This window comes from Halomonas denitrificans (assembly GCF_003056305.1).
In the GTDB taxonomy this organism is placed as follows: domain Bacteria; phylum Pseudomonadota; class Gammaproteobacteria; order Pseudomonadales; family Halomonadaceae; genus Halomonas; species Halomonas denitrificans.
Genome location: NZ_PYVX01000001.1, coordinates 450,754 through 562,904, shown reverse-complemented (window position 1 = coordinate 562,904; position 112,151 = coordinate 450,754). Strand labels below are relative to the sequence as shown.

Below are 112,151 nucleotides of genomic sequence, written 5' to 3'. Positions count from 1 at the left end.
GGGCCGCATCAAGGCAGCGTTTGCATCGGGGGTCTTCGTCCTCAAGCTCTGCGGGGACGTGCGCCTGACCCTCTGCGCGACCCTGGACCGCCAGGCCCAGCAGCTTGCCGAGACGCCGGGGCTCGAGACGCTGATCATCGACCTGAGAGACACCACCAACGTGGATTCCACCGCCCTGGGCTTTCTCGCCAAGGTGGCCATGGCGGTGCAGGGCCGGGTCAGCGAGCCGCCGACCATCATCGCCGACAACCCCGACGTCCAGCGCATGCTCGACGTCATGGGCTTCTCGCGCATCTTCACCCTGGTGGACTCGCCGATCACCGAGGCCCGTGAGCTTCATGACCTGCCCGAGATCCCCACCGACGTGGAGGAGACCCGCCAGCGGGTGCTCGAGGCGCATCGCATCCTGATGCGCCTCAACGAGCACAATCGCGAGGAGTTCCAGCCGCTGGTGGAGATGCTCGAGGCCCAGCAGGCTACTTCCCACGGCTCCTAGGCCCGCCTGATCGCGCCCGGCGCCGATGCTCGGCGTCGGGCGCGTCGTGCTGTTTTGCCAAGCCCGCCTTCCGGGCCCCGCTCCCTGCCCTGGGACGCCTGCGGGGCCCGGCGCGTCTCCCGCGAGATGCGCCTACCCCTGACGCAGCTCTGCCAGCAGCGCCTCCAGCTTGCGCTGGTCGGCCATGAACTTGCGGATGCCCTCGGCGAGCTTCTCGGTGGCCATGGCATCCTCGTTCATCGCCCAGCGGAACTCGGCCTCGTCCAGCGGCTCCGGCGCGTGAGTCTCGGCGTCCAGCGGCGTCAGCCGGCGCGTCAGCGTGCCGCTCGTGCCGGCCAGCTCCTCCAGCAGCGCCGGGGAGATGGTCAGCCGGTCGCAGCCCGACAGGGCGAGGATCTCGCCGCTGTTGCGGAAGCTGGCGCCCATCACGACGGTCTCGTAGCCGTGGCCCTTGAAGTGCTCGTAGATGCGCTTCACCGACTGCACGCCCGGATCGCGGTCGCCCTCGAAGTCGGCCTCGGGATCCTGGGCCTTGTGCCAGTCGAGGATACGCCCGACGAAGGGCGAGACCAGGGTCACGCCGGCATCGGCGCAGACCTGTGCCTGGGCGAAGCTGAACAGCAGGGTGAGGTTGGTGTGGATGCCCTCGCGCTCGAGGATCCGGGCGGCGCGGATCCCCTCCCAGGTGGCCGCGACCTTGATCAGGATCCGCTCGGGGCCGACCCCGTGGCGGCCGTAGCGCTCGATCAGCGCCCGGGCCCGGGCCAGGGTGGCGTCGGTGTCGAAGGAGAGCCGCGCGCTGACCTCGGTGGAGACGTAGCCGGGCACCAGGGCGCTGATCTCGCTGCCGATCTCGACGGCCACGCTGTCCAGGGCGTCGTCGACGTCGGTGGCGTGGCGGGCGATCTCGGCCAGCCGCGCGCGGCGTCCCTCGTGCTGGGCCGCCTGGAGGATCAGCGAGGGGTTGGTGGTGGCGTCGGTGGGCTGGAAGCGGCGAATCGCCTCGAGATCGCCGGTGTCGGCCACCACGGTGGTCATGGTCTTGAGTTGTGAAAGCAGGTCGTCTGCCATGGTGGGGATCCCTCCGGTTGTCATGGCGTTCACTCTAGCAAGGCAGCCGGGCCGATTATAGGCGGTCGGGCCAGCGAGCGGCTTTTGGGTTATCATTAGCCCTCTATCTTTTATCCGCTATCCACTACCTTCTCTGTCAAGAGCCCTGTGGGAGGCGCCTTGTTGACCCTGAATCCCCGGCGCGTGGCCCTGCTGGTCGCCGCCAACACCGCCTTGGCCCCCTTCGCCATCGATGCCTACCTGCCCGCCATGCCGGCCCTGGCCGAGGCCGTGGGCGCGAGCATTCACCACACCGAACTCTCGATCAGCACCTTCCTGGCCGGCTTCGCCCTCGGCCAGCTCACCGGCGGCCCGCTCTCCGACCGGCTGGGCCGCAAGCCGGTGCTGCTCAGCGGCCTGGTGATCTTCCTGCTGGCGAGCCTGATGCTGACCACGGTGGGCAGCCTCGGCGAGCTGCTCGCCTGGCGGCTGGTGCAGGCGCTGGGCGGCGGCGCCTGCGTGGTCAACTCCGCGGCCATCGTGCGCGACTGCTTCCAGGGCCGCGAGGCGGCCAAGGTGATGTCGACCATGGCGATGATCATGATGCTGGCGCCGCTGGCGGCGCCGGCGGTGGGCAGCGGGCTGCTCTACCTCGCCGACTGGTGGCTGATCTTCGTCTTCCTGGCGGTCTATGCGGCCTTTCTGCTCTGGCTGATGGGCACCAAGCTGCCCGAGACCCGCGCGCCGGACGCCCCCGCGGCCTCGCCGCGCCAGGTGCTGCGCAACTACGCCAGCGTGCTGCGCCATCGCGAGGGCATGGGCTACGTGCTCGCCGTGGCCGCGACCTTCGCCGGCATGTTCGCCTTCATCACCGCCTCGCCGTTTCTCTACATCAGCCACTACGGCGTGTCGCCGGCGATCTATCCAGTGGTCTTCGGCGCCAACGTGGTGGTCATGGCGGCGTCGAACCGCCTGAACATCCGCCTGCTGCGCCGCCGCAGCCCGCAGCAGAACATGCGTCTCGGCCTCGGCGTCCAGCTCGGTGTGGCCTGCTGCCTGACCCTGCTGGTGGCCTCCGGGCAGGATTCGCTCGTCACCGTGGTGCCGCTGATCATGCTGTTCATGGGCATGGTCGGCCTGATCACCCCCAACGCCATCGCCTCGCTGCTCGAGCACTTCAGCCACATGAGTGCCACCGCCACGGCGCTGCTGGGCAGCATCCAGTTCACCTGCGGGGCGCTCGCCGGGGTGGTGGTGAGCGGCTTCGAGATCGACAGCGCCTGGCCCATGGTGCTGACCATGCTGGCGGTGTCGCTGGCCGGCAACCTGGCCTTGCGCGGGCTCGTGGGGCGCGCCGGCCGGGAGGTCGCGCCCGCCGCCTGAGCGGCCGGCAGGGCGGGGATTGCGCTGTCGCCGCCGGTTGTCATGAAGCTGTCACTTTCCTGGGGCATCGTGTGTGTCGCGAAGGATGAATCCCTTTCTCGACAGGAGATCGCTCCATGAACCGCATCCTCAAGACCACCGCCATCGCCGCCGCCGTGATCGGTGTGGCCGGTGTCGCCCAGGCCCGCGAGCAGGCTCGCATCGTCGGCTCCAGCACCGTCTACCCGTTCGCCAGCTACGTGGCCGAGGAGTTCGGTGCCACCACCGAGTACCCGACGCCGGTCATCGAATCCACCGGCTCCGGTGGTGGGCTGCGTCTGTTCTGCAATGGGGTCGGTGACGACACGCCGGACATCACCAACGCCTCGCGCCGCATGAAGCCCTCCGAGTTCGAGCGCTGCGAGGAGAACGGTGTCACCGACATCACCGAGGCCTTCATCGGTTACGACGGCATCGCCTTCGCCCAGTCCAACGCCAACGAGGCGATGGACGTCACCCGCGAGCAGATCTTCCTGGCTCTCGCCGCCAAGGTGCCGGTCGACGGCGAGCTGGTCGACAACCCCTACACCCAGTGGAGCGAGATCGACGACGCCCTGCCGGCGCGCGAGATCGCCGTCTACGGCCCGCCCACCACCTCCGGCACCCGTGACGCCTTCGAGGAGCTGGTGATGGAAGCCGCCTCCGAGGAGATGGACGCCTACGGCGGCGAGGGCTACACCGACATCCGTACCGACGGCGCCTTCATCGACGCCGGCGAGAACGACAACCTGATCGTTCAGCGCCTGGCCGAGAACACCGAGGCCTTCGGCATCTTCGGCTACTCCTTCCTCGAGGAGAACGCCGATACCCTGACCGGTTCCAACATCGACGGCGTCGCCCCGACCCCGGATGCCATCGGCAGCGGCGAGTACCCGGTGTCGCGCTCGATGTTCTTCTACATCAAGAATCAGCACGCCGACGAGGTGCCGGCCATGTACGCCTACGCCGACCTGTTCATGAGCGAGCAGATGATCGGTGATCTAGGCTACCTCAAGGGCATCGGCCTGATCCCGGCGCCCGCCGAGATGCGCGAGGAAGCGCGCCAGGACGTCGAGAACCGCGAGACCCTCGAACTGGCCGATCTGAAGTAACGCCGGCGCGAGTCGTTTCACCCGGCCGGCAGCTCAGGGCTGCCGGCCGGCTCACGTTTCGACGGACCGGGCCGATCTGCCCCGTCCGCGAATGAACTCCTTCGAGAGACACCTATGCAGACCAATCAGATACTCGCCATGTTCGGCGGCGCCCTGCTGCTGCTGGGTCTGATAGCCTTCTTCCTCGGGCGTGCCAAGGCGTCTCGGGTGCGGGCCGGTGGTACCGCGATGCAGGCCCAGCCCGACCAGTACGCCTGGTTCGCCGTGCTGTCGACGGCGGGACCGGCGCTGGTGCTCAGCGCCGTGGGCGGCTTCACGCTGCTGCTGCTCGGGGCCGAGATCCCCACCCTCTACCTGCTCGTCGGCAGCCTGCTCGTGGCCTGCCTCGGGCTCGCCGTCGGCGTGCTGATGGTGCGCCCCGATTTCCACGCGCGCCAGGCCATCGAGCGGGTGATCCGCTTCGTGCTGGCCGGCGCCGCGCTGATCTCCATCTTCACCACCCTGGGCATCCTGGTCTCGATCATCGGCGAGGCGCTGCGCTTCTTCCAGATGCAGAACTTCTGGGACTTCATCACCGGGACCACCTGGAACCCGGGCGCCAGCTTCCTCGAGGCCGCCGGTCGCGCCGAGGAGGGCGCCAGCGCCGCCCAGTTCGGCTCGGTGCCGCTGTTCGCCGGCACCTTCATGATCACCGCCGTGGCGATGCTGGTGGCGATTCCCATCGGCCTGCTGGCGGCCATCTACATGGCCGAGTTCGCCCCCACCCGCGTGCGCACCGTGGCCAAGCCGGTGCTCGAGGTCCTGGCCGGCATCCCCACCGTGGTCTACGGCTTCTTCGCCGCCATCACCGTGGCGCCGATCATCGTCAGCGTGGCCGGCTTCTTCGGGCTCGAGGCCTCCTTCAACAACGCGCTGGCGCCCGGCATCGTGATGGGCATCATGATCATCCCGTTCATCTCGTCACTCTCCGACGACGTGATCACCTCGGTCCCCGACAGCATGCGCCAGGGCTCGCTGGCGCTGGGCATGACCAAGGGCGAGACCATCCGCGACGTGGTGATCCCGGCGGCCCTGCCGGGGATCATCTCCGCCTCGCTGCTGGCGGTCTCCCGGGCGCTGGGCGAGACCATGATCGTGGTGATGGCCGCCGGCATGCGGCCCAACCTGACCGCCAACCCGCTGGAGGACATGACCACCGTGACGGTACGCATCGTGGCCGCCCTGACCGGCGACCAGGAGTTCGCCAGCGCCGAGACCCTCTCCGCCTTCGCGCTGGGGCTGGTGCTCTTCGTGGTGACCCTGAGCCTGAACCTGGTCTCGGTGATCATGATTCGCCGTTTCCGCGAGAAGTACCGGGTCAACAACCTGTAACGCCGAGGACACGTTCCGATGAGTCAATCCTTCGACGACATCAGCGCCCAGCTCAAGCGCCGCCACCGCAAGTCGGCGCGCCTGAAGTGGATCTCCATGGGCGCCCTGGGGCTCGCCGGGCTCTTCCTGGTGCTGTTCTTCGCCGACATGCTGGTCAAGGGCCTGCCGGCCTTCAAGCAGGCCCAGATCCAGGTCCAGGTCGACTACAGCGAGCAGGCCAGCCAGCTGCCCCTGGCCGCCGTGAACGAGGACGTCCGCTCGCTGGTCAGCCGCGGCTACCTGCGCCTGATCCCCGGGCGCATGGAGGACAACCCCGACCTGCTGGGCACCACCCGCCTGGAGTGGGTGCTCGCCGACGGCCAGGTGGACCAGTACCTCAAGGGCCACCACTCCAAGCTCAAGGCGAGCGAGCAGGCCGTGGTCGACCGGCTGGTGGAGCAGGGGCGCGCCGAGCTGCGCTTCAACACCACCTTCTTCACCCGCGGCGACTCCAAGATGCCCGAGCTGACCGGTATCGCCTCGGCGGCCATGGGCACGCTGCTGACCCTGCTGGTGACCCTGGCGGTGGCCTTCCCTATCGGCGTGATGACGGCGGTCTACCTGGAGGAGTTCGCCCCGGACAACCGCTTCACCCAGGCCATCGAGATCAACATCAACAACCTGGCGGCGATCCCCTCGATCCTCTTCGGCCTGCTGGGCCTGGCGATCTTCATCAACTTCTTCGGCGTTCCGCGCTCCTCGCCGCTGGTCGGCGGCCTGACGCTGGCGCTGATGACCCTGCCGGTGATCATCATCGCCACCCGCACGGCGCTGCGCAGCGTACCGGAGTCGATCCGCCACGCCGCCTTCGGGGTGGGCTGCTCGCGCTGGCAGGTGGTGCGCGACCACGTGCTGCCGCTGGCGCTGCCGGGGATCATGACCGGCTCGATCATCGGCCTGGCCCAGGCCATGGGCGAGACCGCGCCGCTGATCATCGTCGGCATGGTGGCCTTCATCCCCGACGTCACCACCTCCTTCACCGAGGCGGCCACGGTGCTGCCGGCGCAGATCTTCACCTGGGCGGGGGAGCCCGATCGGGCCTTCATCGAGAAGACCTCCGGCGGCATCCTGGTGCTGCTGACCGTGCTCATCACCCTGAACGCCACGGCGGTGGTGCTGCGCAAGAAATTCGAGCGTCGCTGGTAGCCATCGACACGACACAGGATATCCTCAGATGAACATGCAAGTTGCCGAGCGGAGTAGTGCGCCGATGTCAGCTCAACACAGGTCCGGCCAGGACGGCCCGGGACAGCAGAACAGGGAGCAGCAACGCGGTCAGCCGGTGACGCGCAACGACGATGCCCATCACGAGCTCTCCATCCGCGTGCGCGACCTCAACCTCTGGTACGGCCAGAGCCAGGCGCTGAAGGGCATCGACATCGATGTCTTCCAGAAGAACGTCACGGCGCTGATCGGCCCCTCGGGCTGCGGCAAGTCGACCTTCCTGCGCTGCCTCAACCGCATGAACGACCTGATCCCCAACGTGCGCATCGAGGGGCTGGTGGAGATGGACGGTCGCGACGTCAACGCGGTCAAGATGGACGAGGTGGCCCTGCGACGCCGGGTGGGGATGGTCTTCCAGAAGCCCAACCCCTTCCCCAAGTCGATCTACGAGAACGTCGCCTACGCGCCGCGCATGCACGACCTGGTCGGCCGCAAGTCGGACCAGGACGAGCTGGTGGAGCGGGCCCTGCGCGATGCCGGCCTCTGGGAGGAGGTCAAGGACAAGCTGCACCAGCCGGGCACCTCGCTCTCCGGCGGCCAGCAGCAGCGCCTTTGCATCGCCCGGGCGATCGCCGTGCAGCCCGACGTGATCCTGATGGACGAGCCGACCTCGGCCCTCGACCCGATCTCCACGGCGACCATCGAAGACCTGATGGACAAGCTCAAGCAGCAGTTCACCATCATCACCGTGACCCACAACATGCAGCAGGCGGCGCGGGTCGCCGACTACACGGCCTTCTTCCACCTGGGTGAGATCATCGAGTACAACGACACCAAGACGATGTTCTCCAACCCCCACACCAAGAAGACCGAGGACTACATCACCGGCCGCTACGGCTAGGCGTGGTCGACCGGCTCGATACGCCGGCGGCGCCCCGCGAGAGTGGGGCGCGCCGGCCGGGGCGCCCGGGGGAGGTCTTCCGGGCGTTCCTGCTGCTGGGCCTGACCTCCTTCGGCGGCCCGGTGGCGCACCTCGGCTATTTCCGCCACGAGTTCGTGACGCGCCGTCGCTGGCTCGAGGAGGCGGACTACGCCGAGCTGGTGGCGCTGTGCCAGTTCCTGCCCGGGCCGGCCAGCAGCCAGGTGGGCTTCGCCCTGGGGCTGCTGCGCGCCGGTCCCTGGGGCGCGGCCCTGGCCTGGGTCGCCTTCACCCTGCCATCCGCGCTGCTGCTGGTGGCCGTCGCCCTGGGCGCGAGCCTCGTCGCGGGGCCCGTGGCGTCGGGGCTGGTGCACGGCCTCAAGGTGGCGGCGGTGGCCATCGTCGCCCAGGCCGTCTGGGGCATGGCGCAGAGCCTCTGCCCGGACCGGCGTCGCGCCGGCATCGCGCTGGCGGCGGTCGCCATCCTGGTGGGGGTGGACGGGCCGCTCGGCCAGCTGGCGGCGATCCTGATGGGGGCGCTGGCCGGCCTGTGCCTCTGCCGGGGCACCGGCGAGGCGTTCCCGCACGCGGGGCGGGCGTGGCCCGTCTCGCCCCGGGCCGGCGGCCTCGCCCTGGCGCTCTTCCTCGCGCTGCTCGGCGGCCTGCCGCTGCTGGCACTCGCCGGTGCCTCGCCGATCCTCGCGCTGCTGGACGCCTTCTATCGGGCCGGGGCCCTGGTGTTCGGCGGCGGGCACGTGGTGCTGCCGCTTCTCGAGGCCGAGCTGGTCCCGCCGGGCTGGGTCTCGCCGGAGGCCTTCCTGGCGGGCTACGGTGCCGCCCAGGCGGTGCCGGGCCCGCTCTTCACCTTCGCGGCCTATCTTGGCAGCCTGCTCGCCATCGGGCCGGGCGGGCTCATGGGCGCCGGCCTGGCGCTGGTGGCCATCTTCGTGCCGGGGCTCCTGCTGCTGGTGGCGGCGATGCCGTGCTGGAACCGGCTGCGCCACTGGGCCGCCGCCCGCTCGGCGATGTGCGGCGCCAACGCGGCCGTGGTGGGCATCCTCGGCATGGCGCTCTACGATCCGCTCTGGACCGGCGTCATCCTCGGGCCCGAGGCGTTCGTCCTGGCGCTGGCCGGCTTCCTGCTGCTGGTGCGCTGGCGGCTGCCCGCCTGGGCGGTGGTGGCGCTGCTGGCCGCGGCTGGGCCCCTGATCGCCCCCTGATCATCGGGCGAGTGCCGGCGCCCCGATCGCCGTCACGGCATTGACATTCGTCGACGATATATATGGAATTCCGTATATTTGCCACGGCCCGAGCCCCTCAGGAGAGACCATGACCCTTCGCATCGGCATCAACGGCTTCGGCCGCATCGGCCGCCTCGCCCTGCGCAGCCTCTGGCCCCGCGTCGCGGCCGGGGAGGCCGAACTCGTCTGCATCAACGACCCGGGCGGCGACGCCGCCACCTTCGCCCATCTGCTCGAGTTCGACTCAGTGCATGGACGCTGGTCGCCGGGCGAGGGCATCCGTGCCGAGGCGGAGGCCCTAGTGATCGACGGCCGACGCATCGCCTTCAGCGGCCACGACACCCTCGCTGCCGCCGACTGGTCCGGCTGCCGGGTGGCCCTCGAGTGCTCCGGCAAGATGAAGACGCGTGAGGCACTTCAGGCCTATCTCGACCAGGGCGTCGAGCGGGTGGTGGTCAGCGCGCCGGTGAAGGAGGAGGGCGTGCTCAACGTGGTGATGGGCGTCAACGACGACGCCTTCGATCCCGAGGTGCATCGCATCGTCACCGCGGCGAGCTGCACCACCAACTGCCTGGCACCGGTGGTCAAGGTGATCCACGAGACCTTCGGCATCCGCCACGGCTCGATGACCACGGTGCACGACATCACCAACACCCAGACCATCCTCGACGCGCCCAGCTCTCCACAGAAGCCGGACCTCCGCCGTTCCCGCGCCTGCGGCATGAGCCTGATCCCCACCACCACCGGCTCGGCCAAGGCGATCACCGCCATCTTCCCGGAGCTCGAGGGCAAGCTGAACGGCCACGCCATTCGCGTGCCGCTGGCCAACGCCTCACTCACCGACATGGTCTTCGAGCTCGAGCGCGAGACCACGGTGGAGGAGGTCAATGCCGCGCTCGAAGCTGCCGCCGAGGGCGAGCTCGCGGGCATCCTGGGCTATGAGGCGCGCCCGCTGGTCTCCATCGACTACCGCACCGACCCGCGCAGCGCCATCATCGATGCGCTCTCGACCCTGGTGGTGAGCGGCACCCAGGTGAAGCTCTACGCCTGGTACGACAACGAGTGGGGCTACGCCAACCGCACCGTGGAGCTGGCCCTGAAGGTGGGAAAGGAGCCGGTGGGCCATGCCTGAGGCGGGCGGGCTCGCCGGGCGCATCAGGGCGCTGCCCTTCGAGGTACGCCAGTACCTGCTGATCACCGGCAACTACTGGGCCTTCACCCTCACCGACGGCGCCCTGCGCATGCTGGTGGTGCTGCACTTCCACCAGCTCGGCTACTCGCCGCTGGAGGTGGCGCTGCTGTTCCTCTTCTACGAGGCCTTCGGCGTGATCACCAACCTGGTGGGCGGCTGGCTGGGCGCGCGCCTGGGGCTCAACCGCACCATGAACGCCGGCCTCGCCCTGCAGATCGTGGCGCTTGCCATGCTGATGGTGCCCGCGGCCGCGCTGACCGTGCCCTGGGTGATGGCCGCCCAGGCGCTCTCGGGGATCGCCAAGGACCTCAACAAGATGAGCGCCAAGAGCGCGGTGAAGGTGCTGGTGCCGAGCGACAGCCCCACCGCCGGCTCCGCGCTCTACCGCTGGGTGGCGATCCTCACCGGCTCCAAGAACGCCCTCAAGGGGGCCGGCTTCTTCCTGGGCGGGGCGCTGCTGACCCTGGTCGGCTTCCGTGGCGCCGTGATCGCCATGGCGGTGATGCTGGCGGGCGTGCTCGCCCTGTCGCTGGTCCGGCTCAAGGCCGACCTGGGACGCCAGAAGCGCAAGCCGAAGTTCACCGAGGTGTTCTCGGCGTCGCGGGCCGTCAACGTGCTCTCGGCGGCGAGGCTCTGCCTGTTCGCCGCCCGGGACGTCTGGTTCGTGGTGGCGCTGCCGGTGTTCCTCTATGACCAGCACGGCTGGAGCCACTGGACGGTGGGCGGCCTGCTGGCCCTCTGGGTCATCGGCTACGGCGGGGTGCAGACCCAGGCCCCGCGGCTGACCGCCCGGCTCGGCGCGAGCCCGCGGGGCGTCACCGTGATGCTGGCGCTGCTGCTGGCCGGCCTGCCGGCGGCGCTGGCGCTGCTGCCCCTGGCCGAGGTGGGCGCCCTGGTGGCGGGGCTGCTCGCCTTCGGCGTGCTCTTCGCCGTCAACTCCAGCTGGCACAGCTACCTGATCGTCCACTATGCCCGGGCCGACGGCGTCTCCATGGACGTGGGCTTCTACTACATGGCCAACGCCATGGGCCGCCTCGCCGGGACCCTGCTCTCCGGGTGGATCTACCAGAGCCAGGGGCTTGCGGCCTGCCTGTGGGTCTCGGCGGCGCTGGTGGCGGGGAGCGCACTGATGGCCCTGGCGCTGCCGCGGGAGGCGACGCCGCGCTGACGCCGGTACAGGGGCCGTTCAGGAGCCGGCGCGCGGCGCCTCTCGGGGCGAGGTCTCGATCAGCCTGCGCAGCGCCCAGAGCCCGAGGATCGGCCCCGGCAGCAGCCACCACAGCACCCAGGGCCCCTGGGCGGCCCACAGGCTCGAGGTCAGCGAGATCGCCGGCAGGGTCAGGGCGAAGCCCACCGCGTTCATCACGGCCAGCGTCGAGCCGACCCGGGCGTGGGGCGCGGTGGCCGCGGCCAGGGCCGAGAACTGGGGCGAGTCGGCGATCACCGTGAGCCCCCAGACGGCGAGCAGCGCGAGCAGCAGGCCGGGCGGCGCCCAGGCCAGCAGCGGGTAGGCCAGGCAGGTCAGCCCGGAGACGGCCAGCGCCCGCCTGGCCACCCACAGGCTGCCCAGCCGGCGGCTCAGCTCCCCGCCGCCCACGCAGCCCACGAGCCCCAGGGCGATGACGCCGAACGAGAGCCACGGCACCAGGTCCACCGGCGCCGCCAGGCGCTCCAGTTCGCGCGCCACCAGGAAGGGCGTGAGCATCCACAGTGCGTAGAGCTCCCAGCAGTGGCCGAAGTAGCCGCCGGCCACGGCGCGAAAGCGCGGTGCGCGAAGGCCGGCGAGGCCCTCCCGCAGCCGGGTGGGGCCGGCCGGGGGCGGCAGGTGTGGGCCGTCGCCGAGGCGGTGGATGGCCGCCCCGCCCGCCAGCGCCAGCAGCGAGGCGCCGAGCAGCGGCCACGCCCAGGGCAGGCCCAGGGTCGAGCCGCGCAGCAGGTGGGGCAGGGCGGTGCCCAGGGTCAGCATGCCGACCAGCCAGGCCAGTGCCGCCCCCTTGTGGGTCGGCGTCCAGCCGATGACGAGCTTCATGCCCAGGGGGTAGATGCCGGCCAGGCACAGCCCGGTGGCGAAGCGCAGCAGCAGGCCGGCGGCGGTGTGCTCGGCGGCCAGCACGAAGCCCGCGTTGATCAGCGCGCCGAGCAGGCAGGAGACGGCGAAGATGCGGCTGGCCCGGAAGCGGTCGGCCAGGCCGCTGGCGGCGATGGCGAGGGTGCCGAGGATGAAGCCGGCCTGGACGGCCAGCGTCAGCCGGCCGAGGTCGACCTCGGTGATGCCGAGGTCCCGGGCCAGCGAGAGGCCCACGCCGTTGACGGAGAACCACAGCGAGGTGCCGCAGAGCTGGGCCAGTACGATGACGGCGAGCGGATGGCGCTGCAGGACGCGGCTCATGCGCTCCCCTCCGACGGCTCGCACTGCCCGGCGCCGTGCTGCGCGCCCCGGCCCTCGTCGCGTAGAATCATGTCGATACTCCCTGGAGGAACCCTCGATGTCGCTGGACCCGGTCCGTGTCTTCAAGTGCCTGGGCGACGAGACTCGCCTGATGCTGACGCTGCTCGTGCTGCGCGAGCAGGAGCTCTGCGTCTGCGAGATGACCCATGCGCTGGAGGTCTCGCAACCCAAGGTGTCGCGGCACCTGGCGCAGCTGCGCCAGTGCGGCCTGCTCGACGATCGCCGCGAGGGCCAGTGGGTCTACTACGGGGTCGAGGCTAGCCTGCCGGGCTGGGTGATGGCCACCCTGGAGGCGGCGGCCCAGGGCGAGGCTTCCCGGCTCGAGGCGCTGCGCGCGCGCCTCCACGCCATGGGCCAGCGGCCGGAGCGCCGCGCCGCGCTCTGCTGAACTCGGCGTGTCGTGGCAGGCGCGCCCTCAGGCCGGCCCCGCCGGGAAGCGGTCGCGGGTGGCGTTGGCGATGCGCACCAGGGCGAGCATCACCGGCACTTCCACCAGCACGCCGACCACCGTCGCCAGCGCCGCGCCCGACTGCAGCCCGAACAGCGCGATGGCGGCGGCCACGGCCAGCTCGAAGAAGTTGCTGGCGCCGATCATCGCCCCGGGGGCGGCTACGCAGTGGGGTACCCGCCAGGCCTTCGCCCAGCCGTAGGCGAGGAAGAAGATCAGGAAGGTCTGCAGGATCAGCGGCACGGCGATCAGCACGATGTGCAGCGGCGCCTCGAGGATGACCTCGCCCTGGAAGGCGAACAGCAGCACCAGGGTGATGATCAGGCCGATCGGCGTGGCGGGGCTCAGGCGCGGCAGGAAGGTCTGCTCGTACCAGTCGCGGCCGCGACGGGCGACCAGGGCGCGCCGGGTCAGCACGCCGGCGGTCAGGGGGATGACGATGTAGAGCACCACCGAGAGCGCCACGGTGTCCCAGGGGACCTGAATGTTGGAGACGCCGAGCAGCAGCACCACGATGGGCGCGAAGGCGAACAGCATGATCAGGTCGTTGAGCGACACCTGCACCAGGGTGTAGGCGGCGTCGCCGCGGGTCAGGGTGCTCCACACGAAGACCATGGCGGTGCAGGGCGCGGCACCCAGCAGGATGGCGCCGGCTAGGTACTGGCTGGCCACGGCCTCGGGCAGCCAGGGGCGGAAGAGCACCATCAAAAAGAGCCAGGCGATGGCGAACATCGTGAAGGGCTTGATCAGCCAGTTCACGGTGGTGGTGATGAGCAGGCCCTTCGGCTGTCGGCGCACCCCAAGCACCGCGGCGAAGTCGATCTGGGCCATCATGGGAAAGATCATCGCCCAGATCAGGATCGCCACTGGAATCGACACCTGGGCCACCTCGAAGCGCGACAGGGTCTCGGGAATCCCCGGGGCGAACTGGCCGAGCAGCACCCCGGCGACGATGGCCAGCGCCACCCATAGGGAGAGCAGGCGCTCGAAGAGCCCCATGCCCTCCGTCGTCGTCGCGGCGTCGGTGGTGGCGTGATGGCTCATGGGCGGCGCTCCCGGTGGGGTAGGGTGGATATCGCGACGATATATGATGTTCCATATATCTTCAATCGACCCGCCGGCGGGGCGGCCGGGAGCTGCTATGCTCGGCGCCACCGGCACCCGGCGGGACCCGTGACCCCGCCGCCTCGACGCCCTGGTCATGGACCCCTGCCATGGAGGCCTGCATGCCCGCTACCGAAGCCCTGCGCCTGGACCGGCTGAGCGTCGGCGACCTCGCCCCCGTCAGCCTGACGCTTGCCCCCGGCGAGATTCTCTGCCTCTCCGGCACCAGCGGCTCGGGCAAGAGCCGGCTGCTGCGCGCCGTGGCCGACCTGGAGCCCCACGGCGGCGAGGCGTGGCTCGGCGAGACGGCCCAGTCCTCGCTGGCCGGCCACGCCTGGCGCGCCCGGGTGATGCTGGTGCCGGCGGAGAGCCAGTGGTGGGCCGACACCGTCGGCGAGCACCTGCCCGAGGCGCGGCGCGACGACCTCGAGGCCCTGGGCTTTTCCCCCGAGGTATGCGACTGGCAGGTCGCGCGGCTCTCGTCTGGCGAGAAGCAGCGCCTGGCGCTGCTCCGGGCGCTGAGTCGCGAGCCCGCGGCGCTGCTGCTCGACGAGCCCACCGCCAACCTGGACGATGCCACGGCCCGGCGGGTCGAGGCGTGGCTCTGCGCGCGGATCCGCGCGCGGGGCTGGCCGGTGATCTGGGTCGCCCACGACCCGGCGCAGATCGCTCGGGTGGCGGACCGTCATCGGCGCATCGTCGAGGGGCGGCTGGAGGAGGCGGGCGCATGGGCGTGATCGCGCTGGCCTGGTGGCAGCTGGCCCTGGCGGCCCTGATGGTGGTGGCGCTTGCCGGCTGCACGGTGCTCGCCCGCCTGGGGATGGGGCGCCGCCTGCTCGTCGCCGCGGCGCGCACGGTGATCCAGCTCGGCCTGGTCGGCCTGGTGCTCGAGGCGCTCTTCTCGGTGGCGCGCTTTCACTGGGTGGCGCTGATGGCGCTCGGCATGCTGCTGATCGCCGGGCGCGAGGTGACGGCCCGCCAGACGCGGCGGCTGCGCGGCGGCTGGGCCTTCGGCATCGGCACCGTGGCGATGTTTCTCTCCTCGTTCACCGTCACCGTGCTGACGCTCACCGTGATCATCGGCCCCGAGCCCTGGTATCGGCCCCAGTACGCCATCCCGCTGCTTGGCATGATGCTCGGCAACACCATGACCGGCGTGGCCCTGGCGCTGGACCGCCTCACCGACACGGCCTGGCGTCAGCGCGCGGTGATCGAGAACCGGCTGATGCTCGGCCAGCGCTGGCAGGAGGCGATCGGCGATATCCGCCGGGAGGCGATGAGAAGCGGCATGATGCCGATGATCAACGCCATGGCCGCGGCCGGGGTGGTCAGCCTACCGGGCATGATGACCGGCCAGATACTCGCCGGCAGCCCGCCGGCGCTGGCGGTGAAGTATCAGATACTGGTGATGTTCACCATCACCCTGGGCACCGGCTTCGGCACCCTGGCGGCGGTGGCGGCGGGCAGCCGGCGGCTGTTCGACGGCCGCGAGCGGCTGCGCCTGGAGCGGCTCTCGGCGCCCCGCGACTGAGCGGACCCGCCAAGCGAACGCGCCCGCCGAGGGGCGGGCGCGTATCAGGGCAGGCGGGTTAGGCGTTGGGGCGTCGGGCCTCGGCGCTCCTTCAGTCGATCAGCTCCACGGCCACCGCGGTCGCCTCGCCGCCGCCGATGCACAGGCTCGCGATGCCGCGCTTGCCACCCTTGGCCCGCAGGGCGTGGATCAGGGTGGCGATGATCCGCGAGCCGGTGGAGCCGATGGGGTGGCCCTGGGCACAGGCGCCGCCGAAGACGTTGACCTTCTCGTGGGGCAGGCCCAGGTCGTCCATGGCCATCAGGGTGACCACCGCGAAGGCCTCGTTGATCTCGAACAGGTCGACGTCGTCGACGCCCCAGTCGAGCTTCTTCATCAGCTTGTCGATGGCGCCCACCGGGGCGATGGTGAACTCGCTCGGGTGGCGCGAGTGGGTGCTGTGGCCGAGCATCCGGGCGATGGGCTTGGCGCCGAGCCGATCGGCCGCCGCCTGGCTCGCCAGGATCAGCGCCGAGGCGCCGTCGGAGATGGAGCTGGAGTTGGCCGCGGTGATGGTGCCGTCCTTGGCGAAGGCCGGCCGCAGGGCGCGAATCTTGTCGAGCTTGGCCTGGAAGGGCTGCTCGTCGTGGTCGACCACGCTCTCGCCCTGGCGGCTGGTGACGGTGACCGGCGCCATCTCGGCGTCGAGGTGGCCGGCCTTGGTCGCCTCCATGGCGCGCTCCAGCGAGGCGATGGCGAAGTCGTCCAGGCGCTCGCGGCCGTAGTCGCGCTGGCTGGCGACGTCCTGGGCGAAGACGCCCATCAGCTTGCCGGTCTCGGCGTCCTCGAGGCCGTCCAGGAACATGTGGTCCTTCAGCTCGCCGTGGCCCAGGCGGTAGCCGGCGCGGGCCTTGGTGAGCACGTGGGGCGCGTTGGACATGGACTCCATGCCCCCGGCCAGCATCACCTCGCCGCTGCCGGCGCGGATCAGGTCGTGGGCCAGCATGGCGGCCTTCATGCCCGAGCCGCACAGCTTGTTGATGGTGGTGGCGCCGCTGGCGTCGGGGATGCCGGCCTGGCGCATGGCCTGGCGGGCCGGGCCCTGCTTGACGCCGGCGGGCAGCACGCAGCCCATGATGCCCTCGTCGATGGCGGCGGCCTCGATGCCGGCGCGCTCGATGGCGGCGCGGATGGCCGTGGCCCCGAGCTCGGGGGCGGTGAGGCTGGAGAGGCTGCCGAGCATGCCTCCCATGGGCGTGCGGGTGGCGGAGAGGAAGACGATATCGTTGGACTGGCTCATGGCATGGCTCCCGGGGTGTTCCGGCGTGGGCCGGACAGGATGAAGGTTGTCGTTGTTGGGGCGTGTCGCTGGGTGTTGTCCGAAAAGTCAGGGCGTGCCGTTCGGGCGATGGCCGCGCGTTGACCCGGCGTCGGGCCTGTGGTCTTCTCAGGGTCAACCAAGCAAGCGCTAGTGTAAATCCCAATGAATGTAATGAATGACTCCCCGCGCCGCAAGGAATTGACCCGCCAGGCCGCCCAGTTGTTCGTCCAGGAGGGCTTCGATCGTACGACCGTGCGCATGCTCGCCCAGGAGATGGGGATCAAGTCCGGCAGCCTCTTCCACCATTTCCGCGACAAGCAGGAGATCCTCGCGGCGGTGATCGAGGCGGGGACCCAGAACGCCCTGGCCATCGCCCGGGCGGCCCTCGAGTCGTGTGACCACACGCCCGAGGCGCGGTTGCAGGCGATGGCCCGGGCGCACCTGGAGACCCTGCTCACCGACCGCAACGCCCACGTGGTCGCCCTCTACGAGTGGCGCCGCCTCGACCCCGAGGCCCGCGATCACCTGAGCCACCTGCGCGATGCCTACGAGGCGCTCTGGGAGGCGGTGATCGACGAGGCCCTGGACGCCGGCCTGATCCACGGCGACCGCTTCCTGGTCTCGCGCTTCGTGATGGGCGCGCTGAACTGGACGGTGCGCTGGTACGACCCCGCCGGGTCGCGCTCGCCGGACGACCTGGCCCATGAGCTGGTCGCCATGATCACCCGGCGCCCCGCCTGATCCTCCCTCCCTGCAATTCTCCCCGCGCGGGCCGCCGGCCCGCGGTGCTCGACCATCGTCTAGTCCCTTCTCGTCGCTCAGGGGTTGCCCCCTTCCCCGGTTGCCACTAGCGTGTACCGAGCGCTTGCTAGGTTTACGCTTACGTTAACTGCTTGGCAATCGGAAGAGGGCGTCTTCGCGCCAGCGACCGGCCAGTCTCATGGTCGTCACCGTTTGCCGCTACAACAATCACAAGCCGCCAGAGGGCAGACCATGAGCACCCAACCCGCGCCATCCTTGACCGACTACGCGACCTATCTCGAGTCCTTCTCCATCGACGACGTCATCGCGCGCCTCGACGACCATCGCGACGGCCGTGCCAACGCCTTCGAGTCCTGCTGCGGGCGCCACGTGCGCGCCGGCCGGGGCGAGGTGGCGGCGCTGATCCACGAGGACGCCCAGGGCGAGGTCACCACCCTGAGCTACGCCGAGCTGGAAGCCCAGAGCGTGCGCCTCGCCGGCTGGTTCGTCGCCCAGGGGCTGGGCGAGGGAGATCGCATCGCCTGCATGCTGCCGCGCACGCCGCAGCTGCTGGTGGCGGTGGTGGCCACCTGGCGCATCGGCGCGGTCTACCAGCCGCTCTTCACCGCCTTCGGTCCGGATGCCGTGGACTACCGCCTGGGCCGGGCCGATACCAAGCTCGTGATCACCGATCACGCCAACCGTTTCAAGTTCGACGACCTGACCCAGTGCCCGCCGGTGCTCGCCGTGGGCGGCCCCGACGCCACGCACGCCGACGACCGCGACTGGGCCGAGGCGCTGGCCCATGCGCCCCTCGAGGCCGCGCCGCCGCGCCTGCCCCGCGAGGCGCCCTTCCTGCAGATGTTCACCTCCGGCACCGTCGGCAAGCCCAAGGGCGTGGCGGTGCCGCTCTCCGCCATGCCGGCCTTCGCGCTCTACATGGAGCTCGCCGTCGACCTGCGCGACAGCGACCGCTTCTGGAACATGGCCGACCCGGGCTGGGCCTACGGCCTCTACTACGCCATCGCCGGCCCGCTGCTGCTGGGCGTGACCACCCACTTCTGCGAGGCGGGCTTCAGCGCCGAGGGGGCGCTCGCCTTCATGAAGCGCCACCGCATCACCAACTTCGCCGCGGCGCCGACCGCCTATCGGCTGATGAAGGCCTCGGGGCTCTTCGACGATGCCCACGCGACCCTCGAGCTGCGCGCGGCGAGCTCCGCCGGCGAGCCGCTCAACACCGAGGTGGTGACCTGGGTGGAGCGCTCCCTGGGCTGCCCGGTGATGGACCACTACGGCCAGACCGAGACCGGCATGACCTGCAACAACCACCATGCCCTGGAGCACCCCAAGCACGTCGGCGGCATGGGCGTGCCGCTGCCCGGCTATCGCCTGGCGATCCTCGATGCCGAGTACAACGAGCTGCCGGCGGGGGAGCCCGGCGTGCTGGCCGTGGACATCGAGAACTCGCCGGCACACTTCTTCGCCGGCTATACCTGGCAGGAGAAGCACCCCTTCGCCGAGGGCTACTACCTCACCGGCGACGTGGTGATCCGGAACGAGGACGGCACCTTCCAGTTCGCCGGCCGCGATGACGACATCATCACCACCGCCGGCTACCGGGTCGGCCCGACCGACGTGGAGAACAGCGTGATGACCCACCCGGCGGTCGCCGAGTCCGCCGCCGTGGGCCAGCCCGACGAGATCCGCGGCGAGATCATCAAGTCCTACGTGGTGCTGCGCGAGGGGTTTGAAGCGAGCGATACGCTGGCCGACGAGATCCGCCAGCAGGTGCGCGAGCGGCTCTCGACCCACGCCTTCCCGCGGGTCATCGAGTTCGTCGACGTGCTGCCCAAGACCCCCAGCGGCAAGATTCAGCGCTTCAAACTGCGCGCCGACGCCTCCGAGAAGGCGGGCGGTGCATCCGTTACCTGACATCGAGGAACCCTGCATGAACGTGAAGGACAACACCTTCCTGATCACCGGCGCCGCCTCCGGGCTTGGCGCGGCCACCGCCGAACGCCTGGTCGCCGGGGGCGGCCGGGTGGTGCTCTGCGACCTGAGCGACGCGGTCGAGGCCCATGCCGAGACGCTGGGCGAGGCCGCCCGCGCGGTGCGCGGCGACGTCACCTCCGGCGACGACATCCAGGCGGCGGTCGACGCCGCCGTGGCCCTCTCCGAGGGGCGTGGCCTCGCCGGGGTGGTGCACTGCGCCGGTGTGGTGAGCGTGGGCAAGCTGGTCGACCGCGAGGGCAACCCCGCCGATCTCGAGGCCTACAACCGCACGATCCAGATCAACCTGGTGGGCACCTTCAACGTCATGCGCCTGGCCGCGGCCGCCATGGCGAAGAACGCCCCCGGCGAGGACGGCGAGCGCGGGGTGATCATCAACACCGCCTCCGTCGCCGCCTTCGACGGCCAGGTGGGGCAGTGCGCCTACAGCGCCTCCAAGGCCGGGGTGGTGGGCATGAGCCTGCCGGCGGCCCGTGAGCTCTCGCGCCACGGCGTGCGGGTGATGGCCATCGCCCCCGGGGTCTTCGAGACGCCGATGATGAGCGAGATCCCCGACGAGGCCGCCCAGGCCCTGGCCGCCGCCGTGCCCTTCCCCAAGCGGCTCGGCAAGCCCGCGGAGTTCGCCCGCCTGGCCGAGCAGATTGTCACCAACCCCATGCTCAACGGCGAGGTGATCCGCCTGGACGGCGGCATCCGCATGCAGTGATCCGGCTTCGCCGGAAGCCGTGAACCGCAGGCTCGAAGCGTGAAGAGGCACACCCCCGCAGCCCGGCTGCGGGGGTGTTCTCTTTGGGGCCGGCGATGGCATACGGCCATCCTCCAGTGTGCGGGCTTTAAAACGAACGCTTGACTCATGGGTGGCGGATGGATATTTTCAAACACATGTTTGAAAGCGGTCGCCGCCGCTGCTTGCGCCCGATATCCAGGAGAGACGAGATGCCCGACTACCAGGCCCCCCTGCGCGACCTGCGCTTCGTGATGGACGAGATGCTCGACTACCCGGCCCACTATGCGCGCCTGCCGGGCGGCGAGGACGCCACCCCCGACGTGGTGGACGCCATCCTGGAGGAGGGCGCGCGCTTCGCCCGCGAGGTGCTGCTGCCGCTGAACCAGAGCGGCGACCGCGAGGGCTGCCGGCTGGAGGGCGGCGAGGTGAAGGCGCCGAAGGGCTTCAAGCAGGCATACGCCCAGTACGTGGAGGGCGGCTGGCCGGGGCTCGCCGCCGAGGCGGAGCACGGCGGCCAGGGCCTGCCGGCCTCCCTCGGCATGGCGCTCAACGAGATGATCTGCGCCACCAACCTGGCCTGGGGCATGTACCCGGGGCTCTCCCACGGCGCCGCCGACGCCCTGCGCCACCACGGCAGCGAGGCGCAGAAGGCCACCTACCTGACCAAGCTGGTCGAGGGCACCTGGACCGGCACCATGTGCCTGACTGAGCCCCACTGCGGCACCGACCTGGGGCTGATCAAGACCCGCGCCGTGCCCCATGACGACGGCAGCCATGCGATCACCGGCACCAAGATCTTCATCTCCGCCGGCGAGCACGACCTGGCCGAGAACATCGTCCACCTGGTGCTGGCCAAGCTGCCGGACGCCCCGGCGGGCTCCAAGGGCATCTCGCTGTTCGTGGTGCCCAAGTTCCTGCCCGACGGTGACGGCAACCCCGGGGAGCGCAACGGCGTCACCTGCGGCTCGCTGGAGCACAAGATGGGCATCCATGGCAACGCCACCTGCGTGATGAACTTCGATGCCGCCCGCGGCTTCCTGGTGGGCGCGCCCCACAAGGGCCTGGCCTGCATGTTCACCATGATGAACGCCGCGCGCATCGGCGTGGGCATCCAGGGGCTCGGCCTCACCGAGGCGAGCTTCCAGAACGCCCTGGCCTACGCCCGCGACCGCCTGCAGATGCGTGCGCTGGCCGGTCCCAAGGCCCCGGAGAAGCCCGCCGACCCGATCATCGTCCACCCGGACGTTCGCCGCATGCTGCTGACCCAGAAGGCCTTCGCCGAGGGCGGCCGGATGCTGGTGCTCTATACCGCGCAGATGATCGACCTGGTCGAGCACGGAACCGACGCCGCGGAGAAGGAACGCGCCGAGACCCTGCTCGGCCTGCTGACGCCCATCGTCAAGGCCTTCCTCACCGAGGTCGGCTTCGAGGCCACCAACGAGGGGGTGCAGGTCTTCGGCGGCCACGGCTTCATCCAGGAGTGGGGCATGGAGCAGCTGGTGCGCGACGCGCGCATCACCCGCCTCTACGAGGGCACCACCGGCATCCAGGCCCTCGACCTGCTCGGCCGCAAGGTGCTGATGAGCCAGGGCGAGACCCTCAAGGTCTTCACCAAGGAGATCCACCAGTTCTGCCAGGCCGAGGAGGGCAACGCCGAGCTCGCCGAGTTCGTGCGCCCGCTGGCCAAGCTGAACCGGGAGTGGGGCGAGCTGACGATGGGCGTGGGCATGAAGGCCATGAGCGACCGCGAGGAGGTCGGCGCGGCCAGCGTCGACTACCTGATGTACGCGGGCTACGTGACCCTGGCCTACCTCTTCGCCCGGGCCGCCCGGCAGGCCCGCGCCGCCCTGGCCGAGGGCGGGGACGAGGCCGCCTTCTACCGCGCCAAGCTCGATACCGCGCGCTTCTACTACCAGCGCCTGCTGCCGCGTACCCGCGCCCACAAGGCCGCCATCGAGGCGGGGGGCGAGACGCTGATGGCGATCGGCGCCGAGGACTTCGGCCTGGGCTTCGAGATCTGATGCCCTCGGCATGACCGACCGGCGGGCACGCTCTCGCTACGAAGCCGACTATGGAGGTGACGAGGGAGGGCCCCCGCCGTCCCTCGTCACCTCCCAGGCGGCGTTTTCGGGTCCTGCCGGGCGTCACCCTCCGGACGGTTGATCGGGGACCCCGTAAGGAGCAGGATGGAATGGCATTGCGTCGTGCCACCTGGCCCGTCGTGCCCACGGAGCCCCTGCCTCATGCGTGTCTTTGCCAACCCGGTCGGTGCCGGATCCATCTGGTTCGACAACCTGGCCACCGCCGACGGGACGCCCGTGGCCTATGACCCGCAGGCCAGGACCTTCCTGCCCATGCCGCCCTTCTGTGCCAACCGCGAGGTGATCGGCTGCAACTGGATCGCCCCCGAGCAGGGCGCCTTCTGCCGGTCCTGTGCGATGACCGCGCTGGCACCGGATCCCTCCCTTCCCAATGCCATGCCCAACTGGGCGCAGACCGAGGCGGCCAAGCGCTGGGTGCTCGACAACCTTGGCCGCTGGCACTGGTTCCGCCCCGAGGATCCCGGCGCTCGCCCCGTGTTTCACATGCTGGCCGAGGGCCCGACGCCGGTGCCCATGGGCCACGTCGGGGGTGTGGTGACGATCAGCGTGGCCGAGGCAGACCCGGTCCTGAGCATCACCCGTCGAGAGGCCCTGGAAGAGCCCTACCGCACCATGATCGGCCACATGCGTCATGAGATCGCGCATATGCTCTGGTGGCGTCTCAGCCTGCGGGAGGATTTCCTGGCGGCCTTCCGGGAGATGTTCGGCGATGAGCGGGCGGATTATCCCGCCGCGCTCCAGCGCCATTACCATAACGGCCCGCTGCCGGGCTGGCGGATGAGCTTCCTGACCTCCTATGCCTCCGCGCATCCCCATGAGGACTGGGCCGAGACCGCCGCCCACCTGTTGCACCTGACCGATATCACCGACAGCTTCGTCGCGGCGGGCCTCTCCTCGCCGGAACTGCCGAACGCCTCCTGGGATCCCTACGTGGAGCCAGACGCCGAGCGTCTGATCCATGTCGCGGCCACGCTGGTGGCGGGGGTCAACCACGTCAACCGCTCCATGGGACTCTCCGATCTCTACCCCTTCGTGTTGTCGGACATCGCCCGCCGCAAGCTGGTCTTCGTGCATGACTGGCTGCGTCGAGGTGCCCAGGGGCGGTGAGTCGGGCCCAGGACCCGGCACATGACACGGTGTCCTGGCCCGCCGTTTCTTCAGAGCCGACAGTCGATGCGGTCTGCGCGCGCCTCGATCCTGGGCATCACGGTCTGGTCGATGAACGCCTGGCGATGGCCACCATAGCCCTCTGGTGGCGGTGACGGGTTCTCGCCCAGATCGATGATCGTGGCATGGGCCCGACGCAGAGACGCGCAGCTCTCCCCGGGCCTCTCCTGACGCTCGAGCACCGTGGACAGGTTGTAGTGGATGTCGAACGCCAAAGGGCGGATCTCGGGAATCGTGTCACTGATCCTGCCGGCTTCCCGCAGGGCCAGCTCCGCCTCGTCCAGGTTGCTGGTCATCTCATAGACCCGCCCGTACTCGTTCAAGATCGCCGCCTCGAGGTGTCGGTATTCACGTTCCTCTGGATCGAGACCTTCCAGCTCTCGTTGTGCCTGATGAAGACTGGGGAGGGCGCCCCGGGGTCGACCCTTCTCCAGCCAGGCCCTTGCGGAATGGACCAGTTCCCACGGATCCGAGGTATCCGGCGGGGTGCCGTAGGGGCTGGCGGCACAGCCGACGAGGATGAGCGTGGTCGAGAAGACCCACAGTGCACGTCGCATGTTCATGGCGCCCCCTCGGGAAACCGGCCCGGCGCGGGGCCCCGTGCCCTTCGCCTCCCGGCATTCTAGTGCAACCCCGAGGGCCTGCGCTTTCTGGACCGGGGCATCTGGCGCTGGCCCTCCTGGTGAAGGCATGATGGCGCCACACTCACTACTGTGTGGCCGTTGCCGCGAGGCGCATGGCAGACCAGAATCCACCCGAACGACCGGCGACGGCAAGATGCCCCGCCGTCAAACGAGAGCGACGCGTGCCAGGCACGCAAGGAGCCAGCCATGTCCCGCACGATCCGCCTGCAAGCCCTGATCCGGGTGTTGCGCCACCGCACGGACCCGATCGGCGGACCCGAGCTTGCCGAGCTGTTGGGCATCACCCTGAGGACCCTTTATCAGGACATCGCCACGCTGCGGGCGGTGGGGGTCGAGGTCGTCAACGAGGCTGGCCAGGGCTATGTGCTGCCGCCCGACATCGCGCTGCCTCCTGCGTCACTGGCCGACCCTGCCCCGCGGGCGTCGGGTGAGCTGATCTTCTACACCAATCCGCTCTCCCGGGGCGGCATCGTCCACTGGATGCTCGAGGAGCTCGGGGTCTCCTACCGCACCGTGGTGCTCGACTACGGCACCACGATGAAGTCGCCCGACTACCTGGCGCTCAACCCCATGGGCAAGGTGCCGGCGATCCGCCACGGCGACGCGGTGGTCACCGAGGCCGCCGCGATCTGCGCCTACCTTGCCGATGCCTTTCCCGAGGCCGGGCTGGCGCCGCCGCCCGCCGAGCGGGCCGACTACTACCGCTGGCTGTTCTTTGCCGCCGGGCCGCTGGAGGCCGCCCTGGGGCTCGGCCTGCTGGGCGTGCAGCCCACGCCCGAGCAGCAGGTGCAGCTCGGCTGCGGCGACGTCTGGTCGGTGCTCGACACCCTCTCCGCCGCGGTCGCCGGGCGTCGCTACATCGCCGGCGATCGCTTCAGCGCGGCGGACGTCTACGTTGGTTCTCACCTCGGCTGGGGCATGCACTTCGGCACCGTGCCGCGGCGGCCCGAGTTCGAGGCCTACTGGGCGGGCCTGAGGGACCGGCCGGCGCGCGCCCGCTGCGAGGCGTTCGTCGAGCAGGCCCTCTCGCCGCTGGCCTGATGGCGGGGCGCGGGACGATCAGCGGGCCGCTGCGCCGCCACGGCCACCTGGCCCTGGCGGCGCTGGTGCTGCTGGTCTGGTCGTTCTCGAGCGACGACTGGGCCGGCGCGCTCTTCCTGCCGGTCTGGGTGGTGGCCACCCAGCTGATCGTGGCCGGCAGCCTCGAGGCCGCCCGGCTGCGGCGGCGGGCCTGGCTCGGCCAGTACCTGCGCGACGACTCCCCCTGGCGGCGCTGGCTCGAGGGCGGGGCGCTGATGGTGCTGCGCCACCAGCTCGTCGGCGCGCTGCTCGCCCTGGTGCTGCTGGTCGACCTGCGCCTGCTCTCCCTGGCGGAGTGGCCGCTGCTGCTGGCCGCGCTGCCCGCGCTGGTGCTGGCCAGGCACCGGCTGCGGCGCCGGCTATCGCGCCATGTCGTGGCCGAGCACCTGCCGGCGGTGACCCGTCGCCTGCTGGTGGCGCCCATCGCCGCGCTGCTGGCCCTGGCGATGGTGCTGGCGGCGCTCTGGCTGCCCCAGCCGTGGCTGGTCGGGCTCGGCTGGGAGGAGGCAATCACCCGCCACCTGGCGGCCGGCGAGGGCGGCAGGCTGCTCGGCCTCTTCGAGCGGCTGGCCGCCAGCGCCGAGCTCACCCGCCAGTGGGCCATGCAGAACGCCGTGGAGCGCTTGCACCTCGCCACGCCGGTGGCGGTGCTGGGCTGGCTGGTGCTGCTGCTTACACAGGGCGCCGTCGCCTGGGCCTACGTTCGCCTGCTGGTGGGCGCCGAGGCGCTGCGCCGCGAGGGCCGCTCGCCCCGCAGGGGGGCGTCGGACGAGCCGGCGCCGGCCACCGATCGGGAGACGCGACCGTGAGCGTGAGCGGCGAGGCCGTGACCCCGTCGGCCGAACGCACCCCGACGCGCGCCTCCCGCTGGCGCGGCTGGGCGCTCTCGGCCCTGGTGGTGCTCCTGCTGCTGGCGGCGCTCGAGGCCGGCCATCGCGTTCTCGAGACGCGCAGCCAGGCGCCGCTCTACCGGGTAATCGTCGCGGGCGAGTCGCTGACCCTGGAGGCCGAGGCCCATGCCGCCTTCTCCCGCGATCTCGAGAGGCTCGCCGCCGAGGCCGAGGCGACGCTGGCCGCCCGCATGGCGCCCTGGACCGAGGCCCGCCTGGCGCAGGCCTTCGCGCCGCTCGAGGCGGCGGTGCCGGGCTATCTCGACTGGTACTTCTCCCTGGGCGGCAGCTACCTGCGACTGGCGATGGGGCTGGCGGGCGACCAGGCCGCCTGGCTCGAGACCCAGCGCCAGCGGCGGCTGATCGAGGCGAGTCGCATCGAGGCGGCCCTGGTCGACCTCCAGGCGGCGCATGCGGCGCGGCTCGCCCGCGAGCAACAGGCGCTGATGGAGGCGATGAGTGCCACGCTGCTCGAACGCTACGCCCCGCGAAGTGTTTCTGGCGCGAAGACGCCGGTGGTGGCGCCACCAACCATTGATCTGGATGGCCGGATGGACGAGGCGCTGCTGACCACGCTGGACGCCCGCCGCTGGCAGGCGGCCGCGCTGGGCGGCAGCGGCATCGGGCTGATGGTCGGGCGGCCCCTGGCGCGCAGGCTGGCGGCAGGGGCCGTGGGGCAGGGCGGTCGGGTGGCGCTGCGCGCGCTGGCGACGCGACTGGGCGCCGGGGCCGCGCGCTCGCTGGCCAGTGGCGGGGCGGCGGCGGCGGTGACGGCGCCCGCAGGCCCCGGCGCCCTGATGGTCGGCGCGGCGACCACCGCCGCGGGGCTCGCCGGGCTCGTCGGCGGCGAGTTCGCCCTGCTGAAACTGCAGGAGGCGCGTGAGCGCCCGGCCCTCGAGGCCCGGCTGTTTGAGGGCATCGCGGAGGCCCGCCGCGACACCGCGGGTGCGCTCGGTCTCACCGTGTCGGCCGCCGCCGAGCGACTGGCGGCGGGGCTGGAGGCGCCTGCCGGGGAAAGCGAACCGGCAGCCGGCGAAGCGCGTCCCGAGGCCTATCGCATCCTCGATCGGCTCGGCCTCACGGCGGGGTCTGACGTCTGATCCCCGGCGCCTGAGCCACGACACTTTGCTCAACGCGGCGCGGCGCCGGGGTGGGGCAGTGGCTCAGACCCCGTGCAGGCGGCGATGCAGGGCGTGGACCCGCTCGGCGAGCTCCGGCACCGGCCCCTCGACCGTCGCGCTCGGCACGATCTCCTGGATCGGCAGGGTGTTCACGGGCGGCGGGGCGACGCCCATCTCCTTGAGCCAGCCGCCGAGCTGCTCGGAGGAGCTGGCGTAGACGATGCGCCCCAGCCCCACCCAGCCGTGGGCGGCCGCGCACATCGGGCAGTGCTCGCCCGAGGTGTAGACGGTGGCCCGGGCGCGCTCCTCGGGCGGCAGGTTCTCCGCGGCCCAGCGGGCCAGGAAGAACTCCGGATGCTGGGTGGCATCGCCGCCGGCCACGTGGTTGTGGTCCTCGACCAGCACCGCGCCGTCGCCGCTCACCAGCACCGAGCCGAAGGGCTCGTCGCCGGCCTCCAGGGCCTCCTCGGCCAGCTCCACGCAGCGCTCGAGGTGCTGCTTGTCGGTCTCGCTGATCATCGTCGTTCCCTCCTTTGAATGTGGCGTGCCTTCTCATGATACGACTCGCCGGGGGCGTTTTCATGAGGGGTGGGCCGCGACGTTTCACTGATGGCGCTCCCCAGCCGACTGACGTAGGCTGATTAGCTGTTAGCGATTCAATGAGTGCCGGTTTATAGCATTGTTAAACGTGCGTGATCGTTCAAGTTGATATGCGGCACGCTATCTAATACCTATTATTTTGTGCGTGATTGAAGCCTATGAGTGAAAACAATCCAGCAAGTCGGCTACTCAATATCATTCAAGAGGGCCAGAAACAGAAGAAAGATCAGCAAGCTGCTAGTGCTTGGGCTGCAATCCTTGATGTACCAATAGGCGACAAGAGCCTTTTAATGTCCCGTGTCGGACACGTCATGGCTTTGCCTGCAGCTATCAAGTCTGAAGTCGGGCAGCTTGAGAACATTAACCACCAACTTCACTTGAAATGGCTGTCCAGCGTAGAGACATCTTTTTCAGTACTGAGTCTGCAAATTCAGTGGAAACAGTTCATCGAAAGATTCAATGCCGAAACGATTTTTGGTCTTGAAGTGTGTGATGATTTGTTGAGCCGGAATCGTCCGGAAAAGGTCGCTGAGCCAGAATCTTTGAAGAGTCTTTTGGAGGAAGTAAATGCGCTTCTCGACAGGCTGAAAGAAGCTGAGCTTCCTCTAGACCTAAGAGAGTTTATCTTTGAACATCTCTATCTAGTGAAAAATGCTATAGAGGAATACAAAATTCTTGGGATTCGTCCCCTAGAAGCAGAAGTCGAGCGGCTAATAGGCGCGACGGCCAGAAATCCTGATATTTGTACTCGTACTCGTGAAACTGATGTGGGTAAGAGGTTTTGGGGTGTGATGGGTAATTTGGCCATTGTGACAACCATTGTGGTCGGTCAGCTTCAGATAGGGAATGAAGTGTTTGATGCTTTATCGCCAGAGAGTGAGAATCCTCCCGAAGCGCAAACAATAGTAAATCTCAGCATGCCCCCTAGCGATTGCGGGGCTGAAGACGGTGACTCACCTTTGGTATCAAAGCCCGCGCTTTTGCCCGGCTATGGGAAAAAGTAATAAGTCGCTACAAGTGGAACTCCAAAGCATGGTTGTTGATGTTGCGTAGGGAAGATGGGGTTGTAAGTCTCAATGCTGCTAGTATGGCTTCACTCGCCAGCTTGTGGCGTACTTTTTGTCTTGAAGAGGTGGTGATTTATAGGAGTCGGTCATGAAAGGAAGCTGCTTGTGCGGGGCGATAGCCTACGAGGTAACGGCACTGGATGGACCGATCACGTTCTGTCACTGCCGCACCTGTCGTAAGGCGCATGCGGCGCCCTTCGTGCCGACCGCCGGGGTCGAGAGGTCACAATTCCGTTGGCTCGCCGGAGAAGACCGGCTCTCGAGCTTCGAATCGAGCCCCGGAAAGCTGCGGCACTTCTGCTCGGTGTGTGGCACGCACCTCGTCGCGGAGCGGGCCCATCAGGCGCACGTCATCGTGCGGGTCGCGACGCTGGACGACGACCCCGGCGTCGGGCCCCAGGCGCATATCTGGACGTCGCACGATGTCGACTGGCTCTCTGCCGAGGGCGTGCCCGCCCACCCGGAGTGGCCGCCGGGCAGGGCCTGAGGGCCCGAGTCACATGCCGAACCGGGCTGGGCCGATGCGAGCGGTGCTGCCACACTCGAGGCGCCTGTCGCCAGGCGCTATCCATCGATCGAGGAGGGCACGATGAGCAACGGTCTCTATCAGCGATTGGCCTGCGATTGCGGCGCGGTCTGCCTGCTGGCCTGCGGGTCGCCCCTCGGCGGCGCCGTGGACCCGGCGGGCGAGCCCGTCACCCTCTGGCCGCTGGAGGCGGTGCAGGTCGGGGAGGGCGTCGATGAGCTCGCCTCTCGCGAGGCGGCGTCGGGCGGGGTGAGCCTGTCGTGTCGCCGCTGCGGCGAGGTGGTGGGCGTCGAGCACGGCGAGGCCGGCGTGATGGCGCTGCCCGGGGCGGCGGATGACGAGCAGGATGCCGCGCCGCCGGCGGCCCCCTCACGGGCGCCCCTGGAAGCCCTCGGCTATCGCTTCCCCTCAACGGGCAACGGCTGATGACGGGGCGTGGCCTCAATGCCGTGGCGGATAGCCCAGGGCCTGGCGCAGTCGCTCGGCGTGGTTGGCCACCCAGGTCGGGTCGATGGGCCCCCAGTCGCGAATCACGTAGGCGCCGATGTTGTGGCGCTCGCCCGGCAGGTGCTCGAACTCGCAGACCATGTCCAGCTCGGCCAGGGCGGCGAGGGTGTCCTGGGCGGTCCGACGGGGCATGCCGGTGGCCTCCATGATGGCCGGCACGCTGGCGGCACCGCTGGCCACCAGGTGGGCGACGTAGAGGCGACGATAGAAGCTGGTGCGGGTCTTGCTCAGGGTCATGCGGGGCATCCTTGACGGCTTGACGGGAGTCGGGCTCGGGCGAGCGGCACGCCGCGGCGCGCCGCGCCTCGCTGCCTGCAGTCTAGCGGCTTCGTCCTCCCCGGCACCATGTCTGCCCCCTCGCCAGCCCCTTCTGTCTCCTCTGGGCCTGGCGCGCGCGGGCGGCGCATATCCCGGAGGCAGAGTCGCGGATCGCTTGCCATGCTGGAGGATGGGACGAGACGTCGGGTCCGCTGCCATGGGATGGCCTGTCTGGAGGAATCCCCATGCGCTGGAACGTCTTCATCGTCGGCCAGGATCAGCTGTCGCAACGCCTGCTGCCGCACCTTCGTCACGCCGAGGAGTATGCCTTTCATCCGCTGCTGACCCTCGAGCAGGTGGTGCACGCCGAGGAGTACCCCTTCGATCGCCTGGTGGACGAGGCGCTGGCGGAGCTCGAGCGCTTCGAGGGACCGGTGGATGCCATCGTCGGCTACTGGGACTTTCCGACCAGCGGGCTCCTGCCCGTGTTGCGTCAGGCCCGGGGCCTGCCCGGCCCGTCGCTCGATGCCGTGCTCAAGTGCGAGCACAAGTACTGGAGCCGGCTGGAGCAGGCGCGCTCGGTGCCGGAGTGCGTGCCGGCCTTCCAGGCGCTGGACCCCTTCGATCCCCGGGCCGTCGAGTCGGTGCAGATCGACTATCCGTTCTGGCTCAAGCCGATCAAGGCGCACTCCTCGCACCTCGGATTCCGGGTCGAGAGCACCGACCAGCTGCGCGAGGTGCTGCCGGCCATTCGTGAGGGCATCGGGCGCTTCGGCCGGCCCTTCGATGAGGTCTGCGCGCGTGTCGCGCTGCCCGACGAGGTGGCGGCGGTCACCGGCCATCACTGCATCGCCGAGGCGATCATCTCGGACGGGCGTCAGGTCACCCTGGAGGGCTACGTGCAGGGCGGGGAGGTGCACCTGGAGGGTATCGTCGACAGCCTGCGCGACGCCGAGCACTCCTCCGTGCTGCTGCGCTATGAGTACCCCTCCTCGCTGCCCGAGGCGCTCCAGCAGCGCATGCTCGAGCTCACCCGACGCTTCATCGCCCGGATCGGCTTTGATGACGGGCCCTTCAACATCGAGTACTTCCACGACGAGCAGAGCGACCGGCTCTGGCTGCTCGAGGTCAATGCGCGCCTCTCGCGCTCCCACGCGGCGCTCTTCCAGCTGGTCGACGGCGCGCCGCACTTCCAGGTGATGGTGGACGTGGGACTGGGCATCGCCCCGCGCATGCCCCATCGCGAGGGCCCCTACGGCGTGGCCGCCAAGCAGATGCTGCGGGTCTTCGAGGATGGCCGGGTCGAGCGGGTGCCGAGCGAGGCGGAGATCCGCCGCGTCGAGGCGGCGTTCCCGGGCACCCTGGTGCAGCTCAACGTGGCCCCGGGCATGCGGCTCTCGGAGCTCCGGCACCAGGACTCCTTCTCCTGGGAGCTGGGGGTGCTCTTCACCGGGGCCGAGGATCGCGAGGCGCTGGACGCGCGCATCGCGCAGTGTCGCCGGATGCTGCCCTTTACGATCGCGCCGCTGGCGGACGAGGAGGGGGGCTGAGCCGTCGTCGCCGGGCCATCAGCAGAGGAGGAGGCCATGCGTATCGTCACCGACTTTCCCTACCGCGTGGAGTGCCACGATCCGGTGTGGATCCCCATGGACGACGGCGTCTCGCTGTGCGGGCGGCTCTGGCTGCCGGTGGGCGCCGACGCGCGGCCGGTGCCTGCCATCCTCGAGTACATTCCCTACCGGCTGCGCGATGGCTCGGCGCGACGTGACGCCCAGCACCACCACTACTTCGCCGGCCACGGCTATGCCTCGATTCGCGTCGATATCCGCGGCAGCGGCGACTCCGGGGGGGTGCTCACCGACGAGTACCTGGAACAGGAGCTCCTCGACGGCGAGGCGATCCTGCGCTGGCTGGCCGCCCAGCCCTGGTGCGACGGCCGGGTCGGCATGATCGGCATCTCCTGGGGCGGCTTCAACGGCCTGCAGCTGGCGGCCCGCCAGCCCCCCGAGCTCGGCGCGGTGGTTAGCGTCTGTTCCACCGACGACCGCTATGCCGACGACGTCCACTACATGGGCGGCTGCCTGCTGGGGGACAACCTCTCCTGGGCCTCGACCATGTTCGCCTACAATTCCCTGCCGCCGGACCCGAGCGTGGTCGGCGAGGCGTGGCGGGCGATGTGGCATCGGCGCCTGGAGGGCAGCGGGCTATGGCTCGCCACCTGGCTCGAGCACCCGCACCGCGACGCCTACTGGCGCCACGGTTCGATCTGCGAGGACTTCTCCCGGGTGCAGGTGCCGGTGCTGGCGGTCAGCGGCTGGTCGGACGGCTACTCCAACGCCGTCAAGCGCTTGGTGGCGAACCTGCCCGACCGCTGCCAGGGGCTGATCGGCCCCTGGAGCCACAAGTACCCGCACCTGGGCGAGCCGGGGCCGGCCATCGGCTTTCTGCAGGAGTGCCTGCGCTGGTGGGACCAGTGGCTCAAGGGGCGCGACACGGGGGTGCAGGAGCAGCCGGCGCTCAAGGTGTGGATGCAGGACAGCATGCCGCCGACCACGCGCTATGGCTGCCGGCCGGGGCGCTGGGTCGCGGAGCCCTGCTGGCCCTCGCCCAACATCATGCAGGTCAAGCTGCCGCTCTCGCCCGACCGGCTGCACCTCGACGGACGCCCCAGCGAGGAGGAGGGCGTGCTGACCCTGCAGTCGCCGCTGACCTGCGGGCTTTTCGCCGGCAAGTGGTGCTCCTATGCCGCCGGCCCGGACCTGGCCCACGACCAGCGCCAGGAGGACGGCGGCGCCCTGACCTTCGACAGCCCGCCCCTCACGGCGCCGCTGGAGGTGATGGGGGCGGCGGTGGTGGAGCTGGAGCTTGCCGCCGACCGGCCGGTGGCCATGGTGGCGGCGCGCCTGTGCGACGTGGCCCCCGACGACAAGGCCACCCGGGTCACCTACGGCCTGCTCAACCTGACCCACCGCGAGAGCCACGCCGAACCGAGCCCGCTGGAGCCGGGCCGCCGCTACCGGGTGAGGCTGCAGCTCAACGACGTGGCCCAGGTGTTCCCCCAGGGCCACCGGCTGCGGCTGTCGCTCTCTACCTCCTACTGGCCGCTGGCCTGGGCGCCGCCGGCGTTGGTGCGCCTGACGCTCTTCGATCGCGGCTGCGCGCTGCACCTGCCGGTGCGTCCGCCCCGCGAGGAGGACAGCCGGCTGGCCCCCTTCGCCGCCCCCGAGGCGGCGGCGAGCATCGAGACCACCCACCTCGAGCCCGGCCATCACAACTGGTACGTGCATCGCGACCTCGCCGAGGACCTGTCGATCCTCGAGGTGGTCAACGACAACGGCCGGATCCGCCTCGAGGACTCCGGGATCGAGGTGGCGACCCGGGCGGTGGAGACCTACGCCTGCCGCGACGACGACGTCGACTCCCTGGAGGGCACGACCCACTGGGAGCGCTCGCTCGCCCGGGGCGACTGGGCGGTACGCACCGTGACGCACACGCGCCTCACCTCGGATGCCGAGACCTTCCGGCTGCACGCCACCCTGGACGCCTACGAGGGCGAGACCCGGGTCTTCTGCCGCAGCTGGGACCTGCGCCTGCCGCGCCGGCTGGTGTGAGCGCTCAGCGCGCCAGGAACCAGCCCTTCATGGCGTCGGTGATACGGCGCATCTCGGCCTCGCTGGTGACGTAGGCGGGCATGGTGTAGAGCCAGCGGCCGAAGGGGCGCAGCCAGACGCCCTGGGCGCGGGCGAAGTCGGCCACGCCCTTCAGTGCGGCGGCGTCGTGGACCTCGATCACCGCGGTGGCACCGAGCGCGCGCACGTCGGCGACATCCGGGTGGTCGCGCAGCGCGGCATCCTCGACCAGCGCCTCGTGCAGCACGGCGTTGAGCGCCCGGATGCGGCCCAGGTAGTCCTCCTCCTCGAACACCGCCAGGCTCTCCAGCGCCACTCGGCAGGCCAGCGGATTGCCCATGAAGGTGGGGCCGTGCATGAAGGCGTGCAGCTCGCTGTCGCCGACGAAGGCGTCGTGGACCCTATCGGTGGCAAGCGTCGCGGCGTGGCCCAGGTAGCCGCCGGTCAGCCCCTTGGAGAGCACCATGATGTCCGGCGTCACGTCGGCGTGGTCGGCGGCGAACATCCGCCCGGTGCGCCCGAAGCCGGTGGCCACCTCGTCGAAGATCAGCAGCACGTCGAACTCCTCGCAGAGCTCGCGGGCGCCGCGCAGGTAGTGGGGCGAGGTCATGTTGAGCCCACCGGCGGCCTGCAGCAGCGGCTCCATCAGCAGCGCGCCGATCTCCTCGTGATGGGCCTCGAGCACGTCGCGCAGGGCGTCGAGGTCTGGCTGCACCGCCTCCCGGCTGGCCTCGAAGGGGGCGGTGGGGGCGGGGGCGAAATGGTGCTGGGGCAGGAAACCCGAGAACAGCGAGTGCATGCCCTCTTCCGGGTCGCACACCGCCATGCAGCCGGCGGTGTCGCCGTGGTAGGCCTTCATCAGCGTCAGCATGCGGTGCTTGGCCGGCTGGCCGCGCAGGTAGTGGTACTGCACGGCCATCTTCATGGCCACTTCCATGCCCACCGAGCCGCTGTCGGAGAAGAAGACGTGGTTGAGGCCCTTCGGCGTCACACGCACCAGCTCACGTGCCAGGCGGTCGGCGGGCTCGTGGGTCAGGCCGCCGAGCATCACATGGCAGAGTTCGTCGGCCTGGCGCTGGATGGCCTCGACCAGGCGCGGGTGGCGATAGCCGTGGATCATGCACCACCAGGAGCAGGTGGCGTCGAGCAGCGTCTCGCCGCCCTCCAGGATGAAGGTCGCGCCCTCGCCGCCGACCACCTTGGGGGCCGGGCGCTGGGTCTTGAGGTGGGCATAGGGGTGCCAGACGGGGGACGTCATGAGGGCCTCCGGGGAATCGGCAGAGAGTGTAGGGGGCGGAAAAGGCGTCGGGCGATGGCCCGGGGCGTCGCTGACGGACGCGGGAACGATGGGCGCAGCGAAACGCCGTGCTTTCCTGGAGAAAGCCGGTGCGATAAGGAGGGCGACGCTGAGCTGAGATGGTGCGGATGGGGAGACTTGAACTCCCACGCCCGAAGGCACCAGAACCTAAATCTGGCGTGTCTACCAATTCCACCACATCCGCACGGATAGGCAGGCGTGCACATTCTACGGACGCCTTCGCCCAAGTCAATCGGCATCGGGCAGCGCCAGGTGATCGGCGGCCGCCTCGGCCAGCGCCCGGTGATCCTCGCCCGCGAGCCGCGGCACCACGCCGAGGCAGGGGGCGTCGAGGGTGGCGGCGAGGGTCGCCAGGTTGTCGCGGTAGAGGGCGTCGTCCGCCGCGAAGCCGGGGTCGAGGAGGTTGCCCACCCAGCCGGCGAGGCGCAGGCCGTCGGTGCGGATCGCCTCAGCCGTGAGCCGGGCGTGGCTGATGGCGCCGAGACGCAGGCCCACCACGAGAATCACCGGCAGCCCCAGGCCCACGGCCAGCCCCGACAGGTCCTCGCGGTCGTTGAGCGGCACCCGCCAGCCCCCCGCGCCCTCGATCAGGGTCAGTTCGCGCGCGAGGGCGAGCGGGGCCCGGACATGGTCGGCCAGCTGGTTGAGCGTCGGCGTGACCCCGGCGCGGCGGGCGGCCAGGTGCGGGGCGATGGCGGGGGCGAAGGCGACAGGGTTGATCGTCGCGTAGGGCAGGGCCGGCCGGGTCTGGGCCTCAAGGGCCAGGGCATCCACGTTGCGCAGCCCCTCGACGGTCTCCTCGCAGCCGGAGGCCACGGGCTTGAGGCCCAGGGTGGTGAGGCCGCGGCGCCGGGCCAGGGCGAGCAGGCCGCTGGTCACGAGGGTCTTGCCGGCGTCGGTGTCGGTGCCGGTCACGAAGTAGGCGGGCATGTCAGGTCGAGAGCTCCAGGGTCAGCAGGCGATAGGTGACGGGCAGGCCGTGGTCGTCGCGCAGCGCCTCGAAGCGCCGCGCCGCCCGGGCCAGGTCGGCTCGCGTCAGGCGGGCGCCGGGGCGCGCGACCTGGGCTCCGACCCCCTTGATCGAGGCCATCACCGCGGCGAGGTCGGGATAGTGGAAGCGTGCGGCCTGCTCCCGGCAGTCGACCCGGCGAAAGCCCGCCGCCCAGGCCGCCCGGCGATGCTCGCCGGCGTCGCGGAAGGCGAGCAGGGCGGCCGGGCTCTCGGGGTGCGACCAGGCGTGACTCACCTCGGCCAGCGTGCCGGGGGCGAGGGTGTTGATCAGGGCGCGACCGCCGGGGCGCAGCACGCGCCTCACCTCGGCCAGCACGGCGTCGAGGTCGGGGCACCACTGGATCGCCAGGTTGGAGACCACGAGCGCCTGGCTCGCCTCGGCCAGCGGCAGGGCGGCGGCATCGCCGCACAGCCAGCGCACGCCCTCGCCGTGGCGGCGGCGGGCCTCGTCGAGCATGCCCGGGGCGAGGTCGAGGCCGGTGACGCGGCAGGTCGCGCCGAAGCGCTCCTTGAGGCCGGCGGCCGTCTCGCCGGGGCCGCAGCCCAGATCCAGCACCGCCTCGGCCCGCGCGGGCAGGCGCTCGAGCAGGGTCGCGGCCATGGCACGCTGGGCGCTGGCCCGCTCGGCATAGTGCGGGGCGGCCCGGGAGAAGGCGCGGGCGACGCGGCCCCGCCAGCCGGCCTGCTCCGTCGCGGCCTGCGGCGTCGAGGACGGTGCGGCGCGGCGAGGCGCGTCCGTGGCTGGCGCGGGAAGGGCCATCATGATGCGGGCTCCAGGGCGACGGCGGCCAGGCACTCCGCCAGCGCCCGGGGCTGGCTCAGCATCGGGGCGTGACCCGCCTCGGCGAGGCGAATGTCTGCCGCCTCGCGGGCCGACGGGGCCAGCAGCGGATCCTGCTCGCCGGAGACGCGCCACACCGGACAGGGCGCGTCGGCGAGGCGCTCGGCGTTGTCGAGCTCGGCCAGCTGCCCGAGCCCCGCCGCCAGGGTCGCCGGCGGGGCGGCGGGATCGGGCCCCAGCAGCTCGAGCAGCCGGCGATGGGCGGCCCGGGGCGAGGGCTCGCCGCGCAGCTGCCAGCGCAGGAAGTGGGCGCGCGTGGCCTCCGGGTCGCGGCGAAAGGCATCGCGAAAGGTCGCCAGCGCCTCCGGCGTGATGCCCTCGGGGTCGCAGAAGCGCGCCCCCATGCCGAGCAGCACCAGGCCGCGGGGGGCGGGCAGGTGGTCGAGCAGGGCCGCGGCGAGCAGGCCCCCCAGGGACCAGCCGACCCAGACGGCCTCGGCCGGAAGGTCCTCGGCCATCGCCTCGGCCAGGGCGGCGAGATCCTCGGGGTCCTCCAGGGCGGGGCGACTGCCGTAGCCGGGCCAGTCGGGTGCGGAGACCTCGACCTTCTCCTCTCGACGACCAGGCCAGTATTCGGCGAGCGGCTGCCAGAGGCGCGCATCGCAGCCCCAGCCGGAGAGCAGGACGAGCCGGCTCATGCGGGCACCTCCTCGGCGTGCAGGGCGGCCAGGGCCTCGAGCAGCGCCTCCAGATCCTCGTCGCGGTGGGCCGCGCTCAGGGTAATGCGCAGCCGTGCCTCGCCGCGGGGCACCGTGGGCTCGCGAATGGCGCCGACCATGATCTCGCGTTCGCGCAGCCGGGCGGCCCAGCGCATCACCCGCTCGCTGTCGCCCAGCACCAGGGGCTGGATGGGCGTGGTGGATGGCGAAAGCGGCAGGCCGAGCCGGACGGCCTCGCGGCGAAAGCGCGCGATCAGGGTCGCCAGGCGCGTGCGCCGCTCGGGCTCGGCCTCGAGCAGCCTGAGCGCCTCGAGGGTCGCCGCGGCCACCCCAGGGGGCTGGGCGGTGGTGTAGACGTAGGGGCGGGCGAACTGGATCAGGTGGTCGATCAGCCCCTGGCTGCCGGCCACGAAGGCGCCGGCGGAGCCCAGCGCCTTGCCCAGGGTGCCGACCAGCACCGGCACCCGCGCGGGGCCCAAGGCCCGGCCCGCGCAGCCGTCGCCGTGCTCGCCCAGCACGCCGAGGCCGTGGGCGTCGTCGATCATCAGCCAGGCGTCGTGTCGCTCGCAGGTCGCGGCGAGCCCGGCGACGTCGGCCACGTCGCCGTCCATGCTGAACACCCCGTCGCTGACCACCAGGCGGCGCCCGTCGGCCGGCGAGCGGGCGAGCAGCCGCTCGAGGTCGTCAAGATCCCGATGGTGGAAGCGCCGCGAGCGGGCTCCCGAGAGCCGGCCGCCGTCCAGCAGCGAGGCGTGGTTCAGGCGGTCCTGGAAGAGCCGGGTCTCGCCGTCGCAGAGCGCCTGCAGGGTGCCGAGGTTGGCCATGTAGCCGGTGGAGAAGAGCAGCGCCGCCGGGCGCCCGGTCAGCGCGGCCAGGCGCTGCTCGAGCGCCTCGTGGACCGCGAGGTGGCCGCTGACCAGGTGCGAGGCGCCGGCCCCGGCGCCGTCGCGGCGCGCGCCCTCGGCCTGGGCCTCGGCCAGGCGCGGGTCCCGTGCCAGGCCCAGGTAGTCGTTGCCGGCGAAGTCGCGCAGCGGTCCCCGGGGGTTGTGGGTCCGGCGCGCCCGCCAGCGGCCGGCGTCGCGCTGCGTCGCGGCCCGCTCGGCAAGGTGCGTGCTCCAGGCAGCCGACATGGCGCGTCAGGCCTGGGCGGCGTCGTAGGCGAGCCGGCTGGCCGCGGCCTCCTGGGCCGTCGCGGCCTGGCGCACGGCGCTGGCCTCGAGCGCGGCCGCCAGGGCGGCCTGCTGGCCGACCTCGTCGGTGCAGGTCTCCCGGCGCTCGGGGTGCAGGCCGAGCCGGTCGAAGAGCGCGCGGTCCTTCTCCACCTGGGGGTTGCCGGTGGTCAGCAGGGTGTCGCCGTAGAAGATCGAGTTGGCCCCGGCCAGGAAGGCCAGCGCCTGGGTGGCGTCATCCATCTGCTCGCGGCCGGCGGAGAGGCGCACGTGGCTCTTCGGCATCAGGATGCGGGCCACGGCGATGGCGCGCACGTACTCGATGGGGTCCAGATCCTCGACGTCCTCGAGTGGCGTGCCGGGCACCTTGACCAGCATGTTGATCGGCACCGACTCCGGGTGCGGCTCGAGCCTGACCAGCTGCTGGAGCAGGGCGGCGCGGTCGCGGGGCGCCTCGCCCATGCCGAGGATGCCGCCCGAGCAGACCTTCATGCCGGCCTGGCGCACGTTGCCCAGGGTCTCCAGGCGGTCGGCGTAGGTGCGGGTGGTGATGATCTCGCCGTAGTACTCCGGCGAGGTATCGAGGTTGTGGTTGTAGTAGTCGAGCCCGGCCTCGGCCAGCCGGCCCGCCTGGTCGCCGTCGACCATGCCGAGGGTCATGCAGGTCTCGAGCCCCAGCGCCTTGACCCGGCGCACCATCTCCAGCACCACCTCGAGGTCACGCTCCCTCGGGCTCTTCCAGGCCGCGCCCATGCAGAAGCGGCTGGCCCCGGCCTCCTGGGCGGCGCGTGCCTGTTCGACCACCTTCTCGATCTCCAGCAGCTTCTCCTTGCCGAGCCCGGTGTTGTAGTGGCCCGACTGCGGGCAGTACTTGCAGTCCTCGGGGCAGGCGCCGGTCTTGATGGAGAGCAGGGTGGAGACCTGCACGGCGTTGGCCTCGAAGTGGGCCCGGTGCACCTGCTGGGCGCGGAACAGCAGGTCGTTGAAGGGCAGGGCGAAGAGCGCCTCGATCTCCTCGAGCGACCAGTCGTGGCGGACCTCGCCGAGCGTGGCTAGGGTCTGGGAGTCGGGGCGGGATTCTTGGGACGCGGCAGGCATGGCGGGCTCGCTTATGGTCAACTTGGCGTGGATATCGAGGTTGACGGATAGCCTAAGGCCTGCGGCGGTCATGTCAACCGCGAGAATGAGCCGGGTTGACGGCTGGCTGCGCCGGGCCCTGCCCGGGCGCTGCGTCTTCTGCCTGGCGCCGCTGCCGGACGAGGCGCCGTGGTGTGTGGCCTGTTTCGCGGGGCTGCCCTGGAACCGGCCGGCCTGTGACGGCTGCGGCGAACCCCAGCCGCCGGCCCAGGCGGGGCTGCGCTGCGGGCGCTGCCTGCGCCGGCCCCCGGCGTTCGACCGGGCGAAGGTGCCGCTGCGCTATGCCGATGAGGTGGCGGGCCTGGTGCAGCGCTTCAAGTTCGATGCCTCGCCGCGGGCCGGAAGCTTGCTGCTCGAGCTGCTGGTGGCGGGGCTCACGCCGGACGAGCGAGCCTGGCCCGAGGCGCTGGTGGCGGTGCCGCTGCATCCGCGCCGCGCCCGGGAGCGCGGCTTCGACCAGGCGCGCTGGCTCGCGAGGCGCCTGGCTCGGCGGCTCGACCGCCCGCTGGTGCGCGCGGTGCGCCTGCGCGACACGCCCAGCCAGCGCGGCCTGGATCGCGGCGAGCGGCGTGCCAACCTGCGCGCGGCCTTCGGCGTGCCGGCGGGCCTGCCCGGGCGCGTGGCGCTGGTCGACGACGTGATGACCACCGGCGCGACCCTGGAGGCGCTGGCCGTGGCCTGTCGCCGGGCCGGCGCCCGGGAGGTGGTCGCCTGGTCGGTGGCGCGCACGCCCCTTCACGACCGCTGATCCGGGCTCTGGTATCCGGGCTCTGGTAGAGTGGGGCTCTTTACGCTTGCCGGAGCCCTCCATGGAGACCAGATCCCATCCCTTCGCCGATCTCTCGCCCGCCCGGGTCGTGGCGGCGGTGGAGTCGCTCGGCTTCTGGCTGCCCGGGGAGCCCTTCACCCTCAACAGCTACGAGAACCGGGTCTTCCTGGTGCACGACGACGAGCGCCGCCGCTGGGTGGTGAAGTTCTACCGCCCCGAGCGCTGGAGCGATGCCCAGATCCGCGAGGAGCACGACTTCCTGGCCGAGCTGGCCGAGGCCGGGGTGGCCGTGGCCGCGCCCTGGCGGGACGCGGCCGGCGAGAGCCTGCATCGCGCCGAGGGCTTTCGCTTCACGCTCTTCCCGCACCTGCCGGGCCAGGCGCCGGAGCTGGAGAACCCGACCCACCTGTTCGCCCTCGGCGAGCTGATCGGCGCGGTGCATGCGGTGGGCGAGCGGGGGCGCTTCGCCCATCGTCGCACGCTGGATCTCGACGGCATGGTGCTCGAGGCCCGCGACAAGGTGCTGGCGAGCCGCTGGCTCGACCGCCGCCAGCGCCCCGCCTACCTGCGCATTTGCGAGGCGCTGCATGCCCGGCTCGCCGCCCATGCCGAGGAGCTGGGGCCGATGCTGCGCGTGCAGGGCGACTGCCATATCGGCAACGTGCTCGGTCGGGACGAGCACTTCGCCCTGGTCGACTTCGACGACTGCCTGATGGCACCCGCGATCCAGGACCTGTGGATGCTGTTCACCGCCCAGGAGGAGGGCGAGCGCCAGATGCAGCTCTCGGAGGTGCTCGAGGGCTACGAGCAGCACCGCGAGTTCGAGCGCCGGGAGCTGGCCCTGGTGGAGCCGCTGCGCACCCTGCGCCTGCTGCGCCACAGTGCCTGGCTGGTGGACCGCTGGGAGGACCCGGCCTTTCCGCAGGCCTTCCCGTGGCTGGCCGATGCCGGCTACTGGGATGGCCACCTGCGCCTGCTCGAGCAGCAGCGCCAGGTGCTGGAGACGGGGCCTCGCTGGCTGGCCTGAGCGGGAGAAATCGAGGGCTCAGAACGCAGGACGCACCCCGAGGGGTGCGTCCTGTGGGCGGGCGAGGGGCCGGGAGGCGCTCAGTCGTCGCCGGGGGCCGGGGTCTCGGCGGGCGTGGGGGTCTCGGCGGGCGTGGGAGCGGCGGCGCCTTCCCCCCGGCGGCGCTGCGCGTTGATCTCGGCCGCCGGGTTGGCCTGCTGCTCGATGGAGAGGTCGCTGGCCAGGCGCAGCTGGAAGGTCTGCTGCGGCGTCAGGCGGCACTCGCCGTCCTGGCAGGCCGGGATGCCGAAGTCGCCGTCGGCGCCGTAGGCGGCGGCGGAGAGTTCGCCGCTGTAGATCTCGCTCTCGCTGCCGTCGGTCTCGATGCAGGTCAGGGCCTCGGTGGTCAGGCGGATGCGCTCGCCGTCGAGGCGGGCGTTGCCGACCAGCACGCAGTATTCCGGCAGGGTGTGGGAGGCGCTGCCGCCGGCGACCGGGTGGATGACCAGGTCGTCACGGGCCGGCTCCTGGGCGCTGAGCGTCAGGGTGTCGATGACCTGGACGTCGAGGGTCGCATCGGTGGGCAGCTCGAGGGTATCGCTCATGGCCAGGGACGGTACCGCCAGGGCAGCGGCCATCAGCAGAAGAGAGGCAGGGGTCTTGATCATGTCGGGCTCTCGAGGGTGACTTGGGCGCAGCATGAAGCAGCCCATAGCCTACCACAGGGCGGCCCACCCGGCAGCCCTGGGGGGAGGGCGACGGCCGCGACACGATGTCACTGGCCGCCGCGCCGCCGGCCTGCGTCGGCGGTCGTCATGCGCTAGAATATCGAGTTCCTGGATTCTCTAGTTGTACAGGATGTTTATCTTGTATATCTTCTGTACACGATGTAAGCGTGATGGCCGGGCTTCCCACCATCGACACGCCGGATACCGACTCTGCCACGGGGCCTGACCATGACCGAAGAACTCGCCAATCACTATCGCCACATCATCCAAGAGCTCGGCGAGAACCCCGAGCGCGAGGGCCTGCGCGACACGCCCAAGCGCGCCGCCAAGGCGATGCAGTTCCTCAATCGCGGCTACACCCAGTCGCTGGAGGAGATCATCAACGGCGCAGTGTTCGAGTCGGAGACCGACGAGATGGTGCTGGTCAAGGACATCGAGCTCTACTCGATGTGCGAGCACCACCTGCTGCCGTTCATCGGCAAGTGCCACATCGCCTACCTGCCCAGCGGCAAGGTGCTGGGGCTCTCCAAGTTCGCCCGCATCGTCGACATGTACGCCCGGCGCATGCAGATCCAGGAGAACCTGACCCGCCAGATCGCCGAGGCGGTCCAGCAGGTGACCGATGCGCGCGGCGTGGCGGTGGTGATCGAGGCGCGCCACCTGTGCATGATGATGCGCGGGGTCGAGAAGCAGAACTCCAGCATGACCTCCTCGGTGATGCTCGGCGCCTTCCGCGAGAAGCCGAGCACCCGCCAGGAGTTCCTCACCCTGGTCAACGGACGCTGATTGTCCCGCAAGGAGCCACGCCATGCCGATTCACGCCCTGGGCGATCAGCACTTCGACCACGACCTGGCCACGATCCGCATCAAGAACCTGCGCCTGCGCACGCACATCGGCATCAAGGATGACGAGATCAGGAACCGTCAGGACGTGGTGATCAACGCGGTGATTCGCTATCGCGCCGACAAGGCCGTCGAGTTCAACCACATCGAGCAGGCCCTGAACTACCGGACCATCACCAAGGAGGTGATCGCCCTGGTCGAGGATCATCGCTTCCTGCTGCTCGAGCGGATGACCCGCGAGGTGCTGGACCTGATCATGGGCCACGAGCAGGTGCTCACCGCCCAGGTGGAGATCGACAAGCCCCACGCGCTGCGCTTCTCCGACTCGGTCTCGATCACGCTGTCCGATTCCCGCGAGCCTCGCCGTCCGCAGTGACGCCTCGCGTTGATCGAGAAGGCCCCCGGTGGTTGGTACACCGGGGGCTTTGCGCTTAGCATGGGGGAAAACCGACAAGAGGCCGCGTTCGCGGCAGGAGACGACCATGCAAGCCCTCAAGGAAACGCAGCTCTATTGCCCCTTCGCCTATATCGACGGCAGCTGGGTCGCCGCCGACAGCGGCGAGCAGATCGATGTGCTCAATCCGGCCACCGGCGAGTCGATGGGCAACGTGCCGCGCCTGGGGCGTGCGGAGACCGAGCGGGCCATCGACGCGGCGGACGCCGCCCTGCCGAGCTGGAAGGCGCTCACCGCCCTGGAGCGCGCCGACATCCTGATGAAGTGGCACGACCTGATGATGGAGCATCAGGACGACCTCGCCATGCTGATGACCTACGAGCAGGGCAAGCCGCTCAAGGAGGCCGCCGGCGAGATCGCCTACGCGGCGAGCTTCCTGCGCTGGTTCGCCGAGGAGGCTCGGCGCGTCTATGGCGACACCGTGCCGGCCGCCAAGTCCAACCAGCGGATCGTGGTCACCAAGCAGCCGGTCGGCGTGGTGGGAGCCATCACGCCCTGGAACTTCCCGGCGGCGATGATCACCCGCAAGGCCGGCGCGGCGCTGGCCGCGGGCTGCACCATCGTGGTCAAGCCGGCCAGCCAGACCCCGTTCTCCGCCACCGCCCTGGCCAAGCTCGCCGAGCGGGCCGGCGTGCCGCGCGGCGTGTTCAACGTGGTGCCCGGGCGCGCCTCGGAGATCGCCGCGGCCATGACCGAGTCGCCGCTGGTGCGCAAGATCACCTTCACCGGCTCCACCGAGGTGGGGCGCCAGCTGATGTCCCAGGCCTCCCAGCACATCCAGAAGATCTCCCTGGAGCTCGGCGGCAACGCCCCCTTCATCGTTTTCGAGGATGCCGACCTGGACGCCGCGGTGGAGGGCGCCATGGCCGCCAAGTTCCGCAACGCCGGCCAGACCTGCGTCTGCACCAACCGCTTCCTGGTGCAGTCCAGCGTCGTCAACGCCTTCTGCGAGAAGCTGGCGGTGGCCATGAACAGCGAGCTCAAGGTGGGCAACGGCACCGAGGGCGGCGTCAACATCGGCCCGCTGATCGACGAGAACGCGGTGGCCAAGGTCAGCGAGCACGTCCACGACGCCGTGGACCAGGGCGCGGAGCTGCTGCTGGGCGGCCATCCGCACCCGCTGGGCGGCAACTTCTTCTCGCCGACCCTGATCAGCTTCGCCCATGACCGGATGAAGGTGGCCCGCGAGGAGACCTTCGGCCCGCTGGCGGCGGTGTTCCCCTTCGACGACGAGGAGGAGGCCGTGCGCATGGCCAACGACACCGAGTACGGCCTGGCCTCCTACTTCTACTCTCGCGACCTGGGTCGCGTCTGGCGGGTCGCCGACGCCCTGGAGTACGGCATGGTGGGCATCAACACCGGCCTGATCTCCAACGCCGCCGCGCCCTTCGGCGGGGTCAAGGCCTCGGGGCTCGGCCGCGAGGGCGGCCACCAGGGTCTCGACGAGTTCCTCGAGACCAAGTACCTCTGCTTCGACCTCGGCTAAGAGACCGAGGCGGCGACGTCGGCTCACCGGCGTCGCCCACGAAAAACCCCGCCGGGCGCTGAGCCCGGCGGGGTTTTTTATCAGCACTCGAGAAAACGGCGGGAGAGTCCCCGCCGTGTCGCGCCGCTCAGTGGCGGAAGTGGCGCATGCCGGTGAAGACCATGGCGATGCCGGCCTCGTTGGCGGCGTCGATCACCTCCTGGTCGCGCATGGAGCCGCCGGGCTGGATCACCGCGGCGATGCCGGCGGCGGCGGCGGCATCGATGCCGTCACGGAAGGGGAAGAAGGCGTCGGAGGCCATCACCGAGCCGGGCACCGAGAGTCCCTCGTCGGCGGCCTTGATGCCGGCGATCTTGGCCGAGTAGACGCGGCTCATCTGGCCGGCGCCCACGCCGATGGTCTGGCCATCCTTGGCGTAGACGATGGCGTTGGACTTGACGTACTTGGCCACCTTCCAGGCGAAGGCCAGGTCGCGCATCTCCTGCTCGGTGGGCACGCGCTCGCTGACCACGGTGAGCTCGTCGCGGCCGACCATGCCGAGGTCGCGATCCTGGACCAGCAGGCCGCCGGTGACGCGCTTGAGGTCGTGGGCGTGCTCGCGCTCGCCGGGCCAGTTGGCGCCGACGTCGAGCAGGCGCACGTTCTTCTTCTCGGCGACGATGCGGGCCGCCTCGTCCTCGACCCCAGGGGCGATGATCACCTCGACGAACTGGCGCTCGACGATGGCCCGCGCGGTCTCGGCATCGAGCGCCACGTTGAAGGCGATGATGCCGCCGAAGGCGCTGGTCGGGTCGGTGGCGAAGGCCTTGTCGTAGGCCTCGAGGGCGGTGGCCCCCACAGCGACGCCGCAGGGATTGGCGTGCTTGACGATCACGCAGGCGGTGTCGGTGAAGCCCTTGACGCACTCGAAGGCGGCATCGGTGTCGGCGACGTTGTTGAACGACAGCGCCTTGCCGTTGAGCTGGGTGGCGGTGGCCACGCTCGCCTCGCGGGCGCCCGCCTCGACGTAGAAGGCCGCGTTCTGGTGCGGGTTCTCGCCGTAGCGCATGGACTGCTTCTTCTCGAACTGCAGGTTGTAGGTGCGCGGGAAGCCGTCCTCGCCGCCGGGCACCCGCTGGCCGAGGTAGTCGGCGATGGCGGCGTCGTAGCCGGCGGTGTGCTCGAAGGCCTTCACGGCCAGGTCGAAGCGGGTAGCGTCAGACACCGCGCCCTCGCCGGCGGCGATCTCGGCCAGCACCCGGGGATAGTCGCCGGCATCCACGACGATGGTGGTGTAGGCGTGGTTCTTGGCGCAGGCGCGCACCATGGTCGGGCCGCCGATGTCGATGTTCTCGATGGCGTCCTCGAGGCTGCAGTCCGGCTTGGCGACGGTCTGGGCGAAGGGGTAGAGGTTGACCACCACCATGTCGATGGGATCGATGCCGTGCTCGGCCATGACCGCGTCGTCCTGGCCGCGGCGGCCGAGGATGCCGCCGTGGATCGTCGGGTGCAGCGTCTTGACCCGGCCGTCCATGATCTCGGGGAACCCGGTGTGCTCGGAGACCTCGGTGACCGCGATGCCGTGCTCCTTCAGCAGGCGGAAGGTGCCGCCGGTGGAGAGCAGCGCGACGCCCTGCTCGGCGAGGCCGCGGGCGAAGTCGACGATGCCGGTCTTGTCGGAGACGCTGATCAGGGCGCGGCGTACCGCGGGGGAGGAGGCTTGGGCCATGGGAGTCACTCTCTGTCGATGGTCAGGCTGACACGGGTTGCGAAGGGGCGGCGAAAACGCGCGGGGAGCCGCACGGGCTCCCCGGATGGACCGTTCAGATCAGGCCGTACTGCTTGAGCTTCTTGCGCAGCGTGCCGCGGTTGAGGCCGAGCATCTCGGCGGCACGGGTCTGGTTGCCCTGGGTGTGCTCGAGCACCGAGGCCAGCAGCGGCGCCTCGACCTCGGCCATCACCATGGCGTAGAGGTCGGTGACGCTGGAGCCGTCGAGATGATCGAAGTAGCGCGCCAGGGAGGCCTCGACGGCCTCGCGCAGCGGGCGGTCGTCCTGGGGGGCCGGGCGGGCGGTGTCGCGCAGGTCGGCGAGCTCGCCGGAGGTCGGGGACTCGAACTCGGGCTGCGCGAGATGCTGATCAAGGGATTGGCTGCTGGTCATGCGGCACAGGTTCCGTCGGATGCCACGGCCCGGGCGACGCGAGCGGGCGTCGCGGCGGGGTCGTGGCGAAAGAGTTCGTCGATGAAGCGGCGCTGGGCGCGGGGACTCTCGAGGCCGTTGAAGGTGGCTCGCAGGGCCCGTCGCCCGTCGTCGTCGAAGCGCGCGTCGCCGGCCAGGTACCAGCCGAGGTGCTTGCGCGCGATGCGCACGCCCATGTGATCGCCGTAGAAGTCGTGCAGGGCCTCGAGGTGGTCGCGCAGCACCGCGGCGCGCTCCTCGTCCTGCGGGGGAGCCAGCGGCTCGCCATGGCGCAGGTAGTGGTCGATCTCGCGGAAGATCCAGGGGTTGCCCTGGGCGCCGCGCCCGACCATCACTGCATCCGCCCCAGTATAGTCGAGGATTCGGCGGGCCTTCTCGGGGCCGTCGATGTCGCCGTTGGCGAACACCGGGATGTTCACCGCGGCCTTGATGGCGGCGATGGTGTCGTACTCGGCGTGGCCGCCGTAGCGCTGCTGGCGATGGCGGCCGTGCACGGCCAGGGCCTGGATGCCGGCGTCCTCGGCGATGCGCGCCACCCGCACGCCGTTGTTGCTCTCGGCACACCAGCCGGTGCGGATCTTCAGCGTCACCGGCACCTCGACCGCGGCGACCACCGCCTGGACGATCTCGGCCACCAGCGCCTCGTCGCGCAGCAGCGCCGAGCCGGCCGCCTTGTTGCAGACCTTCTTGGCCGGGCAGCCCATGTTGATGTCGATGATCTCGGCGCCCATGGCGGCGTTCAGTCGCGCCGCCTCGGCGAGCATCTCGGCGTCGCCGCCGGCGATCTGCACGCTGCGCGGGCCCGGCTCGCCGCGGTGATCCATGCGCAGCCGCGACTTGCGGGTGTGCCACAGGGTGGGATCCGAGGTGACCATCTCGCCCACCACCAGCCCCGCGCCCAGACGCCGGCAGAGCGCGCGGAAGGGGCGGTCGGTGACCCCGGCCATGGGCGCCAGCACCACCCGGTTGGGCAGTGTGTGGCGACCGATGCGGGGCAGGGGGCGAGCGTCGTGCATGATCGGGGTCGTCGGCGAGAGGGGGTGCATATCATACGCCCACGCCGTGCGTTGGTGAACCACCAGGCGCGGGCTCATGGATCAGGCGATGGTCGCGGGACGTCGGCCATTGAGCCGGACCCAGCCCTCGCGCACCGTCGGCTCGTCCATGGCGAGCCCCCGGGCGCGGTAGGCCTCGAGCACCTCCTCGGCCTGGGCCTCGAGGATGCCCGAGAGCGCCAGGCGCCCGCCCGGCGCCACGCGGCCGGCGATCTCGTCGGCGAGCTCGACCAGCGGCCCGGCCAGGATGTTGGCGACCACCAGCGGGAACTCCCCCGCCTCGAGCTGCTCGGGGTAGCAGAGCCGGAAGGCGGCATCAACCACGCCGTTACGCTCGGCGTTGTCGCGGCTGGCCGAGAGCGCCTGGGGGTCGATGTCGGTGCCGGTGGCCGTCCGGGCGCCGAGCTTGAGTGCGGCGATCGCCAGTATCCCAGAGCCGCAGCCCACGTCGAGCACCTCCAGGTCGTCCAGCTCGCCTTCCACCGCCAGGCCGTCCAGCCACTCCAGGCAGAGCGCCGTGGTGGGGTGGGTGCCGGTGCCGAAGGCAAGCCCGGGGTCCAGGTGGAGGTTGACGGCGCCGGGTTCGGGCGGCGCGTGCCAGCTCGGCACGATCCACAGCCGCTCGCCCATGCGCAGGGGGTGGAAGTCGGCCATCCACTCGCGCTCCCAGTCGCGGTCGGCGAGCAGCTCGACCTCCACCTCGGGGCAGGGCTCGTCGGGGAACTCGGCGGCCCAGGCCTGGCGCACCCGCTCGAGCATCGCCTCGGTCCCCTCCAGGTCGTCGTAGAGCCCGGTCAGCACCGTTTCGTCCCACAGCGGGGTGGTGCCGCGTTCCGGCTCGAAGACCGGGTCGTCGTAGGCGTCCTGCAGGGTGATGGCGGTGGCGCCTTCGGCCAGCAGCAGCTCCTCGAGGGGCTCGGCCTGCTCGGGGGCGATACGGGCCTTGAGTTGCATCCAGGGCATGGGCGGTCTCCGGTCGGTGCGCACGGGGGGAAGGGAAAGGGGGCGGACAACGCAAGCGGGGCGGCCGTGGCCGCCCCGCGTGCAGGAGGAGACGGGCTCAGAGGCCCAGTTTCTTCTCCAGGTAGTGGATGTTCACGCCACCCTGCTGGAAGTAGCCGTCACGCACCAGGTCCTTGTGAAGGTCGGTGTTGGTCTTGATGCCTTCCACCAGCAGCTCGTCCAGGGCATTGCGCATGCGGATCAGCGCCGTCTCGCGGTCCACGCCCCAGGTGATCAGCTTGCCGATCAGCGAGTCGTAGTGGGGCGGCACCGTATAGCCGGTATAGACGTGGGAGTCCATGCGCACGCCGAGCCCGCCGGGCGGGTGATAGAGGGTGACCTTGCCGGGGGAGGGCATGAAGGTGCGGGCGTCCTCGGCGTTGATGCGGCACTCGAAGGCGTGGCCGCTCAGCTCCACCTGCTCCTGGCTGATCGAGAGCGGAAGCCCGGAGGCGATGCGCAGCTGCTCGCGCACGATGTCGACACCGGTGACCATCTCGGTGACCGGGTGCTCGACCTGGACCCGGGTGTTCATCTCGATGAAGAAGAACTCGCCGTTCTCGTAGAGGAACTCGAAGGTGCCGGCACCGCGGTAGCCGATGGTGATGCAGGCCTCGCGACACGCCTCGAGGACCTTGGCGCGGGCGGTCTCGTCGATGCCGGGCGCCGGAGCCTCCTCGATCACCTTCTGGTGACGGCGCTGCAGCGAGCAGTCGCGGTCATAGAGGTGGATGGCGTTGCCCTGGCCGTCGGCCAGCACCTGGATCTCCACGTGGCGCGGGTTCTCGAGGAACTTCTCCATGTAGACGGTGCCGTCGCCGAAGGCCGAGTGGGCCTCGGTGCGGGTGACGTTGACCGCCGAGAGCAGGTGCGCCTCGGTGTGCACCACGCGCATGCCGCGCCCGCCGCCGCCGGCGGCGGCCTTGATGATCACCGGGTAGCCGATGCGCCGGGCCACGGCGAGGATCTCGCCCTCGTCGTCGCCCAGGGGGCCGTCGGAGCCGGGCACGGTGGGCACGCCGGCCTTCTTCATGGACTCGATGGCGCTGACCTTGTCGCCCATCAGGCGAATGGTCTCGGCGCGCGGACCGATGAAGGTGAAGCCGGAGCGCTCGACCTGCTCGGCGAAGTTGGCGTTCTCGGAGAGGAAGCCGTAGCCCGGGTGGATGGCGCTGGAGTCGGTGACTTCCGCGGCGCTGATCAGCGCCGGGATGTTCAGGTAGGACTGCGCCGAGGAGGCCGGACCGATGCACACGGCCTCGTCGGCCAGGCGTACGTGCATCAGTTCACGGTCCGCCGTGGAGTGGACCGCCACCGTCTTGATGCCCAGCTCCTTGCAGGCGCGCAGGATGCGCAGGGCGATCTCGCCGCGATTGGCGATCAGAACCTTGTCCAGCATGATGAATCCGCCAGTTGATGAGTGAGGAAGACGCGGGAGACGCTCAGGCGATGACGACCATCGGCTGGTCGAACTCGACCGGCTCGCCGTCCTCGACCAGGATCGCCTCGATCACGCCGTCACGATCGGCCTCGATCTGGTTCATCATCTTCATCGCCTCGACGATGCAGATGGTCTCGCCCTTCTTGACGCTCTGACCGATCTGGACGAAGGCCTTGGAGCCCGGCGCCGGTGAGCGGTAGAAGGTGCCGACCATCGGGGAGTTGACGCTATGGCCTTGGAAGGCGGGCTCAGGGTCGGCGGCGGCCTCGGCGGGCGCTGCCGCGGCCTGGGGCGCCGGCTGGGGGGCGGCCGCGTAGGGCTGGGACGCGGGCTGCTGCCAGCTAGTGCCGTTGGGGTGGCGGCTGATGCGAACCGACTCTTCCCCTTCCTGGATCTCGATCTCGCTGATGTTGGACTCTTCGAGCAGTTCAATCAGCTTCTTGACCTTGCGGATATCCATGACGTTGTCTCGACCGGTGGGGTTGGGGTGGTGATCCGGGGTGCTGTCAACCCCGGCCAACTTGCAATAGATCGCGGCAAGATAGCGTGTCTTGCGGCCTCTATTGACCATGAAGGAGCAGTGGAAGCGGAGTCTGCCGAAAATCGGCCGGGATGTCCAGCCGTGGGGGAACACTGTTCGACCGCGATCCCCCGGGAGCCGTGGGCTCAGCCCCTTCGGCTCCCCAGCCAGTCCAGCACGCCTTCGAGGTGGCTGGCAAGTTGGGGGGCGTCGACCTCGCCCTGGACCCGGGCGTCGCGCAGCTCCTGGCCGTCGTCGAAGAACAGCAGGCTGGGCGGGCCGAACAGCCGGAAGTGCTCGAGCACCTCGCGACTGGCGGCGTTGCTCTCGGTCACGTCGACGTTGATGCGCCGGAAACTCGCCAGCTGCCCGGCCACCTCGGGCGCCGGATAGACGCTGCGCTCCATGACCTTGCAGGAGATGCACCAGTCGGCGGTGAAGTTGACGAAGGCCGGCGCGTCGCTCTCGGCGAGGGTCGCCTCGAGGGTCGCCAGGTCCTGAACGGTGGTGATGGGCTGGGCGGAGGCGGGGGCGCTTTCCGTGGCGGTGCCCGAGGGCGTCGCGGTGACAGCCAGCGGGCGCAGCGGGTCCTCGCCGCCGCGGGAGGCGCCGATCACCAGGGCGATGCCCCAGATCAGCAGCATCAGGCCGCCGGCCTGGCGGACCCGCGGCCAGCCCTGGGCCTGGTTGACGGTCAGCGCGCCCAGCGCCAGAGCGCTGCCGATGGCGAGACCCGCCCACAGCAGCAGCGCGACGCTGCCCGGCAGCAGGCGCTCGACCAGCCAGATGGCGACCCCCAGCAGCAGGATGCCGAAGGCGGTCTTGACGCCGTTCATCCAGGCGCCGGAGCGCGGCAGCAGGGTGGTGCCGAAGGTGCCGACCAGCAGCAGCGGCACGCCCATGCCGAGCGCCAGGGCGAGCAGTGCCGCGCCGCCCATCAGCGCATCGCCGGTGGTGGAGATGAACACCAGGGCGCCGGCCAGCGGGGCAGAGACACAGGGCGAGACCACCAGCACCGACAGCGCGCCGGCCAGTGCCAGGCCGGCGGGGCCGCTCTGCTGGGCGCGCGCCTGCCAGGCGTCGATGCGCCCCGAGAGCGACGACGACAGGCGCAGGTTGAAGGCCCCGAACATGGCCAGGGCGAAGAGCGTGAAGAGCAGCGCGAAGGTGATCAGCACCGGCGCCGACTGCAGGCGCGCCTGCAGGTTCAGGCCGGCACCGAACAGCCCCATCAGCACACCCACGGCGGCATAGGTCAGCGCCATGCCGCCCACGTAGCTAGCCGAGAGGGCGAAGGCGCGAGCGCGCGTCGGGTGCTGGCCGACGATGATCGAGGAGAGGATCGGCACCATGGGCAGCACGCAGGGCGTGAAGGTCAGGCCGAGGCCGGCGAGGAAGAAGAGCCCGAGCACCAGCGGCAGGCTGGCCTCGGCCATCAGCGAGCGGAAGCGGCCGTCCTCGCTGGTGGGGGCGAGGCTCGGTGCGTCGTTGGCCGTCGCGGACGAGGCCGCCGCGGGGGCGGCGTCGACCTGGGAGGCCGCGGGCGCGGAAGCCTCGGCGTTCGGCGTCCAGGCGGCGAAGCGGGCCGGGGCCTCGCCCTCGCGAGCGGTGAGCTCGACCCGCTCCGGCGGGTAGCACAGCCCCGCATCGGCGCAGCCCTGGAAGGTCAGGGTCAGATCCAGCGGGCCCTGGTGGCCCGGCGACAGCGCGCTCTGAAAGACCACGCTGTCGTAGAAGACGTTGACGTCGCCGAGGAACTCATCGCTCTTGGCCTCGCCCGGGGGCAGCGCCGGCTCTCCCAGCGTCAGGCCCTCGGTCGCGGTCACGACCTCGAACTGGTGGCGGTAGAGGTAGTAGCCGTCGGCGTTCTCGAAGCCGACGTAGAGGGTCTCGCCGTCATGCCAGGCGCTGGGCTGGAAGGCCTCATGCACCGGCAGGAACTGGGCCTCGTCATCGTTCTGGGAGAACCATTGGGCCTGGGCTCCCAGCGGCAGCAGCAGGGTGATCAGCAGGGCGAGTCGCAGGACGATCGGCACGGGACTTCCTTGATGGCGGTGAGCGGTGGTCGTTTGGCGCGATTTGACCCCGAGCGCTGGGCCGGGTTCCCCATCGGCGGCATGGCCGTCCGCCTGCTAGGATATCGCAGTATCAGGAGGGTGTTGATGGCATCCTCGCCAGGAGGCTGCGCCGTATTGTCGCGCCGCCGGAAGCTCTCATCTTCAAGGAATCCCGAACATGGCGTTGACGCAAAAGGGTGCCGCCAGGCGCCGCAAGCGGACCGAGGAACTGGAGCGCCCGGCCTATGGCTGGATCTGGAAGCCGCTGCTGACGCTGCTGGTGATCTACCTGGCGGTGTGCGTGGGGCTCGGCATCTGGTGGAGCCGCACGCCGGCGCCCTTCGACGTGGAGCAGGCGGTCGCCGAGCAGCGCGGCGCGGCCGCCCAGGCGCCCGCCTCCCGGGGCGCGGTGACCGTCGCCGGCCTGATGACGCTGGTCGAGACCCTGCTCGAGAAGCCGGGCGGCTACCTGCGCAACGACATCGCCCCGCCCGGGGTGTGGCTCGACAACATGCCCGCCTGGGAGCTGGGCGTGCTCACCCAGGCTCGTCGACTCTCGGTGGCGCTGCCGGCCATGGAGCAGGCCGACCTGCCGGCGCTCGAGGCCGCGCAGCAGCGCCTGGCAGGCGACAGCGGCGACTGGCTCTATCCCTCCACGGAGCAGCGCCTGAACCAGGCCCTCGAGGCCCTCGACGGCTACCTGCAGGCCCTCGACGAGGGCGGCGAGGCCGCCTTCGGCGACCGAGGGCAGGGGCTCACCGCCTGGCTCGAGGCGCTCACCCGCTCCCTCGACGACCTGGGGCTGCGGCTGTCGGCCAGCATCGGCCCCCGCGTCGAGCTTCGCGACCTGGACATCGACGCCGAGGCGCTGCCCGCGCGCACCCCCTGGTACCGGGTCGACGACGTCTTCTTCGAGGCGCGCGGCCAGGCCTGGGCCATGCTCCACCTGCTGCGGGCGGTAGAGCGCGACCAGGCCGACGTGCTGGCCGCGGCCGGCCTCGAGGCGCGCTGGGAGGCACTGGTCGCCGAGCTCGAACTCAGCCAGCGCCGACTGTGGAGCCCGCTGGTGCTCAACGGTTCGGGCTTCGGCCTCTTCGCCAACCACTCGCTGGTGCTGGCCAACCACATGATCCGGGCCCGCGACCTCTCCCGGACCCTCGCCGAGCAGCTCGCGGCGGCGACCCCGGCCGATGGTGGGTCGGGCGGCGCCGATGCGTCGGGCACCGATGCGCCGGTCGAGGGAGAGGGTGCCGCCGATGGCGGGGCCGATGACGATGCCGTGCCTCCCGTCGAGCCGCCCGCCGGTGAGCCGGCGTCCGACGCCGCCGCGGAGGCAGAGGCGTCCGCCAGCGAGGCCGATGCAGCCGCCGCGGCCGAGGCGGGATCAGCGGCGGAAGCCGATGGCGAGGCAATGGCCGGTGATCAGGCCGAGTCCGAGGTCGCCGACGGGGCTGCCGATGAGAGCGAGCCGACGGACGAGGCGGCCGGCGAGGGCGCTGGCAAGCCCGAGAGCGAGCTCGAGACGGCGCCGGCCGCCGAGGACTCGCCGTCAGACGCGACGGCGGAGGACGAGGCGACTGGAGACGACTCGGCCGTCGAGGCGCCGCAGCAGTAGGGCGGCGCCACCACCCGGCAACGAAGACGGGCCGCCCCAAGGGGCGGCCCGTCTCGTTGGGCGGCACTGGTGCCGCCGGGCATGATGCGCTCTGGCGATCAGGCCTTGTCGTGGGCGGCCACGGCCTTCTCGATGGCCTTGCAGGCGGCCTCGGAGCCTTCCCAGGACTCCACCTTGACCCACTTGCCCTTCTCGAGATCCTTGTAGTTCTCGAAGAAGTGGGCGATCTGCTGGCGCAGCAGCTCGGGCAGGTCGGTCACTTCGTGGACGTCGTCATACAGGCTCGAGAGCTTGGGGTGGGGCACGCAGACCAGCTTGGCGTCCTCGCCGGCCTCGTCGGTCATGTTGAGGATGCCGACCGGGCGGGCGCGGATGATGGCGCCGGGCTGGACCGGGTAGGGGGTGACCACCAGGGCATCCAGGGCGTCGCCGTCATCAGCCAGGGTGTGCGGGATGAAGCCGTAGTTGGCCGGATAGAACATCGGGGTGGCCATGAAGCGATCGACCAGCAGGGCGCCCATGTCCTTGTCGATCTCGTACTTGATCGGCGAGTGGTTGGCCGGGATCTCGATCGCCACGTAGATGTCGTTGGGGAGATCCTTGCCGGCGGGGATGTTGTCGAAGTTCATCGTCGCTTCCTTGGGTTGGCAATGCTAGTGCGGGGCGAATCGGAATGGTGGAAAAAATCCGCCGAATTATACGAAGCCGGCGCGGTGATTACCAATCGGCCATAGGTGGCACGTCGCCTCATCCGTCGATGGGCCAGGCGTGTAAGCAGGGTGTATCATGGGACCCCGATGGAAGGCGTCGGCCACCGGCCGGCGGATCGCGTCGTTTGCGAGGAGAACGCCTTGACCCCCCTGCACCTGTCGCTGAGCTACGGCCAGGCCTTCGTGGCGCCCGATCGGCGTCGGCATCGCAGCTCCATGTCGGTGCGCCTGCCCGAGCCCCCGCTGCTCTCGGCCAAGGGCGCCTGCGCCCTGATCAGCGACTCGACCTCGCGCAACACGCTGGCCAAGCAGGCCGGCGATCTCAGCGTCAAGGGCTTTCTGGCCGACTACTTCTCCACGCCGGACCACTGGGACGTCAAGGCCTCGGCGACCCGGGTGCTGCGGGCGCTCAACGCCTGGTGCTTCAGCCAGAATCACCGGATCTCGGACGGCAGCTACGTCTCCTCGCTCTCCGCCATGGTCTTCCGCGGGCGGGAGGCGCACCTCTTCCACATGGGCGACACCGTGGTGTTCCGCCTGCGCGGCGCCGAGTTCGAGCAGCTCTCCCGGGATCACGTCACCGACCTGGGCGGCTATCGCTACCCCTCCCGGGCCATGGGCATGGACAGCGGCCTGGAGATCGATTACGCCAGCCTGCCCCTCAAGCAGGGCGACATCTTCCTGTTCACCACCCAGGCGGTGCAGGGCACGCTGATGCCCTCGGACTACGTGCGGCTGATTCGCGAGGACGTCAGCGACCTGGATGCCGCCTGCGAGCGGCTGGCCGCCGCGGCCCGCGACCGGGCCCAGGAGCGCGGCTACGGCAGCGACCAGTTCTGCTTCCAGCTGGTGCGCATCGACGGCCTGCCCGACGCCGCCGAGGATCAGCCCGGCCGGGTCTACGGCGACCTGCCGATCCCCCCGGAGCTGGCCCCGGGGGAGCGCCTCGACGGGCTCGAGGTGCTGTCGGTGCTGTCGCGCACCGCCCAGTCGCGGGTCTATCACGTGCGCGACGTGCACAGCGGGCGCGAGATGGTGATGAAGGCCCCGAGCCCCGAGCTCTCGAGCCGCAACGCCTACCTGGAGCACTTCCTGCTCCAGCAGTGGGTGGTGGAGCGCGTCAACTCGCCCTTCGTGGTGCGGATCATGGAGTCGTCGCGGCCGCGGCGCTACCTCTACTACCTGATGGCCCACGTGCGGGGCAGCACCCTGACCGAATGGGCCCGCCAGCACCCCCAGGCGAGCCTCGAGCAGCGCCTGGACATCGCCAACCAGTTGGGCAAGGCGGTGCAGGCGCTGCACCACCGCGACCTGCTGCACCAGCGCATCCACCCGGACAACGTGCTCATCGACCTGCACGGCCAGGTGGTGCTGGCCGACTTCAGCGCCTGCCACCTGCGCGACGTGGACGGCCACCGCCGCTCCCGGGGGCTGGTGCGCCAGCTCGGGCTCACCGAGCACAGCGCCCCGGAGTATGCCCTGGACGATCAGGTCGGACGGCGCAGCGACCAGTATTCGCTGGCCTCGACCATCTACTGGCTGCTCACCGGCGAGCTGCCCTACGCCCTGGCGCCCCACCGGCTGCGCAGCCACACCGACCTCGAGCAGCTGGCCTACCGCAGCGCCCGCACCCTCAACCCGGAAGTGACGGTCGCCCTGGACGACGCCCTGCGCCGCGCCCTGGATCCCCAGCGCGCGCTGCGCTTCCGGCGCATGTCCGAGTTTCGCCGCGCCCTGCGCCCGCCCCGGGAGGCGGACGGCGGCGGGCGCCGCCCGGGGGAGCGGGCGAGCTTCTGGCAGGGGGTGGCGGGGATCCTGCTGCTGCTGCTGGTGCTCTCCTGGCTGCTGAGATAGCCCGGCGAGCCGTCGCCTGGCCCGACACGATAACGCCCCCGGGATGGCCTGTCCCGGGGGCGTTTTTCGCAGGGCGCCTCGCGCGATGCGCCTAGATCGTGAATTCCGGCAGCTTGCGCTCGACCTTGGCCAGCTTCAGGCGCGCCACCTTGGGCAGGCCGTTCTCGAAGGGCGGGAAGTCCTCGCCCTGGATCAGCGGGGAAAGGTACCGGCGGCAGGCGTCGGTGATGCCGAAGCCGTCCTCGCGAATGAACTCTCCGGGCATGAACTTCTCGCGGTTGGCCACCTCGGCCAGCGGGGCGGCCTCGATGCGCCACTCGTAGGGCGCGTCGCTGACCCGCTTGATCGCCGGCATCATGGAGTTCTGGCCCGCGACGGCCAGCTCCACCGCCTTGTCACCCACCGCGTAGGCCTGGTCGACGTCGGTCTTGGAGGCGAGGTGGCGCGCGGCGCGCTGCAGGTAGTCGGCCACCGCCCAGTGGTACTTGTAGCCCAGGTCCTGCTTGACCATGCCGGCCAGCGTCGGTGCCACCCCGCCCAGCTGGCGGTGGCCGAAGGCGTCGGTGTTGCCGGAGTCGGCGAGGAAGGTGCCGTCCTCGTAGCGCGCGCCCTCGGAGACCACGATCACGCAGTAGCCGTACTCCTTGACGCAGGCGTCGACCCGGGCCATGACCGCGGCGCGATCGAAGGCGACCTCGGGGAAGATCACCAGGTGGGGCGGCTCGCCCTCGCCCTCGCCGGCGAGGGCCCCGGCGGCGGCGATCCAGCCGGCGTGACGGCCCATCACCTCCAGCACGAACACCTTGGTGGAGGTGGCGCACATCGAGGCGATGTCCAGCGAGGCCTCCAGCGTCGAGGTGGCGATGTACTTGGCCACGCTGCCGAAGCCCGGCGAGTTGTCGGTGATGGGCAGGTCGTTGTCCACGGTCTTGGGCACGTGGATGGCGGTGAGCGGGTAGCCGAGCTTCTCGGAGAGCTGGGACACCTTCAGGCAGGTGTCAGCGCTGTCGCCGCCGCCGTTGTAGAAGAAGTAGCGGATGTCGTGCGCCTTGAAGACCTCGATCAGCCGCTCGTACTGGGCGCGGTGCGTCTCGATGTCCTTGAGCTTGTAGCGGCAGGAGCCGAAGGCGCCGCCCGGCGTGTGGCGCAGCGCCGCGATGGCCTCGTCGCTCTCCTGGCTGACGTCGATCAGGTCTTCGGTGAGGGCGCCGATGATGCCGTTGTGGCCGGCATAGACCTTGCCGATTTGGTCCGGATGGCGGCGGCAGGCTTCGATCACGCCGCAGGCGCTGGCGTTGATCACGGCGGTGACGCCGCCGGACTGGGCGTAGAAGGCGTTATGCTGGGCCATGGAGCTTACCTGTTCCTGATGCGTCGGGGATGGCGAAAGCCGCAAAGTCTAGCCGAAAGTGGCAGGAGCTGCATCTGCGTGCCGCTCGGGCCCAACTCGCCTTGGGCCTCCCGGGCGACGGTGGCCGCTGGAGCGGCCCGACGGCGGCATGCTAGGCTCGCGCAGATCGCGCCGCGGCCGGCGGCACCCTGAGTTCCCGGAGACTGCATGCACCTTCACATCCTCGGCATCTGCGGCACCTTCATGGGCAGCCTGGCGCTGCTCGCCCGCGAGATGGGCCTCACCGTCAGCGGTTCGGATGCCAACGTCTATCCGCCCATGAGCACCCAGCTGGAGGAGGCCGGCATCGTCCTGTGCGACGGCTACTCGGCCGACAACCTATCGCCGCGCCCCGACCGGGTGGTGATCGGCAATGCCCTGTCGCGGGGCAACCCCGAGGTCGAGGCGGTGCTCGACCTCGGCCTGCCCTACGTCTCCGGCCCCGAGTGGCTGGCCGAGCGGGTGCTGCCGGGGCGGCGCGTGATCGCCGTGGCCGGCACCCACGGCAAGACCACCACGGCGAGCCTGCTGGCCTGGCTGCTGGAGTCCGCCGGCCAGGCGCCGGGCTTTCTGATCGGCGGGGTGCCGCGCAACTTCGGCGTCTCGGCGCGCCTCGGCGCCGAGGGGGCGCCCTTCGTGGTCGAGGCCGACGAGTACGACACGGCCTTCTTCGACAAGCGCTCCAAGTTCGTCCACTACCGCCCACAGATCGCCATCCTCGGCAACCTGGAGTTCGACCACGCCGATATCTTCCCCGACCTGGCCGCCATCGAACGGCAGTTCCACCACCTGGTGCGCACCGTGCCGGGTCGCGGCCGGCTGCTGGTGGCCGACGGCGAGCCGGCGCTGGATCGGGTGCTCGAGCAGGGCGCCTGGACGCCGGTGGCGCGTTTCGGGGAGGCCGCGTCGAGCCCCTGGCGGCTGGAACTCGAGCGCGAGGACGCCTCGCGTTTCCGGGTGGTCCACGAGGCCCGCGACGGGGCAGAGGAGGTGAACGAGGATGCGGTGGTCGACTGGTCGCTGACCGGCGCCTACAACGCCCGCAACGCCCTGGCCGCGCTGGCCGCCGCCCACGCCTGTGGGGTCGACCTGGCCCGCGGCGCCGCCGCGCTGTCGCGCTTCGCCACCCCACGGCGCCGCCAGGAGCTGCGCGGCGAGGTCGCCGGCATCGCGGTGATCGACGATTTCGCCCACCACCCCACGGCGATCGCCGCCACCCTGGAGGGCCTGCGCGCCGCCACGCCGCGCGGCCGGCTCTTGGCGGTGATCGAGCCGCGCTCCAACACCATGCGACTCGGCACCTTGCGCGACCGCCTGGCGGCGAGCGTGGCCGCCGCCGATGCCACTTTCTGGTTCCAGCCGCCGGGGCTCGACTGGTCGCTGGCCCCGGTGCTCGAGGCGAGCCCGGTGCCGGCCCGGCTCTACGAGGACCTCGACGCCCTGGTCGCCGCGCTGGTCGCCGAGGCGCGGCCGCTGGACCGCATCGTGGTGATGTCCAACGGCGGCTTCGGCGGCATCCACGACAAGCTGCTGGCCGCGCTGGAGGTCGCCCATGCCGAGTAAGCCGAGTAAGCCGAGTGAGCCGATCGAGCCCAGAGGGGCGAGCACGCTGCGCGAGCCCGTCACGGTGGCCCTGACCGGGGCCTCCGGTGCCCAGTACGGACTGCGACTGATCGAGGCGCTGGTCGCGGCCGAGCACCGGGTCTGGGTGATGATCTCCAAGGCCGCCCACCTGGTGATCGCCACCGAGACCGACGAGGAGCTGCCGGCGCGCCCGGAGCGGCTCGCCGAGGCGCTGACCGCGCGTACCGGCGCGGTGCCCGGTCAGATCCGCTGCTTCGGCCGCGAGGACTGGATGGCTCCGGTGGCCTCGGGCTCGGGGGCGCCCTCGGCCATGGTGATCTGCCCCTGCTCCACCGGCACCCTCTCGGCGGTGGCCACCGGCGCCAGCAACAACCTCATCGAGCGCGCCGCCGACGTCGCCCTGAAGGAGCGGCGCCGGCTGATCCTGGTGCCCCGCGAGACGCCCTTCTCGGCGATCCACCTGGAGCACATGCTCTCGCTGACCCGCATGGGCGCGGTGATCCTGCCCGCCGCGCCGGGCTTCTACCACCAGCCGAAGCGCCTCGAGGACCTCGTCGACTTCATCGTCGCGCGCATCCTCAACCAGCTCGGCATCGAGCACCGCCTGATGCCCCGCTGGGGCGAGTAGGCCGGCCCGGGCCACGGAGCGCCCTGCATGCCGGCGTCATGCCGATCCGCCATATTGGGCGGGTCGCGGCCACAAGGATGTCTTCCCCATATGATTCCGCTCTCCGTCCTCTCGGTGTTCGTGCCGACCTTCCTGCTGGTCTCGCTGACGCCGGGCATGTGCATGACGCTCGCCATGGTGCTGGGCATGACCCAGGGGGTGCGGCGCACGCTGTGGATGATGCTCGGCGAGCTCGCGGGCGTGGGGCTGGTGGCCTTCGCCGCCGGGGCCGGCGTGGCCGCGCTGATGCTGCGCCAGCCCGAACTCTTCGCGGTCTTCAAGTGGCTGGGCGGCGTCTACCTGGGCTACCTGGGCGTGATGATGTGGCGCTCCCGCGGCGGCATGGCCATTCCCGAGACCCTCGAGGCGGGCCCGCCCGCCGCCCGCGGTCAGCTGGCCCTGCAGGGGCTGGTCACGGCGGTGGCCAACCCCAAGGGGTGGGCCTTCTTCGTGGCCCTGCTGCCGCCCTTCCTGGACGCCGCGCGGCCGCTGGCGCCCCAGCTCGCGGCGCTGATCGCGGTGATCCTCGTCATCGAGTTCCTCTGCCTGCTGCTCTATGCCACGGGCGGCCAGACCCTGCGGCGGCTGCTCGGCCGGCGCGACAGCGTGCGCCTGCTCAACCGCGCCGCCGGCACGCTGATGGTCGGCGTGGGCCTGTGGCTGGCGCTGGGCTGAGCCGGGGCTAGAACGGCGGCAGCCAGGCGATCCGCGCGGCGACCAGCGCCAGCGAGGCGATCCCCAGCAGCTGCCAGGGGCAGGGGCGCAGCGTCGCCCGCGGCTGGCGCTGCCAGGCGAGCTGCACCAGGGCGCAGACCACCAGGCCGAGCAGGGCGCCGCCGATCAGGTCGCTCAGCCAGTGCACCCCGACCACCAGGCGCGACAGCGCCATGGGCAGGATGGCGGCGATCGCGGCCCAGTAGGCCAGGTAGCGTCGCCCGGGCGGCAGCTCGCGGCTGACGAAGGCCGCGGCCATGCCGAACAGCACCACCGCGGTGGAGGTGTGGCCGCTGGGGTAGGAGAAGGAGTCGGCGAGGTGCTCCGGCGTCATGGGGCGGATGCGGCCGATCGCCGCCTTGCCCAGGGTGTTGAGCAGCGCGATGCCCAGAAGGCCGCCAGCGAGGTGCCAGAAGGCCGCCCAGTGGCGCCGCCAGACGAGCCAGAGGCCCCAGGGCAGCACCAGCGCCAGCACGCCGACCAGGTCGCCGGCCCGGTCCAGCGCCTGGCCGATGGCGTCGAGGCCGGGCAGTGCGAGGCCCCGCATCAGCGCCTCCAGGCGGGTGTCCATGGCCAGCGGCGCATCGTGATGGAGGACCACCAGCGTCCAGGCGGAGAGGGCGGTCAGCGAGAGGATCAGCAGCAGCCAGGAGGCGAGGGGCGGCTCGACGTCGTGGGGCGGCGAGAGCCACCGCCAGAGCCGCCGGCCGAAGGCGCTGCGCCGCGCCCAGCCGATCAGCCCGCGATAGGCCGGGCCCTCGCGGGTCACCAGGTGGCGCACCCAGGAGAAGATCACCGCCAGCACCACCACCAGCACGCCCAGGCCGACCAGCCACGCCTCCAGCCCCTCGGGCAGCGCCACCAGCCGCTGCCAGGTGCGCCCCAGCACGTAGCCCGGCAGCACGTAGGCCGGCGCCCACAGCGCCGCCGAGATCAGGTTGGCCCACAGGAAGGCGCGGGGCGACATGCGCAGCATGCCAGCGATCAGCGGTACCACCGGCCTCACCGGCCCCACGAAGCGGCCCAGCAGGACCGAGAGCGAGCCGTGTCGCTGGAAGAAGCGTGCGCCTCGGGCCAGCCACTCCGGGTGGCGCGACAGCGGCCACTGGGCGGTGACCCGCTCGCGCTGGTGATAGCCCAGCAGGAAGCTCAGGCCGTCGCCGATCACGGCGCCCACGAAGGCGGCGAAGATGGCCGTGATCACAGCGAGCTCCTGGTGGCCGGCCAGGGACGCGGCGGCCGTCATCAGCACCACGCCGGGGACCAGCAGCCCCACCAGGGCGAGGGACTCCACCAGGGCGATGGCGGCGATGATCAGCAGCAGCAGCCCCGGGGAGGGTGCCAGCTGGAAGAGGGTGTCGGCGAGGTTCACGTGACGCTCCGTTGTCGTGGCGCGGCGGCCGCTCAGCCGGCGGCCAGCGACTGGCTGCTGGCCTCCAGGCGCTGCTCGAAGTGCGGCCAGGCTTCGCCGGCCCGCGGCCGGCACAGGCGCAGCCGCAGCTCCATCGGGCCGGTGTCCATCAGGGTGATCTGCTCGAGCGCCTGCTGGAGGCGGTGCTGGACCAGCAGGGCGCCGCTCTCGCTGGTGTCCGGCATCACCAGCCAGAAGTCCGCCGGGCCCTCCCGGCCCAGGATGTCGTGATCGCGGCTGCGGCTGGAGACCGCCTGGCAGAGGGTGTCCAGCAGCGCCTGTCGCGCGCCCTGGCCAAACTGTTCGCCGGCCATGTCCAGCTGGGGCAGGTGCATCAGCAGCACCCCCAGCGGCTGGCCGAGCAGCGCGGCGCGCTCGACCTCGCTTTCCAGCAGCTCGTGCAGGGTCTCGCGGCCGGTGGCCGCGCACTCGGCGTCGCGGGGATCGGTGGCCCTGAGCAGGGCGTGCTGGCGGGCCTGCTCCCAGGGCACCAGCGCCGCCACGGCCACCAGGCTCAGGTAGCCCAGCAGCATCTGCCCATCGAGCTGACCGTTGCCGAGCAGCGCCAGCCACACCGGCGTCAGCGCCAGGTTGAGCAGCATGGCCGGGGCCAATGGCAGCAGCAGCAGGGTCAGCACCGGCGGCAGGCCCACCCACAGCGCCGGCAGGCCGGACTGGCGGGGCAGCTCGACGGCGATCAGCAGGTAGCCGCAGATCAGGGCCAGGTAGGCGGCCAGCCGCGAGTGCTCCTCGCGGGTCGCACTGAGCAGGGTGGCGACCACCATCAGCAGCGAGAGGGCGGCGGGCAGGGGGATGCGCTGGTATTCGCCCATCAGGTAGAGCCACAGGGCCATGCCCAGCAGCAGCAGCGCGCCGCCGGCATGCCACAGGGCAAACAGGCGCGAGGAGTGGCGGTAGTGCTCATGCATCGGGCGTCTCCCCGATCACCGCGAGGCCCGGCGGCTGGTGGGCCAGGGCTCGGCGTTCCTCCTCCAGCGACGCGAGGGCGCGCAGGGGGACGGCCCGGCCCGGCCCGCGGGCCTCCAGGGAGCGCCACAGCAGCGCGCGACGCTCGGCGGCCTGGTCAGGGTCGCGGCTGGTCAGCAGCGCCGCCAGCGTCGTGGCATCGAGCCGGTAGCAGTGCTCGAAGCCGTGGGTCAGCCAACACAGGCGCTGGGCCAGCCGCCAGCAGCGGTGGCGCGGCGCGTGAAGCAGCAGCAGCTCGGCGTGCACGCCCTCGCGCTGGCTGCGCTTGCGCTCCAGGATCAGGTCGTCGGGCAGCCGCTCGCCGGGCCACAGCGGCAGGCCCGGCACCAGGCGGGCGCGGCGCAGGGCGCTCTGGCGTCGGGCTCGCAGGTCCAGCGCCCGGGACAGGCCGAGCAGCATCAGGGCCGCGAGCAGCAGGCCGCTCAGCACCCACTGCTCGAGGCCCAGCAGGTCCCTGAGCGGCCACCAGGTGGCGAGCGCCAGCAGGCTGCCCAGCATCAGCACCCAGCGGGGCTGGGGCAGCATCAGCAGCATGGCCCAGGCCCACAGCCAGGTGACGTGGCGGCCGGGCTCGCCCCACAGCAGCGCCGCCAGCAGCAGGCTCGGCAGCAGCTGCCAGGGCAGGGTGGCGGGGCGGCGGTGGTCGAAGGTCAGCAGCAGGGCGGTGATGGCGAGCCAGGCCGCGGCCAGCCAGATCAGCAGGGTGTCGGTCAGGGTCGGCGTGTAGGCGGCCAGCAGCGCCATCAGCACCGCCGCGATCAGCAGGTTGCCGCGCAGCAGGACGCTTTTGTACTTGGTCTGCATGGTGGATTAGTATGATTCCCTTCCCGGTTTTCGGCACAGTATAACCCCGGCCCTGCCCTTGTCGCGGCGGTGCCGCCCCCCAGGAGAGACGCATCGGCATGACAGATCAAGCCTCCCGCTCGGATCGCGAGACCGCCACCGCAGAGATCGCGGACGTCGACACCTACATGGAGCGCCTCGGGCAGGGCGCCCGCGAGGCGGCGACCCGCATGCGCCGGGTCGACACGGCGGCCAAGAACGCCGCCCTGCTGGCCATGGGCGAGGCCCTCGAGCAGGCCCGCGGCGAGGTGCTGGCGGCCAACGCCCGCGACCTGGCCCGCGGCCGCGAGAGCGGCCTCGATGCGGCCCTGCTCGACCGCCTGGCGCTGGACGAGTCGCGCCTCGACGCGATGATCGAGGGGCTCGCCCAGGTGGCCGCGCTGCCGGACCCGGTCGGCGAGATCGACGGGCTGCGCTCGCGCCCCAGCGGCATCCAGGTCGGCCAGATGCGCGTTCCCCTGGGCGTCATCGGCATCATCTACGAGTCGCGTCCCAACGTGACCCTGGAGGCAGCAAGCCTGTGCCTGAAGTCGGGCAACGCGGCCATCCTGCGCGGCGGCTCCGAGGCCCGCGAGTCCAACGCCGCCATCGCCGCCTGCATCCGCGCCGGTCTCGAGCGGGCCGGCCTGCCCGAGGCGGCGGTGCAGGTGGTGGCCACCACCGATCGCGCCGCCGTGGGCCGGCTGATCAGCATGCCCGAGTACGTCGACGTGATCATCCCGCGCGGCGGCAAGTCGCTGATCGAGCGCATCACCCGCGAGGCGCGGGTGCCGGTGATCAAGCACCTCGACGGCGTCTGCCACGTCTACCTCGACGCCAGCGCGGATACCGACAAGGCGCTGGCCATCGCGGTCAACGCCAAGACCCAGCGCTACGGCACCTGCAATACCATGGAGACCCTGCTGGTCGATGCGCCGCTGGCCGAGGCCCTGCTGCCGCGGCTCGCCGCCGCCTATGCCGAGCATGGCGTCGAGCTGCGCGGCTGCGAGCGGACCCGGCAGGTCCTCGGCGACATCGCCGCGGCCACCGAGGCGGACTGGGCGGCCGAGTACCTGGCGCCGGTGCTGGCGATCCGCGTGGTCGACGGCATCGATGCCGCCATGGCGCACATCGAGCGTTACAGCTCGCGGCATACCGATGCCATCGTCACCGAGAACTACACCCTGGCGCGACGCTTCCTGGCCGAGGTCGACTCCAGCTCGGTGATGGTCAACGCCTCCACCCGCTTCGCCGACGGCTTCGAGTACGGGCTGGGCGCGGAGATCGGCATCTCCACCGACCGCCTGCACGCCCGGGGCCCGGTGGGCCTCGAGGGGCTGACTACCCGCAAGTACGTGGTGCTCGGCGACGGCCAGGTGCGCCAGTGAGCGAGGCGGGGCTGCCGGCTCGCGTCGCCGAGGTGTCGACCCCGCCACGCCTGGCGATGCTCGGCGGCACCTTCGACCCGGTCCACCTGGGGCACCTGCGCAGCGCCGTGGAGCTTCGCGAGGCGCTGGCGCTCGATCGCGTGCACATGATCCCCGCGGCCATGCCGCCGCTGCGCGGCGAGCCGCGGGTCTCGCCCGACGAGCGCCTGGCGCTGCTGCGCCTGGGCATCGGCGACACGCCGGGGCTGCTGGCCGATCCCCGGGAGCTCGAGCGCGACGGCCCCTCCTACAGCGCCGACACCCTGGCCTCGCTGCGCCGCGAGGTCGGCGAAGAGGCGCGGCTCGTCATGGCGCTGGGGCACGATGCCTTCCTGCGCCTGGCCGACTGGCACGAGCCCGAGCGTCTCTTCGCGCTGGCCCACGTGGTGGTGATCGATCGCCCGGATCATGAGGCGGCGCTGCCGGCGGCGCTCGCAAGGCTGCTGGCCGGGCGCGAGGTCGAGTCGGGCGAGGCGCTGATGGCCGCGCCGGCCGGAAAGCTCCTGCGCCTGCGGCTGCCCTCGCGCATGGCCATCTCGGCCACCGAGGTGCGCCGGCGCCTGGCGGCCGGGCGCAGCGTTCGCTACCTGCTGCCCGAGCCGGTGGAGGCACGCATCCTCGCACGCGGACTCTATCGGCCTCGCTGATGGCTGGCCCTGGTCCTTGGCATGGCTGAGTGCTGCCCACCGGCGCGTCGAGTCGGTACAATGGGGGTAACGATTTCTCGCTGACCAAGGGCAGATACGAAGGGCTATGCATATCGACGCACTCAAGACTCTGGTGGTAGACGCACTGGAGGACCTCAAGGCCCAGGACGTCGCCGTCCTGGACGTCTCACGACTGACCAGCGTGACCGATCGCATGGTGCTGGCCACCGGCACCTCCACCCGCCACGTGGCGGCGCTGGCCGATACCGTGGTGCAGGCGGCCAAGGACGAGGGCCTGGCGCCGCTGGGCGTCGAGGGCGAGAACGGGGCCGACTGGGTGCTGGTCGACCTCGGCCAGCTGGTGGTTCACGTGATGCTCCCCGAGACGCGTCAGCTCTACGACCTCGAACGGCTCTGGGCCGACCTGCCGAGCGACGCCGAATCCCGGGCCGAGCAGGGCTCATGAGGGTCCGCCTGCTGGCGGTGGGCACCAAGATGCCCGACTGGGTCGATCGCGGCGTCGAGGAGTACCGCAAGCGCCTGCCCCGCGACTTCGCCCTGGAGGTGGAGGAGATCGCCCCGGGACAGCGCGGCAAGAACGCCGACGTGGCGCGGGCCATGGCCGCGGAGGCCGAGCGCATCCGCGCCCGCCTGCGGGGCAGCGAGCACCTGGTGGCCCTCGAGGTGGGCGGCAAGCCCTGGAGCACCGAGCAGCTGGCCCGCGAGGCCGACGCCTGGCGCCTCGAGGGGCGCGACGTGGCGCTGCTGGTGGGCGGGCCCGACGGCCTCGAGCCCTCGCTCTCGGCCAGCGCCGACCAGCGCTGGTCGCTCTCGCCGCTGACCCTGCCCCATCCGCTGGTGCGCATCCTGCTCGCCGAGCAGCTCTATCGGGCCTGGACCCTGCTGGTCGGCCACCCCTATCACCGCTGACGGCGCGCCGCACCGGGCCGCGCTGACGGTGCGATTCTGCAAGCCGCCGAGGTCCGTTCGTGAACACCGCCGAAGGCTCTAAGCGTCATCATTTCGAGGGCATTACCTAGCATGCGTCGCCGCCGCGATACCCTGAAGAATCCGGAACAGGAGCTGCGCGTGTTCCGCATGCGATCGCTGCTGGCCGTGCTGGTGGTGCTGGTCCTGACGGGGCTGCTGGGCGGGCGGCTCTTCTACCTGCAGGTGGTGCAGCACGAGGTCTACAGCACGCGCTCCGAGAAGAACCGGGTGCGGGTGGAGCCGCTGCCGCCGACCCGCGGCCTGATCTACGATCGCAACGGCAAGCTGCTGGCCGAGAACCGACCCACCTACAACCTGACCCTGGTGCGCGAGCGGGTCGACGACCTGGACGCCACCCTGGCCCTGCTGGTGGAACTGCTGGAGCTGCCCGAGGAGGAGGCCGAGGCCTTCCGGGTGCGTTCGCGCCAGCGCCAACGCCCCTTCCAGCCGGCGCTGTTGATGAGCGACCTCGACGAGGCGCAGATCGCCCGCCTGGCGGTCAATCGCCACCGCCTGCCCGGCGTCGAGGTCGAGGCCCAGCTGCTGCGCTACTATCCTGACGCCGAGACCATGGTGCACGCCCTGGGCTACGTGGGCCGGATCAACGCCGAGGAGCTGGCGGGGCTGGATTCGGGCAACTATGCCGGCACCCACTTCATCGGCAAGAGCGGGGTGGAGCGCTTCTACGAGGACGAGCTGCACGGCCAGGCGGGGCTGCGCAAGGTCGAGACCAACGCCCGCGGGCGGGTGCTGCGCGAGCTCGGCCATACCGATCCCGTGCCCGGTCGCGATCTGACCCTGACGCTGGACAGCGAGCTGCAGAAGCTCGCCGTGGAGCTGCTCGACGGACGCCGCGGCTCGATCGTCGCCATCGCGCCGGCTACCGGCGAGATCCTCGCCCTGGCCTCGGTGCCGGGCTTCGACAGCAACCAGTTCGTCACCGGCATCGACGTCGCCTCCTATCGGGCGCTGCAGGAGGACCTGGATCTGCCGCTCTACAACCGCGCCATCCGCGGCCACTATCCGCCGGGCTCGACCATCAAGCCGTTCATGGCCATCACCGGCCTCAAGGAGGGCGCGATCACGCCGGGCGAGGTGATCTACGATCCCGGCTACTTCCAGCTGCCCAACGACTCGCGGCGCTACCGCAACTGGCTGCGCTGGGGGCATGGCCGGGTCGACCTGGAGCGGGCGCTGGCCGTCTCCAACAACACCTACTTCTATTCCCTGGCCCATGAGCTGGGGATCGACCTCATCCACGAGAACATGACCGCCTTCGGCTTCGGCGAGCGGGTCGCCCACGACGTCCAGGGGCAGAGCGATGCGCTGATGCCCTCGCGCACCTGGAAACGCGGGCGCTTCAACCAGCCCTGGTACCCCGGCGAGACGCTCTCGGTGGGCATCGGCCAGGGCTACCTGCAGGTCACGCCGCTGCAGCTCGCCACCGCCACGGCGGTGCTGGCCAATCGCGGCGAGTGGGTCAAGCCGCGCCTTGCCCAGCGCATCGGCGACCGGGAGCTGCCGGTCGAGCTGCCCGATACGCCCCCGGACATCGAGCTCGGCAACGAGGCCTGGTGGGACAGCGTCTACGCCGGCATGGAGAAGGTCGTCTCGGGCCGCGAGGGCACGGCGCGTCGCATCGGCAGCGACCTCGAGTACCGCATGGCCGGCAAGTCCGGCACCGCCCAGGTCTTCTCGCTGGGCCAGAACGAGAAGTACAACGCCGACGAGCTCAAGGAGCGACTGCGCGACCACGCGCTGTTCATGGCCTTTGCGCCGGTGGAGGAGCCCGAGATCGCCGTGGCGGTGATCGTCGAGAATGCCGGGGGCGGCAGCACCCATGCCGCCCACCTGGCCAAGGCGATGACCGATGCCTGGCTGCTCGAGGATGAGGCCCCGGACAGTGACGAGGTGCGCGAGGCGCTGGAGCGCGAGGACAATCGCGTGGCGGGAGACTGACGGATGATCTGGAGCGAACTGACGCGTGGCCTGCGCAGCCACCCCGTGAAACCCTCGCTGAGCGGCATCGCCCGGCGCCGCAGCCTGTGGGAGCGGATCCACCTCGACCCCTGGCTGCTCGGCATGCTGCTGCTGCTGATGCTGGCGGGCCTGGTGGTGCTCTACAGCGCCAGCGGCCAGCGCTTCTCGGTGGTCACCGCCCAGGCGATCCGCTTCGGCGTCGCCCTGGTGGTGATGGTCGGGCTCGCCCAGCTCTCCACGGCGACCCTGCTGCGCTGGACGCCGCTGGTCTACGTGGGGGGGCTCGGCATGCTGGTGGCCGTGGAGCTGATCGGCGACATGGGCATGGGGGCCCAGCGCTGGCTGGTGATTCCCGGCGTGATCCGCTTCCAGCCCTCGGAGCTGATGAAGCTCGCCATGCCGATGATGGTGGCCGCCTGGCTGAGCCGCCAGGTGCTGCCGCCGCGCTGGCGCGACCTGGTCGTGTGCGCGGTGATCATCGGCCTGCCGGTGGGGCTGATCGCCCGGCAGCCCGACCTCGGCACCTCCTTGCTGGTGGCGATGGCGGGGGTGCTGGTGGTGGTGCTGGCGGGGCTCTCCTGGCGCTTCATCTTCTTCTGCGGGGCCCTGGCGGCGGCGGCGCTGCCGCTTTTGTGGATGAACCTCCACGACTATCAGCGCCAGCGCGTGCTGACCTTCCTCGACCCGGAGAGCGACCCGCTGGGTGCCGGCTGGAACATCATCCAGTCGACCACCGCCATCGGCAGCGGCGGCTTCTGGGGCAAGGGCTGGCTGCAGGGCACGCAGTCTCAGCTGGAGTTCCTCCCCGAGCGTCACACCGACTTCATCGTCGCGGTGCTGGGCGAGGAGTTCGGGCTCGTCGGGATGCTCGCCTTCCTGGTGCTCTACCTGCTGATCGTCGGGCGCGGGCTGTGGCTCGCCGGAGCCGCCCAGGAGACCTTCGGCCGGCTGGTGGCGGGCAGCATCATCCTGACCTTCTTCATCTACGTCTTCGTCAACGTGGGCATGGTCAGCGGCATCCTGCCGGTGGTCGGCGTGCCCCTGCCGCTGGTCAGCTATGGCGGGACCTCCAGCGTGACCTTGATGGCCGGTTTCGGTATTCTCATGGCCGTGAATGCCCACCGCCGACTGCTGCCGCGCTAGGCGGCCGACACGACTCAGGGAGAGCTGCGATGACGGTGTCGTCACCACAGGGAACACGCTGGAAGGCCTGGCTGGCGGGAGGGCTGCTGGCGCTGGGCGCCGCCGGCTCGCCGGCGGCCGATTTCGATCCCCAGGGCCACGCCGAGGCGCGCCGGCTGGTGGAGGAACTCGCCGGGCAGGGCATCGACCGCGACTGGCTCGAGGATGCCCTGCAGGCGGCCGAGTACCGCCCGTCGGTGCTCGACGCCATGAGCGGCGCCGCCGAGCGCCGACTGACCTGGCCCGAGTACCGCGCGATCTTCCTCGACGAGGCGCGCATCGCCAACGGGGCGGCCTTCATCGAGGCCCACGCCGAGGCCTTCGCGCGGGCCGAGGCCGACTTCGGCGTGCCGCCGGCGGTCATCGCGGCGATCCTCGGCGTCGAGACCCGCTACGGGGAGGTCACCGGCCGCCATCGCGTGCTCGACTCGCTGTCGACCCTGGCCTTCCACCACCCGAGCCGGGGCGACTTCTTCCGCGGCGAGCTGGCCGCCTTCCTGGCGATCGCCTTCGAGCAGCAGCGCGCGCCGGGCAGCCTGACCGGCTCCTACGCCGGGGCCATGGGCTACCCCCAGTTCATCCCCACGAGCTACCGCGCCTACGCGGTGGACTTCGACGACGACGGCCTGCGCGACCTCTGGACCAATCCGGTGGACGCCATCGGCAGCGTGGCCAACTACTTCGCCGAGCACGGCTGGCGCCCGCAGGCCCCGATCTATCACGCGGTCGAGGGGCCGGCGACGCCGCCCGAGGGCATCACCTTCAATCGCGCCGCGCGCCCGCCCGCGGTGGCGGCCGCCAGGCTCGCCGAGGCGGGGCTCGCGGTGCCGGACGCGCTGGGCGACGAGCATCGGCTGCTGCCGGTGGCGCTGGAGGACGGCGAGGGCGGCTGGCGCTACGTGCTCGGCGAGCACAATTTCTACGTGATCACCCGCTACAATCACAGCCACCTCTACGCCATGGCGGTGACGGAGCTGGCCGAGGCGATCGCCGAGGCGCGCGGCCGCAAGCCCGGCTGGCTCGAGGCCGCCGATACCCAGTCCGAGGAGGCCTCATGAGACGCGTCCTGGTGATCCTGAGCCTTGCCTCGCTGCTGGCCGGCTGTGCCGGCAGCGGCGGCCCGCGGCCCGCCTCCGTCGAGCCGGCCGACTCGAACGCCTCGGCCTCGACCCAGGGCGGCGAGCGCTATGCGCTCGCCGGGGACGCCTACCCCGAGGATCCCCCGGATGTCGCCCAGGTGCCCGATGCCGTGCCGCAGCGCGAGCCGCGCTCCCGGGGCGGCAACAAGTCCCCCTACGAGGTGTGGGGCAAGCGCTACGAGGTGATGGCGGATGCCAGCGGCTACCGCCGCGAGGGGCGGGCCTCCTGGTACGGCGAGAAGTTCCACGGCTACGCCACCTCCAACGGCGAGATCTACGACATGTACAAGATGAGCGCCGCCCACCGCTCCCTGCCGCTGCCGAGCTTCGTCCGGGTCACCAGCCTCGACAACGGGCGCTCGGCGATCGTGCGGGTCAACGACCGCGGCCCCTTCCACAGCGAGCGGGAGATCGACCTCTCCTATGCCGCGGCCGCGCGCCTGGGCATCCTCGAGCAGGGCACCGGCCGGGTGCGCGTGGAGGCGATCGACGTGGAACGCTGGCTCGCCAGGCGTGGCGGTGACCCCGAGCCCGCGCCCACCGAGGACGCGGCGACGTCGCGTCCCGCGGGGGCAAGCGACGCGCCCCGGGTCGCTCGCCAGGAGCCGGCGGACGGCGTCTTCCTGCAGGTGGCCGCCCTGGGGTCCGAGGAGGGGGCCCGGGCGCTGCAGGCGCGCCTGGAGGCGGAGATCGCCCGCCCGGTGCGCGTGGCCAGCGCCACGGGCCTGCACCGCGTTCAGGTCGGCCCGCTGGATCCCTCCGGGCAGGTGGCCCCGGTCCGTGAGGCCTTGCGCCGGGCCGGCTTCGCCCAGGCCTTCATTGTCGATGACGCCGACTGAGTCGGCGTCCCCTTGCGTATAACCCTGTGATGCACCCGATGAGAACCCTTGCCATGAGATTCACGCTCTTCCTCCGCCGCCACCGGCTGCTGCCGGCGCTGCTGGTCAGCCTGCTGCTGGTCGCGTCACAGGCCGCGGCCCAGTCGGTGCCCAAGCCGCAGACCATGATTCCCTCGCCGCCGCAGCTGGCCGCCAGCTCGTGGATCCTGATGGATGCCGACAGCGGCCGGATACTGGCCGAGCACAACTCCCGCGAGCGCCTGCCGCCGGCCAGCCTGACCAAGCTGATGACCGCCTACCTGGTGGAGCGCGAGCTCAATCAGGGCAACATCAGCCCGGACGGCCTGGTGCCGGTCAGCGAGAAGGCCTGGCGCACCGGCGGCTCGAAGATGTTCATCGAGGTCGGCGAGCAGGTGCCGGTCAGCGAGCTCCTGCACGGCATCGTCATCGTCTCGGGCAACGACGCCAGCGTGGCCATGGCCGAGTACCTGGCCGGCGGCGAACGTCCCTTCGCCGACCTGATGAACCAGCACGCGACGCGCCTGGGCATGCACGACACCAACTTCGTCAATCCCACGGGCCTGCCCGACGAGAACCACTACTCCTCGGCCCACGACCTGGCGCTGCTCTCCCAGCACATCATCAACGACTATCCGGAGCACTACCGGATGTATCGCCAGAAGGAGTTCACCTATGGCGGCATCGAGCAGCCGAACCGCAACCGGCTGCTGTGGCGCGATGCCAGCGTGGACGGCCTGAAGACCGGCTGGACCGAGGAGGCGGGCTACTGCCTGGTCGCCTCCGCCGAGCGTGACGACATGCGGCTGATCTCGGTGGTGATGGGCACGGCCTCCGAGGAGGCGCGGGCCCAGGAGTCCCAGAAGCTTCTGAGCTACGGCTTTCGCTACTACGAGACCCTGAACCTGTATGATGCCGGCGCCGTGCTCAACACGCCGCAGGTGTGGGGTGGCGACAAGAACGAGCTGCGCGTCGGCGTCGACAGCAGCGTGGTCATGACCGTGCCGCGGGCACGCGACGACGAGCTCACCGCCAAGCTCGACATCCAGGCCGACCTGACTGCGCCGATCGCCGCCGGCGAGCGGGTCGGCACCATGGAGGTGCGCCAGGGCGAGGAAGTGGTCGGCGAGCGGCCGCTGGTCGCCCTCGAGAGCATCGAGGAGGGCGGCTTCTTCAAGCGCCTGATCGATCAGGTGCAGCGCTTCTTCACCAACCTGACCCGCGGCTGGTTCGACTGAGTCGACGGGCGCACGTCGCCCGCCACGCGCTCGTCGCGGCAAGGCGCCACGGGCAGGGCCCCCTTCGGGCCGGCCCGTGGCGTTTCCGGCCCCCGGCGGCGCCTGTCCGGTTGGTCGCCGCCGCCGCCTTGCGTAGAATAGGGGCATACCCTCCATCCGGACGCGATCATGAGCGACAACTCCCTGCGCGACCTTCGCAAGCCCGCGCCCCGGGCGGGCGATGCGCCGCCGAAGATCACCTTTCCCTGCGACTATCCCATCAAGGTCGTCGGCGATGCCGCCGACGACTTCGCGGCGACGGTCTGTCAGATCGTCGTCCGCCACGACCCGGACTTCGACGCCGAGGGCATCCAGGTGGTGCCGAGCCGCAACGGCCGCTTCGTCTCGGTGCGCCTGACCCTGCGCGCCACCGGCGAGGTGCAGATCAAGGCGCTGTTCGGCGAGCTCAAGGCCACCGGCCGCGTGCACATGGTGGTGTGATGGCGCTCGACAGCACGGCGCCGATCGCGCTGCACCGCCTCGGTCGGCGGCCCTACGGCCCCGTGTGGCAGGCCATGCGCAGCCTGACCGACGAGCGCGACGCCGAGACGCCGGACCAGTTCTGGCTGGTGGAGCACGATCCGGTGTTCACCCAGGGCCAGGCCGGCAAGCCCGAGCACCTGCTGATGCCGGGCGACATCCCGGTGGTCGCCACCGACCGCGGCGGCCAGGTGACCTACCACGGCCCCGGCCAGGTGGTGCTCTACCCGCTGCTCGACGTGCGCCGCGCTCGCCTCGGCGTGCGCGACCTGGTCACCGCCCTGGAGCAGGCGGTGATCGCGCTGCTGGCCGGGCACGGCGTGACGGCCCATGCCCGCCCCGATGCGCCGGGCGTCTACGTGGGGGAGGCCAAGATCGCCTCCCTGGGGCTCAGGATCCGTCGCGGGGCGAGCTTCCACGGGGTGGCGCTCAACGTCGACGGCGATCTCGCGCCCTTCTCGCGGATCAACCCCTGCGGCTACGCCGGCATGGCCATGACGCGCCTGGCCGACCTGGTCGACGACTGTCCCCCCGCGACGGCGGTCGGCATGGAGTTGGCGCGCTGCCTGGCGCGTGAGCTCGGCCGCGAGCTCGTCGAGGGCGACGAGCGCGCCCCCGCCAGCGCCTAGCCGTCCGCGGCTCATGTGATGCAACAAAAGACCCCCACCGTTTGCGGTGGGGGTCTTTGGTGTTCGGGCGCCTCGGCGAGGGCGCCGACGCTCAGCCGACGTTGACGGCGTCGATGCGGTTGGGGTCCGGCGCCTGGCCCGGCACTTCGGCGGGGGCGGCGAGGCCCAGGTTGTTCTTCTCGAACACCCGGTCGGCCCGGTAGCTGGAGCGCACCAGGGGGCCGGACGGCACTTCCATGAAGCCCTTCTCCAGGCCCAGCACGCGGTAGCGTTCGAACTCCTCCGGGGTGACCCAGCGCTCCACCGGCAGGTGGTTGCGGGTGGGGCGCAGGTACTGGCCGAGGGTGACGATGTCGACGCCGATCTCGCGCAGGTCGTCGAAGGTCGCGAGTATCTCCTCGTCGGTCTCGCCGAGGCCCAGCATCAGGCTGGTCTTGGTGATGACCCCGGGGCGGTGGCGCTTGGCGTGGGCCAGCACGTCGAGGGTCTTGCGGTAGCCGGCGCGCGGGTCGCGGACCCGCGAGGTCAGCCGCTCGACGGTCTCGACGTTCTGGGCGAAGACCTCGAGCCCGGAGTCGACCACCCGCTCGATCGCCGCGGGCTCGGCGTCGAAGTCCGGCGTCAGCGCCTCGACGACCACCTCGGGGGTGCGGGCCTTGATGGCGCGGATGCAGTCCGCGTAGTGGCCCGCGCCGCCGTCGGGCAGGTCGTCCCGGTCCACCGAGGTGAGCACGATGTAGCGCAGCCCCATCAGCTCCACGGAGCGTGCGGTGTTCTCCGGCTCCTCGGCGTCCAGCCAGCCCCTGGGGTTGCCGGTGTCCACGGCGCAGAAGCGGCAGGCGCGGGTGCATACCGAGCCCATCAGCATGATGGTCGCCGTGCCGTTGCTCCAGCACTCGCCCTGGTTGGGGCAGTGGGATTCGGCGCACACGGTGCTCAAGCGGTGGGTGGCCACGTTCTTCTTGACCGCCTCGAAGCGCTCGCCGCCGGGAATCTGGGCGCGCAGCCAGCTCGGCTTGCGTCCGCTGACGCCGCCTTCCTCGACCTCGCGACGCACCTTCATGCCGTCCTTGATGGCGGCCGTGCCATGGTCGTTGCGATACTTTTCGCCGCTGGAGACGCGTGGGGAGGGGGTGTCGCTCATAGCTGTGAGCCTCTCTGCTCGCCGGCTGTCTCGCCGGGGCGGCGCTCGGGGCGCGTCGACCGGCGTTTCCAGTCAGCCTGGCACGTCGAATGGTACGGGGATTCAGGCCCCATAACCTACCACAGCCGTCACCTTTCTGGACAGCGGGCGGGGCCAGGGGCGCTGGCCCCCGGCGGCGGGTCAAGGGGGTATGGTCAAGCGCGGGCGCTCAATAGACGGTCATCGGCAGGCAGTCGACGCCGTGGCTCGGCAGCGGGGTCGGGGGCGCGGCGAAGTGCTCGTGGAGCTCGGCGAGGTGCTCGCGCACGAACCGCAGGAACAGCTCGGTCACCGGGGTCGGGAAGTGGTCGCGGGGATGCACCGTGCACCAGGCGTGGCGCAGCGGGAATCCTGGCAGGGCCAGCGGCACGAGCAGTCCTGCCTCGATCTCCAGGCGCACGGCGAGGCGCGGCAGCACGGCCACCCCCAGCTGCGCCATCACCCCCTGCTTGACCGCCTCGTTGGAGCCCAGCTCGATGGCGTGGGGCAGCCAGACGTCCTGTTCGGCCGCCTGCTCCTCGAAGGCGCTGCGCACCCCGGAGCCGGGCTCGCGCATCAGTACGTAGTGGCGCGCGAAGTCCTCCAGGGTGGGGTGTTCGGCCTCCAGCAGCGGGTGACCCGGCCAGACCACGGGCACGAGCTCACTCTCGAGGATCGGCATGAAGGTCAGCTCGTCGCCCTCGGGGACCCGCGCCATGATCACCAGGTCGTCGCGCCGCTCGGCGAGCCGCTCCAGCGCCTGGCGCCGGCTGCAGACCCGCAGGCGCACCACGATATCGGGGTAGTGGGCGCGAAAGCGGGCCAGCAGGTGGGGCACCACGTACTGGGCGGTGGAGACCGCGGCGAGGTTGAGCTCGCCGTTGAGCGTCCCGGCCATGTCGGAGAGGGTCATCTGCAGGCGCGAGACCTGGCCGAAGATCGAGCGGGTCGAGGCGGCCAGCGCATCGGCGGCGGGCAGCAGGTGCAGGGTGCGCCCGGCGTACTTGAAGAGCGGCTGGCCCAGGGCCTGCTCGAGCTGGCGGATCTGGGCGCTCACCGCGGGCTGGGTCAGCCCCAGCGCCTCGGCCGCCCGGGAGTAGGAGTGCTGGTCATAGACGGCACGAAACACCTGAAGCTGGCGAAAGGTCAGGCGGTTGAGCAGCTTGGGTGTGGTCATGTCGGTCTGTCCGCCGGCGCCATGCCGTGGGTCTCTGGGAGTCTGGCGACATGCTAGCACCGCTCGCGCGCCGCCGGCCATCGCTACCGGCGCCGCCGCCGGCCGTGCCGGGTCCTGGTCCCATGCCCGGCGCGGTCCTGGCCCTTGGCAACCATAAGCCCCTCGCAGGAGCGGGGCTCATGCGCTATATTGCAATGCAGCAAAGCCCGTTTTCATGCATCGGTGCCGAGGGCCTCAGGCACGGGAGCACCGAGCAACCCTGGAGCTGATAATGAATCCCCTGATACCGACTCCGGCAGCCGAGGCGCTGCCCTTCATGGATCCGTTCGGTTTCGGACGCGCGGCCTGCGACTACTGGCGCGATACCCTGGAGCGCAGCGTGCTCTTCATGGACGTCATGCGCCGGCGGGGCAACCAGTACCTCGAGCACATCGAGAAGACCAAGCCCAACGTGCTGGGCTTCGAGGCCGAGGTGCTGATGGACGGCCGCGAGCTGGCGCGTCCGGTCAACTACGAGCTGCTGCGCATTGTCCCGCCCGAGGGCGTGGAGACCGACCTGCAGATGCGTCCCTTCGTGGTGGTCGACCCCCGCGCCGGCCACGGCCCGGGCATCGGCGGCTTCAAGCCCGACAGCGAGATCGGCGTCGCCCTGCGCGCCGGACACCCCTGCTACTTCATCGGCTTTCTGCCCTATCCGGTGCCGGGGCAGACCGTCGAGGACGTGGTCGAGGCCGAGGTCGCCTTCCTGCGCCACGTCATCGAGCGCCACCCCGAGACCTCCGAGAAGCCGATGGTGGTCGGCAACTGCCAGGCCGGCTGGCAGATCATGATGGCCGCGGCCCTGGAGCCCGAGCTGTTCGGGCCGCTGCTGATCGCCGGCTCGCCGCTCTCCTACTGGGCCGGCGAGCGGGGCGGCGCCCCGATGCGCTACACCGGCGGCCTGACCGGCGGCAGCTGGATGACCTCGCTGTTCAGCGACCTGGGGGCCGGGCTCTTCGACGGCGCCTGGCTGGTGCAGAACTTCGAGCGCCTCAACCCGGCCAACACCTGGTGGACCAAGCAGTACCGGCTCTACGCCCAGGTCGACACCGAGGCCGATCGCTATCTGGAGTTCGAGCGCTGGTGGGGCGGCCACGTGGTGTTGGGCGGCGACGAGATCCAGTACATCGTCGACAACCTCTTCATCGGCAACCGCCTCTCCACCGCCCAGCTGGTGACCTCCGACGGGCGGCGCATCGACCTGCGCAACGTGCGCTCGCCGGTGGTGGTGTTCTGCTCCCGCGGCGACGACATCACGCCCCCGCCCCAGGCGCTCGGCTGGGTGCGCGACCTCTACGAGGGGGTCGAGGACGTGATCGCCAACGAGCAGACCATCGTCTACTGCGTGCACGACACCACCGGCCACCTGGGCATCTTCGTGTCCGGCAGCGTGTCCCGCAAGGAGCACGCCGAGTTCACCGCCAACATGGACTACATCGACGTCCTGCCTCCCGGCCTCTACGAGACCACCGTCTCGTCCGCCGCCGAGCGCGAGGACGCCGAGCTGATCGAGCGCGACTACCTGCTCGAGTTCACGCCGCGCACCATCGAGGAGCTCGACCGCGAGGTCCAGCATCGTCCCGAGGACGACACCCGTTTCGCCGCGGTGGCGCGCATCTCCGAGATCAACCTGGGCTTCTACCGCGCCTTCCTGCAGCCCTGGGTGCAGGCGATGGCCACTCCGGAGTCGGCCAAGTGGATGCGGCGCATGCACCCCAACCGCCTGGGCTATCGGCTGCTCTCCGACCGCAACCCGCTGATGACCGCCGTGCCGGTGCTGGCCGACCAGGTACGGGCCGATCGCCATCCGGTGCACGAGGACAACGTCTTCCGGGCCGTGGAGGGCATCCTCTCCGACCAGGTCACGCGCAGCCTGAACGCCTGGCGCGACCTGCGCGACAGCGCCAGCGAGCGCTTCTTCCTGGACCTCTACGGCCAGCCGCTGCTGCAGGCCATGGTGGGACTGGGTGGTGACGCCCACGTGCACCGCCGTCGCCCGGGCGCCGAGGCGGAGCATCGCCGCTTCATCGAGCGCCGCCGCGAGGACGTCCATCGCGCGATCACCGATGGCGGCAGCCACGAGGCGGTCATGCGCTCGGTGATCCATGTGCTGGGCGGTGCCCCGGCCACCGACGAGCGCAACTTCAAGCGGCTGCGCGCCTCCCGGGCCGAGCTCGAGCCGGGCGCGGAGCTGGCCGACTTCAAGCACCTGGTGCGCGAGCAGTTCTTCACTCTCCAGCAGGATCACGAAGCGGCTCTGGAGGCGATTCCGACCCTGCTCAAGGGGCAGGCGGCCGGGGAGATCGACGCTCACCTCGCGCATATCGAGCACGTGCTGGCCGCCAGCGGCGAGCTCAGCGAGCACGCGGCGGAGCGCTTCGAGCGTATCAAGGCGCTGTTCCACCAGGCCATCGATCACGCCCCCGAGCAGGAGCAGGAGGCGCGTCGCGACGCCGAGGCGAGCCTCGTCCGCGAGGCCGAGGCCGGAGAGCTCGCCCGCCGCGAGGTGGAAGGCCTGATGGAGGCGCTGCCCGTCGCCGAGCCGCCCCGGGCCGGCAAGGCGCCTCAGGCGCCACAGGCGAAGGACGCCGAATCGCAGGACCCGGAGGCGCCGAAGGCGGCCGCTCCGGCCGGCGATGCGGCCTCGGAACCGGCCGCGCCGCCGACCGGCGTCAAGCGCAAGCCGGCGAGCCGTGCCGCCCCGCGCCGGCGCACCTCGCGCAACTCTGGCAAGAAGTGATCGCCATGACGTGAACGCGACGCCGGTCAGGCCCCTGTGCCGGCGTCGAGAACCCCACGCCCCCGCCCTTCGGCGGGGGCGTCGTCGTTGATGCCCGGACGTTCTCGGCTTGGCGTCCCGCGACCCGGCGGTCTAGGTTCAAGGAGCCGCCCGCCGGGGGGCGACTGGCGTGAAGCCGATCGCTGGGGTAGGGTAAGCGCATTTTTCACCCGTCGCAGCGGACGGGTCGATACCGTCTGGCGCGAGCCGTCACGCTGGCGCCATCAGCACAGTGGAGCACTATGGGCAAGTCACTGGTCATCGTCGAGTCGCCGGCCAAGGCGAAGACGATCAACAAGTATCTCGGCAACGACTTCATCGTAAAGTCGAGCGTGGGGCACATCCGTGACCTGCCGACCAGCGGCTCGGGCAAGACGGCGACGGACCCCAAGGAGCGCGCTCGACAGGCGGCGGCCACCCGCAAGATGTCGCCGGAGGAGAAGGAGGCGCATCGCAAGCGCAAGGCCCACGACCAGCTGATCCGGCGCATGGGCATCGACCCCGAGCACGGCTGGAAGGCGCACTACGAGATCCTGCCGGGCAAGGAGAAGGTGGTGGCCGAGCTCCAGAAGCTCGCCGAGAAGGCCGATGCGGTCTATCTCGCCACCGATCTGGACCGCGAGGGGGAGGCCATCGCCTGGCACCTGCGCGAGACCATCGGCGGCGACGAGACCCGCTACCGGCGCGTGGTGTTCAACGAGATCACCAAGAACGCCATCCAGGAGGCCTTCGAGGATCCCGGCCAGCTCAACATCCCGCGGGTCGAGGCCCAGCAGGCGCGTCGCTTCCTCGATCGGGTGGTGGGCTTCATGCTCTCGCCGCTGCTGTGGGCCAAGATCGCCCGCGGCCTCTCCGCCGGCCGGGTGCAGTCGGTCGCGACGAGGCTGATCGCCGAGCGCGAGCGCGAGATCCACGCCTTCATCCCCGAGGAGTTCTGGGACGTCCACGCCGACCTGCGTCCGTCCGGCGATGACGCGACGCCGGTGCGCTTCGAGCTGGTGCGCCAGGACGGCAAGGCCTTCCGGCCCACCTCCGAGGCCGAGACCCTCGAGCGTATCGCGGCGCTGCGCGAGGCGAGCCTCGCGATCACCGGGCGGGAGGACAAGCCCACCCGCTCCAAGCCCAACGCCCCCTTCATCACCTCGACGCTGCAGCAGGCGGCCAGCGGCCGGCTGGGCTTCTCGGTGAAGAAGACCATGACGCTGGCCCAGCGCCTCTACGAGGCGGGCTACATCACCTACATGCGGACCGACTCCACCAACCTCTCCCGGGACGCGGTGGAGGGGGTGCGCGAGTTCATCGGCGAGGAGTACGGCGCGCGCTACCTGCCCGAGGCGCCCAATCGCTACTCCAGCAAGGAGGGCGCCCAGGAGGCCCACGAGGCGATCCGTCCCTCCGAGGTGACCCGCCGCGCCACCGATCTGGCCGGCATGGAGCGCGACGCCGAGCGCCTCTACGAGCTGATCTGGCGCCAGTTCGTGGCCTGCCAGATGACCCCCGCCGAGTACCTGTCGAGCACCCTGACCGTGGAGGTCGACGGCTTCGAGCTCAAGGCCAAGGGCCGGGTGCTGAAGTTCGACGGCTACACCCGGGTGATGAAGCCGATGGGGCGCAAGGACGAGGACCAGTCCCTGCCGGACCTCGCCGAGGGCACCCCGATGACCCTCGAGCGCCTCGATCCCCAGCAGCACTTCACCAAGCCGCCGGCTCGCTACACCGAGGCGAGCCTGGTCAAGGAACTGGAGAAGAAGGGCATCGGCCGGCCCTCGACCTATGCCGCCATCATCTCCACCATCCAGGACCGCGGCTACGTCAAGCTGGAGAACCGGCGCTTCTACGCCGAGAAGCTCGGCGACATCGTCACCGAGCGGCTCAAGGAGTCGTTCCCGGACCTGATGGACTACTCCTTCACCGCGCGCATGGAGGACAGCCTCGACGAGGTGGCCGAGGGCGAGCGCAACTGGCAGGAGCTGCTCGATGCCTTCTACGCCGAGTTCCAGAAGGAGCTCGCCGTGGCCGAGAGCGAGGAGGGCATGCGGCCCAACCAGCCGGTGCCCACCGACATCGACTGCCCGAGCTGCGGGCGCAAGATGCAGATTCGCACCGCCTCCACCGGCGTCTTTCTGGGCTGCTCCGGCTACAACCTGCCGCCCAAGGAGCGCTGCAAGACCACCATCGACCTGCTGCCCGGCGACGAGGCGGTGGCGGCCGATGCCGGCGAGGACGCCGAGACCGACGCGCTGCGCGCCAAGCACCGCTGCCCCAAGTGCGGCACCGCCATGGACAGCTACCTGATCGACGAGACGCGCAAGCTGCACATCTGCGGCAACAGCCCGGACTGCGACGGCCACGAGATCGAGCAGGGCAAGTTCCGCATCAAGGGCTACGACGGGCCGACCATCGAGTGCGACAAGTGCGGCAGCGAGATGCAGCTCAAGACCGGTCGCTTCGGCAAGTACTTCGGCTGCACCAACAGCGAGTGCAAGAACACCCGCAAGCTGCTCAGAAGCGGCGAGGTGGCGCCGCCCAAGATGGATCCCATCCCCATGCCGGAGCTCGCCTGCCAGAAGGTCGAGGATCACTACGTGCTGCGCGACGGTGCCAGCGGGCTCTTCCTGGCGGCCAGCAAGTTCCCCAAGAACCGCGAGACCCGCCCGCCGCTGGTCGCCGAGCTCAAGGCTCACGCCGAGGAGCTTCCCGAGAAGTACCGCTACCTGCTGGAGGCGCCCACCGAGGATCCGGACGGTCGCCCGGCGCAGATCCGCTTCTCGCGCAAGGCGAAGGAGCAGTTCGTGATGACCGATGAGGGCGGCAAGGCCACCGGCTGGAAGGCCACCTTCGAGGGCGGCAAGTGGCACGTGGAGGACAAGCGCAAGTGACCCCGAAAGCTCGCACCAACCAGCTGCTCTACCAGGCCGAGCTGCTGCTCGCGCTGCCGGCCGGCGACGACGAGCACGCCGAGGCGCGCCGCATGGCGGCGGAGGAGGGCGGGCTGGCCCTGCTCGAGCTGGCGCTGGAGTCGCTGCTGCGCGAGGTCACCGAGCATGCCCACCTCGAGCGCCACGACTGGCGCGAGCTGCTCGGCCCCGAGGGGGCCGGCATCGCCGAGCTGCACCGCCTGCGCGAGCTGGCCGCCCGCCCCGAGAGCTGGCTCTCCGGGCTGCTCGCCCGGCTCGAGGCGCTGCACGGCACCGACGGCGTGGCCCGGCGTCGGTCCGGCAATCCGGGGCTGATCGCCGTGGGCGGCGGGGCGTCGCTGGCCGAGGAGCTCGCCGAGTGCGTGCGCGAGGCCAAGCGCGAGATCGCCGCGCTGCGCGAGACCAGCGAGGAGTGGTAGTGGCGTCCCGACAGGCCGCTCGGGAGCGCGTCGCGCTGCTGGTCGACGTGCAGAACGTCTACTACACCGTGCGTCAGGCCTTCGGTCGCCATTTCGACTACCACGCCTTCTGGCGCCGCTTTGCCGCCGACCGCGAGGTCGTCATGGCCAATGCCTATGCGATCGACCGCGGCGACCCCAAGCAGCGCCAGTTCCAGGAGATCCTGCGCGGCATCGGTTTTTCGGTGAAGCTCAAGCCCTTCATCCAGCGCAGCGACGGCTCCGCCAAGGGCGACTGGGACGTCGGCATCGCCCTGGACGCCATGGAGGCCGCGTCCCACGTCGACCGACTGGTGCTGGTCTCCGGCGACGGCGACTTCGACCTGCTGGTCGAGCGGCTGCGCGAGCGCCACGGCGTGACGGTGGAGGTGGTCGGCGTTGCGCGCCTCAGTGCCGATTCGCTGATCCGCGCGGCGAGCCGCTTCGTGCCCATCGAAGGCGAGCTGTTGCTGTAAACGGGAGCGATCAGGATGTGAGCGGCGGCGATAACCGGTACAATCGCGCCCCCTTCACGCACTGACTGGACGCTTCATTGATCTCCACCGCCAATATCACCATGCAGTTCGGCGCCCGGCCGCTGTTCGAGAATGTCTCCGTCAAGTTCGGCAACGGCAACCGCTACGGCCTGATCGGTGCCAACGGCTGCGGCAAGTCCACCTTCATGAAGATCCTCGGTGGGGATCTGGAACCGTCCTCGGGCCAGGTGATGGTCGAGTCCGGCGCCCGGCTCGGCAAGCTGCGCCAGGACCAGTTCGCCTTCGAGGACGAGCGGGTCATCGACACCGTGATCATGGGCAATGACGAGCTGTGGCAGGTCGCCGCCGAGCGCGAGCGCATCTACGCGCTGCCGGAGATGAGCGAGGCGGACGGCATGGCCGTGGCCGACCTCGAGGTGCGCTTCGCCGAGCTCGACGGCTACACCGCCGAGGCTCGGGCCGGCGAGCTGCTGCTGGGGCTGGGCATCCCGTTGCACCAGCATACGGGCCCCATGAGCGAGATCGCCCCGGGCTGGAAACTGCGCGTGCTGCTCGCCCAGGCGCTGTTCGCCGACCCCGACGTGCTGCTGCTCGACGAGCCCACCAACCACCTGGACATCAACACGATCCGCTGGCTGGAAGGCATGCTGACCGCCCGGGACGGCACCATGATCATCATCTCCCACGACCGCCACTTCCTGAACAGCGTCTGCACGCACATGGCGGACCTGGACTACGGCGAGATCACGCTCTTCCCCGGCAACTATGACGACTACATGACCGCCGCCACGGCAGCCCGCGAGCGTCAGCATGCCGACAACGCCAAGAAGAAGGCGCAGATCGCCGAGCTGCAGGCCTTCGTCAGCCGCTTCTCGGCCAACGCCTCCAAGGCCAAGCAGGCCACCTCCCGGGCGCGGCAGATCGACAAGATCAAGCTCGAGGAGATCAAGCCCTCCAGCCGGGTCAGCCCCTTCATCCGCTTCGAGCAGGGCAAGAAGATCCATCGCAACGCGGTCAACGTCGAGGCGATCACCAAGGGCTTCGAGGCCGACGCACCGCTCTTCGAGCGCCTCTCGATGACCGTGGAGGCCGGCGAGCGCATCGCCATCATCGGCCCCAACGGCATCGGCAAGACCACCCTGCTCCGGACCCTGGCCGGCGAGCTGCACCCGGACGCCGGCGCGGTGCGCTGGACCGACAGCGCCGAGGTCGGCGTCTTCGCTCAGGATCACGCCGACGACTTCGCCAATGACGCCACCCTCTTCGAGTGGATGGCGCAGTGGACCACCGGCGGTGAGCAGGAGGTCCGCGGAGCGCTGGGGCGGATGCTCTTCTCCAGCGACGACATCGGCAAGTCGGTCAAGGTGATCTCCGGCGGCGAGCAGGGGCGCATGCTGTTCGGCAAGCTGGCCCTGATCAAGCCCAACGTGCTGCTGATGGACGAGCCGACCAACCACCTCGACATGGAGTCCATCGAGGCGCTCAACCTGGCGCTCGAGAACTACCCGGGCACGCTGATCTTCGTCAGCCACGACCGCGAGTTCGTCTCGTCGCTGGCCACCCGCATCCTCGACATGAGCGGCGACGGCATTACCGACTTCAGCGGCAGCTACGACGACTACCTGCGCAGCCAGGGCCTCTACGGCTGATCGTTGCGGCCCGGCGGCCGGCGATGCCGCCGACCGCGCGAGCGCATATCGGATGATCTGCATCAAGCGTAATGGCGACGGCTTGGCTAGGCTGAAGGCAGGATCCACTCGCCCGCGTCGGGCCATCACCGGGAGGAGCGTCTCATGCGCTTTCATCAGGTCAAGGAGCTGGTCGCCTGGGCGGCCGACTATCATCAGGGGCTGGCCGAGCGCTACGAGCAGCTGGCCGGCGGCGAGGTCAGCGATCGCGTCCGCATGGCCCTGGAGTACCTGGCCGAGCATGAGCGCAAGATGCAGACCGAGCTTGCCCGCTATCTCGAGGAGGGCGGTGACCACCGCAAGGTCCTCGAGACCTGGTTCGATGACCCGGCCGACTTTCCCCATGCGCCCACCCTCGACCGTCTGACTCGGTGCATGGCCTGCGACAGCGTCCAGGACGTGCTGGCCACGGCCCTGACCATGCATCGCACCCTGCAGGACCTCTATGCGCACCGCACCGAACGGGCATCGATCGAGGCGGAACGGGAGTTCTTCGCTTCCCTGGCCGGCGGCCACGAGGCCGAGGTGCGACGCCTGGCCCGCGACATGCAGCGACTCGAGGACTACTAGTGGAAGGAGGCCCGCCGATGAATAGCGAGCGGCCACCGCTTCAGGCAGCGCTGCTGCCCCGCCTGCAGGCCCGTCGCGCGCCCGAGTCGGGCGCCGAGGCCGAGGGAGAGGCCGGGGACGAGGCCCTGGCGGCCCATCTGCTGATCGAGGACGCCATTCGGGCGCGGGCCAGCGATATCCATCTCGATCCCTTCCAGGATCAGTGGCGGATCCGCCTGCGTATCGACGGCCGGGTCATCGACGCCCTGGTGCTCGAGTGGGGCGAGGGGTTGGCGCTGGTCAACCAGTTCAAGGTGCTGGCCGGCCTCGATCCGATGCCGTCCCGGGTCGCCAGCGAAGGAAGCCTGAGCTGGCCCGCCCCGGACGAGGCCACCCGGGAGAGCTTCCTGAGGGTCACGGCGGTGAACTGCGTGGCTGGCGAGAAGCTGGCCGTGCGCTTCCTGGCCCCGCCCCGGACCTTCCACGACCCCCTCGCCCTGGGGGTCGGCGAGCAGGGGGCTCGGGGCATTCGTCGCTGGATGGATGCCACCGGCGGCATGCTGCTGGTGGCCGGCCCCACCGGCGCCGGCAAGACCACCACCCTCTATACCCTGCTCCACCAGCTGCGGCTGGGGGACAGCCATGTGGTGACCCTGGAGGATCCGGTGGAGTACGCCATCCCCGGGATCAACCAGATCCAGGTGGATGCCGACAACGGCCTCGATTTCGCCACCGGCACGCGCTCCCTGCTGCGGCTGGATCCCGATTACGTGCTGATCGGCGAGATCCGCGACCCCGGATCCGCGGCCGCCGCGGTCAGCGTGGCCGGCAGCGGCCGCTCGCTGATGGGGACCCTGCACAGCCGCGACGCCGTGGGGGTCGTCTCCGCCTTGCGACAGCTGGGGCTGGTCGATGCCGAGATCAGCGCCACTCTGGGCCTGGTGATCGCCCAGCGGCTGGTGCGTCGGCTGTGCGAGCACTGCCGAGAGCGGCGTCCGACCGAGCCCCAGGACGTCGAGTGGCTCGAGGCGGTGGCGCTCGAAGTGCCGCGGCAGGCCTGGTATCCCGTGGGCTGTGAGCGATGTGACGGCCTGGGCTACCGGGAGCGCACGGGGGTGTTCGAGATCTGGCAGCCGACCCCGCACGATCACGCCCTGCTGCTCAAGCACGCCGATGACGCCGTCTTGCGACGCGCGCTGCGGGAGCGTGGCGAGACGCTGATGCTCGCCGATGGTCTGGCCAAGGCCGCGGACGGCATCACCAGCCTGCGCGAGATCTATCGCATGGGCGCGATCCTGCCTGGCTGAGCGGTCTACGCCGGCCGCGCCTTGCCGGCCGCCCCTGACAGGGTCGACGCAATGCGGTATAACGTCTGCCCACACGCTTCGCTTCACTTCACCACGTCCCAGAGATGGCCCCGATGAATCACCTCTCTCGCCGCCGCTTCGGCCTGCTGGCGCTGGGCTCGCCCCTGCTGCTGCTGGGTGCGTCCGCTTCTGTGTCCGCGTCCGCGTCCGCCAGTCCCATGGATGACCTTCTCTCCCAGGCGATCGTGCCTCGCCACGGCGGGGAGCGCTGGGTGCTGGTGGATGACGACGAGGCGAGCCTCGAGATCTACCAGGGCAGCCGGGTGCTGGAGCGCTTCCCGTCGGTCTCGCTGGGACGCGGCGGGGCCAGGCCCCAGCGTCGGCAAGGCGATCGGGCCACGCCGCTGGGCGAGTTCCGGGTCAATCGCTTCAATCGGCGGAGCAAGTTCCATATCTTCATCGGCCTGGACTATCCCACGCCGACCCATGCCCGCATGGCCCTGGAATCCGGGGTCTACAGCCAGCAGGACTACGACGACTACTTCTCCTACTACCGTCGTCACGGCTATCCGCCCCAGGACACGGTCCTCGGCGGTTTCATCGGTATTCACGGCCTGGGGGAGGGAGATCCCGACATCCACCGGCGCTTTCACTGGACCGATGGCTGCGTGGCGGTGACGGACCCGCAGGTAGAGCGCTTGTCGTCGCTTATCGACATTGGCACACGCGTCGTGATCCGCTAGGCTTTACATGCGCAAGGGGCGTTCTAAGCTAAGGATAAGCGCCGTGACGTACTCCGTGACGTACTTTAGAACAGCGTTTGACTCCCCATGCTTCGCAGCCGAACTCGCTGCACGAAGTCCTGCATCTGCAGGAAGCCTGATTCCCAGGCAACATCAACGCAGTACCAAGGAAGACTCAAGGAGAACACCATGACTCTGAAGACTACCCTGAAGCTGACCGCCGCCGCTGCTTCTCTGGCCGTGCTGGCTGGCTGTGCCTCTACCGGCGCCCTGGAAGAAGTTCGCATGACCGCCGAGTCTGCTCAGGCCGACGCTGCAGAAGCTCGCAGCATCGCTACCCAGGCGCAGAACACTGCCAACCAGGCTCAGCGTGATGCTCAGGCGGCCCTGCAGATGTCTCAGCAGAACCGCGAAGAGATGAACCGCATGTTCGAGCGTTCCATGCGCAAGTGATCGTTCTCCACCGCCCGGTAGGGCGGTAGCGGACCATCAGACAAGGGCCTCGCCATTTCGGCGAGGCCCTTGTCGTTTCTGGCTGGACCACGGCCGGGCGAACGGCGCGATGCTGCGCCCCGGGTCGGGCCGATGGCCGGCCGGGAGAGGGGCAGGAGAGAGGGGCGAGCAGAGGGGAGAGAGATCGGCCCGCCACGGTCGCGCGAGGCGGCCTGGGCGGGCAGGCGGGTGGCATCAGTGCCACCCGAGATCGCCGGCCGGCAGGGTCCTGCCGGCCGGACGGGCTGCGGGGAGGGTCAGCCCTCCCGGGTCGCGTCGTCGCTCGAGCGGGGCTCGGCGGCGATCAGCTCCAGGCGCTCGTAGAGCGTCTCGGGGACCGGTTCGGGCTCCGTGACCTCCAGGGGGATGGGCATGCCGCGGGGCACTTCCACGACCTCGCGCAGCCGGGCGTAGTCCACCGGGTAGTCGAGGCCGCTGATCGCGGTGTCGACCTGGGAGAGCGCCTCGGTGATGCGCTGGATGGAGGTGCCGTCCTCCTCGTCCAGATAGGGGTAGGCCTGGACATGCAGCACGCCGTCGGCCCAGCCGAGCTTGAGGGTCTCGTTGATCAGCTTGACCTTGGTGCCGATAGGCAGGCGCGGGAAGAGGGCCTCGATGTCCTCGGGCAGCATGCGGATGCAGCCGTGGGTGACCCGCATGCCGACGCCCTCGGGGCGATTGGTGCCATGGATCAGGTAGCCGGGGATGCCCAGGCGCATCTTGCGCGAGCCCATCGGGTTGTCGGGGCCCGGTGGCACCACGCTGGGGAGGGGGTCGCCGGCCTCTGCATGCTCGCGCCGGATCGACGCCGGCGGATACCAGGCCGGATTCTTGACCTTCTCGGTGATCCGGGTCTCGCCCAGCGGCGTCTTCCAGTCCATGCGGCCCACGGCGATGGGGTAGGTCTCGACGCGGGGCGTCTCGCCCTCTTCGGCGTGCGGGTAGTAGTAGAGGCGCATCTCGGCCACGTTGACCACCACGCCTTCGCGGGGGCCTTCGGGGAGGATGAAGCGGCCCGGGATCACCACCTCGGTCCCCTCGTAGGGCGCCCAGATGCTGATGTCGGGGTTGGCGCGGACCATCTCCTCGTAGCCGATGCCGTGCTCGTGGCCGATGTCGATCAGGGTGTCTTCTTTCTCGCTGACGACGGTGTAGACCTCGCCGACGAGATCGCCCTCCTCGGGGAGGGGGTAGTGGCCGCGCGGCCAGTCGTCGGTGTCGGCCTGCAGGGGCGCGGACAGGGCGGCGAAGAGGCCCAGTGCGGTGGCGAAGCGGGCGGAGCGCCCGAGCGGGGAATAGTGCGTCATCGAGTCATGTCTCGTGGTTACCGGTCGTCGGGGGCTGCGATGGGCCCTTCCTGGGCGTCTTGACCCTATAGTATCGCCCGGCGCGACCGGTTTCTGCCAGTTGGGGCGGGTGGATCGGCAAGGGCGCATCCACCCGCGGTGTCGTTGCTCAGGCCGCCTCGGCCTTGCGATTGAGGGTCTCGAGGAGCCCCTCCACCGCCGCGAAGCGCGCCTCCTCCTGCTCCATGCTCGCCTCGAAGCGCAGGGTATCGGCGCCGTCGAGGCGGTAGCGGTCGGGCGCCTGCTGGATCAGCTGCACCAGCACCAGCGGATCGACGGCGGTCTGGCCGGAGAAGATCACCCGGCCCTTCTCGGGGCCCGCCTCCAGGCGGGCGATGCCCAGGCGCTCGGCGCGCTGCCGCAGGCGGGTCTGGCGCAGCAGCGTCTTGACCGGCGCCGGCAGCAGGCCGAAGCGGTCGATCATCTCCACCTGCAGCTCCTTGAGCTCCGCCTCGTCGGCGGCGCTGGCGATGCGCTTGTACATCACTAGGCGCTGCTGGACGTCGTGCAGGTAGTCGTCGGGGATCAGCGCCGGCAGGTTGAGGCTCACCTCGACGCCCTGATCCAGCGGGGCCTCGATGTTGGGGGTGCGTCCCTCGCGAATCGCCTTCACCGCGCGGTCGAGCATCTGCATGTAGAGCCCGTAGCCGACGGCCTCCATCTGGCCGCTCTGCTCCTCGCCGAGCAGCTCGCCGGCCCCGCGGATCTCCATGTCGTGGCTGGCCAGGGTGAAGCCGGCGCCCAGGTCCTCGGCGCCGGCGATCGCCTCCAGGCGCTTGACGGCATCCTTGCTCATGACCCGCGGCGGCGGGGCGAGCAGGTAGGCATAGGCCTGGTGATGGCTGCGCCCGACGCGGCCGCGAAGCTGGTGGAGCTGGGCCAGGCCGAACCTGTCCGCGCGCTCGATGACGATGGTGTTGGCGCTGGGCACGTCGATGCCGGTCTCGATGATGGTCGAGCAGACCAGCACGTTGAAGCGCTTGTGGTAGAAGTCGGACATGATCCGCTCCAGCGAGCGCTCCGGCAGCTGGCCGTGGGCGACGCCGACCCGCGCCTCGGGCACCAGCTCACGGACCTTCTCGGCGGCGGTCTCGATGGTCTTGACCTCGTTGTGCAGGAAGTAGACCTGGCCGCCGCGCAGGATCTCGCGCAGGATCGCCTCCTTGATCACCGCCTCGTCGCGCTGCTGGACGAAGGTCTTCACCGAGAGGCGGCGGGCCGGCGGGGTGGCGATGATCGAGAGGTCGCGGATGCCGCTCATGGCCATGTTGAGCGTGCGGGGGATCGGCGTGGCGGTCATGGTCAGGATGTCCACCTCGCTGCGCAGGCTCTTCAGGCGCTCCTTCTGGGCCACCCCGAAGCGGTGCTCCTCGTCGATGATCAGCAGGCCCATCTTGGGGAGCCTGGTGCTCTTGGAGAGCAGCTTGTGGGTGCCGATGACGATGTCCGCCTGGCCCTCCTCGATGCGCTTCAGGGAGGCCGCCTGGCCCTTGCCGGCGGTGAAGCGCGAGATCAGCTCGATGTTCACCGCGGTGTCGGCGAAGCGGTCGCGGAAGTTCTCGAAGTGCTGGCGGGCGAGCAGGGTGGTGGGCACCAGCACCACCACCTGGCGGCCGGCGTGGACCGACAGGAAGGCGGCGCGCATGGCGACCTCGGTCTTGCCGAAGCCGACGTCGCCGCAGACCACCCGGTCCATGGGGCGCGGCGCGGTCAAATCGCCGATCACGGCCTGGATGGCGGCGCGCTGGTCGGGAGTCTCCTCGAAGGGGAAGCTGGCGGCGAAGCGGGCGTACTCCTCGTCGGGCGGCGGGCAGGCGAAGCCTTCCCGCGCCTCGCGGCGGGCGTAGATGTCGAGCAGCTCGGCGGCGGTGTCGCGAATCTTCTCGGCGGCGCGGCGGCGCGCCTTCTCCCACTGGTCGGAGCCCAGCCGGTGCAGCGGGGCGAGCTCGTCGTCGGCGCCGGCGTAGCGCGAGATCAGGTGCAGGCTGTCCACCGGCACGTAGAGCCGGGCGCCCTCAGCGTACTCCAGGGTCACGAACTCGGCGGCCTGGCCGCCGGCCTCCAGGGTCTCGAGGCCGCGATAGCGGCCCACGCCGTGGGCCTGGTGGACGACCGGCGCGCCGGGATGCAGCTCCGAGAGGTGGCGGATCGCCAGCGCGCCGTCGTCGGTGGCCTTCTCGCGGCGGCGGCTCTGGCGGACCACCTCGCCGAACAGCTCGGTCTCGCTGATCACCGCGAGATCCGGGTCGGTCAGCCACAGGCCGGCATCGATCTCGCCCTCGGTGATGGCCAGGCGCGCCTCGCTCTTGAGGAAGGCGGCGAAGTCGTCGACGTGGGGCAGGGTGAGTCCCAGCGGCGCCAGGGTCTCCTCCAGGGCCTCGCGCCGGCCGCGGGACTCGGCGACGAACAGCACCCGCGTGGCGGGATGGTCGTCGAGGAAGGTCGAGAGGGCCGCCAGCGGGTGCTTGGCCCGGGCGTTGACCGTCACCGTCGGAGGGGCCTGGCTGGCGGGCATCACGGCGTGGCGGTGTTCGGCCTCCTCGGTCAGCGCCACTCGGGGGTGGCGCTTGATGCCCGCGAAGACCTCGGCCACCGGCACGAAGGCCCGGTGGGGCGGCAGCAGCGGGCGGGTCGGGTCGACGCCGAGGTTCTCGTAGCGGCTCTCGATGGCGGCCCAGTGGTGCTCGGCCGCGTCGAAGACGCCGGGCAGCATGGCCACCCGGGTGCCCTCGGCCAGGTGCTCGAAAAGCGTCGCCGTCTCGTCGAAGAACAGCGGCAGGTACTGCTCGAGGCCGGGGGAGGGGATGCCCTTGAGGGCGTCCACGTAGAGCGGGCACTGGCGCGGGTCGACGTCGAACAGGGTCTCGAAGCCCTCGCGGAAGCAGGCGATGGCCGAGCGCGACAGCGAGTACTCGTGGGCCGGCAGCAGCTCCACCCGATCGACGCGGTCGGCGCTGCGCTGGGTGTCGGGATCGAAGTGGCGCAGGGTGTCGATCTCGTCATCGAACAGGTCGATGCGCAGCGGCGCCTCGGCGCCCATGGGGAAGAGGTCGATCAGCGCGCCGCGCAGGGCGTACTCGCCGGGCTCGAAGACCGTCTCCACGGCGCGGTAGCCGGCGCGCGACAGGGCGTTGCGGAAGCCCTCGCGGTCCAGGGTCTGGCCCGCCTCCAGGGTCATGACGCGCCCGGCGATGTAGTCCACCGGCGGCAGGCGCTGCATCAGGGTGTTGATGGCCACCAGCACGATGCCGTGCTCGCCGTCCTGCAGGCGGCGCAAGGTGCGCAACCTCGAGGAGACGATGTCCTGGTGCGGCGAGAAGCTGTCGTAGGGCAGCGTCTCCCAGTCGGGGAAGGGCATCACCGGCATCCGCCCATAGAAGCCCAGGTCGCTTTCCAGGCGCTGGGCCGAGGCGGTGTCGGGGGTGATCACCAGCAGCGGGGCGTCTTCGGCGAGGTGCGCCAGGGCCAGGGCCGTGGCGCTGCCCGCCGGGGTCTGCCAGTAGAGGATGTCGCGCAGCCCCTGGGGGCGTGGCGGGTCGAGCGGCGAGAAGTTCGGCATGCGATTCGGTTACCCAACCGTGTTCGTGAGCGGTGTGCAAGAGTGGCTTCATCATACCAGCCCCGGCGTGGCGCTGTAGTCGCGGGCGGGTTTCTGTAAAACCCCTACAGCGGCTGCGACCATCCTGCGATTGCCCCCAGGAGCGTCGCCCCGGATAATACCCCCCACTTACCCTCACTATTCTCACCAGGAGAGGCCAGCCGTGAGCCAGCAGTCCCCCGATACCGTCTTCCAGGAATGGCACGACAACCAGGCGATCGCCGAGCAGATGATCCCGATGATCGGCAGCCTCTATCGCCACAATAACGTGGTCGTGACCATGTACGGGCGGTCGCTGTTCAACCGTAGCGTGATCCGCATCCTCAAGGATCATCGCTTCGTGCGGAAGGTCGAGGGGACCGAGCTCTCCGTGCAGGACACCTTCCCGCTGGTCAAGGCCATGATGGACCTGAACCTGGGGCCGGCCCACGTCGACGTGGGCAAGCTGGGCGTGGCCTTCAAGCAGCGCGGCGACGCCGACGCCGAGGCCTTCCTGCGCGACGAGCTCAGCGAGATCGTCGATGCCCACGACCCGGACGCCGGCAACGGCAAGCCCAAGGACGTGGTGCTCTACGGCTTCGGCCGTATCGGCCGTATCCTGGCCCGGGTACTGGTCGAGAAGGCCGGCGGCGGCAACCTGCTGCGCCTGCGCGCCATCGTGGTGCGCGGCCGCGGCGACATCGCCAAGGACCTGGAGAAGCGCGCCAGCCTGCTGCGTCGCGACAGTGTCCATGGCCCGTTCAACGGCACCATCAGCGTCGACGTCGAGTCGCGCACCCTGATCGCCAACGGCAACGCCATCAAGGTGATCTACGCCGACTCGCCGGCCGAGGTCGACTACACCGCCTACGGCATCGACAACGCCGTGGTGGTCGACAACACCGGCATCTGGCGCGATGCCGAGGGCCTAGGCCAGCACCTCGCGTGCAAGGGCGTGGCCAAGGCGCTGCTGACCGCCCCGGGCAAGGGCGAGGTCAAGAACATCGTCTACGGCATCAACCACCAGGACATCCGCGACGAGGATCGCATCATCTCCGCGGCCTCCTGCACCACCAACGCCATCGTGCCGGTGCTCAAGGTGCTCAACGACGAGTTCGGCGTCGAGCATGGCCACGTCGAGACCGTGCACTCCTACACCAACGACCAGAACCTGATCGACAACTACCACAAGGGCGATCGTCGCGGTCGCAGCGCCCCGCTCAACATGGTGCTCACCGAGACCGGGGCCGCCAAGGCGGTCGCCAAGGCGCTGCCGGAGTTCGAGGGCAAGCTGACCGGCAACGCCATCCGCGTGCCGACGCCCAACGTCTCCATGGCGATCCTCAATCTGCGTCTGGACCGGGAGACCGACGCCGAGACGCTGAACGACTTCCTGCGTCGCATGTCGCTGGATTCGCCCTACCAGAAGCAGATCGACTTCGTCGATTCGCCGGAGGTGGTCTCCACCGACTTCGTCGGCAACCGTCACGCCGGCATCGTCGATGCCAAGGCGACCATCGCCAACGGCAAGAACGCCGTCCTCTACGTCTGGTACGACAACGAGTTCGGCTACAGCTGCCAGGTGATTCGCATCCTGCAGCAGGTCTCCAACGTGCACTTCCTCAAGCTGCCCCGCGCCCAGGCCTGATGCCCCGCGGCGGCGCCGGTCCCGCCAGGATCGACGCCGCCCGCGGTGAGCTCGCCGCGGCGCCGAGCGCTCGCTAACCCCCGCTGGAGCCTGGCTCCCGCGGGGGTTTTGCGTTGCCGGTCGCGGCGGGTGCGGCGCGGCCTGCGACATCGTTACCCCTTGCATGGTGGCGCGCTTTGCGACCTAAGGGCAGGTGGTCATCCCTGACGCTTGTCTTTATAATACGGTGGATTTTTCGGGGTGGTTCGAGCGAGCCTCGGGCCTGTCTGGTAACGTACTGAAAACAGAAGAATTCGAATCCATTCGAACCCCTTTCTTCATCTATCCGATCCATCAACTGGGCGAGACTATGATCGAAGTCAAGAAAGGCCTGGATCTCCCCATCGCGGGGACGCCGGAGGCGCGTATCGAGGATGCGCGGCCGGTGCGCCATGTGGCCGTCCTGGGCACCGACTACGTCGGCATGAAGCCGACCATGGAGGTCCGTGAGGGAGACAGGGTCAAGCTTGGCCAGCTTCTCTTCACCGACAAGAAGATCGATGGCGTGCGCTTCACGGCCCCGGCGGCCGGCGAGATCGTCGCCATCAACCGTGGCGAGAAGCGCAAGCTGCTGTCGGTGGTGATCAAGGTCGACGAATCCGAGGAGGCGGTCGAGTTCACCGCCCACGGCCGCGACAAGCTGGAGAGCCTGGAGCGCCAGACCGTCGTCGACCAGCTGGTCGAGTCGGGGCTGTGGACGGCGCTGCGCACGCGTCCCTTCTCGCGCACGCCGGCCATCGACAGCGCGCCGACCGATATCTTCGTGACGGCCATCGATACCCATCCGCTGGCCGCCGATCCTGCCGTGATCATCAACGAGCAGGCCGAGGCCTTCGAGGATGGCCTGAAGGTGCTGACCCACCTCACCGAGGGGCAGGTCTACCTCTGCACGGCGCCCGAGGCGCGCGTGCCGGGCGGCGACCTCAAGGGCGTCCAGCAGGAGACCTTCGCCGGGCCGCATCCGGCCGGCCTCGTGGGCACCCACATCCACCATCTCTCGCCCGTGGCCCTGCACAAGCGCGTCTGGCACCTCGGCTATCAGGACGTCATCGCCTTCGGCAAGCTGTTCGCCGAGGGCAAGCTCGACGTCAACCGCGTGATCGCCGTGGGTGGCCCGCGCGCCAAGAATCCGCGCCTGCTGCGCACCCGCCTCGGGGCCAGCACCGAGGAACTGCTCGACGGTGAAGTCGTCGAACCCACCGGAACCCGCGTGATTTCCGGTTCGGTGTTCTCAGGATTCACCGCCGAGGGGAGCCTCTGCTACGTGGGGCGCTTCCACCATCAGATCAGCCTGCTCGAGGAAGGCAACAAGCGCATCTTCATGGGCTGGATGTCGCCCGGCGCCAACCGCCACTCGGTGATGGGCATCTATCTCTCGAAGATCAAGGGCCTGCGCAACTACGCCCCGACCACCTCGACCAACGGCTCCGAACGCGCCATGGTGCCGGTGGGGGCCTACGAGCAGGTGATGCCGCTGGACATCCTGCCCACCCAGCTGCTGCGTACGCTGATCGTCGGCGATATCGAGACGGGAATGTCACTGGGCTGCCTGGAGCTGGATGAAGAGGACCTCGCGCTGTGCACCTACGTGTGCCCCGGCAAGTACGAGTACGGTCCCATCCTGCGTGACAATCTCACCATGATCGAGAAAGAGGCCTGATGATGGCTATCCGACAGACACTCGATAATCTCGAGCCGCACTTCCACAAGGGTGGCAAGTACGAGAAGTTCTATCCCCTCTACGAGGCGGTGGACACCATCTTCTACACGCCGCCGAGCGTGGCCAAGACCACGGCGCACGTGCGCGACGGGATCGACCTGAAGCGCATCATGATCACCGTCTGGCTGTGCACCTTCCCGGCGATGTTCTTCGGCATGTGGAACGCCGGCTGGCAGGCCAACCTGGCCATCGCCGAGGGCTTCGGCGCCCCGAGCGGCTGGCGCGAGGCGATCATCATGACGCTCGCCGGCGGCCATGACCCGAGCAGCCTGTGGGCCAACCTGGTGCTCGGCGCCACCTACTTCCTGCCGATCTACCTGGTGACCTTCGTGGTCGGCGGCTTCTGGGAGGTGCTGTTCGCCATCAAGCGCGGCCACGAGGTCAACGAGGGCTTCTTCGTCACCTCCGTGCTCTTCGCCCTGATCCTGCCGGCCACCATCCCGCTGTGGCAGGTGGCGCTCGGCATCACCTTCGGCGTGGTGATCGGCAAGGAGATCTTCGGCGGCACCGGCAAGAACTTCCTCAACCCGGCGCTGACCGGTCGCGCCTTCCTCTACTTCGCCTATCCGGCACAGATCTCCGGTGATGCGGTGTGGGTGGCGGCCGACGGCTACACCGGCGCTACGGCGCTCTCCCTGGCCTTCCAGGAGGGCATGACCGCGCTGTCCGAGACCTTCAGCTGGTGGGATGCCTTCCTCGGCTTCGTGCCCGGCTCGGTGGGCGAGACCTCGACCCTGGCGATCCTGATTGGTGCCGCGGTGCTGCTGTGGACCAAGATCGCCTCCTGGCGGATCATGCTGGGCGTGTTCCTGGGAATGGTGGCGACCAGTGCGCTGTTCAACCTGATCGGCTCCGACACCAACGCCATGTTCGCCATGCCGTGGTACTGGCACCTGGTGGTCGGCGGCTTCGCCTTCGGCATGGTCTTCATGGCCACCGACCCGGTCTCCGCCTCCATGACCAACCAGGGTCGACTGATCTTCGGCGCCCTGATCGGTGTCATGACCGTGCTGATCCGCGTCGTCAACCCGGCGTTCCCCGAAGGCATCATGCTGGCGATCCTGTTCGCCAACCTGTTCGCCCCGCTGATCGACCACTTCTTTGTACAGGCCAACATCAAGCGCCGCCTGCAGCGCACCGGTGTGCCGGCCGAGGAGACTGCCTGATGGCACAGAGCAACAACTCCATCAAGAAGATCCTGACGGTGGCGTTCGCACTATGTATCGTGTGTTCGATCATCGTCTCCACCGCCGCCGTGGCGCTGCGCTCCAAGCAGCAGCTCAACCAGGAGCTCGACCGCAAGTCGAACATCCTGGCCGTGGCCGACCTCTATGAGCCGGGCATGGACATCGAGGAAGCCTACAGCGAGCAGATCACGCCGCGCGTCGTCAACCTGGAGACCGGCGAGTATTCCGACGACTTCGACCCGCAGAGCTACAACAGCTTCCAGGCGGCCAAGGACCCGGCCCAGTCCCGCACGCTGTCCGGCGAGAAGGACATCGCCGGCCTGTCGCGGCTGGAGAAGCACAGCACCGTCTATCTGGTGGGCAACCCGGACGACCCCCAGCAGCTGATCCTGCCGATCCGCGGCCAGGGGCTGTGGGGCTTGATGCGCGGCTACCTCTCCGTGCAGGGTGACGGCAACACCATCAACGGCATCACCTTCTACTCGCACTCCGAGACCCCCGGTCTGGGCGGCGAGGTGGACAACCCGCGCTGGAAGGCCCAGTGGGAAGGCAAGGAGATCTTTGCCGAAGACGATAGCGTGCAGCCGGCCATTCAGCTCGTGAAGGGCGGGGCCAGCAGCGAGACCGAAGTCGATGCGCTGTCCGGCGCCTCGCTGACCAGCAAGGGGGTCTCCAACCTCCTGCAGTTCTGGCTCAGCCCGCAGGGCTTCGGCGAGTACCTGGCCAAGTTCCGCGAGGACATCTCCCGGTCCGAGGTTCAGGGAATGGCCACCGCGTCCGACGACACTGAAGGAGCCTGATCATGTCTGCCCCGACTCCCAAGGGCGTTCTGACGACGCCCATCTTCAAGAACAACCCCATCGCCCTGCAGATCCTGGGGATCTGCTCGGCGCTGGCGGTGACCAGCAGCATGAGCGTGTCGCTGGTCATGGCCATGGCGGTGATCTTCGTGACGGCGCTGTCGAACCTGTTCGTCTCGCTGCTGCGCCATCAGATCCCGTCGGCCATCCGCATCATCGTGCAGATGACCATCATCGCCTCGCTGGTCATCGTGGTGGACCAGATCCTCAAGGCCTACGCCTATGAGATGTCCAAGCAGCTCTCGGTCTTCGTCGGCCTGATCATCACCAACTGCATCGTGATGGGGCGTGCCGAAGGCTTCGCCATGCAGAACCCGCCGCTGCTGAGCTTCCTCGACGGCATCGGCAACGGCCTGGGCTATGGCTTCATCCTGATGGTGGTGAGCTTCTTCCGCGAGTTGCTCGGCTCCGGCAGCGTGTTCGGCATCACCGTGTTCGAGACCGTGCAGAACGGTGGCTGGTACGTGCCCAACGGCCTGCTGCTGCTGCCGCCCTCCGCGTTCTTCATCATCGGCCTGATCATCTGGGTGTTGCGCGCGCTGAACCCGGAGCAGATCGAGGAGAACGAGTTCACCATGAAGGCCAACACCCAGCCGAAGGAGGCCGTGTAACATGGAACATTATCTCAGCCTGTTCGTCGCCTCGGTCTTCGTCGAGAACATGGCCCTGGCCTTCTTCCTGGGCATGTGTACCTTCCTGGCGGTGTCCAAGAAGGTCTCCTCGGCCATTGGCCTGGGCATCGCGGTCATCGTGGTACTGACCGTCACCGTCCCGGTGAACAACCTGGTCTACACCTTCCTGCTCAAGGAAGGGGCGCTGACCTGGACCGGCATCAGCGGCGCCGAGAACATCGATCTCTCCTTCCTGGGTCTGCTTTCCTACATCGGCGTCATCGCCGCCCTGGTGCAGATCATGGAGATGTTCCTCGACAAGTACGTGCCGGCGCTCTACAACGCCCTGGGCGTCTTCCTGCCGCTGATCACCGTGAACTGCGCGATCCTCGGCGGCGTGCTGTTCATGGTCGAGCGCAGCTACAACTTCGGCGAATCCGTGGTCTATGGCCTGGGTGCGGGCACTGGCTGGGCGCTGGCGATCACGGCCCTGGCCGGGATCCGCGAGAAGCTCAAGTACAGCGACGTGCCGGCCTCCCTCCAGGGGCTGGGCATCACCTTCATCACGGTGGGCCTGATGTCGCTGGGCTTCATGTCCTTCTCGGGCATCCAGCTCTAAGAGGCTCGTGTTCTTCCGGCGGCGTCCGCGCCGCCGGAGACCAGGCAACGCAAGCAATAGGAAACCGACATGGTTGATACAACAGTCATCTTGCTCGGTGTGGTCATGTTCACCGTGATCATCATCGGTCTGACCGCGGTGATCCTGGCCGCCCGCAGCAAGCTCGTCAGTACCGGGGACGTGACCATCGAGGTCAACGGCGATCCCCAGCACACCCTGACCACCCAGGCCGGCGGCAAGCTGCTCAACACCCTCGCGGCCAACGGCATCTTCCTCTCCTCCGCCTGCGGCGGCGGTGGCTCCTGTGCCCAGTGCAAGTGCCGGGTCGAGGAGGGCGGCGGCTCCATCCTGCCCACCGAGGAGTCGCACTTCACCCTGCGCGAGAAGAAGGAGGGCTGGCGCCTCTCCTGCCAGGTGCCCGTGAAGCAGGACATGAAGATCGAGGTGCCGGAAGAGGTCTTCGGTGTCCAGAAGTGGGAATGCGAGGTCATCGAGAACCCCAACGTGGCGACCTTCATCAAGGAGCTCAACCTGAAGCTCCCCGAAGGAGAGGAAGTGGGCTTCCGCGCCGGCGGCTACGTGCAGCTGGTGGCGCCGCCCTACGACATCAAGTTCTCCGACTTCGATATCGAGGAAGAGTACCGGGGCGACTGGGAGAAGTTCGGCCTGTTCGACATCTCCCACAAGAACAACGAGGAGATCATCCGCGCCTACTCCATGGCGAACTACCCGGACGAGAAGGGTATCCTCAAGTTCAACATCCGTATCGCCACGCCGCCGCCCAACTCCAGCCATCCGCCGGGCCTGATGTCCACCTACGTCTTCTCCCTGAAGCCGGGTGACAAGGTCACCGTGATGGGGCCGTTCGGCGAGTTCTTCGCCAAGGACACCGATGCCGAGATGATCTTCATCGGCGGCGGTGCGGGCATGGCGCCGATGCGCAGCCACATCTTCGATCAGCTCAAGCGTCTCAAGACCGATCGCAAGATCAGCTTCTGGTACGGCGCGCGCTCCTGGCGCGAGACCTTCTACAACGAGGAGTACGACCAGCTGGCCGAGGAGTTCCCGAACTTCGAGTGGCACCTGGCGCTCTCCGACCCGCAGCCGGAGGACAACTGGGAGGGGCCGACCGGCTTCATCCACAACGTCCTCTACGAGAACTACCTCAAGGACCATCCGGCCCCCGAGGACTGCGAGTACTACATGTGCGGGCCGCCCATGATGAACGCCTCGGTGATCAAGCTGCTGGTCGACATGGGCGTCGAGCCCGAGAACATCCTGCTGGACGACTTCGGCGGCTGATTTCGAGCGACACGCGGCACCCCGGGCCGGCCGAGAGGCCGGCCCCTTTGCATCGGGGCGGCGATCCCTGATCTCCACTCCTGCTTCTGCCGCCCGACATGACGATCGCCCCCGGTCGTCATCTCAGGCACCAGAACGTCGACGCCATGGACCTCACACGGTCCCACGCTGTCACACGGCGTGACGCCAAGCCTTTTTCGCTCTCGAGGAGATACGACATGACCCTGTTCCTGGTGGTACTCGCCTTCATGCTGCTCATCGTCGCCGCCATGGCCATCGGCGTGATCATGGGGCGCAAGCCCATCGCCGGCACCTGCGGCGGCCTCAATCAGCTCGGACTCAAGGAGGGGTGCGATGTCTGCGGCGGCAAGGACGAGGTCTGCGAGGAGGAGAACCGCAAGCGTGGCAGCGCCCGTCGCCGCAGCGACGAGAGCCGTGGCGCCGACCTGGGGTACGACGCGACTCGTCGTTAACGGCGCAGGCGACCGCCATCACGCAAAAGGCTCAAGGGCGTTGCCGCCCTTGATCCTTTTTTTGGTGCCGCAGTTGAGCAGGAGCTGGACGCGCTAAGCCTCGGGGGCCTGCCCATCCGTGAGTCGATGGGCCAGACAGGGCGGCGAGGCCGGCTCGAGATCCTCGGCGTCTTCGCTATGGAGTCCCTGCAGGATCGCCTCCCGCAGGATCGGCAGGTAGGAGTCCTCTAGATTCCGTGCCGCCGAGAGCAGTGTCAGCCGCCCCTGGCGGGCGTGGCGCATCAGCGGCGCCAGGCTCTCCGGCGCATCCCTGAGCTCTCCCCGGTAGCGGGCGGCGAACACCTCCGCGCTGATCGCCTGCTGGTGATACTGCCGGCGCAGGGCCGGAGAGGGGGAAGCGTCCCGGTACCAGTCGGTGAGGGCGAGCCCCTCGCGGCGCTTGCCGCGCGGCCAGAGGCGGTCGACCAGCACCCGGGCGCCGTCCTCGTCGTCGATCGCTTGATAGATGCGCTTGAGCGCGATGTCGTAGCTCATGGTCAGCCTCTCTCGATCAGCACCGCATCATCCGGTCCGTCTCGTCAGGTCCGCGAGGACCTCCCGCGCCTGCTCCTGCCAGGGCCCGGGGAGGGCGGCGGCCCGCTCGAGGGCCGCGCGCGCCTCGCCGGGGCTACCCTGGTCGCGCTGCAGCAGCCCCAGGTTGAGCCAGGCGACGGCGAGCTCGGGGTCCGCCCTCACGGCGTCGGCGAAGGCCTCGAGGGCGCCGGCGGCGTCGCCGGCCGCATGGCGGGCATTGCCCAGGGCGAAATGGCCCATGGCAAGGTCCGGATGGCGCGCCACCAGCGCCTCCCAGGCGGGCAGGGCGGCCCGGGCCCCCTGGGCCCGCTCGAAGTCGGCGATGGCGTCCAGGGCATCCCGGCCGTCGCCGGTGGCCGGCAGCTCGCCCGGGGGCAGGGCGATGAAGGCCCAGCGGTCGCTGCGGGCCCAGGTGGCATCGAAGCGCTTGAAGGACTCGAGGCGCTCGGGCTCCATGCCGCTGTGCAGCGTCAGGGTCTTCTCGTCACGGTCGAAGCCGATGGCCACCGCGTAGTGCCAGACCGGCCAGGCCGGCAGCGAGAGGTTCTGCATCACCACCACCGGGTGGCCGGCATCGATCTCGGTGAGCAGGGCGTCGAGGGTGCCGTCGATCCGGAAGGGGATGCGCCCCTGGCGACGCACGGTGCCCAGCATCTCGGGCTGGACGCTGCCCTCGCGGCCGGGTAGGAAGACCTGGGGGATCAGGGTGTCGACCGTCACCGGCACGCCGGCGGCGTTGAGCACCATGGCCAGCGAGGCGGGGCCGCACTGGTAGTCGCGCTGCCCGTGGAAGGGGACGTCCTCGAGGAGGGTCTGGCGGGGCAGGCTCTGCTGGGTGGACTCGGCCAGCCGCGGCGTGGAGGCGCAGCCGGTCATCACGAGCATCATTAGTGCCAACGCGAGAACGCCCGCGAGGCGGGCGTTCTGCAGGGGGGCGCTGGCTCGCTGCCGGTCAAGGCATGCCATCATGCGGGGCTCTCACTCAGCGCGTGAACGGGAAGACATTGGTCAGGCCGAGGATGTCGGTGACCAGCAGGATCACGAAGACGGCGAACAGGGCGCCGACCACGCTGGCTCCGGCGGGGAGCTGCTCGAGCTGATCCGCCATCTGGGCGGCTTCCGCGTCGGAGAGGGCGGCCACGCGGGCCTCCACCTCGGCGGGATCGACGCCCTGGGCGACCAGCTGCTCCTGGACATCGTCCCGGGCGAGGATGGCCTGAATGCGTTCGCGATCGCCCTGCGAGCGCTCGGCGTTCAGCACGTCCTGGGTGGTGATCAGGTCGCTGCCCGGGGTCACCGGGGCCGCGGCCACCGGCAGGCTGCCCAGCACCAGGGCGACGATCAGCAGCGGGCTCAAGTAACGGCAGATCTTCTTCATCATCTCGGTGTTCCTTCTTCTTGGGATTGGCTTCCGGCTCCAGGCTCCGTCAGCGCTGCGTCCGTGCAGCCCGGCAGAGTACGATGCCCGTCCAGTATAGGACGAAATGACGTGAAATTTCATGCCCTTGTAGGGCCCTGAACGGTCAACGGACTCAGCCGATGCGGTAGGAGGAGGGCAGCTCGGCCAGCAGGCCCCGTCCGCCGGCCAGCGTCAGCGCCAGATCGTGCAGGCCGTCCCAGAGCGGCACGCGGCTGCCGCCCTTGATGGCGAGGTCCAGGCGCTGGGCGAACAGCAGCAGCTTGTGCAGCCGCTTCAGCGGCAGCCGGGCGATGGCCTGCTGGTAGGCCGGGCGCCGCTTCTCGAAGATCGGCGGCTTCTGGGCCTTGCAGGCGTGCTCGAGGCTCTGGCCCTGGTCCAGGTGCTGGTGCAGGGAGAGCAGGATGCGCAGCTCCCGGGCCAGAGCCCACAGCACGATGGGCGCCTCGACGCCCTCGCCGCGCAGGCCGGCCATGATGCGCGAGACCCGGGCGCGCTCGCCCTTGAGGCAGGCATCCATCAGGGTGAAGACGTCGTAGCGGGCGCTGTCCTCCACGCCGCCGGCGACCTCGCGGGGGCCGACGCGCGCCCCCGCCGGCAGCAGCAGGGCCAGCTTCTGCAGTTCCTGGTCGGCGGCCAGCAGGTTGCCTTCGGTGCGCTCGCCGAGCAGGCGGGCGGCGTCGAGATCCAGCGAGAGGCCGTGGTGTCCGGCCCGATCGCGCAGCCAGTAGCCCAGCCGCGAGGCGTCCACCGGCCAGACCGGCACGAACAGCCCGACCTTGTCCAGCGCCTTGAACCAGGCGCTCTTCTGCTCGCGATAGTCGAGCTTGCCGGTGGAGAGCAGCAGGATATCGTCGCCGTCGCGCAGGGTCTCGGCGTACTCGCGCAGCGCCTTGCCTCCCTCCTGGCCCGGCTTGCTGCTGCCCAGGCGCACCTCGATGAGCCGGCGCGTGGCGAACAGCGACAGGCTGGCGGCCGCCTCGGTCAGGCGGCCCCAGGCGAAGTTGGCCTCGACGTGCAGGACCTCCCGTTCCTCGACCCCTGCCTGGCGCGCCGCGCGGCGCACGGCGTCGCAGGCCTCCATGTGCTGCAGCGGCTCCTCGCCGGCGACGATCACCACCGGGGGCAGCTTCTTGGCCAGCGCATCCTCGAGCTTGTCGGCAAAGACCTTCACGTTAGTACCTTCAAGAGAGTCCCTTCACGATCGTTCCGCCGCGGCGGTGCCTTCGCCCAGGGCGCGCAGGCGGTCCAGCAGCTGCCGGGTCGCCTCGCCGCGCAGCCGTTCGCGCACCGCCTCGCGCTCGGCATCCTGGGCCAGCAGCTCGTCGTCGTTGACCGTCAGCCGTTCGCTGACGGCCAGGCGCTGCTGGTCGAGGAGGTAGGCGCCGTCGGCGCGCCGCTGGACCGAGAACGGCACCTCGAGGGTCAGCTCGAGCTCGCGCGGTCCGCTGTCGAGCCCGCCCAGGCGCCGCTCGCTGAAGGTCTCGTTGCCGAGGTTGAGCACCCTCGCGGCGTCGTCGTCCACCCGGGTGCCGGCGCCCTCGAGCCGCCGGGCGACCAGGCGACGAAGCGCGGTCTCCGGCCCCGCCAGGGCCAGGGCGTCGAGGCTGACCAGCGGCTGGTCATAGCCGCGCAGGCGAAAGCCGCAGCCGGCGATCGCCAGGGTGGCGCCGGCGGCGAGGCCGAGGCGCAGGAGGTGTCGGCGCTGCATGGGGCGATCTCCCGTGTGGCGCGATGAAGGGGGCATGGCGGTCAGCCCACCACGATATTGACGAGCTTGCCCGGCACCACGATCACCTTGCGCACGCTCTTGCCCTCGAGGTGGCGCTGGACGTTCTCGGCGGCGAGGGCCTGGGCCTCGATGGCGGCCTTGTCTGCGTCGGACTCGACCTCGATGCGCGCGCGCAGCTTGCCGTTCACCTGTACCACCAGCTCGATGCTGTCGCGGGCCAGAGCGGCCTCATCGACCCGGGGCCAGACGGCGTCGATCGCCGGCTCGTCGTGGCCGAGCTCCGCCCACAGGGCGTGGCAGGCGTGGGGCGTGATCGGGGCGAGCAGCAGCACGCAGGCCTCCACCGCCTCGCGCGCCACGGCGAGCCCCTGAGGAGAGGTGTCGTGGAATTTCGCGAGCGCGTTGGTCAGCTCCATCACCGCGGCGATGGCGGTGTTGAAGGTGGTGCGGCGGCCGATGTCGTCGCCGGCCTTCTTGATGGTCTCATGCGTCTTGCGGCGCAGGTCGCGCTGCGCGTCGCTCAGGCCCTCGCGGAGCGTCTGGGCGTCGAGGGTGGCGGGCGTGCCGGCGGCGAGGTGCTCGCTGACCAGGCGCCACAGGCGCTTGAGGAAGCGGCTGGCCCCCTCGACGCCGGAATCGGACCACTCCAGTGACTGCTCGGGCGGGGCGGCGAACATCATGAACAGGCGCACGGTGTCGGCGCCGAAGCGGTCGATCATGGACTGCGGGTCGACGCCGTTGTTCTTGGACTTGGACATCTTCTCGATGCCGCCCATCTCCACCGGCGCGCCGTCCTTGACCAGCACGGCGCTGACCGGGCGGCCCTTGTCGTCGCGCTTGACCTCGACGTCGGCCGGATTGAACCACTCCTTGCCGCCGTTCTCGGTGGGACGGTAGAAGGTCTCGGCGATGACCATGCCCTGGGTGAGCAGGCGCTGGAAGGGCTCGTCGGTCTCGACCATGCCGAAGTCGCGCATCAGCTTGTTGAAGAAGCGCGCATAGAGCAGGTGCAGGATGGCGTGTTCGATGCCGCCGATGTAGAGGTCCACCGGCAGCCAGTAGTTGGCCCGCTCGTCGAGCATCGCCTCCTGGTTGTCGGCGCAGCAGAAGCGCGCGAAGTACCAGGAGGACTCCATGAAGGTGTCGAAGGTATCGGTCTCGCGGGTCCAGCCGTCGCCCAGGTCGGAGAATTCCGGCATGCGCTTGAGCGGCGAGCCGGTGGCGTCGACGGTGACCTCCATGGGCAGCGCGACCGGCAGCTCCTCGTCGGTGAGCGGCACGGTCTGGCCCTCGGGGCCGTACTTGACCGGGATCGGCGCGCCCCAGTAGCGCTGGCGGGCCACGCCCCAGTCGCGCAGGCGGAAGTTGGTCTTCACCTCGCCGCGACCGAGCTCGGCGAGCCGCTTGGCGATGGCCTCGAAGGCGGCCTCGAAGTCCAGGCCGTCGAACTTGCCGGAGTGGATCAGGGTGCCGTAGTCGTCATGGGCCCCCGCGGAAAGGTCCGGGGCCTCGCCGTTGGCGTCGGCGATCACCGCCTCGATGGGCAGGCCGTACTTGGTGGCGAACTCCCAGTCGCGCTGGTCGTGGCCGGGGACCGCCATCACCGCGCCGGTGCCGTACTCCATGAGCACGAAGTTGGCCACGTAGACCGGCACCTCGCGGCCGGTGAGGGGATGCACGGCCCGGTGGCCGGTCGGCATGCCCTTCTTCTCCATGGTGGCGAGCTCGGCCTCGGAGGTGCCGCCGTGGGCGCACTCCTCGACGAAGGCGGCGAGCTCAGGATTCCCCTCGGCGGCCTGCTTCGCCAGCGGATGGCCGGCGGCCACGGCGACGTAGGTCACGCCCATCAGGGTGTCGGGGCGGGTGGTGTAGACCGAGAGCGGCTCGGCGTCGGCGCCCTCGGCGGATTTGATGTCAGAGCCTTCAGCGGGCTTGATATCAAAGGTCAGCTCCACGCCGCGCGACTTGCCGATCCAGTTGCGCTGCATGGTCTTGACCTGCTCGGGCCAGTCGATCTTGTCCAGGTCGGCCAGCAGCTCCTCGGCGTAGTCGGTGATCTTGAGGAACCACAGCGGGATCTCCTTGCGCTCCACCAGCGCGCCGGAGCGCCAGCCGCGCCCCTCGATCACCTGCTCGTTGGCGAGCACGGTCTGATCGACCGGGTCCCAGTTGACCGTGGACATCTTCTTGTAGACCAGCCCCTTCTCGACCAGCTTGGTGAAGAACCACTGCTCCCAGCGGTAGTAGTCGACGTCGCAGGTGGCGAACTCGCGGCTCCAGTCGTAGGCGAAGCCCAGCGCCTTGAGCTGGCGGCGCATGTAGTCGATGTTGTCGTAGGTCCACTGACCCGGCGGTACCCGGTTCTGGATGGCGGCGTTCTCCGCCGGCATGCCGAAGGCGTCCCAGCCCATGGGCTGCATGACGTTCTTGCCCTGCATGCGCTGGTAGCGCGAGACCACGTCGCCGATGGTGTAGTTGCGCACATGCCCCATGTGTAGCTTGCCGCTGGGGTAGGGGAACATCGACAGGCAGTAGAACTTCTCGCGGCTGGCGTCTTCCACCGCCTTGAAGCACTGGTTCTTGTCCCAGAACTGCTGGGCGTCGCGTTCGGTCTCGTGGGGCTTGTACTGTGCGTCCATCGCTCTCTTCGGGTACCTTGCAAGTCGAGCGCAGCGCCTCGGCGCCGCGGGTGTCAGCGGCCCTTGCCCGGGCTCAAGGTCGGGCGCCGAGGCGGCGCGAAACCATTGAATTACCGGCGGGATGTCGTCTAAATGGAATAGCTGGCGAACCGTTAGGATACCCCAGCACGGCGGGCGGCGGCTACGGGCAGCGCCGCCGCCACCGCACGCCCCGTCGCGACATAAGGAGAGCACCATGAGCGAGCAACAGGATTCGCACCACGACCACCGCCTGCGCGAGGGCTACGAGCGCATGCTCGAGCGGCTGCGCGAGGGCGCCGATGAGCTGACCTGGGAGAACCTGCAGCAGGAACTCGACGACGCGGTGGAGTTCGAGGCCGAGCTCGAGGAGTTCACCAAGGACGAGCTCTCGCTGCTGCGCGCCTGGGTCGAGCGCGACCTCAAGGAGATGCGCCGCTACCTGGGGGCCGGGGGCGAGAGCGTGGCCACCTGGCTCGGCATCGACCTCTCCATGCTGTCGCGCAAGGTGGTCGACTCGCTGCTCTCCATCGCCGATCGCAGCGTGGTCGAGCGCGAGCGCTTCGAGGAGGATCTGGAAGCGGCCCGCGCCGACTACAGTGTCGGCGAGATGGCCGCCCCCGGGCGCATGGCCTGCGTGCACTGCGACGCCATCGTCGAGCTCGAGGGGGTCACCCGGATCGAGCCCTGCCACCAGTGCGGCCACCGCTACTTCGTTCGCGCGCCACAGTAAGCCGCCGGATCGCCGCCGCGGCGCGGCGATCCGACCTCGGATCCCGCGGTCTCGCGCCGCCACCGCTCTCACCTAGCGCAGGCGCTCCATCAGCAGGATCGCGACCAGCACCAGCCCGGTCATGGTCGCGGCGTAGCCCAGGTTCTGGCGCATCATGCCGGTGGCGCTGACCCCGTAGCGCCCCTGCAGCGAGAGGTTGATCCCCGACAGCGGCCCGACGCTGGTGCCTACCGCCCAGGAAGCGAGGGCGACGAAGGCGAACAGGGTCTGGTCCGGGGCATCGAGGTCGAGCATCGAGGCGAGCACCGAGACCCCGATGATCGGGTGCAGCCCGGCCACGGCGCTGGCCACGATGGCCAGGAAGCTGGCCATCGCCTGCGCCGGGCCGAAGTGGACGAACAGCGTCCAGTCGCTGTCGGTGGCGGCGCCGATGAAGGTCGAGAGTCCGACGGTCAGGAGGCCCGCACAGAGGAACAGCGAGATCTCGCCGCGCATCGCCGGCAGCCGGGTGATGGCGTGCTGGTGGACCCGCCGGCGCGTCCAGTGCAGGCCGCGGGGCAGGTTGACGAGCAGCGCCATGCCGGGCATCAGGAAGGTGATGATGCTGACGATGGAGAGCTCGGGCGTCAGGCCGAAGTGGAAGAGCATCACCGCGGCCGCCATGCTCACCGGCATCAGCAGGCTGCGCGGCGACAGCGAGAAGCCGGCGGTGTCGGCCAGGTCGAAGCGCTGCGAGAGCTCGCCGACCGTCAGCAGCCCCGCGGCCAGGGCCAGCGGCAGCCCGACGGCCAGGACGGTGGCGTAGTGCATCTCGGGGGCCAGGGTCATCACCACCCCCATGGAGGCGAAGAAGGGCGACCAGAGGGCGGCGCTGGAGAGGCCGCGATTGAGGCCGAGCAGCTGCGGCGTGGTGAGCGGTCCACGCCGCTCCAGCCGATCGCCGACCATGAAGACCGTGGAGAGGTTGAGGATCGAGCCGAGCAGGTGCACCCCGAGCCAGGTGCCGAGCACGCCCCGGGCGCCGGTCAGGGCCTTGCCGGGCGGGCGCGGTCGGCCGCGCAGGTTGCCGATCAGCCCGATGAAGCTGACCCCCACCAGCATCGCGACCACAAAGGTATTGCCGTCGAGGATGCCCGGCCAGTCGACCTCGGCGCCCTGCCAGGTCTCTGCCAGCACCAGCAGCACCAGGCCGATCGCGGCCAGCAGGCCCGCCTGGCGACTCGTGCGTCGCGGCAGGTCCTTCCACAAGAGCGCCGTCGCCAGCCACAGGCAGTAGCCCACCAGATGCTCCCATGTCACGAGTCCGGTGAACGTCAGGATCTGGGTCACCAGGCCGGCGAGGATCAGGCCGCCGGCCAGGGCGTGGCGTGGCGCCAGGGGGGAGGGTGTGTGGGCAGGCACAGCGAACATCCGTGGCAAATGGTGAGCAGTCTAAACAATCCGCCGCCTTGCTGTCGCGGCGCCTGGTGCCGGCCGGCTAGCTGGCCTCGCGCAGCGGCCGCCAGGCGTGGCGCTGGCCCGGGCCTCAGCCCCACGCCCGGGCGGTCGGCTCCCGGGCCTCGTCGAGATGTGCAAGCATCGCCCGGGCGGCGTTGGAGCGGGTGCGGCTGCGGTGGACCAGATAGCCCAGCGGGCGGTGGATCGGCGGATGATCCACCGCCAGCTCGTGCAGCTCGCCCGCCACCAGGCGCTCGGGCAGCAGGCTCCAGCCCAGGCCGATGGCGGCCATCATCTTCAGGGTCTCCAGGTAGTTGGTGGAGAGCGCCACGGGGAGCGTGAGCCCGGCCGAGGCGAAGCGCGACTCGATCAGTCCGCGGGTGAAGGTCAGCGGCCCCGGCAGCACCGCATCGAAGGCGCAGAGCTCGTGCAGCCCCAGCCGGCCGCGCCCGGCCAGGGGATGGTCCGGGGCGCAGACGAAGCACAGCCGGTCGATCCACACCGGCAC

At 70.1% G+C, this 112,151-nt stretch carries 102 protein-coding genes and 1 tRNA gene (2 of these 103 only partly in view); 64 read left to right on the top strand and 39 right to left on the bottom strand.

Features of this window, described 5'->3' with window-relative positions; genetic code table 11:
* Window positions 1–496 carry the 3' portion of an STAS domain-containing protein gene (locus tag C9F13_RS02545; protein WP_108444661.1) on the top strand. Its footprint begins 14 nt before the window's first position, so only the last 496 of its 510 coding nucleotides appear in the window; its start codon lies off the left edge, out of view; it ends in the stop codon at window positions 494–496.
* 132 nt (window positions 497–628) lie between these two features.
* Here C9F13_RS02545 and tal read toward each other — a convergent pair whose 3' ends face one another.
* Entirely contained in the window at window positions 629–1,567 is a 939-nt protein-coding gene (gene tal, locus C9F13_RS02540) for a transaldolase (RefSeq protein ID WP_108444660.1), read from the bottom strand.
* A gap of 162 nt (window positions 1,568–1,729) precedes the next feature.
* Here tal and C9F13_RS02535 point away from each other — a divergent pair, with 162 nt between their 5' ends.
* The 8 genes from C9F13_RS02535 (at window position 1,730) to arsJ (ending at window position 11,153) form a co-directional block, all read left to right on the top strand.
* A complete protein-coding gene (locus C9F13_RS02535; protein ID WP_108444659.1) occupies window positions 1,730–2,929 on the top strand; it encodes a Bcr/CflA family multidrug efflux MFS transporter in 1,200 nt (399 codons plus the stop codon).
* Between the two features lie 116 nt (window positions 2,930–3,045).
* Complete coding sequence (locus tag C9F13_RS02530) at window positions 3,046–4,059, top strand: substrate-binding domain-containing protein (protein ID WP_108444658.1); 1,014 nt, start codon at window positions 3,046–3,048, stop codon at window positions 4,057–4,059.
* Between the two features lie 114 nt (window positions 4,060–4,173).
* Window positions 4,174–5,430, top strand: a complete 1,257-nt coding sequence (gene pstC / locus C9F13_RS02525) for a phosphate ABC transporter permease subunit PstC (RefSeq protein WP_108444657.1) — start codon at window positions 4,174–4,176, stop codon at window positions 5,428–5,430.
* An 18-nt stretch (window positions 5,431–5,448) separates the two neighbouring features.
* Entirely contained in the window at window positions 5,449–6,615 is a 1,167-nt protein-coding gene (gene pstA, locus C9F13_RS02520) for a phosphate ABC transporter permease PstA (RefSeq protein ID WP_108444656.1), read from the top strand.
* A gap of 64 nt (window positions 6,616–6,679) precedes the next feature.
* Window positions 6,680–7,534 carry a phosphate ABC transporter ATP-binding protein PstB gene (gene pstB / locus C9F13_RS02515; protein WP_108444655.1) on the top strand — a complete coding sequence of 285 codons (855 nt, stop codon included), beginning with the start codon at window positions 6,680–6,682 and terminating at the stop codon, window positions 7,532–7,534.
* Between the two features lie 2 nt (window positions 7,535–7,536).
* Window positions 7,537–8,772, top strand: coding sequence for a chromate efflux transporter (chrA, locus tag C9F13_RS02510; RefSeq protein WP_108444654.1), 1,236 nt, complete (start codon window positions 7,537–7,539; stop codon window positions 8,770–8,772).
* 109 nt (window positions 8,773–8,881) lie between these two features.
* Entirely contained in the window at window positions 8,882–9,925 is a 1,044-nt protein-coding gene (locus C9F13_RS02505) for an ArsJ-associated glyceraldehyde-3-phosphate dehydrogenase (RefSeq protein WP_108444653.1), read from the top strand.
* A complete protein-coding gene (gene arsJ, locus C9F13_RS02500) occupies window positions 9,918–11,153 on the top strand; it encodes an organoarsenical effux MFS transporter ArsJ (protein WP_108444652.1) in 1,236 nt (411 codons plus the stop codon). Before C9F13_RS02505 ends, arsJ begins: the two co-directional genes overlap by 8 nt.
* An 18-nt stretch (window positions 11,154–11,171) precedes the next feature.
* Here the strand turns inward: arsJ and C9F13_RS02495 are convergent, their stop codons facing one another.
* Window positions 11,172–12,374 (bottom strand): MFS transporter, encoded by a 1,203-nt coding sequence (locus tag C9F13_RS02495; protein ID WP_108444651.1) that lies wholly within the window; start codon window positions 12,372–12,374, stop codon window positions 11,172–11,174.
* Between the two features lie 97 nt (window positions 12,375–12,471).
* On the opposite strand from C9F13_RS02495, the gene C9F13_RS02490 reads away from it, so the two are divergent.
* A complete protein-coding gene (locus tag C9F13_RS02490; protein WP_108444650.1) occupies window positions 12,472–12,822 on the top strand; it encodes a metalloregulator ArsR/SmtB family transcription factor in 351 nt (116 codons plus the stop codon).
* Between the two features lie 27 nt (window positions 12,823–12,849).
* Here C9F13_RS02490 and arsB read toward each other — a convergent pair whose 3' ends face one another.
* The gene (gene arsB, locus C9F13_RS02485; protein WP_245888683.1) at window positions 12,850–13,926 is read right to left on the bottom strand and encodes an ACR3 family arsenite efflux transporter; all 1,077 of its coding nucleotides are present in this window, start codon (window positions 13,924–13,926) and stop codon (window positions 12,850–12,852) included.
* A gap of 182 nt (window positions 13,927–14,108) precedes the next feature.
* On the opposite strand from arsB, the gene C9F13_RS02480 reads away from it, so the two are divergent.
* Window positions 14,109–14,723 (top strand): ABC transporter ATP-binding protein, encoded by a 615-nt coding sequence (locus C9F13_RS02480; protein WP_108445323.1) that lies wholly within the window; start codon window positions 14,109–14,111, stop codon window positions 14,721–14,723.
* Window positions 14,714–15,517 carry an ABC transporter permease gene (locus C9F13_RS02475; protein WP_108444649.1) on the top strand — a complete coding sequence of 268 codons (804 nt, stop codon included), beginning with the start codon at window positions 14,714–14,716 and terminating at the stop codon, window positions 15,515–15,517. The genes C9F13_RS02480 and C9F13_RS02475 overlap by 10 nt, the downstream gene beginning before the upstream one ends.
* A 91-nt stretch (window positions 15,518–15,608) precedes the next feature.
* Here the strand turns inward: C9F13_RS02475 and C9F13_RS02470 are convergent, their stop codons facing one another.
* Window positions 15,609–16,796 (bottom strand): acetyl-CoA C-acyltransferase, encoded by a 1,188-nt coding sequence (locus C9F13_RS02470; protein WP_108444648.1) that lies wholly within the window; start codon window positions 16,794–16,796, stop codon window positions 15,609–15,611.
* 192 nt (window positions 16,797–16,988) lie between these two features.
* On the opposite strand from C9F13_RS02470, the gene C9F13_RS02465 reads away from it, so the two are divergent.
* From C9F13_RS02465 to C9F13_RS02445, 5 genes are all read left to right on the top strand, one after another.
* Window positions 16,989–17,558 (top strand): TetR/AcrR family transcriptional regulator, encoded by a 570-nt coding sequence (locus tag C9F13_RS02465; RefSeq protein WP_108444647.1) that lies wholly within the window; start codon window positions 16,989–16,991, stop codon window positions 17,556–17,558.
* A gap of 252 nt (window positions 17,559–17,810) precedes the next feature.
* A complete protein-coding gene (locus C9F13_RS02460) occupies window positions 17,811–19,490 on the top strand; it encodes an AMP-binding protein (protein ID WP_108444646.1) in 1,680 nt (559 codons plus the stop codon).
* A 16-nt stretch (window positions 19,491–19,506) separates the two neighbouring features.
* Window positions 19,507–20,274 (top strand): SDR family NAD(P)-dependent oxidoreductase, encoded by a 768-nt coding sequence (locus C9F13_RS02455; protein ID WP_108444645.1) that lies wholly within the window; start codon window positions 19,507–19,509, stop codon window positions 20,272–20,274.
* A gap of 230 nt (window positions 20,275–20,504) precedes the next feature.
* Window positions 20,505–22,316: an acyl-CoA dehydrogenase C-terminal domain-containing protein gene (locus tag C9F13_RS02450; RefSeq protein ID WP_108444644.1), complete on the top strand. Its 1,812-nt coding sequence runs from the start codon at window positions 20,505–20,507 to the stop codon at window positions 22,314–22,316.
* 222 nt (window positions 22,317–22,538) lie between these two features.
* Complete coding sequence (locus C9F13_RS02445) at window positions 22,539–23,504, top strand: zinc-binding metallopeptidase family protein (protein WP_108444643.1); 966 nt, start codon at window positions 22,539–22,541, stop codon at window positions 23,502–23,504.
* A 50-nt stretch (window positions 23,505–23,554) separates the two neighbouring features.
* Here the strand turns inward: C9F13_RS02445 and C9F13_RS02440 are convergent, their stop codons facing one another.
* Window positions 23,555–24,127 carry a tetratricopeptide repeat protein gene (locus C9F13_RS02440; protein ID WP_108444642.1) on the bottom strand — a complete coding sequence of 191 codons (573 nt, stop codon included), beginning with the start codon at window positions 24,125–24,127 and terminating at the stop codon, window positions 23,555–23,557.
* 267 nt (window positions 24,128–24,394) lie between these two features.
* On the opposite strand from C9F13_RS02440, the gene C9F13_RS02435 reads away from it, so the two are divergent.
* The 3 genes from C9F13_RS02435 to C9F13_RS02425 are packed head-to-tail and all read left to right on the top strand — an operon-like array spanning window position 24,395 to window position 27,278.
* Window positions 24,395–25,249 carry an HTH domain-containing protein gene (locus C9F13_RS02435; RefSeq protein ID WP_108444641.1) on the top strand — a complete coding sequence of 285 codons (855 nt, stop codon included), beginning with the start codon at window positions 24,395–24,397 and terminating at the stop codon, window positions 25,247–25,249.
* Window positions 25,249–26,097, top strand: coding sequence for a hypothetical protein (locus C9F13_RS02430; protein ID WP_108444640.1), 849 nt, complete (start codon window positions 25,249–25,251; stop codon window positions 26,095–26,097). Before C9F13_RS02435 ends, C9F13_RS02430 begins: the two co-directional genes overlap by 1 nt.
* Window positions 26,094–27,278, top strand: a complete 1,185-nt coding sequence (locus C9F13_RS02425) for a hypothetical protein (protein ID WP_108444639.1) — start codon at window positions 26,094–26,096, stop codon at window positions 27,276–27,278. Before C9F13_RS02430 ends, C9F13_RS02425 begins: the two co-directional genes overlap by 4 nt.
* Before the next feature lie 63 nt (window positions 27,279–27,341).
* Here C9F13_RS02425 and C9F13_RS02420 read toward each other — a convergent pair whose 3' ends face one another.
* The gene (locus C9F13_RS02420; RefSeq protein ID WP_108444638.1) at window positions 27,342–27,818 is read right to left on the bottom strand and encodes a nucleoside deaminase; all 477 of its coding nucleotides are present in this window, start codon (window positions 27,816–27,818) and stop codon (window positions 27,342–27,344) included.
* Window positions 27,819–28,057: 239 nt separating this feature from the next.
* Between C9F13_RS02420 and C9F13_RS17395 the strand changes: the two genes are divergently transcribed.
* The 3 genes from C9F13_RS17395 (at window position 28,058) to C9F13_RS02410 (ending at window position 29,918) form a co-directional block, all read left to right on the top strand.
* Window positions 28,058–28,903 carry a hypothetical protein gene (locus C9F13_RS17395; protein WP_157955150.1) on the top strand — a complete coding sequence of 282 codons (846 nt, stop codon included), beginning with the start codon at window positions 28,058–28,060 and terminating at the stop codon, window positions 28,901–28,903.
* Window positions 28,904–29,054: 151 nt separating this feature from the next.
* Entirely contained in the window at window positions 29,055–29,453 is a 399-nt protein-coding gene (locus tag C9F13_RS02415; protein ID WP_108444637.1) for a GFA family protein, read from the top strand.
* A gap of 102 nt (window positions 29,454–29,555) precedes the next feature.
* A complete protein-coding gene (locus tag C9F13_RS02410; RefSeq protein WP_108444636.1) occupies window positions 29,556–29,918 on the top strand; it encodes a hypothetical protein in 363 nt (120 codons plus the stop codon).
* A 15-nt stretch (window positions 29,919–29,933) separates the two neighbouring features.
* Here C9F13_RS02410 and C9F13_RS02405 read toward each other — a convergent pair whose 3' ends face one another.
* Window positions 29,934–30,236: a winged helix-turn-helix domain-containing protein gene (locus C9F13_RS02405; protein WP_108444635.1), complete on the bottom strand. Its 303-nt coding sequence runs from the start codon at window positions 30,234–30,236 to the stop codon at window positions 29,934–29,936.
* A gap of 266 nt (window positions 30,237–30,502) precedes the next feature.
* Between C9F13_RS02405 and C9F13_RS02400 the strand changes: the two genes are divergently transcribed.
* Window positions 30,503–31,807 carry an ATP-grasp domain-containing protein gene (locus tag C9F13_RS02400; protein WP_108444634.1) on the top strand — a complete coding sequence of 435 codons (1,305 nt, stop codon included), beginning with the start codon at window positions 30,503–30,505 and terminating at the stop codon, window positions 31,805–31,807.
* Between the two features lie 36 nt (window positions 31,808–31,843).
* Window positions 31,844–33,868 carry a CocE/NonD family hydrolase gene (locus C9F13_RS02395; RefSeq protein ID WP_108444633.1) on the top strand — a complete coding sequence of 675 codons (2,025 nt, stop codon included), beginning with the start codon at window positions 31,844–31,846 and terminating at the stop codon, window positions 33,866–33,868.
* A gap of 4 nt (window positions 33,869–33,872) precedes the next feature.
* Here the strand turns inward: C9F13_RS02395 and bioA are convergent, their stop codons facing one another.
* The 7 genes from bioA to bioB all read right to left on the bottom strand — a co-directional run bounded on the left by bioA (window position 33,873) and on the right by bioB (window position 39,982).
* Window positions 33,873–35,144 (bottom strand): adenosylmethionine--8-amino-7-oxononanoate transaminase, encoded by a 1,272-nt coding sequence (gene bioA / locus C9F13_RS02390; protein WP_108444632.1) that lies wholly within the window; start codon window positions 35,142–35,144, stop codon window positions 33,873–33,875.
* Window positions 35,145–35,303: 159 nt separating this feature from the next.
* Window positions 35,304–35,388: transfer RNA gene (locus C9F13_RS02385), tRNA-Leu, on the bottom strand.
* A 44-nt stretch (window positions 35,389–35,432) separates the two neighbouring features.
* Window positions 35,433–36,134 (bottom strand): dethiobiotin synthase, encoded by a 702-nt coding sequence (gene bioD / locus C9F13_RS02380; protein ID WP_108444631.1) that lies wholly within the window; start codon window positions 36,132–36,134, stop codon window positions 35,433–35,435.
* A 1-nt stretch (window position 36,135) separates the two neighbouring features.
* The gene (locus C9F13_RS02375) at window positions 36,136–36,978 is read right to left on the bottom strand and encodes a methyltransferase domain-containing protein (protein ID WP_245888682.1); all 843 of its coding nucleotides are present in this window, start codon (window positions 36,976–36,978) and stop codon (window positions 36,136–36,138) included.
* Entirely contained in the window at window positions 36,975–37,694 is a 720-nt protein-coding gene (locus tag C9F13_RS02370; RefSeq protein ID WP_108444630.1) for an alpha/beta fold hydrolase, read from the bottom strand. Before C9F13_RS02370 ends, C9F13_RS02375 begins: the two co-directional genes overlap by 4 nt.
* Window positions 37,691–38,845, bottom strand: a complete 1,155-nt coding sequence (bioF, locus tag C9F13_RS02365; protein ID WP_108444629.1) for an 8-amino-7-oxononanoate synthase — start codon at window positions 38,843–38,845, stop codon at window positions 37,691–37,693. The genes C9F13_RS02370 and bioF overlap by 4 nt, the downstream gene beginning before the upstream one ends.
* A 6-nt stretch (window positions 38,846–38,851) precedes the next feature.
* A complete protein-coding gene (gene bioB, locus C9F13_RS02360; protein WP_170121120.1) occupies window positions 38,852–39,982 on the bottom strand; it encodes a biotin synthase BioB in 1,131 nt (376 codons plus the stop codon).
* 85 nt (window positions 39,983–40,067) lie between these two features.
* Between bioB and C9F13_RS02355 the strand changes: the two genes are divergently transcribed.
* Both C9F13_RS02355 and C9F13_RS02350 read left to right on the top strand, forming a co-directional pair.
* Complete coding sequence (locus C9F13_RS02355; RefSeq protein ID WP_245888681.1) at window positions 40,068–40,769, top strand: ComFC family protein; 702 nt, start codon at window positions 40,068–40,070, stop codon at window positions 40,767–40,769.
* Window positions 40,770–40,830: 61 nt separating this feature from the next.
* Window positions 40,831–41,817 (top strand): serine/threonine protein kinase, encoded by a 987-nt coding sequence (locus C9F13_RS02350; protein WP_108444627.1) that lies wholly within the window; start codon window positions 40,831–40,833, stop codon window positions 41,815–41,817.
* Window positions 41,818–41,897: 80 nt separating this feature from the next.
* Here the strand turns inward: C9F13_RS02350 and C9F13_RS02345 are convergent, their stop codons facing one another.
* Entirely contained in the window at window positions 41,898–42,464 is a 567-nt protein-coding gene (locus tag C9F13_RS02345) for a TraB/TrbI/VirB10 family type IV secretion system protein (RefSeq protein ID WP_108444626.1), read from the bottom strand.
* 288 nt (window positions 42,465–42,752) lie between these two features.
* Between C9F13_RS02345 and folE the strand changes: the two genes are divergently transcribed.
* From folE to C9F13_RS02330, 3 genes are all read left to right on the top strand, one after another.
* Window positions 42,753–43,310, top strand: coding sequence for a GTP cyclohydrolase I FolE (folE, locus tag C9F13_RS02340; protein WP_108444625.1), 558 nt, complete (start codon window positions 42,753–42,755; stop codon window positions 43,308–43,310).
* Window positions 43,311–43,332: 22 nt separating this feature from the next.
* Window positions 43,333–43,743 carry a dihydroneopterin triphosphate 2'-epimerase gene (folX, locus tag C9F13_RS02335; RefSeq protein WP_108444624.1) on the top strand — a complete coding sequence of 137 codons (411 nt, stop codon included), beginning with the start codon at window positions 43,333–43,335 and terminating at the stop codon, window positions 43,741–43,743.
* A 106-nt stretch (window positions 43,744–43,849) separates the two neighbouring features.
* The gene (locus tag C9F13_RS02330) at window positions 43,850–45,307 is read left to right on the top strand and encodes an NAD-dependent succinate-semialdehyde dehydrogenase (protein WP_108444623.1); all 1,458 of its coding nucleotides are present in this window, start codon (window positions 43,850–43,852) and stop codon (window positions 45,305–45,307) included.
* A gap of 127 nt (window positions 45,308–45,434) precedes the next feature.
* Here C9F13_RS02330 and purH read toward each other — a convergent pair whose 3' ends face one another.
* From purH to dsbD, 7 genes are all read right to left on the bottom strand, one after another.
* On the bottom strand, window positions 45,435–47,015 hold the full coding sequence (gene purH / locus C9F13_RS02325) for a bifunctional phosphoribosylaminoimidazolecarboxamide formyltransferase/IMP cyclohydrolase (protein ID WP_108444622.1): 1,581 nt from the start codon (window positions 47,013–47,015) through the stop codon (window positions 45,435–45,437).
* Window positions 47,016–47,109: 94 nt separating this feature from the next.
* Window positions 47,110–47,448, bottom strand: coding sequence for a DNA-binding transcriptional regulator Fis (gene fis, locus C9F13_RS02320; RefSeq protein WP_108444621.1), 339 nt, complete (start codon window positions 47,446–47,448; stop codon window positions 47,110–47,112).
* Entirely contained in the window at window positions 47,445–48,503 is a 1,059-nt protein-coding gene (gene dusB, locus C9F13_RS02315; RefSeq protein ID WP_108444620.1) for a tRNA dihydrouridine synthase DusB, read from the bottom strand. The genes fis and dusB overlap by 4 nt, the downstream gene beginning before the upstream one ends.
* Before the next feature lie 81 nt (window positions 48,504–48,584).
* The gene (prmA, locus tag C9F13_RS02310; RefSeq protein WP_108444619.1) at window positions 48,585–49,505 is read right to left on the bottom strand and encodes a 50S ribosomal protein L11 methyltransferase; all 921 of its coding nucleotides are present in this window, start codon (window positions 49,503–49,505) and stop codon (window positions 48,585–48,587) included.
* A 97-nt stretch (window positions 49,506–49,602) separates the two neighbouring features.
* Window positions 49,603–50,943: an acetyl-CoA carboxylase biotin carboxylase subunit gene (gene accC / locus C9F13_RS02305; RefSeq protein WP_108444618.1), complete on the bottom strand. Its 1,341-nt coding sequence runs from the start codon at window positions 50,941–50,943 to the stop codon at window positions 49,603–49,605.
* 43 nt (window positions 50,944–50,986) lie between these two features.
* Entirely contained in the window at window positions 50,987–51,445 is a 459-nt protein-coding gene (accB, locus tag C9F13_RS02300; protein WP_108444617.1) for an acetyl-CoA carboxylase biotin carboxyl carrier protein, read from the bottom strand.
* Between the two features lie 206 nt (window positions 51,446–51,651).
* Entirely contained in the window at window positions 51,652–53,541 is a 1,890-nt protein-coding gene (dsbD, locus tag C9F13_RS02295; protein WP_108444616.1) for a protein-disulfide reductase DsbD, read from the bottom strand.
* Window positions 53,542–53,740: 199 nt separating this feature from the next.
* On the opposite strand from dsbD, the gene C9F13_RS02290 reads away from it, so the two are divergent.
* The gene (locus C9F13_RS02290) at window positions 53,741–55,177 is read left to right on the top strand and encodes a DUF2333 family protein (protein ID WP_211310884.1); all 1,437 of its coding nucleotides are present in this window, start codon (window positions 53,741–53,743) and stop codon (window positions 55,175–55,177) included.
* Window positions 55,178–55,275: 98 nt separating this feature from the next.
* Here the strand turns inward: C9F13_RS02290 and ppa are convergent, their stop codons facing one another.
* Window positions 55,276–55,806, bottom strand: coding sequence for an inorganic diphosphatase (ppa, locus tag C9F13_RS02285; protein WP_108444615.1), 531 nt, complete (start codon window positions 55,804–55,806; stop codon window positions 55,276–55,278).
* Window positions 55,807–56,103: 297 nt separating this feature from the next.
* Here ppa and C9F13_RS02280 point away from each other — a divergent pair, with 297 nt between their 5' ends.
* Window positions 56,104–57,741: a bifunctional protein-serine/threonine kinase/phosphatase gene (locus tag C9F13_RS02280; RefSeq protein ID WP_245888713.1), complete on the top strand. Its 1,638-nt coding sequence runs from the start codon at window positions 56,104–56,106 to the stop codon at window positions 57,739–57,741.
* A 91-nt stretch (window positions 57,742–57,832) separates the two neighbouring features.
* On the opposite strand, the gene C9F13_RS02275 is transcribed toward C9F13_RS02280, so the two are convergent.
* A complete protein-coding gene (locus tag C9F13_RS02275) occupies window positions 57,833–59,092 on the bottom strand; it encodes a 6-phosphofructokinase (RefSeq protein ID WP_108444613.1) in 1,260 nt (419 codons plus the stop codon).
* Between the two features lie 207 nt (window positions 59,093–59,299).
* Between C9F13_RS02275 and mpl the strand changes: the two genes are divergently transcribed.
* The 3 genes from mpl (at window position 59,300) to C9F13_RS02260 (ending at window position 62,057) form a co-directional block, all read left to right on the top strand.
* Entirely contained in the window at window positions 59,300–60,694 is a 1,395-nt protein-coding gene (mpl, locus tag C9F13_RS02270; protein ID WP_108444612.1) for a UDP-N-acetylmuramate:L-alanyl-gamma-D-glutamyl-meso-diaminopimelate ligase, read from the top strand.
* Complete coding sequence (locus C9F13_RS02265) at window positions 60,684–61,343, top strand: flavin prenyltransferase UbiX (RefSeq protein ID WP_108444611.1); 660 nt, start codon at window positions 60,684–60,686, stop codon at window positions 61,341–61,343. Before mpl ends, C9F13_RS02265 begins: the two co-directional genes overlap by 11 nt.
* A 90-nt stretch (window positions 61,344–61,433) precedes the next feature.
* Complete coding sequence (locus tag C9F13_RS02260) at window positions 61,434–62,057, top strand: LysE family translocator (protein ID WP_211310883.1); 624 nt, start codon at window positions 61,434–61,436, stop codon at window positions 62,055–62,057.
* Between the two features lie 7 nt (window positions 62,058–62,064).
* Here the strand turns inward: C9F13_RS02260 and C9F13_RS02255 are convergent, their stop codons facing one another.
* Genes C9F13_RS02255 through C9F13_RS02245 form a run of 3 tightly spaced genes read right to left on the bottom strand, consistent with a single transcriptional unit; the run spans window position 62,065 to window position 65,298 of the window.
* Window positions 62,065–63,468 (bottom strand): bifunctional DedA family/phosphatase PAP2 family protein, encoded by a 1,404-nt coding sequence (locus C9F13_RS02255; RefSeq protein WP_108444610.1) that lies wholly within the window; start codon window positions 63,466–63,468, stop codon window positions 62,065–62,067.
* A 32-nt stretch (window positions 63,469–63,500) separates the two neighbouring features.
* Window positions 63,501–64,436 (bottom strand): GGDEF domain-containing protein, encoded by a 936-nt coding sequence (locus C9F13_RS02250; protein ID WP_108444609.1) that lies wholly within the window; start codon window positions 64,434–64,436, stop codon window positions 63,501–63,503.
* Window positions 64,429–65,298 (bottom strand): hypothetical protein, encoded by an 870-nt coding sequence (locus C9F13_RS02245; protein WP_108444608.1) that lies wholly within the window; start codon window positions 65,296–65,298, stop codon window positions 64,429–64,431. The genes C9F13_RS02250 and C9F13_RS02245 overlap by 8 nt, the downstream gene beginning before the upstream one ends.
* Window positions 65,299–65,396: 98 nt before the next feature.
* Between C9F13_RS02245 and C9F13_RS02240 the strand changes: the two genes are divergently transcribed.
* The 11 genes from C9F13_RS02240 (at window position 65,397) to lipB (ending at window position 75,924) form a co-directional block, all read left to right on the top strand.
* Window positions 65,397–66,704 carry a glutamate-5-semialdehyde dehydrogenase gene (locus C9F13_RS02240; RefSeq protein ID WP_108444607.1) on the top strand — a complete coding sequence of 436 codons (1,308 nt, stop codon included), beginning with the start codon at window positions 65,397–65,399 and terminating at the stop codon, window positions 66,702–66,704.
* A 56-nt stretch (window positions 66,705–66,760) separates the two neighbouring features.
* Window positions 66,761–67,390, top strand: coding sequence for a nicotinate-nucleotide adenylyltransferase (nadD, locus tag C9F13_RS02235; RefSeq protein WP_108445319.1), 630 nt, complete (start codon window positions 66,761–66,763; stop codon window positions 67,388–67,390).
* Between the two features lie 106 nt (window positions 67,391–67,496).
* Window positions 67,497–67,856, top strand: coding sequence for a ribosome silencing factor (gene rsfS, locus C9F13_RS02230; RefSeq protein WP_108444606.1), 360 nt, complete (start codon window positions 67,497–67,499; stop codon window positions 67,854–67,856).
* Complete coding sequence (rlmH, locus tag C9F13_RS02225; protein WP_108444605.1) at window positions 67,853–68,320, top strand: 23S rRNA (pseudouridine(1915)-N(3))-methyltransferase RlmH; 468 nt, start codon at window positions 67,853–67,855, stop codon at window positions 68,318–68,320. The genes rsfS and rlmH overlap by 4 nt, the downstream gene beginning before the upstream one ends.
* Window positions 68,321–68,431: 111 nt before the next feature.
* Complete coding sequence (gene mrdA, locus C9F13_RS02220; RefSeq protein WP_108444604.1) at window positions 68,432–70,339, top strand: penicillin-binding protein 2; 1,908 nt, start codon at window positions 68,432–68,434, stop codon at window positions 70,337–70,339.
* Between the two features lie 3 nt (window positions 70,340–70,342).
* Window positions 70,343–71,503 (top strand): rod shape-determining protein RodA, encoded by a 1,161-nt coding sequence (gene rodA / locus C9F13_RS02215; RefSeq protein WP_108444603.1) that lies wholly within the window; start codon window positions 70,343–70,345, stop codon window positions 71,501–71,503.
* A gap of 29 nt (window positions 71,504–71,532) precedes the next feature.
* Entirely contained in the window at window positions 71,533–72,600 is a 1,068-nt protein-coding gene (gene mltB, locus C9F13_RS02210; RefSeq protein WP_108444602.1) for a lytic murein transglycosylase B, read from the top strand.
* The gene (locus C9F13_RS02205) at window positions 72,597–73,520 is read left to right on the top strand and encodes a septal ring lytic transglycosylase RlpA family protein (RefSeq protein WP_108444601.1); all 924 of its coding nucleotides are present in this window, start codon (window positions 72,597–72,599) and stop codon (window positions 73,518–73,520) included. The genes mltB and C9F13_RS02205 overlap by 4 nt, the downstream gene beginning before the upstream one ends.
* 53 nt (window positions 73,521–73,573) lie before the next feature.
* Window positions 73,574–74,776, top strand: coding sequence for a D-alanyl-D-alanine carboxypeptidase family protein (locus tag C9F13_RS02200; protein ID WP_108444600.1), 1,203 nt, complete (start codon window positions 73,574–73,576; stop codon window positions 74,774–74,776).
* 168 nt (window positions 74,777–74,944) lie between these two features.
* Window positions 74,945–75,256: a YbeD family protein gene (locus C9F13_RS02195; RefSeq protein WP_108444599.1), complete on the top strand. Its 312-nt coding sequence runs from the start codon at window positions 74,945–74,947 to the stop codon at window positions 75,254–75,256.
* Window positions 75,256–75,924, top strand: coding sequence for a lipoyl(octanoyl) transferase LipB (lipB, locus tag C9F13_RS02190; RefSeq protein WP_108444598.1), 669 nt, complete (start codon window positions 75,256–75,258; stop codon window positions 75,922–75,924). The genes C9F13_RS02195 and lipB overlap by 1 nt, the downstream gene beginning before the upstream one ends.
* Window positions 75,925–76,015: 91 nt before the next feature.
* On the opposite strand, the gene lipA is transcribed toward lipB, so the two are convergent.
* Window positions 76,016–77,068 (bottom strand): lipoyl synthase, encoded by a 1,053-nt coding sequence (gene lipA / locus C9F13_RS02185; protein WP_108444597.1) that lies wholly within the window; start codon window positions 77,066–77,068, stop codon window positions 76,016–76,018.
* A 208-nt stretch (window positions 77,069–77,276) separates the two neighbouring features.
* The gene (locus C9F13_RS02180) at window positions 77,277–78,263 is read right to left on the bottom strand and encodes a LysR family transcriptional regulator (protein WP_108444596.1); all 987 of its coding nucleotides are present in this window, start codon (window positions 78,261–78,263) and stop codon (window positions 77,277–77,279) included.
* 271 nt (window positions 78,264–78,534) lie between these two features.
* On the opposite strand from C9F13_RS02180, the gene C9F13_RS02175 reads away from it, so the two are divergent.
* From C9F13_RS02175 to C9F13_RS02135, 9 genes are all read left to right on the top strand, one after another.
* Window positions 78,535–81,042: a DUF3141 domain-containing protein gene (locus tag C9F13_RS02175; protein WP_108444595.1), complete on the top strand. Its 2,508-nt coding sequence runs from the start codon at window positions 78,535–78,537 to the stop codon at window positions 81,040–81,042.
* Between the two features lie 281 nt (window positions 81,043–81,323).
* Window positions 81,324–83,960 carry a type I DNA topoisomerase gene (gene topA / locus C9F13_RS02170; protein WP_108444594.1) on the top strand — a complete coding sequence of 879 codons (2,637 nt, stop codon included), beginning with the start codon at window positions 81,324–81,326 and terminating at the stop codon, window positions 83,958–83,960.
* Entirely contained in the window at window positions 83,957–84,418 is a 462-nt protein-coding gene (locus C9F13_RS02165; protein ID WP_108444593.1) for a DUF6586 family protein, read from the top strand. Before topA ends, C9F13_RS02165 begins: the two co-directional genes overlap by 4 nt.
* Window positions 84,418–84,912, top strand: a complete 495-nt coding sequence (locus tag C9F13_RS02160; RefSeq protein ID WP_108444592.1) for a LabA-like NYN domain-containing protein — start codon at window positions 84,418–84,420, stop codon at window positions 84,910–84,912. The genes C9F13_RS02165 and C9F13_RS02160 overlap by 1 nt, the downstream gene beginning before the upstream one ends.
* 77 nt (window positions 84,913–84,989) lie before the next feature.
* Window positions 84,990–86,582 carry an ABC-F family ATPase gene (locus C9F13_RS02155; RefSeq protein WP_108444591.1) on the top strand — a complete coding sequence of 531 codons (1,593 nt, stop codon included), beginning with the start codon at window positions 84,990–84,992 and terminating at the stop codon, window positions 86,580–86,582.
* Between the two features lie 144 nt (window positions 86,583–86,726).
* Window positions 86,727–87,191 carry a hypothetical protein gene (locus tag C9F13_RS02150; protein ID WP_108444590.1) on the top strand — a complete coding sequence of 155 codons (465 nt, stop codon included), beginning with the start codon at window positions 86,727–86,729 and terminating at the stop codon, window positions 87,189–87,191.
* A gap of 17 nt (window positions 87,192–87,208) precedes the next feature.
* Window positions 87,209–88,477, top strand: coding sequence for a GspE/PulE family protein (locus C9F13_RS02145; RefSeq protein WP_108444589.1), 1,269 nt, complete (start codon window positions 87,209–87,211; stop codon window positions 88,475–88,477).
* Window positions 88,478–88,590: 113 nt separating this feature from the next.
* A complete protein-coding gene (locus tag C9F13_RS02140; protein WP_108444588.1) occupies window positions 88,591–89,220 on the top strand; it encodes a L,D-transpeptidase family protein in 630 nt (209 codons plus the stop codon).
* Between the two features lie 189 nt (window positions 89,221–89,409).
* On the top strand, window positions 89,410–89,673 hold the full coding sequence (locus C9F13_RS02135; RefSeq protein WP_108444587.1) for an Lpp/OprI family alanine-zipper lipoprotein: 264 nt from the start codon (window positions 89,410–89,412) through the stop codon (window positions 89,671–89,673).
* A gap of 296 nt (window positions 89,674–89,969) precedes the next feature.
* Here the strand turns inward: C9F13_RS02135 and C9F13_RS02130 are convergent, their stop codons facing one another.
* Both C9F13_RS02130 and mfd read right to left on the bottom strand, forming a co-directional pair.
* Window positions 89,970–91,019 (bottom strand): L,D-transpeptidase family protein, encoded by a 1,050-nt coding sequence (locus C9F13_RS02130; RefSeq protein ID WP_108444586.1) that lies wholly within the window; start codon window positions 91,017–91,019, stop codon window positions 89,970–89,972.
* A 148-nt stretch (window positions 91,020–91,167) separates the two neighbouring features.
* Window positions 91,168–94,617 (bottom strand): transcription-repair coupling factor, encoded by a 3,450-nt coding sequence (mfd, locus tag C9F13_RS02125; RefSeq protein ID WP_108444585.1) that lies wholly within the window; start codon window positions 94,615–94,617, stop codon window positions 91,168–91,170.
* Window positions 94,618–94,819: 202 nt separating this feature from the next.
* On the opposite strand from mfd, the gene C9F13_RS02120 reads away from it, so the two are divergent.
* The 8 genes from C9F13_RS02120 to nqrM all read left to right on the top strand — a co-directional run bounded on the left by C9F13_RS02120 (window position 94,820) and on the right by nqrM (window position 103,094).
* Window positions 94,820–96,283, top strand: coding sequence for a glyceraldehyde-3-phosphate dehydrogenase (locus tag C9F13_RS02120; RefSeq protein WP_108444584.1), 1,464 nt, complete (start codon window positions 94,820–94,822; stop codon window positions 96,281–96,283).
* A 349-nt stretch (window positions 96,284–96,632) separates the two neighbouring features.
* Window positions 96,633–97,982 (top strand): Na(+)-translocating NADH-quinone reductase subunit A, encoded by a 1,350-nt coding sequence (locus C9F13_RS02115; protein WP_108444583.1) that lies wholly within the window; start codon window positions 96,633–96,635, stop codon window positions 97,980–97,982.
* Window positions 97,982–99,208, top strand: coding sequence for an NADH:ubiquinone reductase (Na(+)-transporting) subunit B (locus tag C9F13_RS02110; RefSeq protein ID WP_108444582.1), 1,227 nt, complete (start codon window positions 97,982–97,984; stop codon window positions 99,206–99,208). The genes C9F13_RS02115 and C9F13_RS02110 overlap by 1 nt, the downstream gene beginning before the upstream one ends.
* Window positions 99,208–100,029, top strand: coding sequence for a Na(+)-translocating NADH-quinone reductase subunit C (locus C9F13_RS02105; protein WP_108444581.1), 822 nt, complete (start codon window positions 99,208–99,210; stop codon window positions 100,027–100,029). The genes C9F13_RS02110 and C9F13_RS02105 overlap by 1 nt, the downstream gene beginning before the upstream one ends.
* A gap of 2 nt (window positions 100,030–100,031) precedes the next feature.
* Complete coding sequence (locus tag C9F13_RS02100; protein WP_108444580.1) at window positions 100,032–100,700, top strand: NADH:ubiquinone reductase (Na(+)-transporting) subunit D; 669 nt, start codon at window positions 100,032–100,034, stop codon at window positions 100,698–100,700.
* A gap of 1 nt (window position 100,701) precedes the next feature.
* On the top strand, window positions 100,702–101,319 hold the full coding sequence (gene nqrE, locus C9F13_RS02095; protein WP_071945613.1) for an NADH:ubiquinone reductase (Na(+)-transporting) subunit E: 618 nt from the start codon (window positions 100,702–100,704) through the stop codon (window positions 101,317–101,319).
* Between the two features lie 69 nt (window positions 101,320–101,388).
* Entirely contained in the window at window positions 101,389–102,621 is a 1,233-nt protein-coding gene (nqrF, locus tag C9F13_RS02090) for an NADH:ubiquinone reductase (Na(+)-transporting) subunit F (protein WP_108444579.1), read from the top strand.
* 218 nt (window positions 102,622–102,839) lie between these two features.
* Window positions 102,840–103,094, top strand: a complete 255-nt coding sequence (nqrM, locus tag C9F13_RS02085) for a (Na+)-NQR maturation NqrM (RefSeq protein ID WP_108444578.1) — start codon at window positions 102,840–102,842, stop codon at window positions 103,092–103,094.
* A 93-nt stretch (window positions 103,095–103,187) separates the two neighbouring features.
* On the opposite strand, the gene C9F13_RS02080 is transcribed toward nqrM, so the two are convergent.
* From C9F13_RS02080 to leuS, 6 genes are all read right to left on the bottom strand, one after another.
* Window positions 103,188–103,628, bottom strand: coding sequence for a DUF488 domain-containing protein (locus tag C9F13_RS02080; RefSeq protein ID WP_108444577.1), 441 nt, complete (start codon window positions 103,626–103,628; stop codon window positions 103,188–103,190).
* A 27-nt stretch (window positions 103,629–103,655) separates the two neighbouring features.
* Complete coding sequence (locus C9F13_RS02075) at window positions 103,656–104,543, bottom strand: PA2778 family cysteine peptidase (RefSeq protein ID WP_245888680.1); 888 nt, start codon at window positions 104,541–104,543, stop codon at window positions 103,656–103,658.
* Window positions 104,544–104,649: 106 nt separating this feature from the next.
* A complete protein-coding gene (locus tag C9F13_RS02070) occupies window positions 104,650–105,045 on the bottom strand; it encodes a PA2779 family protein (protein WP_108445318.1) in 396 nt (131 codons plus the stop codon).
* 154 nt (window positions 105,046–105,199) lie between these two features.
* Window positions 105,200–106,258 (bottom strand): DNA polymerase III subunit delta, encoded by a 1,059-nt coding sequence (gene holA, locus C9F13_RS02065; RefSeq protein ID WP_108444575.1) that lies wholly within the window; start codon window positions 106,256–106,258, stop codon window positions 105,200–105,202.
* Window positions 106,259–106,282: 24 nt separating this feature from the next.
* On the bottom strand, window positions 106,283–106,795 hold the full coding sequence (locus tag C9F13_RS02060) for an LPS-assembly lipoprotein LptE (protein ID WP_108444574.1): 513 nt from the start codon (window positions 106,793–106,795) through the stop codon (window positions 106,283–106,285).
* A 41-nt stretch (window positions 106,796–106,836) separates the two neighbouring features.
* Window positions 106,837–109,455, bottom strand: a complete 2,619-nt coding sequence (gene leuS, locus C9F13_RS02055; protein ID WP_108444573.1) for a leucine--tRNA ligase — start codon at window positions 109,453–109,455, stop codon at window positions 106,837–106,839.
* Window positions 109,456–109,690: 235 nt separating this feature from the next.
* Here leuS and C9F13_RS02050 point away from each other — a divergent pair, with 235 nt between their 5' ends.
* Window positions 109,691–110,206, top strand: coding sequence for a zinc ribbon-containing protein (locus tag C9F13_RS02050; RefSeq protein ID WP_108444572.1), 516 nt, complete (start codon window positions 109,691–109,693; stop codon window positions 110,204–110,206).
* Between the two features lie 72 nt (window positions 110,207–110,278).
* Here C9F13_RS02050 and C9F13_RS02045 read toward each other — a convergent pair whose 3' ends face one another.
* On the bottom strand, window positions 110,279–111,607 hold the full coding sequence (locus C9F13_RS02045; protein WP_245888679.1) for a hypothetical protein: 1,329 nt from the start codon (window positions 111,605–111,607) through the stop codon (window positions 110,279–110,281).
* Window positions 111,608–111,731: 124 nt separating this feature from the next.
* Window positions 111,732–112,151, bottom strand: the end of a protein-coding gene (locus tag C9F13_RS02040; protein ID WP_108444570.1) for a LysR family transcriptional regulator. It continues 474 nt past the right edge of the window; 420 of the gene's 894 nt are visible here — the last part of the coding sequence; its start codon lies beyond the right edge, outside the window; its stop codon occupies window positions 111,732–111,734.

Excerpts from the sequence above, each read along its gene's own strand:
- C9F13_RS02080 (WP_108444577.1), bottom strand. The coding sequence starts at position 103,628 with ATGAGCTACGACATCGCGCTCAAGCGCATCTATCAAGCGATCGACGAC.
- C9F13_RS02455 (WP_108444645.1), top strand. The coding sequence starts at position 19,507 with ATGAACGTGAAGGACAACACCTTCCTGATCACCGGCGCCGCCTCCGGG.
- mrdA (WP_108444604.1), top strand. The coding sequence starts at position 68,432 with ATGCGTCGCCGCCGCGATACCCTGAAGAATCCGGAACAGGAGCTGCGC.
- folE (WP_108444625.1), top strand. The coding sequence starts at position 42,753 with ATGACCGAAGAACTCGCCAATCACTATCGCCACATCATCCAAGAGCTC.
- C9F13_RS02475 (WP_108444649.1), top strand. The coding sequence starts at position 14,714 with ATGGGCGTGATCGCGCTGGCCTGGTGGCAGCTGGCCCTGGCGGCCCTG.
- C9F13_RS02150 (WP_108444590.1), top strand. The coding sequence starts at position 86,727 with ATGCGCTTTCATCAGGTCAAGGAGCTGGTCGCCTGGGCGGCCGACTAT.
- arsJ (WP_108444652.1), top strand. The coding sequence starts at position 9,918 with ATGCCTGAGGCGGGCGGGCTCGCCGGGCGCATCAGGGCGCTGCCCTTC.
- C9F13_RS02275 (WP_108444613.1), bottom strand. The coding sequence starts at position 59,092 with ATGGCCCAGCATAACGCCTTCTACGCCCAGTCCGGCGGCGTCACCGCC.
- lipB (WP_108444598.1), top strand. The coding sequence starts at position 75,256 with ATGGCGCTCGACAGCACGGCGCCGATCGCGCTGCACCGCCTCGGTCGG.
- C9F13_RS02350 (WP_108444627.1), top strand. The coding sequence starts at position 40,831 with ATGGAGACCAGATCCCATCCCTTCGCCGATCTCTCGCCCGCCCGGGTC.
- fis (WP_108444621.1), bottom strand. The coding sequence starts at position 47,448 with ATGACCAGCAGCCAATCCCTTGATCAGCATCTCGCGCAGCCCGAGTTC.
- rsfS (WP_108444606.1), top strand. The coding sequence starts at position 67,497 with ATGCATATCGACGCACTCAAGACTCTGGTGGTAGACGCACTGGAGGAC.
- nqrE (WP_071945613.1), top strand. The coding sequence starts at position 100,702 with ATGGAACATTATCTCAGCCTGTTCGTCGCCTCGGTCTTCGTCGAGAAC.
- C9F13_RS02290 (WP_211310884.1), top strand. The coding sequence starts at position 53,741 with ATGGCGTTGACGCAAAAGGGTGCCGCCAGGCGCCGCAAGCGGACCGAG.
- C9F13_RS02330 (WP_108444623.1), top strand. The coding sequence starts at position 43,850 with ATGCAAGCCCTCAAGGAAACGCAGCTCTATTGCCCCTTCGCCTATATC.
- pstC (WP_108444657.1), top strand. The coding sequence starts at position 4,174 with ATGCAGACCAATCAGATACTCGCCATGTTCGGCGGCGCCCTGCTGCTG.
- C9F13_RS02130 (WP_108444586.1), bottom strand. The coding sequence starts at position 91,019 with ATGACGCACTATTCCCCGCTCGGGCGCTCCGCCCGCTTCGCCACCGCA.
- C9F13_RS02490 (WP_108444650.1), top strand. The coding sequence starts at position 12,472 with ATGTCGCTGGACCCGGTCCGTGTCTTCAAGTGCCTGGGCGACGAGACT.
- C9F13_RS02405 (WP_108444635.1), bottom strand. The coding sequence starts at position 30,236 with ATGACCCTGAGCAAGACCCGCACCAGCTTCTATCGTCGCCTCTACGTC.
- C9F13_RS02115 (WP_108444583.1), top strand. The coding sequence starts at position 96,633 with ATGATCGAAGTCAAGAAAGGCCTGGATCTCCCCATCGCGGGGACGCCG.
- C9F13_RS02460 (WP_108444646.1), top strand. The coding sequence starts at position 17,811 with ATGAGCACCCAACCCGCGCCATCCTTGACCGACTACGCGACCTATCTC.
- C9F13_RS02100 (WP_108444580.1), top strand. The coding sequence starts at position 100,032 with ATGTCTGCCCCGACTCCCAAGGGCGTTCTGACGACGCCCATCTTCAAG.
- ppa (WP_108444615.1), bottom strand. The coding sequence starts at position 55,806 with ATGAACTTCGACAACATCCCCGCCGGCAAGGATCTCCCCAACGACATC.
- C9F13_RS02400 (WP_108444634.1), top strand. The coding sequence starts at position 30,503 with ATGCGCTGGAACGTCTTCATCGTCGGCCAGGATCAGCTGTCGCAACGC.
- accB (WP_108444617.1), bottom strand. The coding sequence starts at position 51,445 with ATGGATATCCGCAAGGTCAAGAAGCTGATTGAACTGCTCGAAGAGTCC.
- topA (WP_108444594.1), top strand. The coding sequence starts at position 81,324 with ATGGGCAAGTCACTGGTCATCGTCGAGTCGCCGGCCAAGGCGAAGACG.
- C9F13_RS02450 (WP_108444644.1), top strand. The coding sequence starts at position 20,505 with ATGCCCGACTACCAGGCCCCCCTGCGCGACCTGCGCTTCGTGATGGAC.
- mltB (WP_108444602.1), top strand. The coding sequence starts at position 71,533 with ATGACGGTGTCGTCACCACAGGGAACACGCTGGAAGGCCTGGCTGGCG.
- C9F13_RS17395 (WP_157955150.1), top strand. The coding sequence starts at position 28,058 with ATGAGTGAAAACAATCCAGCAAGTCGGCTACTCAATATCATTCAAGAG.
- C9F13_RS02145 (WP_108444589.1), top strand. The coding sequence starts at position 87,209 with ATGAATAGCGAGCGGCCACCGCTTCAGGCAGCGCTGCTGCCCCGCCTG.
- tal (WP_108444660.1), bottom strand. The coding sequence starts at position 1,567 with ATGGCAGACGACCTGCTTTCACAACTCAAGACCATGACCACCGTGGTG.
- mpl (WP_108444612.1), top strand. The coding sequence starts at position 59,300 with ATGCACCTTCACATCCTCGGCATCTGCGGCACCTTCATGGGCAGCCTG.
- C9F13_RS02060 (WP_108444574.1), bottom strand. The coding sequence starts at position 106,795 with ATGCAGCGCCGACACCTCCTGCGCCTCGGCCTCGCCGCCGGCGCCACC.
- C9F13_RS02070 (WP_108445318.1), bottom strand. The coding sequence starts at position 105,045 with ATGAAGAAGATCTGCCGTTACTTGAGCCCGCTGCTGATCGTCGCCCTG.
- C9F13_RS02430 (WP_108444640.1), top strand. The coding sequence starts at position 25,249 with ATGGCGGGGCGCGGGACGATCAGCGGGCCGCTGCGCCGCCACGGCCAC.
- C9F13_RS02420 (WP_108444638.1), bottom strand. The coding sequence starts at position 27,818 with ATGATCAGCGAGACCGACAAGCAGCACCTCGAGCGCTGCGTGGAGCTG.
- C9F13_RS02470 (WP_108444648.1), bottom strand. The coding sequence starts at position 16,796 with ATGAGCCAGTCCAACGATATCGTCTTCCTCTCCGCCACCCGCACGCCC.
- C9F13_RS02440 (WP_108444642.1), bottom strand. The coding sequence starts at position 24,127 with ATGAACATGCGACGTGCACTGTGGGTCTTCTCGACCACGCTCATCCTC.
- rodA (WP_108444603.1), top strand. The coding sequence starts at position 70,343 with ATGATCTGGAGCGAACTGACGCGTGGCCTGCGCAGCCACCCCGTGAAA.
- C9F13_RS02135 (WP_108444587.1), top strand. The coding sequence starts at position 89,410 with ATGACTCTGAAGACTACCCTGAAGCTGACCGCCGCCGCTGCTTCTCTG.
- C9F13_RS02200 (WP_108444600.1), top strand. The coding sequence starts at position 73,574 with ATGAGATTCACGCTCTTCCTCCGCCGCCACCGGCTGCTGCCGGCGCTG.
- C9F13_RS02140 (WP_108444588.1), top strand. The coding sequence starts at position 88,591 with ATGAATCACCTCTCTCGCCGCCGCTTCGGCCTGCTGGCGCTGGGCTCG.
- dusB (WP_108444620.1), bottom strand. The coding sequence starts at position 48,503 with ATGCACGACGCTCGCCCCCTGCCCCGCATCGGTCGCCACACACTGCCC.
- C9F13_RS02530 (WP_108444658.1), top strand. The coding sequence starts at position 3,046 with ATGAACCGCATCCTCAAGACCACCGCCATCGCCGCCGCCGTGATCGGT.
- nqrM (WP_108444578.1), top strand. The coding sequence starts at position 102,840 with ATGACCCTGTTCCTGGTGGTACTCGCCTTCATGCTGCTCATCGTCGCC.
- accC (WP_108444618.1), bottom strand. The coding sequence starts at position 50,943 with ATGCTGGACAAGGTTCTGATCGCCAATCGCGGCGAGATCGCCCTGCGC.
- C9F13_RS02175 (WP_108444595.1), top strand. The coding sequence starts at position 78,535 with ATGAATCCCCTGATACCGACTCCGGCAGCCGAGGCGCTGCCCTTCATG.
- bioF (WP_108444629.1), bottom strand. The coding sequence starts at position 38,845 with ATGTCGGCTGCCTGGAGCACGCACCTTGCCGAGCGGGCCGCGACGCAG.
- bioA (WP_108444632.1), bottom strand. The coding sequence starts at position 35,144 with ATGACGTCCCCCGTCTGGCACCCCTATGCCCACCTCAAGACCCAGCGC.
- C9F13_RS02465 (WP_108444647.1), top strand. The coding sequence starts at position 16,989 with ATGAATGACTCCCCGCGCCGCAAGGAATTGACCCGCCAGGCCGCCCAG.
- rlmH (WP_108444605.1), top strand. The coding sequence starts at position 67,853 with ATGAGGGTCCGCCTGCTGGCGGTGGGCACCAAGATGCCCGACTGGGTC.
- C9F13_RS02245 (WP_108444608.1), bottom strand. The coding sequence starts at position 65,298 with ATGCAGACCAAGTACAAAAGCGTCCTGCTGCGCGGCAACCTGCTGATC.
- C9F13_RS02240 (WP_108444607.1), top strand. The coding sequence starts at position 65,397 with ATGACAGATCAAGCCTCCCGCTCGGATCGCGAGACCGCCACCGCAGAG.
- pstA (WP_108444656.1), top strand. The coding sequence starts at position 5,449 with ATGAGTCAATCCTTCGACGACATCAGCGCCCAGCTCAAGCGCCGCCAC.
- C9F13_RS02495 (WP_108444651.1), bottom strand. The coding sequence starts at position 12,374 with ATGAGCCGCGTCCTGCAGCGCCATCCGCTCGCCGTCATCGTACTGGCC.
- C9F13_RS02105 (WP_108444581.1), top strand. The coding sequence starts at position 99,208 with ATGGCACAGAGCAACAACTCCATCAAGAAGATCCTGACGGTGGCGTTC.
- C9F13_RS02205 (WP_108444601.1), top strand. The coding sequence starts at position 72,597 with ATGAGACGCGTCCTGGTGATCCTGAGCCTTGCCTCGCTGCTGGCCGGC.
- C9F13_RS02180 (WP_108444596.1), bottom strand. The coding sequence starts at position 78,263 with ATGACCACACCCAAGCTGCTCAACCGCCTGACCTTTCGCCAGCTTCAG.
- C9F13_RS02435 (WP_108444641.1), top strand. The coding sequence starts at position 24,395 with ATGTCCCGCACGATCCGCCTGCAAGCCCTGATCCGGGTGTTGCGCCAC.
- C9F13_RS02260 (WP_211310883.1), top strand. The coding sequence starts at position 61,434 with ATGATTCCGCTCTCCGTCCTCTCGGTGTTCGTGCCGACCTTCCTGCTG.
- C9F13_RS02410 (WP_108444636.1), top strand. The coding sequence starts at position 29,556 with ATGAGCAACGGTCTCTATCAGCGATTGGCCTGCGATTGCGGCGCGGTC.
- C9F13_RS02280 (WP_245888713.1), top strand. The coding sequence starts at position 56,104 with ATGTCGGTGCGCCTGCCCGAGCCCCCGCTGCTCTCGGCCAAGGGCGCC.
- purH (WP_108444622.1), bottom strand. The coding sequence starts at position 47,015 with ATGGCCCAAGCCTCCTCCCCCGCGGTACGCCGCGCCCTGATCAGCGTC.
- C9F13_RS02345 (WP_108444626.1), bottom strand. The coding sequence starts at position 42,464 with ATGATCAAGACCCCTGCCTCTCTTCTGCTGATGGCCGCTGCCCTGGCG.
- pstB (WP_108444655.1), top strand. The coding sequence starts at position 6,680 with ATGTCAGCTCAACACAGGTCCGGCCAGGACGGCCCGGGACAGCAGAAC.
- folX (WP_108444624.1), top strand. The coding sequence starts at position 43,333 with ATGCCGATTCACGCCCTGGGCGATCAGCACTTCGACCACGACCTGGCC.
- C9F13_RS02370 (WP_108444630.1), bottom strand. The coding sequence starts at position 37,694 with ATGAGCCGGCTCGTCCTGCTCTCCGGCTGGGGCTGCGATGCGCGCCTC.
- bioB (WP_170121120.1), bottom strand. The coding sequence starts at position 39,982 with ATGCCTGCCGCGTCCCAAGAATCCCGCCCCGACTCCCAGACCCTAGCC.
- C9F13_RS02445 (WP_108444643.1), top strand. The coding sequence starts at position 22,539 with ATGCGTGTCTTTGCCAACCCGGTCGGTGCCGGATCCATCTGGTTCGAC.
- C9F13_RS02195 (WP_108444599.1), top strand. The coding sequence starts at position 74,945 with ATGAGCGACAACTCCCTGCGCGACCTTCGCAAGCCCGCGCCCCGGGCG.
- nadD (WP_108445319.1), top strand. The coding sequence starts at position 66,761 with ATGCTCGGCGGCACCTTCGACCCGGTCCACCTGGGGCACCTGCGCAGC.
- C9F13_RS02265 (WP_108444611.1), top strand. The coding sequence starts at position 60,684 with ATGCCGAGTAAGCCGAGTAAGCCGAGTGAGCCGATCGAGCCCAGAGGG.
- C9F13_RS02250 (WP_108444609.1), bottom strand. The coding sequence starts at position 64,436 with ATGCATGAGCACTACCGCCACTCCTCGCGCCTGTTTGCCCTGTGGCAT.
- mfd (WP_108444585.1), bottom strand. The coding sequence starts at position 94,617 with ATGCCGAACTTCTCGCCGCTCGACCCGCCACGCCCCCAGGGGCTGCGC.
- C9F13_RS02075 (WP_245888680.1), bottom strand. The coding sequence starts at position 104,543 with ATGACCGGCTGCGCCTCCACGCCGCGGCTGGCCGAGTCCACCCAGCAG.
- lipA (WP_108444597.1), bottom strand. The coding sequence starts at position 77,068 with ATGAGCGACACCCCCTCCCCACGCGTCTCCAGCGGCGAAAAGTATCGC.
- C9F13_RS02375 (WP_245888682.1), bottom strand. The coding sequence starts at position 36,978 with ATGATGGCCCTTCCCGCGCCAGCCACGGACGCGCCTCGCCGCGCCGCA.
- C9F13_RS02505 (WP_108444653.1), top strand. The coding sequence starts at position 8,882 with ATGACCCTTCGCATCGGCATCAACGGCTTCGGCCGCATCGGCCGCCTC.
- C9F13_RS02110 (WP_108444582.1), top strand. The coding sequence starts at position 97,982 with ATGATGGCTATCCGACAGACACTCGATAATCTCGAGCCGCACTTCCAC.
- C9F13_RS02415 (WP_108444637.1), top strand. The coding sequence starts at position 29,055 with ATGAAAGGAAGCTGCTTGTGCGGGGCGATAGCCTACGAGGTAACGGCA.
- C9F13_RS02050 (WP_108444572.1), top strand. The coding sequence starts at position 109,691 with ATGAGCGAGCAACAGGATTCGCACCACGACCACCGCCTGCGCGAGGGC.
- C9F13_RS02480 (WP_108445323.1), top strand. The coding sequence starts at position 14,109 with ATGCCCGCTACCGAAGCCCTGCGCCTGGACCGGCTGAGCGTCGGCGAC.
- C9F13_RS02395 (WP_108444633.1), top strand. The coding sequence starts at position 31,844 with ATGCGTATCGTCACCGACTTTCCCTACCGCGTGGAGTGCCACGATCCG.
- nqrF (WP_108444579.1), top strand. The coding sequence starts at position 101,389 with ATGGTTGATACAACAGTCATCTTGCTCGGTGTGGTCATGTTCACCGTG.
- leuS (WP_108444573.1), bottom strand. The coding sequence starts at position 109,455 with ATGGACGCACAGTACAAGCCCCACGAGACCGAACGCGACGCCCAGCAG.
- prmA (WP_108444619.1), bottom strand. The coding sequence starts at position 49,505 with ATGCCCTGGATGCAACTCAAGGCCCGTATCGCCCCCGAGCAGGCCGAG.
- arsB (WP_245888683.1), bottom strand. The coding sequence starts at position 13,926 with ATGAGCCATCACGCCACCACCGACGCCGCGACGACGACGGAGGGCATG.
- bioD (WP_108444631.1), bottom strand. The coding sequence starts at position 36,134 with ATGCCCGCCTACTTCGTGACCGGCACCGACACCGACGCCGGCAAGACC.
- C9F13_RS02355 (WP_245888681.1), top strand. The coding sequence starts at position 40,068 with ATGAGCCGGGTTGACGGCTGGCTGCGCCGGGCCCTGCCCGGGCGCTGC.